The organism is Tritonibacter multivorans, from assembly GCF_001458415.1.
GTDB classification, from domain to species: domain Bacteria; phylum Pseudomonadota; class Alphaproteobacteria; order Rhodobacterales; family Rhodobacteraceae; genus Epibacterium; species Epibacterium multivorans.
In genome coordinates, this window is record NZ_CYSD01000014.1 from 1 (window position 1) to 112,268 (window position 112,268).

At 60.7% G+C, this 112,268-nt stretch carries 105 protein-coding genes, 1 tRNA gene and 1 riboswitch; of the genes, 51 read left to right on the plus strand and 55 right to left on the minus strand.

All coding sequences use genetic code 11. The features are described from left to right. Window positions 1-84: 84 nt before the first annotated feature. Both TRM7557_RS04050 and TRM7557_RS04055 read right to left on the minus strand, forming a co-directional pair. Complete coding sequence (locus tag TRM7557_RS04050; protein WP_058289135.1) at window positions 85-1,056, minus strand: TAXI family TRAP transporter solute-binding subunit; 972 nt, start codon at window positions 1,054-1,056, stop codon at window positions 85-87. A gap of 95 nt (window positions 1,057-1,151) precedes the next feature. Then, entirely contained in the window at window positions 1,152-1,994 is an 843-nt protein-coding gene (locus TRM7557_RS04055; RefSeq protein WP_235811388.1) for a MurR/RpiR family transcriptional regulator, read from the minus strand. A 186-nt stretch (window positions 1,995-2,180) separates the two neighbouring features. Between TRM7557_RS04055 and TRM7557_RS04060 the strand changes: the two genes are divergently transcribed. The 3 genes from TRM7557_RS04060 to TRM7557_RS04070 are packed head-to-tail and all read left to right on the plus strand — an operon-like array spanning window position 2,181 to window position 6,664. Beyond that, window positions 2,181-4,571 (plus strand): GcvT family protein, encoded by a 2,391-nt coding sequence (locus TRM7557_RS04060; RefSeq protein WP_058289136.1) that lies wholly within the window; start codon window positions 2,181-2,183, stop codon window positions 4,569-4,571. 33 nt (window positions 4,572-4,604) lie between these two features. Continuing rightward, the gene (locus tag TRM7557_RS04065) at window positions 4,605-5,336 is read left to right on the plus strand and encodes a beta-keto acid cleavage family enzyme (RefSeq protein WP_235811389.1); all 732 of its coding nucleotides are present in this window, start codon (window positions 4,605-4,607) and stop codon (window positions 5,334-5,336) included. Next, window positions 5,333-6,664: an aspartate aminotransferase family protein gene (locus TRM7557_RS04070; protein ID WP_058288950.1), complete on the plus strand. Its 1,332-nt coding sequence runs from the start codon at window positions 5,333-5,335 to the stop codon at window positions 6,662-6,664. The genes TRM7557_RS04065 and TRM7557_RS04070 overlap by 4 nt, the downstream gene beginning before the upstream one ends. Here TRM7557_RS04070 and TRM7557_RS04075 read toward each other — a convergent pair. From TRM7557_RS04075 to TRM7557_RS04085, 3 genes are read right to left on the minus strand one after another with little or no spacing between them, the layout of a single operon-like run. Beyond that, window positions 6,661-7,320 (minus strand): class I SAM-dependent methyltransferase, encoded by a 660-nt coding sequence (locus tag TRM7557_RS04075; protein WP_058288951.1) that lies wholly within the window; start codon window positions 7,318-7,320, stop codon window positions 6,661-6,663. The genes TRM7557_RS04070 and TRM7557_RS04075 overlap by 4 nt on opposite strands. After that, window positions 7,313-8,542: a BtaA family protein gene (locus TRM7557_RS04080; RefSeq protein WP_058288952.1), complete on the minus strand. Its 1,230-nt coding sequence runs from the start codon at window positions 8,540-8,542 to the stop codon at window positions 7,313-7,315. Before TRM7557_RS04080 ends, TRM7557_RS04075 begins: the two co-directional genes overlap by 8 nt. A 16-nt stretch (window positions 8,543-8,558) precedes the next feature. Beyond that, entirely contained in the window at window positions 8,559-9,437 is an 879-nt protein-coding gene (locus TRM7557_RS04085) for a UDP-2,3-diacylglucosamine diphosphatase (protein ID WP_082626513.1), read from the minus strand. Between the two features lie 447 nt (window positions 9,438-9,884). Here TRM7557_RS04085 and TRM7557_RS04090 point away from each other — a divergent pair, with 447 nt between their 5' ends. Further along, the gene (locus TRM7557_RS04090; RefSeq protein WP_058288953.1) at window positions 9,885-10,733 is read left to right on the plus strand and encodes a flagellin N-terminal helical domain-containing protein; all 849 of its coding nucleotides are present in this window, start codon (window positions 9,885-9,887) and stop codon (window positions 10,731-10,733) included. Between the two features lie 105 nt (window positions 10,734-10,838). On the opposite strand, the gene nadC is transcribed toward TRM7557_RS04090, so the two are convergent. The 7 genes from nadC to TRM7557_RS04125 form a co-directional block, all read right to left on the minus strand. Beyond that, window positions 10,839-11,687 (minus strand): carboxylating nicotinate-nucleotide diphosphorylase, encoded by an 849-nt coding sequence (gene nadC / locus TRM7557_RS04095; protein ID WP_058288954.1) that lies wholly within the window; start codon window positions 11,685-11,687, stop codon window positions 10,839-10,841. Between the two features lies 1 nt (window position 11,688). Continuing rightward, entirely contained in the window at window positions 11,689-13,251 is a 1,563-nt protein-coding gene (locus TRM7557_RS04100; RefSeq protein WP_058288955.1) for an L-aspartate oxidase, read from the minus strand. 7 nt (window positions 13,252-13,258) lie between these two features. Next, window positions 13,259-14,314, minus strand: coding sequence for a quinolinate synthase NadA (nadA, locus tag TRM7557_RS04105; RefSeq protein ID WP_058288956.1), 1,056 nt, complete (start codon window positions 14,312-14,314; stop codon window positions 13,259-13,261). Between the two features lie 265 nt (window positions 14,315-14,579). After that, window positions 14,580-17,153, minus strand: a complete 2,574-nt coding sequence (locus TRM7557_RS04110) for a putative bifunctional diguanylate cyclase/phosphodiesterase (RefSeq protein ID WP_058288957.1) — start codon at window positions 17,151-17,153, stop codon at window positions 14,580-14,582. Window positions 17,154-17,157: 4 nt separating this feature from the next. Next, on the minus strand, window positions 17,158-18,390 hold the full coding sequence (locus tag TRM7557_RS04115) for an ABC transporter substrate-binding protein (RefSeq protein ID WP_082626504.1): 1,233 nt from the start codon (window positions 18,388-18,390) through the stop codon (window positions 17,158-17,160). A gap of 221 nt (window positions 18,391-18,611) precedes the next feature. Next, complete coding sequence (locus TRM7557_RS04120; RefSeq protein ID WP_058288959.1) at window positions 18,612-19,673, minus strand: FAD-binding oxidoreductase; 1,062 nt, start codon at window positions 19,671-19,673, stop codon at window positions 18,612-18,614. A 79-nt stretch (window positions 19,674-19,752) separates the two neighbouring features. Next, the gene (locus TRM7557_RS04125) at window positions 19,753-20,625 is read right to left on the minus strand and encodes a LysR family transcriptional regulator (protein WP_058288960.1); all 873 of its coding nucleotides are present in this window, start codon (window positions 20,623-20,625) and stop codon (window positions 19,753-19,755) included. A 162-nt stretch (window positions 20,626-20,787) separates the two neighbouring features. Between TRM7557_RS04125 and TRM7557_RS04130 the strand changes: the two genes are divergently transcribed. Both TRM7557_RS04130 and TRM7557_RS04135 read left to right on the plus strand, forming a co-directional pair. Further along, complete coding sequence (locus TRM7557_RS04130) at window positions 20,788-21,873, plus strand: amidohydrolase family protein (protein WP_058288961.1); 1,086 nt, start codon at window positions 20,788-20,790, stop codon at window positions 21,871-21,873. Between the two features lie 12 nt (window positions 21,874-21,885). Further along, window positions 21,886-22,239, plus strand: coding sequence for a Rieske (2Fe-2S) protein (locus TRM7557_RS04135; RefSeq protein ID WP_058288962.1), 354 nt, complete (start codon window positions 21,886-21,888; stop codon window positions 22,237-22,239). 179 nt (window positions 22,240-22,418) lie between these two features. On the opposite strand, the gene TRM7557_RS04140 is transcribed toward TRM7557_RS04135, so the two are convergent. The 20 genes from TRM7557_RS04140 to leuC form a co-directional block, all read right to left on the minus strand. Then, on the minus strand, window positions 22,419-25,040 hold the full coding sequence (locus tag TRM7557_RS04140) for a DUF6923 family protein (RefSeq protein ID WP_082626505.1): 2,622 nt from the start codon (window positions 25,038-25,040) through the stop codon (window positions 22,419-22,421). Between the two features lie 39 nt (window positions 25,041-25,079). After that, window positions 25,080-26,471 carry a nucleotide sugar dehydrogenase gene (locus tag TRM7557_RS04145; RefSeq protein ID WP_058288963.1) on the minus strand — a complete coding sequence of 464 codons (1,392 nt, stop codon included), beginning with the start codon at window positions 26,469-26,471 and terminating at the stop codon, window positions 25,080-25,082. Between the two features lie 186 nt (window positions 26,472-26,657). Further along, entirely contained in the window at window positions 26,658-28,085 is a 1,428-nt protein-coding gene (locus TRM7557_RS04150) for a mannose-1-phosphate guanylyltransferase/mannose-6-phosphate isomerase (protein ID WP_058288964.1), read from the minus strand. A 135-nt stretch (window positions 28,086-28,220) separates the two neighbouring features. Continuing rightward, window positions 28,221-29,807: a glycosyltransferase gene (locus tag TRM7557_RS04155; RefSeq protein WP_058288965.1), complete on the minus strand. Its 1,587-nt coding sequence runs from the start codon at window positions 29,805-29,807 to the stop codon at window positions 28,221-28,223. Further along, window positions 29,794-31,212: an HlyD family secretion protein gene (locus TRM7557_RS04160; protein ID WP_058288966.1), complete on the minus strand. Its 1,419-nt coding sequence runs from the start codon at window positions 31,210-31,212 to the stop codon at window positions 29,794-29,796. Before TRM7557_RS04160 ends, TRM7557_RS04155 begins: the two co-directional genes overlap by 14 nt. A gap of 149 nt (window positions 31,213-31,361) precedes the next feature. Further along, window positions 31,362-32,660, minus strand: coding sequence for an alginate O-acetyltransferase AlgX-related protein (locus TRM7557_RS04165; RefSeq protein WP_058288967.1), 1,299 nt, complete (start codon window positions 32,658-32,660; stop codon window positions 31,362-31,364). After that, on the minus strand, window positions 32,657-33,706 hold the full coding sequence (locus TRM7557_RS04170) for an alginate O-acetyltransferase AlgX-related protein (protein ID WP_058288968.1): 1,050 nt from the start codon (window positions 33,704-33,706) through the stop codon (window positions 32,657-32,659). The genes TRM7557_RS04165 and TRM7557_RS04170 overlap by 4 nt, the downstream gene beginning before the upstream one ends. A 15-nt stretch (window positions 33,707-33,721) precedes the next feature. Further along, window positions 33,722-35,119, minus strand: a complete 1,398-nt coding sequence (locus TRM7557_RS04175; RefSeq protein WP_058288969.1) for an MBOAT family O-acyltransferase — start codon at window positions 35,117-35,119, stop codon at window positions 33,722-33,724. A 38-nt stretch (window positions 35,120-35,157) separates the two neighbouring features. Next, on the minus strand, window positions 35,158-35,748 hold the full coding sequence (locus tag TRM7557_RS04180) for an alginate O-acetyltransferase AlgF (protein WP_058288970.1): 591 nt from the start codon (window positions 35,746-35,748) through the stop codon (window positions 35,158-35,160). Between the two features lie 18 nt (window positions 35,749-35,766). After that, window positions 35,767-36,987: an alginate export family protein gene (locus tag TRM7557_RS04185; protein ID WP_165592408.1), complete on the minus strand. Its 1,221-nt coding sequence runs from the start codon at window positions 36,985-36,987 to the stop codon at window positions 35,767-35,769. 324 nt (window positions 36,988-37,311) lie between these two features. Then, entirely contained in the window at window positions 37,312-39,534 is a 2,223-nt protein-coding gene (locus TRM7557_RS04190) for a TRAP transporter permease (RefSeq protein WP_058288972.1), read from the minus strand. 67 nt (window positions 39,535-39,601) lie between these two features. Then, window positions 39,602-40,612 carry a TAXI family TRAP transporter solute-binding subunit gene (locus TRM7557_RS04195; RefSeq protein ID WP_058288973.1) on the minus strand — a complete coding sequence of 337 codons (1,011 nt, stop codon included), beginning with the start codon at window positions 40,610-40,612 and terminating at the stop codon, window positions 39,602-39,604. A gap of 787 nt (window positions 40,613-41,399) precedes the next feature. Then, a tRNA-Pro gene (locus tag TRM7557_RS04200) sits at window positions 41,400-41,476 on the minus strand. Window positions 41,477-41,520: 44 nt separating this feature from the next. Continuing rightward, window positions 41,521-42,477: a DMT family transporter gene (locus tag TRM7557_RS04205; RefSeq protein ID WP_058288974.1), complete on the minus strand. Its 957-nt coding sequence runs from the start codon at window positions 42,475-42,477 to the stop codon at window positions 41,521-41,523. Window positions 42,478-42,667: 190 nt separating this feature from the next. Continuing rightward, window positions 42,668-43,771 carry a 3-isopropylmalate dehydrogenase gene (gene leuB / locus TRM7557_RS04210; protein WP_058288975.1) on the minus strand — a complete coding sequence of 368 codons (1,104 nt, stop codon included), beginning with the start codon at window positions 43,769-43,771 and terminating at the stop codon, window positions 42,668-42,670. A gap of 142 nt (window positions 43,772-43,913) precedes the next feature. Then, window positions 43,914-44,939 (minus strand): endonuclease/exonuclease/phosphatase family protein, encoded by a 1,026-nt coding sequence (locus tag TRM7557_RS04215; RefSeq protein WP_058288976.1) that lies wholly within the window; start codon window positions 44,937-44,939, stop codon window positions 43,914-43,916. Then, window positions 44,936-45,754 (minus strand): hypothetical protein, encoded by an 819-nt coding sequence (locus TRM7557_RS04220; protein WP_235811390.1) that lies wholly within the window; start codon window positions 45,752-45,754, stop codon window positions 44,936-44,938. Before TRM7557_RS04220 ends, TRM7557_RS04215 begins: the two co-directional genes overlap by 4 nt. Before the next feature lie 428 nt (window positions 45,755-46,182). Then, the gene (gene leuD / locus TRM7557_RS04225; RefSeq protein ID WP_058288978.1) at window positions 46,183-46,788 is read right to left on the minus strand and encodes a 3-isopropylmalate dehydratase small subunit; all 606 of its coding nucleotides are present in this window, start codon (window positions 46,786-46,788) and stop codon (window positions 46,183-46,185) included. 149 nt (window positions 46,789-46,937) lie between these two features. Then, window positions 46,938-47,588, minus strand: coding sequence for a class I SAM-dependent methyltransferase (locus TRM7557_RS04230; protein WP_058288979.1), 651 nt, complete (start codon window positions 47,586-47,588; stop codon window positions 46,938-46,940). Window positions 47,589-47,736: 148 nt separating this feature from the next. Beyond that, window positions 47,737-49,146 carry a 3-isopropylmalate dehydratase large subunit gene (gene leuC / locus TRM7557_RS04235; RefSeq protein WP_058288980.1) on the minus strand — a complete coding sequence of 470 codons (1,410 nt, stop codon included), beginning with the start codon at window positions 49,144-49,146 and terminating at the stop codon, window positions 47,737-47,739. Window positions 49,147-49,603: 457 nt separating this feature from the next. Between leuC and rsfS the strand changes: the two genes are divergently transcribed. The 3 genes from rsfS to TRM7557_RS04250 all read left to right on the plus strand — a co-directional run bounded on the left by rsfS (window position 49,604) and on the right by TRM7557_RS04250 (window position 50,895). Then, window positions 49,604-49,966, plus strand: coding sequence for a ribosome silencing factor (rsfS, locus tag TRM7557_RS04240; RefSeq protein WP_058288981.1), 363 nt, complete (start codon window positions 49,604-49,606; stop codon window positions 49,964-49,966). Window positions 49,967-50,058: 92 nt separating this feature from the next. Then, window positions 50,059-50,529: a 23S rRNA (pseudouridine(1915)-N(3))-methyltransferase RlmH gene (gene rlmH / locus TRM7557_RS04245; RefSeq protein WP_058288982.1), complete on the plus strand. Its 471-nt coding sequence runs from the start codon at window positions 50,059-50,061 to the stop codon at window positions 50,527-50,529. 174 nt (window positions 50,530-50,703) lie between these two features. Next, complete coding sequence (locus TRM7557_RS04250) at window positions 50,704-50,895, plus strand: hypothetical protein (protein ID WP_058288983.1); 192 nt, start codon at window positions 50,704-50,706, stop codon at window positions 50,893-50,895. Between the two features lie 23 nt (window positions 50,896-50,918). Here TRM7557_RS04250 and TRM7557_RS04255 read toward each other — a convergent pair whose 3' ends face one another. Next, window positions 50,919-51,287, minus strand: coding sequence for a hypothetical protein (locus tag TRM7557_RS04255; RefSeq protein WP_058288984.1), 369 nt, complete (start codon window positions 51,285-51,287; stop codon window positions 50,919-50,921). Between the two features lie 35 nt (window positions 51,288-51,322). Further along, window positions 51,323-52,141, minus strand: a complete 819-nt coding sequence (locus TRM7557_RS04260; RefSeq protein ID WP_235811391.1) for a DUF599 domain-containing protein — start codon at window positions 52,139-52,141, stop codon at window positions 51,323-51,325. A 122-nt stretch (window positions 52,142-52,263) separates the two neighbouring features. Here TRM7557_RS04260 and TRM7557_RS04265 point away from each other — a divergent pair, with 122 nt between their 5' ends. The 7 genes from TRM7557_RS04265 (at window position 52,264) to TRM7557_RS04295 (ending at window position 59,401) form a co-directional block, all read left to right on the plus strand. Next, the gene (locus TRM7557_RS04265; RefSeq protein ID WP_058288985.1) at window positions 52,264-53,700 is read left to right on the plus strand and encodes an FAD-linked oxidase C-terminal domain-containing protein; all 1,437 of its coding nucleotides are present in this window, start codon (window positions 52,264-52,266) and stop codon (window positions 53,698-53,700) included. Window positions 53,701-53,767: 67 nt separating this feature from the next. Next, window positions 53,768-54,853 carry an FAD-binding protein gene (locus tag TRM7557_RS04270; protein ID WP_058288986.1) on the plus strand — a complete coding sequence of 362 codons (1,086 nt, stop codon included), beginning with the start codon at window positions 53,768-53,770 and terminating at the stop codon, window positions 54,851-54,853. A 3-nt stretch (window positions 54,854-54,856) separates the two neighbouring features. Next, window positions 54,857-56,188, plus strand: a complete 1,332-nt coding sequence (glcF, locus tag TRM7557_RS04275) for a glycolate oxidase subunit GlcF (RefSeq protein WP_058288987.1) — start codon at window positions 54,857-54,859, stop codon at window positions 56,186-56,188. Window positions 56,189-56,308: 120 nt separating this feature from the next. Further along, on the plus strand, window positions 56,309-57,148 hold the full coding sequence (locus tag TRM7557_RS04280; protein ID WP_082626514.1) for a trypsin-like serine peptidase: 840 nt from the start codon (window positions 56,309-56,311) through the stop codon (window positions 57,146-57,148). A 28-nt stretch (window positions 57,149-57,176) separates the two neighbouring features. Beyond that, window positions 57,177-58,007, plus strand: a complete 831-nt coding sequence (locus TRM7557_RS04285) for a trypsin-like serine peptidase (RefSeq protein WP_074942080.1) — start codon at window positions 57,177-57,179, stop codon at window positions 58,005-58,007. A 149-nt stretch (window positions 58,008-58,156) separates the two neighbouring features. Then, window positions 58,157-58,621, plus strand: a complete 465-nt coding sequence (locus TRM7557_RS04290; RefSeq protein ID WP_058288990.1) for an Hsp20 family protein — start codon at window positions 58,157-58,159, stop codon at window positions 58,619-58,621. Between the two features lie 117 nt (window positions 58,622-58,738). Further along, window positions 58,739-59,401 carry a TetR/AcrR family transcriptional regulator gene (locus TRM7557_RS04295; protein ID WP_165592409.1) on the plus strand — a complete coding sequence of 221 codons (663 nt, stop codon included), beginning with the start codon at window positions 58,739-58,741 and terminating at the stop codon, window positions 59,399-59,401. Here the strand turns inward: TRM7557_RS04295 and TRM7557_RS04300 are convergent. The 3 genes from TRM7557_RS04300 to TRM7557_RS04310 all read right to left on the minus strand — a co-directional run bounded on the left by TRM7557_RS04300 (window position 59,398) and on the right by TRM7557_RS04310 (window position 64,397). After that, a complete protein-coding gene (locus TRM7557_RS04300; protein ID WP_235811392.1) occupies window positions 59,398-60,306 on the minus strand; it encodes a DMT family transporter in 909 nt (302 codons plus the stop codon). The two genes, TRM7557_RS04295 and TRM7557_RS04300, sit on opposite strands and share 4 nt — an antisense overlap. A 71-nt stretch (window positions 60,307-60,377) precedes the next feature. Continuing rightward, window positions 60,378-60,507, minus strand: a riboswitch (FMN riboswitch). A 117-nt stretch (window positions 60,508-60,624) separates the two neighbouring features. After that, window positions 60,625-62,796, minus strand: coding sequence for an esterase-like activity of phytase family protein (locus tag TRM7557_RS04305; RefSeq protein ID WP_058288992.1), 2,172 nt, complete (start codon window positions 62,794-62,796; stop codon window positions 60,625-60,627). A 128-nt stretch (window positions 62,797-62,924) separates the two neighbouring features. Continuing rightward, window positions 62,925-64,397, minus strand: coding sequence for an NAD-dependent succinate-semialdehyde dehydrogenase (locus TRM7557_RS04310; protein WP_058288993.1), 1,473 nt, complete (start codon window positions 64,395-64,397; stop codon window positions 62,925-62,927). A 111-nt stretch (window positions 64,398-64,508) separates the two neighbouring features. Here TRM7557_RS04310 and TRM7557_RS04315 point away from each other — a divergent pair, with 111 nt between their 5' ends. The 4 genes from TRM7557_RS04315 (at window position 64,509) to TRM7557_RS04330 (ending at window position 67,788) form a co-directional block, all read left to right on the plus strand. Then, window positions 64,509-65,318, plus strand: a complete 810-nt coding sequence (locus TRM7557_RS04315) for an alpha/beta hydrolase (protein ID WP_058288994.1) — start codon at window positions 64,509-64,511, stop codon at window positions 65,316-65,318. Between the two features lie 136 nt (window positions 65,319-65,454). Then, window positions 65,455-66,663 carry an aminopeptidase P family protein gene (locus TRM7557_RS04320; protein ID WP_058288995.1) on the plus strand — a complete coding sequence of 403 codons (1,209 nt, stop codon included), beginning with the start codon at window positions 65,455-65,457 and terminating at the stop codon, window positions 66,661-66,663. 130 nt (window positions 66,664-66,793) lie between these two features. Beyond that, window positions 66,794-66,982 (plus strand): hypothetical protein, encoded by a 189-nt coding sequence (locus tag TRM7557_RS04325; RefSeq protein WP_058288996.1) that lies wholly within the window; start codon window positions 66,794-66,796, stop codon window positions 66,980-66,982. A gap of 167 nt (window positions 66,983-67,149) precedes the next feature. Beyond that, the gene (locus TRM7557_RS04330) at window positions 67,150-67,788 is read left to right on the plus strand and encodes a DUF1523 family protein (protein ID WP_058288997.1); all 639 of its coding nucleotides are present in this window, start codon (window positions 67,150-67,152) and stop codon (window positions 67,786-67,788) included. Between the two features lie 22 nt (window positions 67,789-67,810). Here TRM7557_RS04330 and TRM7557_RS04335 read toward each other — a convergent pair whose 3' ends face one another. Continuing rightward, entirely contained in the window at window positions 67,811-69,388 is a 1,578-nt protein-coding gene (locus TRM7557_RS04335) for a DUF5928 domain-containing protein (protein ID WP_058288998.1), read from the minus strand. A 28-nt stretch (window positions 69,389-69,416) separates the two neighbouring features. Here TRM7557_RS04335 and TRM7557_RS20345 point away from each other — a divergent pair, with 28 nt between their 5' ends. Further along, the gene (locus TRM7557_RS20345; RefSeq protein WP_268873707.1) at window positions 69,417-69,548 is read left to right on the plus strand and encodes a hypothetical protein; all 132 of its coding nucleotides are present in this window, start codon (window positions 69,417-69,419) and stop codon (window positions 69,546-69,548) included. A 36-nt stretch (window positions 69,549-69,584) separates the two neighbouring features. Beyond that, window positions 69,585-70,403 carry a sulfotransferase family protein gene (locus TRM7557_RS04340; RefSeq protein ID WP_058288999.1) on the plus strand — a complete coding sequence of 273 codons (819 nt, stop codon included), beginning with the start codon at window positions 69,585-69,587 and terminating at the stop codon, window positions 70,401-70,403. 229 nt (window positions 70,404-70,632) lie between these two features. On the opposite strand, the gene ilvD is transcribed toward TRM7557_RS04340, so the two are convergent. Together ilvD and TRM7557_RS04350 are read right to left on the minus strand one after the other, a co-directional pair. Then, the gene (gene ilvD, locus TRM7557_RS04345) at window positions 70,633-72,477 is read right to left on the minus strand and encodes a dihydroxy-acid dehydratase (RefSeq protein WP_058289000.1); all 1,845 of its coding nucleotides are present in this window, start codon (window positions 72,475-72,477) and stop codon (window positions 70,633-70,635) included. 140 nt (window positions 72,478-72,617) lie between these two features. Further along, window positions 72,618-73,784, minus strand: a complete 1,167-nt coding sequence (locus TRM7557_RS04350; protein WP_058289001.1) for a benzoate/H(+) symporter BenE family transporter — start codon at window positions 73,782-73,784, stop codon at window positions 72,618-72,620. A 95-nt stretch (window positions 73,785-73,879) separates the two neighbouring features. On the opposite strand from TRM7557_RS04350, the gene TRM7557_RS04355 reads away from it, so the two are divergent. The 3 genes from TRM7557_RS04355 to smpB are packed head-to-tail and all read left to right on the plus strand — an operon-like array spanning window position 73,880 to window position 75,858. Next, on the plus strand, window positions 73,880-74,488 hold the full coding sequence (locus TRM7557_RS04355; RefSeq protein WP_058289002.1) for a helix-turn-helix domain-containing protein: 609 nt from the start codon (window positions 73,880-73,882) through the stop codon (window positions 74,486-74,488). Further along, on the plus strand, window positions 74,481-75,338 hold the full coding sequence (locus TRM7557_RS04360; RefSeq protein ID WP_058289003.1) for a DMT family transporter: 858 nt from the start codon (window positions 74,481-74,483) through the stop codon (window positions 75,336-75,338). Before TRM7557_RS04355 ends, TRM7557_RS04360 begins: the two co-directional genes overlap by 8 nt. Window positions 75,339-75,381: 43 nt before the next feature. After that, window positions 75,382-75,858 (plus strand): SsrA-binding protein SmpB, encoded by a 477-nt coding sequence (smpB, locus tag TRM7557_RS04365; protein WP_058289004.1) that lies wholly within the window; start codon window positions 75,382-75,384, stop codon window positions 75,856-75,858. Window positions 75,859-75,940: 82 nt separating this feature from the next. Here the strand turns inward: smpB and TRM7557_RS04370 are convergent, their stop codons facing one another. Further along, window positions 75,941-76,534, minus strand: a complete 594-nt coding sequence (locus TRM7557_RS04370; protein ID WP_058289139.1) for an MlaC/ttg2D family ABC transporter substrate-binding protein — start codon at window positions 76,532-76,534, stop codon at window positions 75,941-75,943. A 2-nt stretch (window positions 76,535-76,536) separates the two neighbouring features. Next, window positions 76,537-77,334: an MlaA family lipoprotein gene (locus TRM7557_RS04375; protein ID WP_058289005.1), complete on the minus strand. Its 798-nt coding sequence runs from the start codon at window positions 77,332-77,334 to the stop codon at window positions 76,537-76,539. A gap of 201 nt (window positions 77,335-77,535) precedes the next feature. On the opposite strand from TRM7557_RS04375, the gene TRM7557_RS04380 reads away from it, so the two are divergent. From TRM7557_RS04380 to TRM7557_RS04405, 6 genes are all read left to right on the plus strand, one after another. Beyond that, the gene (locus TRM7557_RS04380; protein ID WP_082626509.1) at window positions 77,536-79,515 is read left to right on the plus strand and encodes a type I secretion system permease/ATPase; all 1,980 of its coding nucleotides are present in this window, start codon (window positions 77,536-77,538) and stop codon (window positions 79,513-79,515) included. Then, the gene (locus tag TRM7557_RS04385; protein WP_058289006.1) at window positions 79,512-80,816 is read left to right on the plus strand and encodes an HlyD family type I secretion periplasmic adaptor subunit; all 1,305 of its coding nucleotides are present in this window, start codon (window positions 79,512-79,514) and stop codon (window positions 80,814-80,816) included. Before TRM7557_RS04380 ends, TRM7557_RS04385 begins: the two co-directional genes overlap by 4 nt. A 158-nt stretch (window positions 80,817-80,974) precedes the next feature. Then, entirely contained in the window at window positions 80,975-81,436 is a 462-nt protein-coding gene (locus tag TRM7557_RS04390; RefSeq protein ID WP_058289007.1) for a RidA family protein, read from the plus strand. A gap of 5 nt (window positions 81,437-81,441) precedes the next feature. After that, window positions 81,442-82,203 (plus strand): glycerophosphodiester phosphodiesterase family protein, encoded by a 762-nt coding sequence (locus tag TRM7557_RS04395; protein WP_058289008.1) that lies wholly within the window; start codon window positions 81,442-81,444, stop codon window positions 82,201-82,203. 59 nt (window positions 82,204-82,262) lie between these two features. Beyond that, complete coding sequence (locus TRM7557_RS04400; protein ID WP_058289009.1) at window positions 82,263-83,459, plus strand: GNAT family N-acetyltransferase; 1,197 nt, start codon at window positions 82,263-82,265, stop codon at window positions 83,457-83,459. Next, the gene (locus TRM7557_RS04405; protein WP_058289010.1) at window positions 83,456-83,749 is read left to right on the plus strand and encodes a 4a-hydroxytetrahydrobiopterin dehydratase; all 294 of its coding nucleotides are present in this window, start codon (window positions 83,456-83,458) and stop codon (window positions 83,747-83,749) included. The genes TRM7557_RS04400 and TRM7557_RS04405 overlap by 4 nt, the downstream gene beginning before the upstream one ends. A gap of 4 nt (window positions 83,750-83,753) precedes the next feature. On the opposite strand, the gene TRM7557_RS04410 is transcribed toward TRM7557_RS04405, so the two are convergent. From TRM7557_RS04410 to TRM7557_RS04420, 3 genes are all read right to left on the minus strand, one after another. After that, window positions 83,754-84,329, minus strand: a complete 576-nt coding sequence (locus tag TRM7557_RS04410) for a hypothetical protein (protein WP_058289011.1) — start codon at window positions 84,327-84,329, stop codon at window positions 83,754-83,756. Window positions 84,330-84,389: 60 nt separating this feature from the next. Further along, window positions 84,390-85,262 carry a CHAD domain-containing protein gene (locus TRM7557_RS04415; RefSeq protein WP_058289012.1) on the minus strand — a complete coding sequence of 291 codons (873 nt, stop codon included), beginning with the start codon at window positions 85,260-85,262 and terminating at the stop codon, window positions 84,390-84,392. A gap of 68 nt (window positions 85,263-85,330) precedes the next feature. Continuing rightward, entirely contained in the window at window positions 85,331-85,816 is a 486-nt protein-coding gene (locus tag TRM7557_RS04420) for a peroxiredoxin (protein ID WP_058289013.1), read from the minus strand. Window positions 85,817-85,915: 99 nt separating this feature from the next. Between TRM7557_RS04420 and TRM7557_RS04425 the strand changes: the two genes are divergently transcribed. The 3 genes from TRM7557_RS04425 (at window position 85,916) to TRM7557_RS04435 (ending at window position 88,146) form a co-directional block, all read left to right on the plus strand. Beyond that, on the plus strand, window positions 85,916-87,127 hold the full coding sequence (locus TRM7557_RS04425) for an NAD(P)/FAD-dependent oxidoreductase (RefSeq protein WP_058289014.1): 1,212 nt from the start codon (window positions 85,916-85,918) through the stop codon (window positions 87,125-87,127). After that, the gene (gene rsmD, locus TRM7557_RS04430; protein ID WP_058289015.1) at window positions 87,124-87,681 is read left to right on the plus strand and encodes a 16S rRNA (guanine(966)-N(2))-methyltransferase RsmD; all 558 of its coding nucleotides are present in this window, start codon (window positions 87,124-87,126) and stop codon (window positions 87,679-87,681) included. Before TRM7557_RS04425 ends, rsmD begins: the two co-directional genes overlap by 4 nt. Before the next feature lie 144 nt (window positions 87,682-87,825). Beyond that, window positions 87,826-88,146, plus strand: a complete 321-nt coding sequence (locus TRM7557_RS04435; protein ID WP_058289016.1) for a hypothetical protein — start codon at window positions 87,826-87,828, stop codon at window positions 88,144-88,146. 130 nt (window positions 88,147-88,276) lie between these two features. Here TRM7557_RS04435 and map read toward each other — a convergent pair whose 3' ends face one another. Together map and sfsA are read right to left on the minus strand one after the other, a co-directional pair. Beyond that, entirely contained in the window at window positions 88,277-89,086 is an 810-nt protein-coding gene (gene map, locus TRM7557_RS04440; RefSeq protein WP_058289017.1) for a type I methionyl aminopeptidase, read from the minus strand. A gap of 97 nt (window positions 89,087-89,183) precedes the next feature. Beyond that, window positions 89,184-89,885 carry a DNA/RNA nuclease SfsA gene (sfsA, locus tag TRM7557_RS04445; RefSeq protein ID WP_058289018.1) on the minus strand — a complete coding sequence of 234 codons (702 nt, stop codon included), beginning with the start codon at window positions 89,883-89,885 and terminating at the stop codon, window positions 89,184-89,186. A 177-nt stretch (window positions 89,886-90,062) separates the two neighbouring features. Here sfsA and TRM7557_RS04450 point away from each other — a divergent pair, with 177 nt between their 5' ends. The 4 genes from TRM7557_RS04450 to TRM7557_RS04465 are packed head-to-tail and all read left to right on the plus strand — an operon-like array spanning window position 90,063 to window position 93,173. After that, window positions 90,063-90,788: a competence/damage-inducible protein A gene (locus tag TRM7557_RS04450; protein ID WP_058289019.1), complete on the plus strand. Its 726-nt coding sequence runs from the start codon at window positions 90,063-90,065 to the stop codon at window positions 90,786-90,788. After that, a complete protein-coding gene (locus tag TRM7557_RS04455) occupies window positions 90,785-91,507 on the plus strand; it encodes a GNAT family N-acetyltransferase (protein ID WP_058289020.1) in 723 nt (240 codons plus the stop codon). Before TRM7557_RS04450 ends, TRM7557_RS04455 begins: the two co-directional genes overlap by 4 nt. 41 nt (window positions 91,508-91,548) lie before the next feature. Then, window positions 91,549-92,154 carry a peroxidase-related enzyme gene (locus TRM7557_RS04460; protein ID WP_058289021.1) on the plus strand — a complete coding sequence of 202 codons (606 nt, stop codon included), beginning with the start codon at window positions 91,549-91,551 and terminating at the stop codon, window positions 92,152-92,154. Beyond that, a complete protein-coding gene (locus TRM7557_RS04465; RefSeq protein ID WP_058289022.1) occupies window positions 92,151-93,173 on the plus strand; it encodes an OmpA family protein in 1,023 nt (340 codons plus the stop codon). Before TRM7557_RS04460 ends, TRM7557_RS04465 begins: the two co-directional genes overlap by 4 nt. A gap of 101 nt (window positions 93,174-93,274) precedes the next feature. Here the strand turns inward: TRM7557_RS04465 and TRM7557_RS04470 are convergent, their stop codons facing one another. Beyond that, entirely contained in the window at window positions 93,275-94,180 is a 906-nt protein-coding gene (locus TRM7557_RS04470; RefSeq protein ID WP_058289140.1) for a LysR family transcriptional regulator, read from the minus strand. A 260-nt stretch (window positions 94,181-94,440) separates the two neighbouring features. Between TRM7557_RS04470 and TRM7557_RS04475 the strand changes: the two genes are divergently transcribed. Together TRM7557_RS04475 and TRM7557_RS04480 are read left to right on the plus strand one after the other, a co-directional pair. Next, window positions 94,441-94,767 (plus strand): NIPSNAP family protein, encoded by a 327-nt coding sequence (locus tag TRM7557_RS04475; RefSeq protein WP_058289023.1) that lies wholly within the window; start codon window positions 94,441-94,443, stop codon window positions 94,765-94,767. Then, complete coding sequence (locus TRM7557_RS04480; protein WP_058289024.1) at window positions 94,764-95,108, plus strand: antibiotic biosynthesis monooxygenase family protein; 345 nt, start codon at window positions 94,764-94,766, stop codon at window positions 95,106-95,108. Before TRM7557_RS04475 ends, TRM7557_RS04480 begins: the two co-directional genes overlap by 4 nt. 363 nt (window positions 95,109-95,471) lie before the next feature. Here the strand turns inward: TRM7557_RS04480 and TRM7557_RS04485 are convergent, their stop codons facing one another. Further along, window positions 95,472-97,499: an NADPH-dependent 2,4-dienoyl-CoA reductase gene (locus tag TRM7557_RS04485; RefSeq protein ID WP_058289025.1), complete on the minus strand. Its 2,028-nt coding sequence runs from the start codon at window positions 97,497-97,499 to the stop codon at window positions 95,472-95,474. A 137-nt stretch (window positions 97,500-97,636) separates the two neighbouring features. On the opposite strand from TRM7557_RS04485, the gene TRM7557_RS04490 reads away from it, so the two are divergent. From TRM7557_RS04490 to TRM7557_RS04500, 3 genes are read left to right on the plus strand one after another with little or no spacing between them, the layout of a single operon-like run. Then, complete coding sequence (locus TRM7557_RS04490; RefSeq protein ID WP_058289026.1) at window positions 97,637-98,119, plus strand: RNA pyrophosphohydrolase; 483 nt, start codon at window positions 97,637-97,639, stop codon at window positions 98,117-98,119. Beyond that, entirely contained in the window at window positions 98,097-98,609 is a 513-nt protein-coding gene (locus TRM7557_RS04495) for a hypothetical protein (protein ID WP_235811393.1), read from the plus strand. Before TRM7557_RS04490 ends, TRM7557_RS04495 begins: the two co-directional genes overlap by 23 nt. A 10-nt stretch (window positions 98,610-98,619) precedes the next feature. Then, window positions 98,620-99,096, plus strand: coding sequence for a P-loop nucleotide/nucleoside kinase family protein (locus tag TRM7557_RS04500; RefSeq protein WP_058289027.1), 477 nt, complete (start codon window positions 98,620-98,622; stop codon window positions 99,094-99,096). Here the strand turns inward: TRM7557_RS04500 and TRM7557_RS04505 are convergent. Beyond that, window positions 99,083-99,970, minus strand: coding sequence for an EamA family transporter (locus TRM7557_RS04505; RefSeq protein ID WP_082626510.1), 888 nt, complete (start codon window positions 99,968-99,970; stop codon window positions 99,083-99,085). The genes TRM7557_RS04500 and TRM7557_RS04505 overlap by 14 nt on opposite strands. A gap of 96 nt (window positions 99,971-100,066) precedes the next feature. Here TRM7557_RS04505 and TRM7557_RS04510 point away from each other — a divergent pair, with 96 nt between their 5' ends. Further along, window positions 100,067-100,555: a MarR family winged helix-turn-helix transcriptional regulator gene (locus tag TRM7557_RS04510; RefSeq protein ID WP_058289142.1), complete on the plus strand. Its 489-nt coding sequence runs from the start codon at window positions 100,067-100,069 to the stop codon at window positions 100,553-100,555. A gap of 91 nt (window positions 100,556-100,646) precedes the next feature. Here TRM7557_RS04510 and TRM7557_RS04515 read toward each other — a convergent pair whose 3' ends face one another. Then, complete coding sequence (locus TRM7557_RS04515; RefSeq protein WP_058289029.1) at window positions 100,647-101,636, minus strand: adenosine kinase; 990 nt, start codon at window positions 101,634-101,636, stop codon at window positions 100,647-100,649. Continuing rightward, complete coding sequence (nth, locus tag TRM7557_RS04520; protein WP_058289030.1) at window positions 101,633-102,277, minus strand: endonuclease III; 645 nt, start codon at window positions 102,275-102,277, stop codon at window positions 101,633-101,635. Before nth ends, TRM7557_RS04515 begins: the two co-directional genes overlap by 4 nt. 364 nt (window positions 102,278-102,641) lie before the next feature. Between nth and TRM7557_RS04525 the strand changes: the two genes are divergently transcribed. The 3 genes from TRM7557_RS04525 (at window position 102,642) to TRM7557_RS04535 (ending at window position 105,161) form a co-directional block, all read left to right on the plus strand. Next, on the plus strand, window positions 102,642-103,580 hold the full coding sequence (locus tag TRM7557_RS04525) for a methylated-DNA--[protein]-cysteine S-methyltransferase (protein ID WP_058289031.1): 939 nt from the start codon (window positions 102,642-102,644) through the stop codon (window positions 103,578-103,580). Between the two features lie 159 nt (window positions 103,581-103,739). Then, window positions 103,740-104,402: an OmpA family protein gene (locus TRM7557_RS04530; protein ID WP_058289032.1), complete on the plus strand. Its 663-nt coding sequence runs from the start codon at window positions 103,740-103,742 to the stop codon at window positions 104,400-104,402. Window positions 104,403-104,618: 216 nt separating this feature from the next. Then, window positions 104,619-105,161 carry an NADPH-dependent FMN reductase gene (locus tag TRM7557_RS04535; RefSeq protein WP_058289033.1) on the plus strand — a complete coding sequence of 181 codons (543 nt, stop codon included), beginning with the start codon at window positions 104,619-104,621 and terminating at the stop codon, window positions 105,159-105,161. A 340-nt stretch (window positions 105,162-105,501) separates the two neighbouring features. On the opposite strand, the gene TRM7557_RS04540 is transcribed toward TRM7557_RS04535, so the two are convergent. Continuing rightward, window positions 105,502-105,882: a VOC family protein gene (locus tag TRM7557_RS04540; protein ID WP_058289034.1), complete on the minus strand. Its 381-nt coding sequence runs from the start codon at window positions 105,880-105,882 to the stop codon at window positions 105,502-105,504. 39 nt (window positions 105,883-105,921) lie between these two features. Here TRM7557_RS04540 and TRM7557_RS04545 point away from each other — a divergent pair, with 39 nt between their 5' ends. Beyond that, the gene (locus TRM7557_RS04545; protein WP_058289035.1) at window positions 105,922-106,464 is read left to right on the plus strand and encodes a winged helix-turn-helix transcriptional regulator; all 543 of its coding nucleotides are present in this window, start codon (window positions 105,922-105,924) and stop codon (window positions 106,462-106,464) included. Window positions 106,465-106,508: 44 nt separating this feature from the next. On the opposite strand, the gene TRM7557_RS04550 is transcribed toward TRM7557_RS04545, so the two are convergent. Beyond that, window positions 106,509-107,561, minus strand: coding sequence for an NAD(P)/FAD-dependent oxidoreductase (locus TRM7557_RS04550; protein WP_058289036.1), 1,053 nt, complete (start codon window positions 107,559-107,561; stop codon window positions 106,509-106,511). A gap of 91 nt (window positions 107,562-107,652) precedes the next feature. Between TRM7557_RS04550 and mnmC2 the strand changes: the two genes are divergently transcribed. Beyond that, window positions 107,653-108,330 (plus strand): tRNA (5-methylaminomethyl-2-thiouridine)(34)-methyltransferase MnmC2, encoded by a 678-nt coding sequence (mnmC2, locus tag TRM7557_RS04555; RefSeq protein ID WP_058289037.1) that lies wholly within the window; start codon window positions 107,653-107,655, stop codon window positions 108,328-108,330. After that, complete coding sequence (locus tag TRM7557_RS04560; RefSeq protein ID WP_058289038.1) at window positions 108,327-109,220, plus strand: DMT family transporter; 894 nt, start codon at window positions 108,327-108,329, stop codon at window positions 109,218-109,220. The genes mnmC2 and TRM7557_RS04560 overlap by 4 nt, the downstream gene beginning before the upstream one ends. On the opposite strand, the gene TRM7557_RS04565 is transcribed toward TRM7557_RS04560, so the two are convergent. Then, window positions 109,179-111,173 (minus strand): lytic transglycosylase domain-containing protein, encoded by a 1,995-nt coding sequence (locus TRM7557_RS04565; RefSeq protein WP_074942072.1) that lies wholly within the window; start codon window positions 111,171-111,173, stop codon window positions 109,179-109,181. The genes TRM7557_RS04560 and TRM7557_RS04565 overlap by 42 nt on opposite strands. A 148-nt stretch (window positions 111,174-111,321) precedes the next feature. Between TRM7557_RS04565 and dapA the strand changes: the two genes are divergently transcribed. Then, window positions 111,322-112,194, plus strand: a complete 873-nt coding sequence (dapA, locus tag TRM7557_RS04570; RefSeq protein WP_058289039.1) for a 4-hydroxy-tetrahydrodipicolinate synthase — start codon at window positions 111,322-111,324, stop codon at window positions 112,192-112,194. The last annotated feature ends 74 nt before the right edge of the window (window positions 112,195-112,268 follow it).

The window sequence follows — 112,268 nt, forward strand, 5'->3', positions numbered from 1 at the left end:
GTCATAGCACCCTTCACCCTGAAATATGGTCGCGATCCCGGCGCGAACATTCCCGTCGGGCCCACAGCCTTTCGGTGGGTAGGATTACATCCAGCCTTGCTCTTTGTAGTATTTGACCGCACCGGGGTGCAGAGGCGCGGAGAGACCGTCTTTGACCATCTCTTCCTGGGTCAGACGACCAAAGGCCGGGTGCAGCTTTTTGAAGTCGTCGAAGTTTTCAAAGATGGATTTCACCAGCACATAGACCACTTCATCAGAGGCACCCGCATCGGTCACGAAGGTCGCTTTCGGACCCCAGGAGGCAATGTCGCCCTCGTTGCCCGGGTACAGGCCGCCGGGGATGGTGGCCGCGGCGTAGGCGGTGTTTTCCGCCAGAACCTTGTCGGTGCCCGAGGTGGTCAGGTCCAGAACTTTGACGTCGCAGGTGGAGGTCGCTTCCATGGTGGAGCCATTGGGCAGGCCCGCCGCCCAGATCGCCGCGTCGATTTTGCCGTCACACAGCGCTGCGGCCTGCTCAGAGGACTTCAGCTCAGCGGCCAGACCAAAATCATCCGGGGTCACGCCAGCGGCATCCATCAGAACATTGGCCAGAACGCGGGTGCCGGAACCGGGGTTGCCGATGTTGACGCGTTTGCCCTTCATGTCCGCGACAGAGTTGATGCCCGCATCCGCGCGCACCATCACGTGCAGCGGCTCGGGGTGGACGGAGAAGACAGAGCGCAGGCCGTCATAAGGCGCGTCGTCTTTGAAGGACCGCTGAGAATTCATCGCCTGAACCTGCACGTCGGACTGCACAACACCAAAGTCCAGCTCGCCTTCGCGGATGGTGCGGGTGTTGTAGACGGAGCCGCCGGTGGATTCCACAGAGCAGCGCACGCCATGTTCTTTGCGGCCCTTGTTCACCAGACGGCAGATCGCGCCGCCGGTCGGGTAATAAACGCCGGTCACACCGCCGGTGCCGATGGTGATAAAGGTCTGGTCCGCGGCCTGCGCCGCACCACCGAAGGCCAGGGCGCTTACTGTCGCAAAACCCAGCACTGTTTGTTTGATAGACATAGTCATAAACTCCCCTAACTCGACGCTGCAGAGCAAACATCTTGCGCGTCTGTTCCCACATCAGGGCCCAAACGGGAAAATCTGTCACGTAAAAACTAATGTTTTTTAGGGGCAGAGGAGTAGGCGTCGGTGTTACTTCGTAACGTTTCGTAGGATTTGATTCGAGCCATGGCCTCCGGCCCGCCCTGTTGGACCAAATGAGACACCAGCGCTTCGATCACTGCGGTTGCCCCCGAATAACAGGCGAAATGATGTGGCGACAAAACCGTCACCAGCATGACTTCGTCGGGCTGAAACGCCGAGGAAATGACTTCGCTGTCTGACAGCAGGATCAGCTTTGCGCCCCTTGCGCGCGCAAAGGCGCAGGCCTCGACCGTTTCGCGTGAGTAAGGGTCAAAGGTGATCGCGATCAGCACGTCTTCGCTGGTGGCATTGTGCAATTCATCTATGGCGCTGTTCATATGGCGCGGGATCAACTGCATGGAGGGCAGGGCCATGCGGCCCACATAATGTAGATAGTAAGCAAGGCCGTAGCTGGCCCGAACGGCGGTGATATAGACCGTGCGCGCGCTCAACAGCATCTCGACAATGCGGGCCATTTGTCCGGGGTTCTGATGCTCCAGCGAGCGCGTGACAATCGCGAGTGAGTTCTGCACCGCCTCTGACTGTGTTTTGCCGATCTCGCCTTTTTCGCCCAGGCTTTCGAGCCAGCCCGGCTGAGGCGTCGGGGCGGCGGTGTCGACCAGCGCCAGGCGAAAGGGTTCACGCAGACTGTCGTAGCTTGAAAACCCAAGGTGCTCGGCGAGTCGAACAAGGGTGTAGGTGCTGACGCCGGACTTCCGAGCTGTTTTTCGGATCGGGTCCAAGCCGAAGTCCGAGGGGTGGTCGAGGATGTATTTCGCAACCACCTGCAAGCGCGGGCTGAGGGCGGGAAGCATCTCCTTCAGCTCTGATATTGTTCTATTTTTCTTGGATGGATCCACGACGATTCGGACCTTTCTGATGCCACCTATCTGAATAACATACGTTATTTAAGGGCAAAGTTGACGTTTTTTCCCCGTGGGCTCAGTTCTAAGAGACAAATCGCCAAACTGGAAAAGGTGCATATGGCCATGGGACAGAACATGGATCAAAATTTGCCCGAACATGCTTCGGTCGTTGTGATCGGTGGCGGGATCATGGGGTGTTCCACCCTGTACCACCTGGCACAGATGGGCGTGAGCGATGCGGTGCTGCTGGAGCGCAATGCGCTGACCTCGGGCACGACCTGGCATTCGGCCGCGCAGGTGCGGGCGCTGCGTCATTCGCGGAACCTGACGCGCATGATCCAATATTCGGTGGATCTGTATTCCCGTCTGGAACAGGAAACGGGCCAGAATGTCGGCTGGATCCAGAAAGGCAGCCTGTCTATTGCCACCACGCAGGACCGTCTGACCCATGTGAAACGGCAGGAAGCCCTGGCCCATGCTTATGGGATCGAGGCGACGTCGATCAGCGCCGGTGAAGCCAAGGAACGCTGGCCTCTGATGAATGCCGATGATGTTCTGGGGGCGGTCTGGTCCCCCGATGACGGACGTGTCAGCCCTTCGGATGTCTGCGCGGCGCTTGTCAAGGCGGCCAAGGGGCTTGGCGCCAAGATCTTTGAACGCACGGGCGTAACCGGCATTCTGACTGAAAATGGCTGCATCAAAGGCGTCGAGACCACACAGGGCACCATTATGTGTGATGCAATCGCACTGTGCACCGGTCTTTGGTCACGGGACGCGGGCGCACTGGCAGGAGCTGAGGTTCCGGCACTGGCCTGCGAGCATTTCTATCTGCTGACCAAGCCGATCGAGGGGATTGTCGGCAATACCCCCACCCTGTCGGACCACGACAGCCACCTTTATATCCGCGATGACTCTGGCGGGTTGCTGGTGGGCTGTTTCGAACCCATGGGCAAACCCATCAAACCCGGCGTTCTGGACGAGACCTTTGAATTTGGCCTACTGCCCGAGGATTGGGATCATTTCGAGCCTATGATGGAGCTGGCGCTGAACCGTCTGCCCGCATTGGAAACGGCCGAAGTCAAAATGCTTCTGAACGGGCCAGAGAGCTTTACCCCCGATGGCACCTTCATGCTCGGGGAAACCGCAGAGACCAAGGGTCTGTTCCTTGGCTGCGGCATGAACTCCGTTGGGCTGGCGTCGGGCGGGGGCGCAGGCATGAACCTGGCCCATGCGATTGTGCACGGCCACACCGCATACGATCTGACCGAGGCGGATGCCAAGCGCTTTGCTCCGGTTTTCAACACCATCGACCACCTCATGGCCCGCGCGCCCGAAATTCTGGGCACGCACTATGAAATTGCATTCCCGGGCAAACAGCTCTCAACCGCCCGGGGCTTGCGCGCCCTGCCGCTGGATGCGGACTACAAGGCGGCAGGGGCGCATATGGGGCAGTTCTATGGCTGGGAACGCCCGCTTTATTTCGGCAAGACAGAAGAACCCACCCTGCGGTTCGACAAACCCGACTGGTTTGAAAATGTCGCCGCCGAAGTCAAAGCCGCCCACGAGGAGGCCGCGATCTTTGATGCATCCCCCTTTGGCAAGATCGACGTCCAGGGACCGGATGCCGAGGCCTTCCTGCTGCAGACCTGTGCGGGCTTCATGGCGCGTGCGCCGGGGGCTGTGATATATTCTGCAGTGCTGAATGACCGCGGGACCTTTGAAAGTGACATCACCGCCCAGCGCATCGCCAAGGATCACTATCGGCTGTTTGTCGGCACCAATGCCATCAAGCGCGATCTGTCTTGGTTCACCCGTGCCGCGGACGGCTATGATGTGACCCTGTCAGATGTGACCGAAGACTACGCCGTTCTGGGGCTGATGGGGCCAGAGGCAGCGCGAATTGCCCGCGAGCTTGGCGGTGATCTGGACGAAATCGGCTATTTCAAACATTCCGAAGCCACGCTTGCAGGGGTGGCGGTGCGCGCGGCACGGCTGTCCTATGTCGGTGAAGCGGGCTGGGAAGTCACTTGCAAGGCCGCTGACGCGCCTGCGCTTTATGCGGCGATGACCAAAGCCGGGGCCAAACCAGCAGGCCTGTTTGCCCAATCCTCCATGCGGATTGAAAAGGGCTTCTGTGCCATGGGTCACGAGCTGGACAGCGACGTGACGCCGGTGCAGACCGGGCTCGATTTCGCCACCCGCAAGAAAGGCGGGTTTACCGGTGCCGATGCGCTGGCCGAACAGCGTGCGGCAGGTGTTTCCAGCCACGTGATTTCGCTGGTCCTGGATGACGTAGACGCCGTGCCGCTGGGCCATGAGCCGATCTATCTGGAGGGTGAAATCATCGGTCAGACGTCCTCCTGTGCCTTTGGATACCGGATTGGAAAGCCGGTTGCCCTGGCGCATGTGTCCGAAGCGGTGAAAAATGGCGCGCGCGTGCAGATTGATATTGCGCGGCAGATGTTTGATGCAACTGTGACACTGGGGCCGCTTTTTGACCCCGATGGCACCCGCATGAAGGCCTGAGCGATGATAGCAGGAACCTCCATCCCGTTTGTTATGGTAGCACCCAACGGGGCCAGACGGACCAAAGCCGACCACCCGGCGCTGCCAATGACCCTGTCCGAGATCGTGGAGACAGCGCGCAGCTGCCACGCCGCAGGGGCGCAGGCGCTGCATCTGCATGTGCGCAATGACGATGGCTCTCACTCTTTGGACGCGGGCCGATACCGCGAAGCGCTGGCTGAACTGGCTGAGGCTGTGCCGCAGATGAAAGTGCAGATCACGACCGAGGCCGCGGGGATTTTTGATGTCTCGGCACAGGTTCAATGCCTGACCGAGGTCGCGCCGCGCTGGGCGTCTGTATCGGTGCGCGAGGTGGCGCGTGACGTGGAACTGGCGCCATCGCTTTATGCTGCCTGCGCCGAGATGGCCTGCGAGGTGCAGCACATCCTGTATGACGTGGATGACATCAAATTGCTGCAGCAGTGGCAGCAGCGCGGAATTGTGCGCCCCGGTCAGGACAGCGTGCTGTTTGTGTTGGGCCGATACAGCGCGGGGCAAGTGTCGTCCCCGGCGGACCTGCGTCCCTTCCGAGCGTCCCTTCCGGGTGTTGCGAACTGGATGGTCTGTGCCTTTGGCCCGGACGAACACGCCTGCCTTGCCGCCGCCGCACAAGAAGGTGGCGCCCTGCGCGTTGGTTTTGAAAACAGCCTGACCGCCGAAGATGGCAATCCCCACGCAGACAATGCCGCCTCGGTTGCGGCGCTTTTGAAAAGGATCGCGTTATGACCACCCGTTCCCATGTCTTTCCCCGTCATTGCCATGCAGAGCTGCCCACGGCCGTAGGCGGCGATGGCTGCTATCTGATTGACCAGAGTGGCAAGCGTTATTTTGATGGCTCGGGCGGGGCGGCGGTATCCTGTCTGGGGCACTCCAACGCGCGGGTGCGCGAGGCGATCAAGGAGCAGGTGGATCAGCTTGCCTTTGCGCACACAGGGTTCTTCACCTCGGATCCGGCGGAAGAGCTGGCAACGATGTTGATCGACAAAGCGCCGGGGGATCTGGACCGGGTTTACTTTGTCTCGGGCGGGTCCGAGGCGGTGGAGGCCGCGATCAAGCTGGCGCGGCAGTACCATCTGGAGCGCGGCGATGTGAACCGCCGCCATCTGATCGCCCGGCGGCAAAGCTATCACGGCAATACGCTCGGGGCGTTGTCCGCTGGTGGCAATGAATGGCGTCGCCGACAGTTTGCGCCGTTGCTGGTCGAAATGAGCCATATTGCGCCCTGCTATGAATATGCGGAACGAGACGCAGGCGAGAGCCTCGCGGACTATGGCCAGCGGGTTGCGCAGGAGCTGGAGGCGGAAATCCTGCGCCTTGGACCAGACAGCGTCATGGCGTTCATTGCCGAACCGGTGGTTGGCGCGACGCTGGGTGCGGTGCCTGCTGTGCCGGGGTACTTCAAACGCGTTCGGGAGATCTGCGACCAATATGGTGTGCTGCTGATTTTGGATGAGGTCATGTGCGGCATGGGGCGCACAGGACATCTGTTTGCCTGTGACGCAGATGGGGTCGCGCCGGATATCCTGTGCATCGCCAAGGGTTTGGGCGCGGGCTATCAGCCGATTGGCGCAATGCTGTGCTCCAACACGATCTATGACACAATCGCTGGCGGCAGCGGGTTCTTCCAGCATGGTCACACCTATATTGGCCATCCGGTGGCGGCGGCAGCTGGCCGCGCGGTTGTGCGCGAACTGCTGGAGCAGGACCTAATCAGCCGCGTGCAAACCCAAGGTGCAAAAGTCGAAGCAGCGCTGCGCGACCGTTTTGGTCAGCACGCCCATGTGGGGGATATTCGTGGCCGCGGCCTGTTCTGGGGGCTGGAGCTGGTTGAGGACCGCAGTGAGAAACGCCCATTTGCCCCAGAACAGGGCCTTGCGGGCAAGTTGAAGAAAGCCGCCTTTCATGCGGGTCTGATCTGCTATCCGATGCCGGGCACGCGCGACGGGCGTCGGGGCGATCATATCCTGCTGGCGCCGCCCTTCATTCTGGAGGACAGCGACATCGCATTCATGATCGATTGCCTGTCGCAGGCGCTGGGCGAGGTTCTTGATTAAGCCTCAGGACGTCGCAAAACGCCGTATTGTGCGTATCCGCGATACAGCAGCTGATGCTGGGCCTCTGCCCCGGTGTCGGCTGCGATCTGGTGCAGCTCGGCTGCCAGCTCCATGCGCGGAGTGACGTGGAATTTCTGCAGCCAGCGGCGCAGCAGCCGCGCAAACCACGCAGGCCAGCCGGATTGGTCGGCAAAGTCCACCACATGCAGTTCGCCGCCGGGTGCAAGTTGGCTGTAGGCCATGCGCAGCGCGCCTTGCCAGTCCGGGATCATGGAGATCCCGTAAGAGATAAAGATCCGGTCGAACTGGGGCTGGTCAAACAGCAGGGCAGGGTCAAAGTCACAGGCGTCAGCTTCGCACAGCTTGGCGCTTTCGCCCAGTTTTGCGCGGGCCGAGATCAGCATCTGCGCAGAAATATCGAGCCCATAGACCTGGCACTGCGGATAGCGGCGCGCGACCAGTTGCAGGTTGCGACCGGTGCCACAGGCCACCTCAAGCACATGCGCGCCCGCAGGCGGGGCCATGGCCGCGATCAGGTGGTCGCGCCCAAACAGATAGTATTTCCGCGTCACATCATAAAACAGCCGCTGATAGCGGTAGGTGTCATCCATGAGGGCGGCGTGAGGTTCGGTGCCTTCGGGGGACTGGTCAAACATCTGGCTGGCCCTCGAACCGGTAAAGATGCACGGCGCCATAGATCGCAGACCGGTCCGCCGCCGTGGCTGTGGCCGAGGCGGGTTCGTCATAGCGCCACTGCGCAAGCGTCGTGTCGTGGACACGACCGGGCAGGATATCGTCTATGCCGCCGGTGCGGAACAGGACCCGCGCGCCGGGCTTGGCTGTGCGGGTGATTTCGTCCCAGAGCGCATTGAGCTGTTCATCATTCATCCAGTCCTGCGCATCCAGCAGCACGTAGCAGTCTTTGGACGCAGTTGGGGCTTCGGCCAGAAGATCAGTGAGCGAGCGGTTCACAATGCGCCCGCGTCGAGCCGCCGTGCGCAACCTGTCAAAGTTTGCGGCCTCAAGATAGGGCGGCACCGATCCATCAGGCGCCGGGTCATACTGGCGGGCAAAGGCCTGCCAGGCGAAGTAGTTGTCGCGGATCGGCGCATCACACATGAGCTTGCGCACCCGTTCACGCAGCACCGGCAGCACGTCGCCATCGCCATCTGCCGCCAGTTTGTCATATTGAGCAGGTGGAATGCCCAGACCAAACAGCGATGCCCGAAACCCCGCGAGCTTGCGCACGATCCACATGTCAAACAGCGGTGCGATTTCGGCATCGAAATAGGCTTTTTGCTCTTCCAGCGTGCGCGCAGCCAGCAGCGGAGCAAAGTTCACACCGCCCAGACGCGCGACAAAATGGGTCGCACCAAGAAAGCGGCCCAGCAGCCCATGGTGGTAAAAGCCGCGTTCAAACAGGGAAATACGCGGACGGAAGGGGGTGTGCTCTTCCCAGAAGGCGCGCGCCTGCCAGTCCAAGGCCTTGCGGATATATTGCGTATAAAGCGCACGGTTGCTTTTGAGGTTGGCCTGCCCAAAGAACTGATAAAACGCGGCGTGATCCGGCAGGGTTTCCGCTGCGGCCAGCTTCAGCCTCCCAAGGGCCACATGGGCCGGGGACAGATCCACTGCGGTGACAGAGGCCGGGTTCGCTGTCAGGTAGGACATCATATTGCAGCCCCCCGACGCAATACAGACCAGATTGTCCGTCGGCTGGATATGCAAAGCGGCCATATCCGCGACCGGATCTTCCCAGATCTGCGGGTAGACCAGACCAAGAAACAAACGGGAAAACAGGCGCTCTAGGCGGCTGGTTGCGGTGTCGGATTCTTGAAGAACAGCAGAATCCAGTTGTGCCTTGGCTGTGGTGCTCATCGGGGGAGGGCCTCGTTCAGGAATTTTCCAGTTGGTCTTCGCCGTGGTTTTCGTCGTGGTTCTCGTCGCGATCCTCGTCGTGACCTTCGGCGTCTTGGGTGAAGCGATCGCGGCGTAGGCGGCGCAGTTTGCTGCGACGGTTTCGGGACTGGGCTTCGCGGGTCAGTTGCGCCCAGTCGATCAGGGCCAGCCGTCCGTCGGCTTCTTCGACCACTGCGGTGCAGCTTTCCACCCAGTCGCCGGTATTGACGTACAAGAGCCCATCCATTGGGCGGATCGCGGCACTGTGGATGTGCCCGCAGATCACCCCGTCATAGCCGCCGCGCCGCGCCTCGGCGGTCAAAACGTTTTCATATTCGCTGATGAAGTTGACGGCCTGTTTGACCTGATGTTTGGCCCATTTGGACAGGGACCAATATTGCCCGCCCCAAAGATGGCGCAGCTTATTGATGCGGGTGTTGAGCCACAGCATGAAGTTGTAGGCGCTGTCGCCCAGATGGGCGAGCCATTTGGCGTGGACCACAACCGAGTCATATTGATCCCCATGGGTGACAAGATAGCGTTTGCCATCCAGCGCAGTGAAATCCGCGCTCATTACGACCTCAATCCCGCCGAAATGCGTGCCCAGATACGACCGCAGGAATTCATCGTGGTTGCCGGGGATAAGATAGACGGATGCGCCATCATGGGCTTTGGACAGAAAGGCCTGCACCACATCATTGTGGGATTGCGGCCAGTCTGAACCTTTGCGGCGAATGCGCCAAGCATCCACAATATCGCCAACCAAATAGTAGTTGTCGGCCTCGTGATGTTTCAGGAAATCAAGAAGCAGTTCAGCCTGGCACCCTGGGGTGCCGAGGTGAATATCGGACAGGAAAATGTTTCTGTACTTCACATGCAACGCCTCATGACCGGGCCCCGTTCTAGCCCGTCAGGTTAACAGTAGCATGACGGCGGGATTCCCTAGGGTAAACCTTTAATTAATTCGGCGCTTCTTTTTGCCGCGCAAAGGGATTCGGTGGTTTTACGATGCGCTGCGTTCAGTCGATTTAGCTGCGATGCCCGGTTGAGTCTGTATTTTTTATGATTGAAAATCAATGGTTTATGGTCGATTTGGTGGGGGATCCGAACTGTTTGAATTGCATTTTAGATTTATAAAAATCGGTTTTAGCGTTTCGTTAGAACACATCCGACTAATTTCCTTCTTGCACGCCTCAAAGGGTGTGGCGCGGAAGCCGGAAGGTGGACGCAACAGTGTCGCTAAATGACGAACGAGAGCCCCACAACGGGGCAAGGATACGTACCGGAGCCAAAGTGCTCCTTGATCGAAGGAAACTGAGCTGTGTCCAGCATTCTGACCAACAATGGCGCAATGGTTGCGCTGCAGACCCTCAAGTCAGTCAACGATAGCCTAGATGAGACCCAGTCCGCCATCTCGACTGGTAAGGAAGTGGGCAAAGCCAAAGACAACGCGGCTGTTTGGGCAATCTCCAAAACCATGGAATCCGATATCGCTGGTTTTGAAGCCATCGAAGAAGGTCTGGCCATCGGTGAAGCAACCGTCGGCGTGGCCTCTGCTGCGTCTGAACAGATCGTAGAAAAGCTGAAAGAGATCAAGGAACTGGTGGTTTCGGCACAGTCTGAGAACGTGGAACACGCCACGATCCAGAACGACATCGACTCCAAAGTCGCGCAGATTGACTCAATCATCTCTGCGGCTCAGTTCAACGGTGCAAACCTGCTGCGCTCGGATATTGATGGCAATTCCACAACCAGCTTGGGCGTTCTGGCCTCTTTGGACCGTCAGGGTGCTGGTGGCACTGTGACCGCGGTTGAAATCGCTGTCGCAACCGTCGATTTTGAAGGGAACCTCGACCTGTCCGCTTCGCTGACGTCAATCACAGACTCTGCAACTGCGGCCCTCGCACTGGACGACATTGAGGTCCTGCTGAACGTGGCAATCGAAGGCGCGGCCTCTCTGGGTGCGGCTGCGGCCCGTCTGGAAGACCAGTCTGACTTTGTCTCCAAGCTGGTCGACTCCATGACCATGGGTGTGTCCACCATGACTGACACCAACATGGAAGAAGCCTCCGCTCGTCTGCAGGCGCTGCAGACCCAACAGGAACTGGCCGTTCAGTCGCTGACCATCGCGAACGAAGCGCCGGGCACCCTGCTGCAGCTGTTCCAGTAACAGATGGTTTGGACCGGGCGCTGGGGGCGCCGCGGTCCGACACCGCCTTCATTGGCCTTCAAACCGGCGTGGTTCGACCCCGCCGGTTTTACTGTGTTCAGCGGCCTAGAAATCGAGACCGAGGTCAATCGTGCGGGCAGAATGGGTCAAAGCCCCGGAAGAGACATAATCCACGCCGGTTGCCGCAATGGAGGCGATCCGCTCAAGGGTGACATTGCCGCTGGCTTCGGTCTTCATCCGGCCGGCCACCATCGCAACCGCCTCGCGCAGCATGTCATTGTCCATATTGTCCAGCAGCACCACATCGGCACCGCCCACTGCCAGCACCTCTTCCAGCTGATCCAGTCGGTCGACTTCGATTTCAACAGCCATCATATGCGAGGCTTGGGCTTTGCTGGCCTCAAGGACCGCACGCACGCCACCGGCGGCGGCAATGTGGTTGTCCTTGATCAGGATGGCATCCGACAGCGAATAGCGGTGGTTGAAGCCACCACCGTGCAGCACCGCCATTTTTTCAGCAATGCGCAGGCCCGGTGTGGTCTTGCGGGTGCAGGTGACACGGGTGTGTGTGTCTTTGGCCGCAGCCACGAAACCGGCGGTTTTGGTCGCGATCCCGGTCAAGCGCCCGGCAAAGTTCAGCGCAACCCGTTCCCCGGTCAGGATCGACGCGGCAGAGCCGTGGATTTCCATCAGGGTGTCACCGGCTTTGCAGCTCTGACCATCCGCAACACGTGTTTTCACCTTAAGCGTCGGATCAACCAGACGAAAAGCCAGCGCCGCGATCTGCATGCCAGACACAACCGCATCTTCGCGCGCATTCAGACGCGCAGCATAGGTGGTATCGGCAGGCACAACAGTGCGCGTGGTAATATCGCCGTAGCTGCCCAGATCCTCCATCAGCGCAGTGCGTACCATGGGTTCAAGGATCAGGTCGGGAAGGGCGGAATGGGTCATGTCAGGTCTCACAAACCTTGGCCCGCAGGGCGAGCGCTTCTGTCAACAATAGGCGAGAGCGGTGGCCGGGGCCGGGGTGGGCGTCGGGGAAATCCGACCGCGCATGCGCGCCACGGCTTTCTTCGCGCATCAAAGCGGCCGCCGCGATCAGCGTGGCTGTGGCGCTCATGTTCAGGAAATTCGGGTCATCCTGCTGTGCGGCTTCCAGACTTGCAATGCGCTGAAGCGCGGCGGTCAGACCCGCGCCCGTGCGCTGCACCCCCACATATTTTGTCATGCACTGGCGCAATTCGCGCACGGCATCTTCGTCCGTCTGCCGTCCAGGCTGGCCGAGGTGCAGTGTGACCGGATCAGCCGCATTGCCGACGGGGCACTGTGTTTGAATATCCAGCGCGCACAGGCGGGCAAACACCAATGCCTCGAGCAAACCGTTTGACGCCAATCGATTGGCCCCATGCAGCCCGGTTGAGGAGGCTTCGCCACAGACCCAAAGATTGCCCAGACTGGTCCGCCCATCCAAATCACAGGAAATGCCGCCCATGTGGTAGTGCGCGGCGGCGGCGACGGGAATTGGGTCTTTGACTGGGTCTATGCCATTGCGCGCGCAGGCCTCAGCCACGGCGGGAAAATCAGTCAAAACGCGCGCGCCAAGCGCATCCCGCGTGTCCAGCATCGGGCGGCGATCTGCCAGCCATTCCCTAAAGATCGCGCGGGCGACAATGTCGCGTGGTGCAAGCTCGGCGTCGGGATGCACCGTCTGCATAAACCGTTCACCGGTGGCATTGATCAGGGTCGCACCTTCCCCGCGCAAGGCTTCTGTGGCCAGGGGGGCAGGATCTTCGCCGACATCCATTGCGGTGGGGTGAAATTGCACAAATTCCGCATCGGCGATTTCAGCGCCCGCGCGGGCGGCCATGCCGATGACCTGACCCCGGATTCGGGGTGGGTTGGTTGTGGTCTGGTAAAGACCGCCAGAGCCGCCTCCGGCCAGCAAATAGGCCCGGCCCCGCAGCATCACAGGGGCGGATCCTTCAGGGGCAGAGGATTGGATCTCTACACCGCAGACTTTCCCATCCAGAACCTCAAGCCGGGTCGCCATGGTCCCTTCGAGCACCTGGATCCGGTCGGTTTGGCGGACTTCTTCGATCAAGGCGGCCATGATTTCTGCGCCGGCCTGATCACCTTTGACGCGGACCACACGGGCAAAGCTGTGCGCTGCCTCGCGCGATAGCACGTATGCGCCGTCTTCGGTGCGGTCAAACGGTGTGCCCAGCGTTGTCAGGTCAAGGATATGCGCGCGCGCTTCGCGGGTGACCAGCTGTGCGACCCTTGGATCAACGGTGCCGGCCCCTGCGGATTCGGTGTCGCAGGCATGAGATTCCGGGCTGTCGGCCGCATCCATTGCCGCCGCCACGCCCCCCTGCGCCCAGGCAGAGCTGGCGCCGTGGCCCAAAGGTTCTGGCGAGATCATCACAACCGGCAAAGGCGCAAGCTTGAGCGCGGCATAAAGCGCCCCCAGCCCGGCGCCAACAATGACGATCTGCTCGGTTTTAAGGGTGTCCATGTGCGGTTCAGATACCCAATTGGCGCGACAGGTCGATCATGCGCTGAACAGACAGGCGCGCTTTTTCTGCGACAGTTGCGTCGACCTCGACCTGACCTTCCATGCTGTGCAGCGACCACAGCACTTTTTCCAAGGTGATTTTCTTCATGTAGGGGCACATGTTGCAGGGGCCGACAAAGTCGACTTCGGGCAGCTCGTCCGCGATATTGGACGCCATGGAGCATTCCGTGATGAGCATCGCTTTTTCTGGCTTCTCATCGGTGACGTATTTGATGATGCCGCTGGTGGAACCCGAGAAATCGGCCTCGTCCACAACATCCGGCGGGCATTCAGGGTGGGCGATCAACCGGGTGCCGGGGTTCCATTCGCGGAAGTCGCGCAGGTCCTTGGCGGTGTATTGCTCATGCACGATGCACGAACCCTCCCACCAGACCACATTCTTCTGCGGCACATCGCGGGCTACGTTCTGCGCCAAGTATTGGTCCGGGGTCATGATCACCGTGTGGCTGTCCTGCGCGGCCACGATTTGCGCAGCGTTCGACGAGGTACAGCAAATGTCAGAGGCGGCTTTGACCTCGGCGGTGGTGTTCACATAGGACACCACAGGCGCGCCGGGATAGCGGCGGCGCATTTCCTCGACCCCTTCTGCGGTGATCGATTCCGCAAGGCTGCAGCCTGCTTCCATATCGGGCATCAGCACGGTTTTGGACGGGCTGAGGATCTTGGAGGTTTCCGCCATAAAGTGCACGCCGCATTGAACGATCACGTCGGCTTCCACTTCGGTGGCCTTGATCGCCAGCTGCAGGCTGTCTCCGACAAAATCCGAAATCCCGTGGAAGATTTCCGGCGTCATGTAATTGTGGCCAAGGATGACGGCGTTGCGCTCTTTCTTCAGGGCGTTGATGGCTTTGACGTAAGGGGCATAGATGGCCCAATCCGGCGGCGAGACCACCCGGTCCATGCGACCATAAATGTCACCCATGCTGGCAGCCAGTTCCGCCGACGGGGCCAGATCATAATGGTCAGCCAAAGTGGAACGCATATGCGACAGGTCGAGGGGCATCAGGCTAGTCTCCCTTTAGGGACGTGGCACCGAAGGGTTTTCAGGGGGCGAAAACGCGGCGCGTGGCGTCGGAAGGGGGCTATTCCGCTGTCGAAAAACAGCTCGGACCCGGACGCAAGCGCCAGACCGAGAGCCCCCGGTTGGTGTTTGCCGACGGGTTATAGGGGCAGCAAAGCCTGTGGTCCAGCGCGTTGCGCGTCTTTGCCTTCACGGAAATGACGTCTCGCGTGCCGGTTAGCGCCAACTGTTGCGGGTGGGCAGGGCCTCAGGCCCGTTTGTTGCGCGGGCTTATCGAGGGGTCTCGACCTTCGATAAGAGCCTTCAAGCCTTCGATCGGCTGTGGCCGTGCAAAAGCATAGCCCTGAAGCGTATGACAGCCCATTTCCGCCAGCACTTCGGCATGGGCCATTGTCTCAACTCCTTCGGCGGTGACTTTTAGGCCAAGAATGTCAGCCATCCCAATAATTTGCCGCAACAGTGCCCGCGCGTCTTCTGATTCCAGAATAGGCATGACCAACCGCTGGTCGATCTTCATAATGTCGGGGCGCAGATGCATCAGGCCAATGATCGACGCGTGGCCAGAGCCAAAATCGTCGATTTCAATGCAAACCCCGGTGTCGCGAATCCGGTCGAGGCTGAAACTGAACAAATCCGATTGCTCTTCAACCAGCACGGACTCAAGCACCTCAAACCCGATCCGCGGCGCGCCTTCCGGAAGCGATTCCAATAGATCAAAGACCTTTGGATTCTGGATGCGCTGGGCTGTGACATTAAACGACACTTTGGGAATGGTGATCCCGGTCCGTTGCAGGTTTGAAATCTCTGCCACGGCTTTGTCAAAAATAATGGCGTCCATGTCATCCACCACCGAAAGCTGCTCGGCAATGGGTAGAAACTGTCCAGGATGCATGACGCCCAAAGTGGGGGAATGCCAGCGCGCCAGTGTTTCAACACCGACGATGTCATGGGTTTGGGCATCAAACTGTGGCTGAAAATACGGGACAAATTCCCGGTTCGCGATGGCACGCCGGATTTCAAGCGCCAGTGTTCTGCGCCCGATGACCGTATCGTGCAGCGCCGGCGTGTAAAGACGAACGCGATCGCGTCCCATGTCTTTGGCCTCGTAAAGCGCGGCATCTGCCCCGATGGTGAGCGAGTCAATCGGAAGCAGCCCGTCGTGGGTGCTGGCAATGCCAAAGCTGGCGCCGACACGCACGGTTTTACCTTCAAAAGATGTGGGCTGGCGGATGCGCTCCAGCATGCGCTGTGCCACGGTTTCGCCAACGGCTGACGTGTTTCCAACGCCAAGCAGGATCACAAATTCGTCGCCGCCAACGCGCACGGGCAGATCCCCTTCTTTGGTTTCGTCGCGCAAGATATCCGCGACGCTGCACAGGACAAAATCCCCCGCTTCGTGGCCAAGCGTGTCATTGACGTATTTGAAGTGGTCCAGATCGATGCGCACGATGGTGGCATCATCCGGGTCGGTGGCTTTGCGGTCCTGCAACGCAAGGTTCAAGGCCCGTCGATTGGGCAAGCCTGTCAGCGGGTCATGCAGCGCCTGATATTCGATTTCCTGCTTGGCTTGGACGATGGCGTCGCGCTGTGCACGCTCTTGCGTGATGTCATGCGAAATCGACACAAAGCCGTAGCCTTCGCCATGTTCATTGGAGAGCGGCGAAATACCGATCGACACCCAATAGGAGCTTCCGTCTTTTCGGTAGTTCAACAGCTCCAGTTTGACGGGTTCTAGGTTGAGCAGCGCCTTGCGCATCAGCGCAATATGTTCGGGATCGGTCTCTGGTCCCTGCAGGACATCGCCCGGTTTTTGGCCATGAATTTCCTGCATTGTGAAACCGGAAAGCTGTTCAAACGCCGGGTTTGTCCAGGTCACGATGCCGCGAATGTCCGTGACAATAATCGCGTCATTTGCCCGTTCCGCGACAGCTGCCAGTTCTGCAAGATCCTTCTTCTGGCGTGCCAGACGCTGGTGCGGTTCGACAAGCGCGGCCCGCCCGGCGGCGGCAAAAACAGCGAATGCGATGACCAGCACAGTTGCAATCGCAGCCACCGTATTGGTGAACAGACGTCTTTCTGCGGCCCGAACACTGTCCTGATCCGGCTCCATGACAATGGCGAGATCCACCTTCTCCAATGCCGCCGAAACCGCCCCCTCCGCGAGCGGAACATGTCCAGCGTCCAGATCAGATGTATGCACCATGCGAATGGATTGAACGATCTCGCTTTCTGGAAAAACAGTGGCGCGATCGATTTCAAAGGTCGCCACAACCGCGCCTTCTACATATCCAGCGTGAAGGATTGGGGCCGTCAGCAGAACATAGGTATGCGCGCCTTGTTCCTGCAACACCACATGATGCAGTGCGGTCGGCGCCATCCCGGTGATATCTTCGACCAGCGCTTCGATTTCGGTTGTGTCAAACAGCGCGCGAATGTCGGGCTTGGGGGCATGAATTGCGATTTCCGCCCCAAGAATGTCATAGACCGCAACCCAAGACAGATCGTCCGGCTGATGCCCATTTTCCAGATATTGTGATACGATTTCTTTATTGCGGGCATAGCCCATGACGACGTTTGACACGTCCGGCGCTTTGCCGATGACCTCCAGCAGCAGCAGGTGACGCTCCAGAAGGGCTTCGAGGCTGCGCGCATCTGTTGCGACGCGGGTCTGAACGGCCTCGTTCTGCTGGCCCACCAAAATGGGTGTGGAGGTCAGTTTCACCGCAAAGGCAGATGACGTCACAGCCAGAAGGAAAATCAGGCAAATGAGAGACCAGAACCTGCGTTGAACTAGTGTCGAGGTGTCCTGGGGGTTGGCCATTCTGTTAATGCGCATGTTCCAGCCGTCCGTCCTTCCGGAACCGCGCGAGGCACAAATCGTCAATTCCCAGTGCCTCATGCCCATCCGCGTTGCCAGCCACATTGGCAGAGAATGGCGGGGCGTAACGCTTCAGAATGCCGTCGACAGGGGTATCCAAGGATAGAAGGGCCGTGCGCAGCGCCTGGCGCATGGTTTCAATGTTTTGACCGTCCCAGTGGGAATGGGAATGTGCCTGCTTGGCTGCGGCAACGATGACGCGGCCCAGGTCGTACCCATGAACGAAACCCGTTGGCGCAGGAATTTCAGCGAGCGATTGCGTCGTGGGCGCTGCACGGTGCAAAGCCGATTGCAGAACAGGATTTGCGGCCGCTTCCTGACGCAGTCCACAGGTCTGCAAAACCGTGATTTCCATATCACTGCGTGTTGTGTGCGGCACTTCATTGGCAAATTCCCCGCCCATAATGCCCCAGTGGCTGAAGATGCGAAGCTCGGGGAGCTCTTTATGCAGGGCATTCACCACGGTGGCTCCGTCGTTCCAATTGGCAAGAAGCACGGCGCAATCGGGCGAGGCCGCTCCGACGTCTTCGGCAAGCAACGCTGCGGCTGTGTCACTAATGCCAGAGGGAAAGAATGTGGCAATGGCTGGAGTTCGATCCCGCAGCGACAGGGCTTTGGTCAGTGACTTGCGGTTCGCCTGCCCCCAGCCTGTGTCCAGAAGAACCAGCGCGATCCGCGCGCATTGATTGGTTTGTTCCATTTGCCGCACGAAAAATTCGCCGGTCTGGCTGTCATCCACCGACAGGCGGAAGACCCAGTTTTCGTGACCTGGCGTCGCCCGGGTGATCGGCCCGGCCGCGGACCAGGGAAGCAGGGTCAGGATGCTGTTTTCGTTTAAATAATCCTTGTGGGTCAGATAGGGCGGCGAATGCATGCCCCCGATAATCGCCAAGGCGCGTTCGCTTTTGAGGTATTGCCCATAGGTGCGCAGAGACCGTTTTACGTTTGCGCGATGGTCCATCGGCACAACTTCGACCTGCTGACCGCCAAGTTCGAATCCCTCTTCTTCCAGAGCGGTGCGCAGGCCCAGTTCGATCGATTGGGCCGCCCTGGCGCTGATGGTGTAATCGGCATCAATCAGCAATTGCAGTGGCGGTTGCAGCGGCGTGGCATTGGCGGCAGGTATCGCCCACAGCCCCAAAACTAAACCGCATGTGACGAGGAATTTTTGCAGACCCATTTTACTTCACCAAACCGAAACTAGCAGATAAGGCGAGAGTGGAGGTCAAGCACTAATGGCTGGTGAAGGACCTGACATTAGGAAATATTTTGCGATTTATTCACGAACTTCAAAGCTCTGGCTGCGGGTGTTCAAAAATTGCCCCCCTTGCCAAACTTGCGGCATTCAAAAAGGCGGCTGACAATGGGTGTCAGTTGCCTTTTGAAAAGTAAAACAGTCGCTTATGCGTCGATTGCCACCGGGCCTTTGGGCCAGCTACAGCAGGTCAAGACATAGCCTGCTTCGGCTTCGCCGGGCATCAGACCGCCCATGTCCTGCATCTCAACCTCGCCTTGGGTGACCATCACCTTACAGTTGCCACAGACCCCCTGCTGGCAGGCAGAATCGATCCAGATACCGGCGTTTAATGCGGCTTCGAGAAGGGTTTCTCCTTTGGCGCATTGGCCGCTTTTGCCCGAGAGCGAGAAGAACACTTCGCCGCCGGTTTCGGTGGCCTCATCCAGCGTAATCTTCTCGCCAAAACTCTCCTGATGCAGCGCGGCGAAGGGCAGGGCGTCTGCAACAGTGCGCGCCGCTTTCATAAAGCCTTCCGGGCCACACATAAAAATGCTGCGTTCTGCATGATCGGGAACCAGGCGGGCCAGCAGCTCGGCCGAGATCTGCCCGGTTTCACCTGCGAAACCCTCTTCGTCATTGCTGTCGACGACAAGGTGAACGGTCACATTGCTGAACCGTTTTGCCATAAATTCGAGCTGGTCGCGGAAAATAACGTCTTTCGGGGACCGGGCGAAATGCACAAAAACAGCGTCTTTGGGCAGGGTCACATCGGTGATGTATTGCAGCATCGACATCACCGGGGTCACGCCAGATCCACCAGACAGAAACAGCGGCTTGTCGCAGGGGATGTCGATCCAGTTGAACGCCCCCGAAATGTCGGCGATTTCCACCGTCATACCCGGTGCCAGACTGTCGTTCATCCAGTTGGACACCAACCCATCCGGCACCCGTTTGACGGTGACCTGAATGTTGTGCGGACGCGTGGGTGTAGAGGAAATCGAGTAGGCGCGGACATGGCGTTCGCCGTTGATGTCAAAGGCAAAGGTCACGTATTGGCCCGGCTTGAAGTCAAAGCTGCGGCTCTGGGTGTCCTCAAACACAAAAGTTTTGCTGTCGTGGGTCTCACTGATGACCGCTTTGCAGATCAGCGTGGCAGGTCCGCCAGCGTAACAGGGCTGGGTGTTGGCTGAGCTGAGAGAAAACAAGCTATCGGTAGCAATGAGCATGGTTCGGCGGCCTCCGCTTTGAATTTGGCGAAGGGATACGCCGACAGGCTATCGGAAAAAATGCATCAGAAATGCCACATTAATCGACTTTGTCGATTGAATGGGTTTCGACCAAATTCCTGAAATGCGCCAAGGCCTGAACAACAAGCGGGTCATGGCGCTTGCGCAGGTGCACAACCGAATAGAGCGGCTGCGGAATGAGGGGGGCATCCAACACCAGCTTTATGTTTGGGATGGCTTCCTTCATCTTCTCGACCGCCATTGAGGGCACATAGGCGGCACCGCCGTAGGATCGCAGAAACCCCAACGCAAGGTCGTCACTGCTGAGCGTGGTTGGCGCAAAGCTTTGGCCTGCAAATAATTCGCTGTGCTGCCGGTCAAAATGCGATGTGTAGGCCACGCGATAATACCGGCTCCAATCCAGATCTGCCATTTGGTCACAGTCGGTGGACACCATGACATAGTGCTCCAGACCGAATTCCGTCAGATGCATGTCCGGGATCTGGCGCGGGGCAAAGACGATCCCAATGTCCGTTTCACCGGTGAGCACGTCGCGCTGGATCTGTTCCGAGAAGTTGGCCTCAAGGTACAATTCGATCCGTGGCACATCGGCGCGCATTGCCTCGGCCCAGTCGCGCAACAGGGACCGAACCAGGTTGATCTGCGCGGAAACCCGCAGCTGGGGTCGGTTTTTTCCGCTGCCTGACAGCTCGCGTTTGGCCAGGCTCCACGAGGTCAGCAGCGACCGGCAGTGGGATTCGAACCGCCGACCGGCGGCCGTGGGCTCTGCTCCGCCGCGGCCACGTTCAAACAGGCGGGTGTCGAGATCTTCTTCCAATTGCCGGATGCGCGAACTGACTGTGGACTGGGTGATATTGAGCCGCTCAGCGGTGCGATTGAAGTTCCGCGTTTCCAAAACATCCAGATAGGTCAGCAGCAGCAGGCGGTTCATTTAATCGACCTTTTCGATTGAAGAGGGTGTTTGCGCTGCGTTTATCCGTTTGAACTGAAGATTTATCAAGGCCTCATCTTCAAGCCGGGCGACTGATCGTCTGGATCCGACCAGCCCGTGCGACCCGGATTTTCCGACATGCACAAGCAAGAGGAGTGCCGCATGTTTACTGTTGATTGCGACTGCCACAATTATTGGTGCAGTGCCACCGTTCTCGAGCCCTACATGGAGGAGGGGCTTTTCAAGGATATGTTCCTTCGGGGTGAACGCACGGGCCCTCGCGGGGCTTTCCCCCATGGTCACCGTCCTTGGTTCCATCCCGAAGGGTTTGCGCGTCATGACGTTCAGCCCGTAGAGGAAGACGACAACTACGCCATTATGAAGGAAAAACACCTCGATAAATACAATATCGACGTGGCGATCCTGACCGGGGACGAGCCGATTGAGGCCTCTACCTTGGCAAACCCCTATTATGCAAACGCCCTGTGCAAAGCCTACAACGATTACATGATCGACTACTGGCTGCCGAAGGACGACCGGTTCTGGGGCTCTATTGTTGTAGCACCGCAGGATCCGCATTTGGCGGCGGCCGAAATCCGCCGTCTGGGCAGCAATCCGCGGATGGTTCAGGTGCTGGTGTCCCATGGTGCAAACCGCCCCTATGGCGATCCGTTCTACCACCCGATCTACGAGGCCTGCGCGGAAATGGGTCTGCCGTTTGCCATGCACCTTGGCGGTCAGGGCGGTATCAACTCCACCCCGATCGGTGCGGGCCCGACCACCTTCTTCTGGGAAACCCACGCGATCCTGCCGCAGACCGCAATGACCCATATGGCCAGCCTGATCGCCAACGGCGTGTTCGAGAAATGGCCGTCCCTGAAAGTGGTTGTCATTGAATGCGGCGTGGCTTGGGTGCCGTCTGTGCTGTGGCGTCTGGATGCGAACTACAAAGCGCTGCGCAAAGAGACCCCGTGGCTGAAGCGTCTGCCATCCGAATACTTCAAGGACCACTTCCGCTTCTCTACCCAGCCACTGGAGCAGCCGGAAAACATCCAGCACCTCTGGGCAACGCTGGAGGCAATGGATGGCGAAAACACCCTAATGTTCGCCTCGGATTACCCGCATTGGGACTACGACGATGTGAACAAGCTGCATGTGCCCCCGGCATGGCGCGAAAAGATCTTTGGTCTCAACGCCCTGGATGTCTACACCCGCCTGCCGCGCCCGGCCGCGCAGGCCGCAGAATAAGGAGAGTCTGCAATGACCAACAAACATTTTGCCTGCAAAGTCGAAGACGTCCCCACCGATGCGGCCAAGATCGTCACCGTGTCCAACATGCCCATCGGTGTGTTCAAGCTCAACGACGGGTTCCATGCGCTGCTGAACATCTGCCCCCACAAGGGTGCTGCGCTGTGCGAAGGTCCGGTCTGTGGCACCACCAAGGAAACCGACAGCACCGAGTTCGTCTATGACCGCGCCGGAGAGATCGTGCGCTGTGCATGGCATGGTTGGGAATTTGACATCCGCTCGGGCGAGTTTCTGGTCGATCCCAAGGTGAAAACCCGCCGGTTCGATGTCTCTGTCGAAGGCAGCGATATCTACGTCCACATGTGACGCAGTTGGAGCGCCGGCGCGCAGTCCTCTTCCCCTCCTTGTAGGCTGGTCGGTCAATTGCCGTCCGATGCCGGTGCTCCATTTTTTATAAAAAGCGGCCGCGCTACTCCCCAGCGCGGCCGTAGTTTTGTTCAGTAGGTTGTGGTCGTGGTCCTATTCACCCCCTGAACAATTCTGGGTCAGAACAGGAAACAGTCGAACAGGTCCGCAGATGACAGGGCGTCGTCTTCCAGCACCGCAGTCAGCGTGACGGTGCTGCTGCCCAAGGTGACCACGGCATCCCCAGAGGCGAGAATGGTGACGTAGCTTTCGAACCATGTCAGTTCCTCCGCTTCGGTACTGGCCAGGTCCAGTTGCCGCAGGTCAAAACGGTCGCCGTCTTCGGTTGAGAAGTCGGTGATCTCATCGGTGCCGCCGCTGAGGTCATCGTTGCGGAATACGAACCTGTCACCGCCGGCGCCACCCGTGGCAATGTCATCGCCCGCACCCATATAGAGCTGGTCGCGTCCGCCTCCGCCGTCGAGCACATCATTGCCGTAGCCACCGCTGAGGTGATCGCGGTCCGCGCCCCCATCCAGCGTGTCATTGCCGGAATCGCCTTTCAGCCGGTCCCGTCCGGCGCCCCCAGACAGCTGGTCATTGCCGGTGCCGCCAATGACCCGATCCGCGCCATCTTCGCCAACAACAACATCATCCCCTGACCCAGCAGTCAGGCTGTCATCGCCATCGCCGCCATAAAGGTCATCATCGCCGCTGCCGCCGATCAACGTGTCCGCGCCGTCCTCGCCGTTCAGTACATCATTGCCAGAGCTGCCCGTCATATGATCGTCGCCAGCGTCGCCGTACAGAAGATCGTCATGGCTGCCACCATTCATCTGGTCGGCATCGGCCCCGCCATAAAGCGTATCATCGCCGCTGCCCCCGACCATGGTATCGGCCCCAGCCCCGCCCCAAAGCGCGTCGGTGTTAGCGCCGCCGGACAGATCATCGTCGCCGTCCCCGCCCCGGAGCGTGTCAAACCCAGAGCCACCGGACAGGGTGTCATTGCCTATGCCGCCCTCCAGCGTGTCGTGCCCTGCCGATCCTGACAGGTGGTCATCGCCAGTCCCGCCCGACAGGCTGTCGTCGTCCGGGGCAAGCGGATGACCATCTGCATCAAATCGCGCGCCCTCGGCGTCATAATAGGACCGCCCCGCCGGACCGCTGCCGGGGGCGCCGCCGCCATAAAGGGAATCGTCGCCCGTGCCCCCATCCAGCACGTCGCCTAAGCTGCCGCCGATAATGACGTCTTCGCCCAGGCCGCCAACCAGCAGGTCTTCGCCGCCTGCACCTTCCAACGTGTCGTCATAGCTGAGGTCACCTTCGGCCGTTGCGGTCATCTCCAGATTGCGGATCAGAACGCTGGACGACAGGTCCACATCCACAAACGGGCTCAGCGCCCGCGGATCTGCGGCGCCGTCGTTGGAATAGGACTTGGGTGCGGATGTGATCAGCTCTAGCGTGGCAGTGCTGGTGTCGGGATTGACGATGACCTTGTAGATGCCGCCCGCGCTGCGGGTGCTGTTGTCCATGTCATGGTCGCCAGAGTTGCCGCCCACAAACAGATTGCCATCGGTGTCATAGATCGCAGCGCCAAAAGTGATGGCGGGCACGCCGACCTGTGTCTCCCCATCGATCACAGTATGGGTGACAGAGATTTCGCTGAACTCAGGCGTGCCGGAAGAGATATCCACGGTCAGTAATGTAGCAGGCTGGCCCTCGGCGCTGGGGCGGCAGACGCCTCGAAAGATCTGGTTTTCCGCGTCAAATGCCAGATCGTAGAAGCTTTTCTGAACCAGATCGCGGGGCAGTTTATGCACCGTTGTCAGCGGGTTCCCGTCACCGTCCAAAGTGTCCACATCAATGACTGCAATGTGGTTCATACTGGAATTGAACGACCACAGATTGCCCTGATCGTCAAAATCCCCGGTCCAGGCCCGGTATGGGGTTTCCCCGATCCGATAAGTGTGCCCATCCGCATCAATCATCACCAGATCACTGGCGGCAACCGCATTGCCAAGGGCATCGGTACCACTGCCGACGGCGATGGCATAAAGCAGGTCATCTTGTTGATTGAACCCCATAGAGTTCACATTGACCGTGCCGTCCACGCCCGCTTTTTCATAGGTGCTGGTGGCGGTGTCAAAAACATAAAGCGTCCCATTGAGCACCTGCAGCAGGTTCGACTGTCCTTCAGCAAAAGCAGCGACGGTTGTGGTTTCGCCGCCGATCACCACCTCTTTGTCATAGTGGAACACCGGCCCGCTGGTGTCGATCACAGGACCGGTTGCCTCTGTCTCGATCGACCGGACGGTCAGGGTCGTTTCCGCTCCGGTTGCCGTAAAGGACACATCATGCACCCCAAACGCACCGCTGTCCGAGGACACGGTTTTGATGACTGTGTCGCCGACCAGAATTTCGACCCCAACCGAGGTGACCCCAGCCGCAAAGTTCGCTGCGATCTCAAACGACACGGAATAGACGCCGGTTGCTTCGGTTGTGATGGTCTGGGACATGGCCTGATGGCCATCGTCCAGCGATGTGACCGTCCAATGCCCCGAGGCGCCATAATCGGCAAAGCCATAGGCGCCGCTGGTTCCGTCCAGATGATTGTCCGACTGATAGTCGCCATAAAGCGCGTCGTCACCGGCTTGTCCGGCTATTGCGTCATTGCCGGCCAGACCGACCATGACATCAGCAGCGCCTGACCCCGTTAGGTCGTCAGCACCTGCTGAGCCTGAATGTGTTGTTGCATCAACCATGATGTCCTCCCTTTCCCCCCTTGAGCGCAAATGCGCGAATTACCAGCCGATGCCCTGAACGGCGACGTCCGTCGGCGCGGCGTCAAACAGGCGCACCAGATCGACCACTGGCAGGCGACAGCTGCGGACAACCTCGCGGTAGGTCGGTGTGGCATGACAGACGACCAACACATCTGATGCGCTCAGCACGTCATTGAGGTCGTCTCGCAAAAGCGTGGGAAGATCCTCGGCCAGGGTTTGCAAGCCAGCGTTTCCATGGCGGACATAGGCCAGCTGATCGGCAATCCGGGTGTCTTTGTTCACCGCCGGATCATGGGCCAAAGGTTCGATACCCTCTGCACGCAGACGCGCCATCAGATCGAGCGCCGGGCTCTCGCGCAGGTCATCGGTGCCCGGTTTGAACGCGATCCCCAGAATACCAACCCGTTTGGCCCCGGTTTCGCGCACCAGCCGGACGGCCTCGTCGATCTGCGCCTGATTGGACACATCGAGGTTCGAGATCATCGGCACACTGACGCCGGTGTCGCGGGCCATATGCGCCACCGCGCGCACCTCTTTGGGCAGGCAGGACCCGCCATAGGCAAACCCCGGTTTCAGGTAGTAGGGCGACAGGTTCAATTTCGTGTCTTGCGTGAAAATACCCATCACTTCGTGGCTGTCGACGCCAATCGGTTTACACAAGCGGCCAATTTCGTTGGCAAAACACACTTTTGCCGCATGCCAGACGTTGTCCACGTATTTCACCATTTCGGCCGCGTCGATTGTTGTGACAATTGGAGAAGGGTCAATGGGCGTGTAAATCGACTTCACAATTTCTGCAGTTTTTTCATCCATTGCGCCAATGACTGTCTTTGGTGGGTTGAAAAAATCGTCTATCGCGACGCCTTCCCGCAAAAACTCCGGGTTGAAGCAAACGCCAAAGTCGCGACCCATTTTTTTGCCCGATGTTTTGGCAATAATGTCGGCCATAACATTCAGCGTTGTCCCGGGCGGAATAGAACAGCGCATGACAAAGACGTGAAAATCGTCTTTTTGGACAAGACCCTTTGCCATATTGCGCGCGGCCTGCCGGATGTAGCGGTCATCGCAGCCACCGTCCTGTGCGGTTGGGGTGCCCACAGATACAAAGGTAACATCGGTCTCTTGAACCGCTTTAATCAAATCAACAGAGGCAGTTACGCGTTCGTTCAACACGCCTTTCATCAAGTATTTGCCCAGGTTCTTTTCGTGAATCGGGCTGCGGCCTGCGCGAATGTCTTCCACTTTGTCGGGGTCGATGTCGACGCCGACCACCCGATGCCCCAGCGCTGCCAGACAGGCGGTGGACACTGCGCCAACATAGCCTAGCCCAACAATACTGATTGCGACTTTTTCCGTCTTTTGGACCTGAATTTCATCCGCAGCGTATAAGGAGAGTCCCTCAATGTTCATTTCCCAGCCCTTCTGTTTAATTTGATTCAAGTTTTAGGATAGGGTCAGGTGAACTTTTGCGTAGGTGCCAAAACGGGTGAATTGCAACTCCAAAGCGAAATAACCTATACGAAAGATATACTCTCGGGAATGCGTATAAAAAAACCCCCGGATGAAACCGGGGGTACATTCTTTCTGATTGCGACTTCAGGCCACGATTGTCGTCCTATTGTATATGTCTTCGTATCTTGCGATGTCGTCTTCTCCCAAATAACTTCCTGACTGTACTTCAATCAGGTGGAGTGGCAGTTTTCCGGGGTTTTCCAATCGGTGAATTTCACCCAAGGGAATGTAAGTCGACTGGTCTTCTGTCAGGAGGGTCACCTTATCCCCAATCGTCACCCGCGCTGATCCTGCGACAACAACCCAATGTTCGGCGCGATGGACGTGGCTTTGCAGCGACAGCTGTCCGCCGGGTTTCACCATCAGCCGCTTGACCTGGAACCGATGCCCCAGAGACAGCGTCTCGAAATAGCCCCAGGGCCTATAGTTGCGCCGGAAGGATTTGGCCTGAACCGCTTCCTGCTGGCTTAGGACATCAACCGTCAGGGCAGCGTCGTCCACGGCATCACTATGGGCGACGAGGATGCCATCATCTGTGGCAACGGCCACAATGTCCTCCAGCCCCAGCCCAACCAGCGCGATGTCTGGGTTTTCGGATTTGAGCAGGCTGTTTTCGCAGCGAATTGCAGTGGCGTTGCCACTTAGCGCATTGCCGTCACAGTCCTTGGGCGACGCGTTTTGCAATGCGCTCCAATTGCCCATGTCAGACCATCCGCAATCCAAAATCGCCGCGCGCATATTGCGTTGATGTTCCAACACCGCATAGTCCAGTGCGATCGACTCGCATTGGGCGTAGGCCTCGGCGTGGAGTTTCAGGCAACTCAGATCTTCTTCTGCCCAGGCCAGCGCTGATTCACAGGCCGACACAAGCTGTGGCGCATGTTCCATAAAGGCATCAACCAGCGTGCCGACGCGGCACAGAACCATCCCTGCGTTCCAAAAGTATTCGGCGCTGTCGATCATCTTCTCGGCGGTGGCGCGGTCCGGTTTTTCGACAAAGTTGGCGATCTGCTGCAGGCCGTTTTCATCCGTATTGGCTTGCGGAATATGCAGATGGCCAAACCCCGGCTCAACACGTGTGGGGGGCACGCCAAACAAAACGATCCCTTCTTTCTTGGCGACCTTTTCAGCAGAGCGCACCACAGCTTCAAATGCCTTCTTGTCTTCGATGACGTGATCGCTGGGTATCAGCATCATGACCGCGTCCGGGGTGTCTTGCATGCTCAGCGCCGCCACCAACGCGGCAGGGCCCGTATTACGCGCGACGGGTTCGGCGATCACGGTGATGTCGGCTTGGTCCTCTTCCTGGGTCTGATCGTCGACAATGAAACGATAGTCATCGTGCGTCACAACAATCGCAGGGGCAAAACCTGGCCCGGAAAGGCGGTCCAGCGTCTGCTGAAACAGGCTCTTTTCGCCGACCAAAGACGTGAATTGTTTGGGAAAGCTCTGGCGGGAAACCGGCCACAAACGTGTACCACAACCCCCTGCAAGTATAACGGGATAGATCATTCTGACACTCCTCTTCCTGATGCATTAAGGTTAACGCAGCTTCGAGAAGATGCATCCTGTCCAAGGGGGGATGTGGCCTGCGCGGAAGGGAGCGCGTTGCGCGAAAGTATGGCGGATTCGCGCGGGCGAGAGGCGTCAGTTCCAGATGATCGACGCATCCAGAAGGCCAATGTAGATCGCTAGCCCGGTGACAAAGGCTGTGACCGTTGTAACCAATTGAAACTTCGCGCAAGCGTTCTGCAACCGGTCAACCAGCGACGTCCCGTCGCCCGCGCTTTGGTTGCCACGATTTGACCATTTCTGCTTGCTGAGGTGAAACACCATAAAGACCTTCACGCCGGCGTTGATGATCTGATTGAAATACAGAATGAACGGCCAGCTCATGTCCGGTTCACGTGCGTAGCGGAACAGGAACAGGCACAAGAGTGTTCGGCTGGCGACAATCCAGATCAGACAGTTCAGGATATAGGCAGGCTCTATGAACAGGCTCAGCAGGGCCATGATCGGGCTGACCAGCATGGTCCACATGGCAATGCGCTGATCGACCACGCACCACCAGATAAAGGGGCGGCACACGCCGGGACCAAGCGCGATGGCGCGGGCCCCGTTGCGCAGCATATTGCCAGACCAGCGCCGGAAGTTCTGGACCATGCGCCCGGTGCCAGATCCTTCGATCTGTTCAATGGTATAAACACAGGCATCCGGCACATAGGTCATTTTCGAACGGCGGCTAAGCAGGTGATACCAGGTGCTTTTGTCGTCGCCGGACAGAAACCGAAAGCGGCCCCACAACCAATGGTCCAGATGATCGGCTTCGATGGTGCGTATGAAACGTTCGTCGATCATGTGCTTGGCGCGAAACACGCTCATCCGGCCGGTCAATGTCAGCACCCGCTTTGACAAGGCGTGGCTTTGCATGGCCAGCCTGCGCTGGGCAAACCGCATCGACAGCCAGCTTTGAATCCAGTCGGGACCGTAACACAGCACTTCTTCGTTGGTGGTCAGCGCCTGCAGGTTCGGGTCTGCGCCGAACATCGAACAGGTCTTTTCCAGAACGTCCGACCCATAGACCGCATCCCCATCCATAAAGATCACCAGATCGTCGGGCTGGATGCCTGCCCGGTTCATCGCGCGCAGCACCATGCCAATCGCCATCCGTTTGCCCGGCTGGTTCTGACGCAGGAACACCAGCTGCGCGTCTACATCCGCCCCATGGGTGCGGGCAAATTCGGTGATGATCGTTTCATCATAGCTGGAGCCGGTGCCGATCCAGAGCGTGGTCGGGATACCTTCGCGGCGGATCTGGCCAATGATCGAGCCGATCACCCGCCGGGTGATCGCGGGGTCTTCGTAGTAGGTGGTCATTTGAATATGCAGCCGCCGTGGCCGCCAGCCGGATTGCCACACCCGGTCTGCGCGGCGGCGCATTCCGGGCCAGATCAGGCGGCCATAGATGGCGGCGCGGATCGAATGGGTGAACCACCAGCCAAACCGCCAAAGACCCAGAACTCCCAGCACAAGCGAGACATGCAAAAGATCCGGGTCAAAAAACCGATTGGGCAGGAAAACCAAAGCGGTGATCAAACTGGCCAAGAGGCAGGCCAAAAGGATCCGCTGTTTTGTCGGCCATTTGGCCAACCCTTGTTTTGCGGGCGAAGACAGCCCGTCGAGCCAGCCGTCGAGGTGTTTTTCAAAGCCTTGAACGGTGTCAGGTGCCTGCATTGAACCACCTGTCCCAGAACATCGGGCGGCGCAGGGCAATATGAACCGGGGCGTTGCGGCCAAACCATTTGCGGGTGTTCATGACGCCCACGCCCTCGGCCTTGATGGTCAGGATCATGCCATATCGATCAGGGCGCGCCACGTCTGCTCCGGCTTCGATCTTCAGGACCTCGCCGGGAACAGACCGGCGTTCGCCGCGGTAGGAAAAATGGATCATGGCGTCCATACCGGGATGCACATGGGTCGCCATACGGTCATCCAGCCACGCCACGGCAAGGCGGGGGGTGCGGTCTTCGACCTCAACCACGCGAGCGCCTCGGGCGACTGTGCTGTTCTTGATGGCATCAATTTCGGTGACCGTGCCGGGCCCGCGGGCGCGCAGCACCAGATTACCTACCGCGGCTTTGCGATGCCGCAGCTCGCGCTTCCAATGTCGCAGGTCCAGCTGGCGATCCTCCACCGTGGTCTCAAGCAAGGCGCGCATCTCCCAATATCCGCCGGGGCCGTCGTCTATCCCGTTGGTGAAATGAACATAGGCCTCCCAGGCCCTCTGGACGTCCGGAGGGTAGATCAACATCCGCGGATCTTTGGCGCGCAGGGGCAGCCAGAGGCGATAGAACGCGCGCCACAGATCTTCGCGTTTCACCGCATATTGGGCGATATGGCGGTCCAGACGGTCCTGCGCGCTGTGCAGGCGGCGTTCGGCTGTTAGCACTTCGATCCGCACATCTTCGACATCACTGTCGCGATCCGGGTCCGAGAGTTTTACCAAAAGATCGCCGGGTTCCACCGTTTCGCCAATGCGCACATGCAGGCTTTTGACATAGCTGGCATCCGGTGCCACGTATTCGGTGATCGGGGCCTGAAACCGGGCATGATCCAGCTGAATGTGCGAAATGCGGTTCAGAAGTTTAGACCCTAAAAACACCGCCAACACGCCTGCCAGCAGCACAAAGAGCCCGACGTTCAACACAATGCGCAGTGCCCTGGGGGCTTGCCCTGCGCGTCCTGCGGCCTCTTCTTCTTCGGTTTCGGACATTGGGACCAGATCAACCGGGGTGTCGAGGCTGGTGATAATATCTTCGGTCGACACCATGCGCCCTGACAGGACCCCTTGGTAGAAAGTGGACAGTGTTTCGCGCTGGCGCACCGTCAGGTCCTTAAAGTGAAACCCCCCATCCTCGGTGCGTTCCGTCAGCAGTACGGGAAAAGACACGTCAATGCCCTGAAACGGCACGGTGAGCGTGACTTCGCCCTGCAGGTCGACGTCTTCGTCCTCCAGCCAAACCCCGGTCAGGGACCAGCGTTGCGCGACATGGAGCTGCCCATTCTGGCAATGCAGCTTCAAAGGGGCAGTGACCGAATAGGACAGATTCGGCTTTGGACATTCGTGTCGAATGTTCATCGCTATCTCCTGGGGTCAAATCGTATAGGGGTGAACGTCGCCCGGTTAGTTTACCGGACGATCCAACCAGCCGAACGCGGGCACACGGCTACGTTTGGTCGCGTTTTGGTAGGTGGGATATACCTTTGCGCAAAGCGCCGCATGGGGCGTTAGCGATAAAGCGTCACCGTGAAAGGCTGGTCCGCAGTATTGGCCAGGCGTAGCTTGAGGCGGGCCACATCGGTGAATTCCAGCGCCTCAAAACTGAAGGTCCATGTGTCGGTTCGCAGGTCCTGAGGCAGGCGTTTGGATTTATCGAGCTTCACACGGGTCTTCTTCCCGTCCGCGCTGATCAGCTCTACCGCCAGCCTGCCTTCGTCATGTCCGGGGGTCTGGATTTGCATCCCTTTGAAACTGTCGGCCGAGAAGCTTTGCTGCAGGTTCTGCCAGTCGGTGCCAATGGTGCCGCTGTGCAGATGCGTTGTCGGACGTGGTGTCAGGGTGCGCAGGTCGCCCAGGACCTGTCGCAGGCCGCTGATCTGCGTCAGTGGCGTGGTATAGGGGCTTTCCCAGATCACCGTATGCAGCCCCTGCGCGTCCAGTCCGCCACTGTAAAGAAACGCAGACATGGCCCCGGTGCGACCGCCCCCGGTCAGGGACCAATTGTCCACCTCACTGTCGAGCGTATGCGCCAATGCATCCGCCACACGGTAGGCATCGCGCTGATACCTGTCCGAATAGCTGGTGCCGACCAGAACGACCCCCGGCATGTCCTCGGACACTGCCAAAAGCGCCTCTGCCGACCCCTCGCGGGTAAAGTTCAGGGCTGCGACGGTTTCGGGTTCTGGCCGCTGGCCGCAGCTGTCTTCGACCACACGGGCAAGCGATCCTTTTTCTTCGTATTGATCTTTTGCGGGGACTTTGGCCAGCAACCCGGCCTCCGAAGTGCCATCCAGATGCGCCCGCAACAGGGCAGCCGACCGCGCCGCGCCTTCCGGTGTCCAATGGGTGTCCCGCTTAAAATAGATCGGGCCGTCTTCTTGGGTCAGCACGGTCAGGTCCGGTGCCGGAATGCCTGCCGCGTTCAGGGCTGCGATATAGGCGCTAAAGCTGCGTTGCAGCGGTTTCTGAACCTCGTCCGGGGTCAGCCCCATGCGTTTAAGAACTTGCGGAGGCGTGAAAAGCGGGCGTGGCGGCGCGGCCAGCACCACAAGCTGCACTCCGTGCATTTGAAATTCAGCGGCAATGGCCTGCCACAGGCGCATGGTCTCTTCGGTGACGGTGAAGTCGCCCTTTAACTGATCGGCGCCAATGATCCAGCCGCTTTTGCTGTCAGAATAAAAGGGGCCGCGTTTTTGGTATTTCTTCGGCAGGGTTTCAACGCTGGTCAGGTCCGAGCAATAGGGCATGGCCATGACCCCGGCGGACAATCCAAGCGACACAAGGGCAGAAACAAAGAGTGTTTTCATGGCAATAGGTCCTTTGAAACGTAGCGCAGCGGGATCTCCCAGATCACCAGCTGCGGTGGTGAATTCTTTAACGTGTCGGAGGCAAGAAACTGCTCCATTGGCGCGAAGGGGCCGGTGCCTTCGCGGGCATAGTTGATGACATCACTGCGCAGCGCTTGTTTCAGAAAGCCTTCGAAATGAAACTCGGATCGGGCGCTGAAGCTGGTGCCGACCAGAACCACCGGCACGTCGGCGGCGTCGAACAGGCCCAGGCTGCTTTCGACGGTGGTGACATACTGCACAAGGGTTTCCGGCGGCGGTCCAAACACCGGGCGCAAAGCGCCTGTGGGGACGAACCGGATCAAGTCGCCGACAAAAGGCTGAGCGCCCAGTGATGTGGTTTCGACCTCTGTGGTTCCCGGTGCAAACAGCCCGGCGGCAAGCGCATGTTGCGCGGCGGCTTCTGCGACGCTGCGGCTGCCGTGTGGTGACCAATGGGTGTCTGTGCGCATAAAGACAGGGCCGGTTTGCGCCGCCTGCAACAGGGCAGGGCTGGCGTCCAATGCGGACACGCCGCGGGCCTCCAGCGCGCCATAAAAACGGTCACGCCGGTGCAGCAGTTCTTTGGGGCGTTTATGCCTGAGGTGCTGGGGATAGAGGTCGGACTTGTCGGGCACCAGAACCGGCAGAACTGCGATCCCTTGCGCGGCCATGTCCCCCACAACCTGTGTCACATACTCCGCTGAGGTCTCAATCCGGGCAGCAAAGCCCGGAGCAGTTTCGAATTCCTCTGCGGTGAACAGCCAGCCCGCATGCCCGACCAGAACACCATCCGATCCCTGTCGAAACAGCGCATAGCGCAGTGTGCCAAGCGCCGTGATAGCAAAACCTTCCAGTGGGTTTGCGGCCTCGAATGCGTCCTCATACCCGGCCTGCCACGCCCCCGATCGCAGGTCTGCGGCGGCGAAGCTATGGTCCGTGCGCAGGTGGCTCAGGACCCCCACGCCAGACAACGCGAGCACAAAACCAAAGGCGGCGGCCGTTTGGGGAATGTTTCCTGGCAACATCACAATCCCTCCCTGTCAGAACTGAAAATACAAAAATGGTGAATGGCTCTGGGCGACCAAAGCGAGACAGGTAAGCCCCAGTAACGCTGTCTTCCCGGCAAGACGCAAGCTTTGCGGTGCATGGAGAGCCCATGGGCGAAGGTGCGGTGCCCAGAGGCTGAGGGCGCAACCCACTGCCAGTGCAGTGATTTCTGTGGGCTGAATTTGCCAGGCAACGGCGTCTGAAATGGACCAGCCGTTCCAGCCTATCATCCCGGTATAGACGCCAAAGGCCTGGGTCAGCGTTTCGGCCCGAAAGACCACCCAGCCAAGCAGAACAACCGTCATGGTCACCGGCCAGCCAAGGACACGGCCCCAGATCGGCGTCTGCGCCGTGCCCCCCAGCGCGCGTTCCAGCGCCAGCCACCCCCCGTGCCACGCCCCCCAGACAATAAAGGTCCAATTGGCCCCATGCCACAACCCGCCCAGCACCATGGTCAGCAGGAGGTTGATGTAAGTCCGCACACGCCCCTTTCGATTGCCGCCAAGCGGCACATAGAGGTAATCGCGCAGCCAGCAGGACAGGCTGATATGCCACCGTCGCCAGAATTCGGTGATGGACTGGCTGATATAGGGGGCGTCAAAATTCTCGATGAAGCGAAATCCGATCATCAGCCCCAGCCCGATCGCCATGGCCGAGTAACCGGCAAAATCGAAGAACAACTGAATGGCATAGGCAACAGCACCCAGCCATGCCTCGCTGCCGGTGGGGGTGGACAGGGCAAAGATCCGATCCGCCAAGGGGGCCACAGTGTCTGCGATCAACAGCTTCATCGCCAGCCCCTGCGCAAAACGTCCGACGCCGCGCAGAAAGATCTCGGGCGAATGCTGCCGCTCGGTAAACTGATCTGCCAGATCCTTGTAGCGCAGCACGGGGCCCGCAATCAGCTGCGGAAACAGCGCCCCAAAGGCGAGGAAATCAACAAGATTGCGCGCAGGCGGCGCATCGCGCCGGGCCACATCAATGATGTAACTGATCGACTGGAAGGTATGAAAACTGATGCCTATGGGCAGGATTATGGCAGGCACCGTGATGTCTGCGCCTCCCAGCGCTTGGGACAGATCCTGCAACCCGCTGAGCACGAACATCGTGTATTTGAAGTACCCTAGAACGGCGAGGTCAAAGGCAACGCCAAGGCGCACAGCCCACATCCGCACCACAGGCCCATGGGCCGAAACCGCGATCCGTGCGGCCATGAAACTGACCAGTGACATGCCAAAAATCAGCGCGAGGTAATCCAGCCGCCACCAGCCATAAAAGGCATAGCTGCCCAGCAGGATCACCAGCGATCGGGCTTGTTTTGGCACCAGATAGTAGACCCCCAGAAACAGGGGCAGAAACCCAAAGACAAAAATCGCGCTGGAAAAGATCATTCCTTTACCCCCTATCCTTTCCCCCCTATCCCGTGTCGCTACTGAGCCACCGGATCGAACCGATGCTCGATCAGCTGGACGCCTGTGGGGGTCGCCAGAAAACTAAGGTTCTGCCCGCGCTGGAGGTTCACCTGAAACGTCCGCAAGGGCTCACCGCCGTCCTCGGCAACCACGCTAAGGCCAATGCTGACCGGGTTGACCGCGCGGGTGCCCGATTGCATTGCAGAGATGCCCTGAATGACGACGGTCTCGGACCCGGCCACACGGAGGTTCAGGTTCTGCGGCGTGGTATTGATCAGAAACAAATGCACCTTGCCCGGATCCCGGACGGCACCTTCCTGAATGGTCCGAAGCTGCCCGGTGCTGTCTTTGACAACCGTCAGAAAAGCCCCCGGTTGAATGCCCTGCAAAAGTGCCGCGGACACCGGCACATAGGGAGCGCCTTCGGTTTTGGGGATGTCAAAGCTTTTGCCAGCGAACTGAATGGGTTCACCGCGTTCAAACCCAATAAAGCGCAGGAAGCTCGCGTCGGCTGGGGCGGCTTCTGGATACAGGCCGGTATCGGATCTTGCGGGCAGCGACAGGCTTGTCAGTGCGAGGATGAAGCAGAGGGTTTTTGCGGTTTTCATGTGGGGTCCTCCTTGTGGTCAGAAGTAGATCGACAGCTGCGTGTAGACGTGGCTGTAGGTGCTGCGGTCGACGTAGGCCGATCCCGGTTTGAACAGCCCCACGCCAAACTGAAGTTTGGTTTTTTTACTTGGACGCCAGGCCCCGACGAGGCTGATCTCGGTGCCAACAAAGCGCGAGCGCCCGGTGGTCTGCCCGTTGATCCGGGCGCTGGGCGCTGTGGTGGAAGGCCGGAGCTGCGCGTAGGCATGAAGGCCCGCATCTATGCTGAATTTGCGCGATGGCCGAAGGCCAAGCGCCAAAGTGGCCACGGCCAGATTGCTGAGCTCTGGCCGGTAGGCATAGCCATAGCGGTTGAACTGTTTCTGGCCGCCGTCATAGGTCTTGTTGGTCTGAAGCCCGGTTTGCCGAAATCCAGCGGTGCCCACCGCAAAGCCATAGGTCACTTGCGGATTGCGCGCGCCTTTGAGTGTGCGAATGCCGCGCAGGTCGACGCCAAGTCCTGATGATTTCTGATTGGCAGCGTCGCCCAGAACAACCGCGCTGTTGAGTTCAAAACGATGGTGGTCTGAGGGGCGATGCGTCAGATGGCCAAACAGGTAAAAACGCCGGTCCTCCGCGTCTGTTTCGGCCATCCCCAGGATGCTGCGCCGACCGGTGTCTGTCTTCCAGGTCTTGTGCGCCATTGCGAAGGTCGGGCGGCTGTCGTCTGTTCCGCGAAAGGCCGCAACTTCCCAGGACGACATGCCCCCGAGCTTGGCAAAGTGGAGGCCATCAACAGCCCCATCTGCGATCCATTTGGCCGGGTCCGAAAACCGCATCCTCCCGATGGTCAGCTGCGTCTGTGGGCCGGTGGCGACGGAGACAAGGGCCTCTTTCACCCTAAAGTCGGATCGCGTCGGGTAGCTGCTGCTGTGAGTTTCAATCCAGCGCGCGCCATATTGGATGTGCCCAAACGCCACCACCGAAGGTGTGATCTGCGTACGGGCCCAAGTTTCAATGTGGCCCCCGAGGTCACGCTTGTAATCGCGCAGCCCGTCATCGCGGCGCAGATTGTTGTCCCAGACGGCTTTGACGCTGGCGCTGGCGCCATATTGAAACCAGCTCGTGGGCTTGTGTTTGGCGCGTTTGCGGGTCTCAATATGAAACAGAAGCGCCGGTTTTGCGGCTTTGGGTTTTGCGGCCTTGGATCTGGCGTCGGCCGTCGTGGGGCCGCCGGTCGCAAGGACGACCAGTGCCAAAGCCACAGACAGCTTCCTCAGCCATTTTGCCGAATTTCGCAATTCTTGCTCCCCAAAGATACACTTTAGAGAAGCCTATGTTCTTGCGGTGGGGGGACATATCCGTGCAAACGCACAGGTTTTGGCGACAAGGCGCAGGCGACATAACCCTCCGCATAGGCAAGATGTGCGGATCGGTGGGGCTGGGCCGCAGACTGTGTGCAAACGCTCGGGCGCCTTTTATGCGTGTCAGGCCGGTTGGGACTGGGCTGCGCGGATTGCCATGCTCAGCAGTTGGAAAAAGGCGACAGGGGCGCGACAAGATCGCGCCCCTGATCGTGGACATTAGGCAGAAACGGCTGCGGTTTTCCGCGAGGCCAGCACCTGCTGGATCAGCACTGGCGACATAAAGGCCAGTGCCACCAGATCCGAACTGACGCTCGGCGCGACCAGCAGCAGACCGCCAATTGCCATCACCCAGCGCATCCATGCGCTCAGCGGGGTCAGGAAATAGGCCGACACAGCCGTTGCGATTGCAAAGATGCCGAAAGCACAGCTCAGCGTCACCTGCAGGAAAGAGGTGATCGTGAAGTACTCGGGCAGAACAATCAGCATGGTCGGCGCATAGACAAAGACCATCGGCACCATCAGCTTGCCCACGCCCAGCGTGAAGGCACTCAGACCGGTGCGGAAAGGGTTCGCCCCGGCAATACCCGCCGCCGCATAGGCAGAGGCACAGACCGGCGGAGTAATCTCAGAGATCACACCGTAGTAGAGCACGAACATATGCGTCGCCAGCGGCGGAACACCCAGCTGGGTCAGCGCCGGTGTCGCCACCGCAACCAGCATAATGTACAGCGCCGTTGTCGGCAGGCCCGCGCCCATAAAGATACAGGCCATTGCGATCAGCACCAACGAGAAGAACTGCTGCAGGGCGGATTGCGAGAAGGCCTCGATCCCGGTCCAGCTCAGCCAGGGCGCCAGCGCGTTTGCGATATCCTGCGCACCACCGGTGACCATAAAGCCAAGGCGGAAGCCAACGCCGGTGGTGTTGATCACACCCACAACAATGCCCACAGCCGCCGAGGCCGCACCTACAGCCAGCGCGTATTGAACGCCGACGTGCATGCTGTCGAACAGCTCGCGCATGGGCTGACGTTCTTTGCGGTGCAGGACGCTCATGATGGTCAGCGCCGCCAGGATGCCTGCCATGACCGGCGTATAGCCTTCACCGGAATAGGGCGATGCCTTCCAGAAGATAAAGCCAAGAAACGCCAGCGGAATGATCATGGTCGCCGGTTTGTTGAAGGAACAGAAGCCCACGATGATACACAGCACCATGCCCACAAAGGCCGCCATATTTGGCGAATAGCCCGAAAACAGCACCATCAGCAGCGCAATCAGCGGCAGAATGGTGTGCCAACCGTCCCGCCAGACTTTCATGAAGTTCGGCAGCTGGTCTTTGGGATAGGCGTTGAGGCCAAGGCGTTTGGCGGTAAAGTGCACGATCGAGATCACACCCACATAGTGCATGATCGCAGGCACAATCGCGGCAATCACGATGGTGGTGTAGGGCACCTCGAGGTACTCTGCCATCAGGAAGGAGGCCGCGCCCATGATCGGCGGGGTGATCTGACCTCCAGCGGAGGCCGCAGATTCAACACCACCGGCAAAGTGACCAGGGTAGCCCATCTTCTTCATGTTCGGGATGGTCATGGACCCGGTCGACACCGTGTTCGCAATCGACGACCCCGAAATGGTGCCAAAGAACGCCGAGGAGACAACCGATACTTTGGCCGGACCACCGGTGTAGCGACCGGCCAGGATCATCGCGTTGTCGACAAAGAACTGACCTAGCCCCATGCGCTGCGCCACAACGCCGAACAGAACGAAGTGGAACACCACGGTGGAAACCACCCACAGCGTCACGCCATAGATGCCCTCGGAGGGGAAATACATATTGTTGACAAACTGCTGCCAGTTCACGCCCGGGTGCTTCAGGATCTGCGCGGGCATATAGGGGCCAAACAGCGCATAAACGATAAAGACCGAGATGATCAGCGGCAGGATAAAGCCAATGGTCCGACGGGCAATTTCCAGCACGGCCACGATCAGCAGGGTGCCAAAGATCACGTCGGTGGTGGTCGGGTTGCCCTGACGCATGGCTTGTTCGGGAATGGTCAGACCAAAGCCTGTGAAGCCCCGCCAGCTGAACCACAGGTACAGCGCAGCCCCAATGCCTGCGATGGCCAGTGCCCAGTCAAACAGTGGCACATTGCCCGGCGACAGGATCGACGCCCCGCGCCATTCCAGGCTGCGCGCGGTTTTGACCAGCGGGTAGCCCACAAAGATAAACAGGAACAGGCCGGCCAGGTGAATGCCCATGTGCACATGGTCCACCGGCGTGCCAAAGCCCGCTGTCCACAGGTGATAAAGCGCAAATGCGATCATCGACCAGTAGATAAAACGGCTCAGAAGCGGGCCATTGTCCCGTGTCACAAGTGAGGAGTCATATTGCTTCTCAAGCTCTTCTAGAGCCTTGTTGTCGAGATGTGTCTGCGAGGTCATTGAAGAGCTCCAAAAAACGGAAGGCAGCAGGCAAGCCCGCTGCCTTCGCAGATGGTTTAGGTAGGATTTACTTCAGCAGACCGACTTCACGGTAGAAGCGCTCTGCGCCCGGGTGCAGCGGCACGCCGGTGCCTTCGATGCCGTCCAATGCGGTCTCGAGGCGGATTTCTTTACCTTTCGGGTGACCACCGTCCAGCAGTTTGCGGGCGGAGTCGGACCACATGGCTTTGGTGATCTGGTAGATCAGTTCTTCGTCCATGTTGGCGTTGGTGACCATCAAAGAGGACACGCCGAGGGTGTTCACGTCATAGGTCACGCCGGGGTAGGTGCCCGCCGGAATGGTGGAGGGAACGTAGTAGGGAACCGCTTTGTTTGCAGCAGCCACTTCTTCTTCGGACCAGTTGTACAGTTCCAGACCTTTGGTGTTGTCCAGCTGGATCACAGCAGAGATCGGGGTGCCCGCCGCATAGAAATAGGCGTCCAGCTGACCGTCGGCGATCCGCTCGGAGGACTGCGCCATGTTCAGCTCGGCCTCGTCGATGTTGTCGCGGTTCACGCCGAACTCGTTCAGCATCGCTTCAACGGCGATTTGGGTGCCGGAACCGGCTTGCGCGATACCAACGCGCTTGCCTTTCAGCGCTTCGATGTTCTCCAGAACCGCGTCTTTCGGCAGAACCAGGTGCAGGTCTTCGTTGTACAGCTTCGCGATGACGCGCAGATCGGGTTTCGCGTTGCCTTCAAACTTGCCGGTGCCATGGTAAGCGAAGGTCAGGGTCGCAGCGCCGGTCAGGCCCGCTTCCATCTGGCCCGCTTGCACGGCGTTCACATTGTGTGCGGAGGCGTTGGTGGACTGTGCCATGGCAACCAGACCCGGAACGCCACAAGAGCCGCCCTGGTCACAGGGGCGAGAACCCGGAGGGTTGGAGATCGCGTTGGCGAGTGTACCACCGATCGGGAAGAAGGTGCCGCCAGCACCACCAGTGCCGATGCGGAAGAAGGTCATGTCCTGCGCGGTTGCAGCACTTGCCAGCATGGCGCATGCCAAAGCGGCGCCGGAAATCTTGGTGAAGATACCCATGTATCAGGTCTCCTGTTGGTCGTTCACTATCGCGCCGCGATCCAATGGTCTTGGCAATTGACATGGCCAGAGCCACGGCGGCAGTCGGAAAGTGATGCCTGTTCCCCATCAGGGCCTGCGCCGTTTGCGCGTGTCCCGACAGGGAAAGCCGCGCAACCAAATGCGACACAGGTCCTGTAGCTCACTCTGGTTGATCGAGTGCGTCTCACGAGACGGTCGCTACGCGCTGGTACACAACGGCATCCTTTCTCTTGCGAGAGCGTTTGTAACCACGCGTCTTGGCATTCTAATGCGCCGTTTTGGTCACTCGTTGGCGCATTTTGGTCAGGAATTGACGGAGAAATGAATTGAGCCCCGAACTGAGGGGGCCGCACATGCAAAGCTTGTAGGGCTACGATTCGTGACCGGGCAAAAACGGCGCTTGGTTTTATGGCGGATCGGAGGTGGATTTGGCCCGCTTGGCTCTGAACTGAGGTCGCCAATAGACCGCGACAGGGGCGTGCCGATTGCGACATCGCTTGGGAGTTCAGGTGCTGTAGGGGCAGCGAGAAGGGCCAGATTGGGCTGATCCATAGGCTGTTGCTGGGCCCGACAGAGACAGGCCAGAACGTCCTACAGCATGCTGTATTGGCGCCGACTGCGCTTTGGAGGTGACGGCCCCAACAGCACAGAGACCGCCCTTGATGTTTTATCAAGTTCAGGCGCGCAAGTGGCAGAAATTTCGTGGTAATTTTGGTGTTGAGAGGTCACATGGATAAGATCCAGTCACCATTCACATTTGATTTATTGGTCGGAGCGAGAGGATTCGAACCTCCGGCCCCTGCCTCCCGAAGACAGTGCTCTACCAGGCTGAGCTACGCTCCGACCGTGGCGCGTGATCTATACCCAGCCTTGGGGGATTGCAAGCCCTATTCCGCGTCTTTTTCTTCCGATTGCTGTTTTAGAATAACCGAGACATTTGCCCCGCCCGAGGTGACCGCGCGGCTCTTGGTGCGCAGCACCGGTGTGTTGTCCGACCGGCCACCGCTGGCCTCGCGGATAACAATGAAGATGCCGCTGGCAATAATGATGCCCGCGCCCAAAAGAGTAAGCCAATCAACAGCTTCGCCAAAAAGGAAAGCGCCAAACAGGGTCGCCCAGATGATCTGGGAATACTGCATCGGCGCGACAATTGCGGCCTCGCCGATGGTGTAGGCATTGACCACCAACAGCGTCGCACAGAAGCCAAACAGCGCCACAATGGCAATCCCGCCAAGCTCAACTCCGGTCATCGGGACGTAGACGTAGGGCAGCGTCAGCCCCATCACCAGAACGGTGGCAAGCATCGGAAACAGCATCAGCACAGAGCGGCGCTCTTCATTGCTGATCTTGCGCAGGATCACGGATTGCACCGCATTGCCGAAGGCTGCAAACAGGGCCGCCGCATGGCCAAGTTCCAGCTCAAGCGTGCCGGGGCGCAGGACCACCAGAACCCCGATAAAGCCAACGATCACAGCGGACAGACGCGGCAGGCCGACCTTTTCACCCAGCAGCGGGATCGACAGCAGGGTGATCAGCAGCGGCGTTGCAAACAACAGGGCATAGACCTCGGCCAGCGGCAGCACAGAGAAGGCATAAAACGCACTGGACGGGATGAAGGCGATGGTCATCGATCGGATCAGGGTCCAGCCGGGGTAACGGGGCCGCAGGGTGCCTGGCTCGGTGTCGCGCACCATCAGCAGGGTCAGCAGCGGGAAAGACAAAAGCGAGCTGAAGAACACGATCTGAAACGCGGTGACGTTTTCGCCGACGAATTTCACCACCACGTCATGGGTGGAGAAAATGGCGAATGCGATCAGGGCCAGAATGGCGGCTTTTGCGTTCATGTCAAAGGACCTTCAAATATGCGGCCGGGCTTTGCCCGTCTTTCTTATAGCGCTAACGTCGATGCCGGGGGGCTGACAAGCCCCCAGATGGGAAAACCTGCGCCTGTGGCCAAGCAAAGGGCATTGGTCAAAAGAAAATCCCCGACCGCAGGGGCCGGGGGCTGAATTTCTAGCGTCTTCAAGTGACGGATCAGAGGCTTGCGTCCAGCGCGCCGATCACCGCATCACCCATTTCAGAGGTAGAGACCGGGGTCACGCCTTCTTCGCCCAGCAGGTCCGCGGTGCGCACGCCATCGGCCAGAACCTTTTCGACCGCTTTTTCCAGACGGTCGGCTTCAGCGCCTTGGTCAAAGCTGTAGCGCAGCGCCATGGCAAACGACAGGATGCAGGCGATCGGGTTGGCTTTGCCCTGACCTGCGATGTCCGGCGCGGAGCCGTGGACCGGCTCGTACAGCGCTTTGGGGCGGCCATTGGCCATCGGTGCACCCAGCGACGCAGACGGCAGCATGCCCAAGCTGCCGGTCAGCATGGCGGCACAGTCAGACAGCAGGTCGCCAAACAGGTTATCGGTCAGGATGACGTCGAACTGTTTGGGCCAGCGGACCAGCTGCATGGCGCCGTTGTCGGCATACATATGGGACAGCTCGACCTCGGGGTATTCTGCGCCCACACGGGTCACAACTTCGCGCCACAGAATGCCGGATTCCATGACGTTTGCTTTCTCCATGGAGCAGAGCTTCTTGTTGCGGCGCATGGCCAGCTCAAACGCGGAACGGGCGGCGCGTTCGATCTCAGACTCAGTGTAACGCTGGGTGTTGATGCCCACGCGCTCGTTGCCTTCTTCAAAGATACCGCGCGGTTCGCCGAAGTAGACGCCCGAGGTCAGCTCGCGCACGATCATAATGTCGAGGCCCGCAACCACATCGGTTTTCAGCGAGGAGAAATCCGCCAGCGCGTCAAAGCACTGGGCCGGGCGCAGGTTGGAATAAAGATCCATTTCCTTGCGCAGGCGCAGGAGGCCACGCTCGGGTTTGACCGAGAAATCCAGATCGTCGTATTTCGGGCCGCCAACCGCGCCCAGCAGGACCGCGTCGACCTCTTGGGCTTTGGCCATGGTGTCGTCATGCAGCGGGGTGCCGTGGGCGTCATAGGCGGACCCGCCAACCAGATCTTCGCTCACGTCGAACTGGATGTCGCGCTTGTCGCCGAACCAGCCGATGATCTTGCGGACCTCGGCCATGACTTCGGGGCCAATACCGTCGCCGGGCAGAATCAGAATGGAAGGGTTGGACATAGAGCTACTCCTTGAACAGTTGCGCAAGGGCGTAGCCTCCCCGCCCCAAAGGGTCAATATTGGCGAGGGTTTTTCATCCGAAACGCGGCGATTGGATCCTATTTCCCCTTGTTTCTAAGGGGTGTGCGGTGGCAAAGGCCCCTTAGGGCAGAATGTCGACCCAGACCAGCCCATGGCGGCTGCCCGCGCTGCGCAGAATGCCACTGTCGATCACGGTCATTTGGGAGGCGGGCAGCACGTAGTCGACTCGCATGTCACCTGCATGTTCCCATGTCACCGTGTGATCGTTCCCGGCGCCATCCCGCGGCTGCGGGTCTTGCAGTTTGGGGTGTGCAAGAAGATCACGGATCGCCGCGTGGCGCCCGTCGCCCCGCACAGGGTCCAGATTGGCGCTGCCCGCAAGGACCAAGGGGCCTGTGACAGCGCTGGTGATGGTCCCGTCCAGAACATGGCGCCACAGGCGGATCTCATCGGCATTGCGGCGGCCATTGCGGTCCTCCGGGCCATCAAAGACCGGCGGTGCGGCGTGAAACCCAAGAAGCCACAGGTCACGCCCGTCAGGTAGTGTGATCGGCACCGCCCAAAGGCCCACAGAGGATAGCCGCCAGACCTCCCAGGCCCTGGCTGAGGGGAAGGGGCTGCCATCCGGGTGGCGCGGCATCTGGTGGTCCGGCAGGTTGCGCCACAGCAGGTCCGAGAAGGTTTCACTGCGGGTTTCATCGATTGGCAGGCGGGACAGCAACAGCATGCCGCCCTGGCCGGAAAACCGACCCCAGCCGTAGCTGTCGCCGGGGCCATTGGTCTGCCCGTCGCCGTCCAGATCCACGCCGCTTGGAAACCCTGCATTGGGCTGTCGGGCAAATCCCCGCATGCCGGGAAGCCCCGCGTCGCTGAGCCGCCTGCTCAGGGCCTCAGCGACGCGGGGGGACATGTCCCAGTCGATGCCCTGCAAGAGGACAATATCGGGCTGGGCTTCGACCAAAGTGGCAATCACAGCCTCAATTTGAGGGTTGGGTTTTTGCTGCTCCAGATCCCGAACCAGAATGCCGGGCCCCTTGCGGGACAGCTCTGTGTGGAAGGTGGCAATGCGCAAGGGCTCTGCCCAGGCGGCCACGGTGCTAAGAAAAATCAGAAACGCGCCAAGCAGAGATGCGGCGCGGCATCTCATGCGGTTTGCAGCTCGTCGTCCAGCGCAAAGCTGCGCCGTTGCACCGCGATCAGCTCTGCCACCCGCAGACGGGCCATGCCGCGCATGATCATCATGGCCGGGAACATGGCCCAGCCGGTGACGGCCCAGACAAACAGCTGCGCATTGGCAAACAACGCCGGGTCCATGCTGCCGCTGCCCAATTTGACCATGGCAGGCAGCAGGAACGGCGCAAGCACCCCGCCGGCGATATGCAGACGTGCATCCCGTTGCAGACGGGTCACCACATCCCCGCCGGTGGTGGGGTCAAACAGGGGCAGGTTGATCCAGACGTTGAAGGGACCATTGCGCTGCGGCCAGCGGCCTGTGCGAATGATCAAACCAAAGACCAGCACCGAGCTGAGCGAGGCTGTGTAAGCCATGGCAGTTGCCCGCCGGGCGAGCTCTACCGCGGGGTCAGACAGATCAGGCGGCAGGACCAGCTGAACCAGCCGAACCGGCGAGAACGCAATGTCGAGCCCCTGCGCCAGAAGATGACCAAGGCTGCTGGTCAATGCGGTCAACCCGGTGGGGGCGGCTTCGTGGCGGGTCAGAAGCGAAACAAGGAAGACACAAACCGCCAGCGCCGCAAACCGGCACCGGTTCATCGGACGTGCGTCGCGAAACTCCAGAAAGCTGGGTGAGGTGGAAAAATACTCAGCAAAAACAAAGCACCCCAGCAGAATTGCGGTCAGGGTCACCAGCTCGGGAGAATGCCCCTGAGTTGGCGGCAAGATCAAAGAGGGCAGTGCAATAAGCAAAGCCATCAATAGTCCGCGCATAGCTGCAGCTGTCATGCCAGAAAGCACTCTTGGTCCCTTTGCCGTATCAGCCCCGGTTCTGTGCCGGGATTTACTTCTGAATTGGCGTCCCGCTCCGATCTTTTTGATCGTTGTTTTACGCGGCGCGCCCTGCCTCATTTTTGCCCCAATGTTGCAAGCTTTGATGCTGGGCTCAAGCCGGACGGGACGGAATTCTGCGGATTGGTTCGAATTGATCGACAAACTGGTGCAGGCTTGCATCAGGAAAACAAATGGTTTTCCGGGATTTGCCTGATTTGAGGCACGAAGGCTGAACGCGGCCTGCGGCATTAACCATTATGGCCGGGATGCGGCGGCGCGCGGTTTTCGGTCCTGAAAACGCATAGCCCCAAAAGAAAAGGAGGCACCCAGATGGGTGCCTCCGTGCAGAGGGTTTGGGCGCGTGCCCAAAAAGGCCTCTGGGATCAGACCCAGGGGCGTGCCTGTGCGGCTTGGTCTTCAAAGGTCTTGATGCTGTCGGCTTTCTCCAGCGTCAGGCCAATGTCATCCAGGCCGTTGATCAGGCAGTGCTTTTTGAACGCATCAACGTTGAACTTGATGACTTCGCCTTCAGAGGTGGTGATCTCCTGCGCTTCGAGGTTCACGGTCATGCGGGCATTTTCGCCCTTTTCCGCGTCCTTCATCAGCACATCGACCTGCTCTTGCGGCAGAACCACCGGCAGCATGCCGTTCTTGAAGCAGTTGTTGAAGAAGATGTCGGCAAAAGAGGTCGAGACAATGACCTTGATGCCGAAATCATCCAGCGCCCAGGGGGCGTGCTCGCGCGAAGAACCACAGCCAAAGTTGTCGCCGGCGATCAGGATCTGTGCTTCGCGGTACTGCGGTTTGTTCAGCACGAAGTCAGGGATCTCGGTGCCGTCGCGGTTGTAGCGCATCTCGTCAAAGAGGTTCTTGCCAAAGCCGGTGCGGGCAATGGATTTCAGGAACACTTTGGGGATGATCATGTCGGTGTCGATGTTCACCAGCGGCATGGGTGCCGCGATACCTGTGAAAGTCTCGAACTTGTTCATTGTTCTATCCTTCTCTGGATATTCATGTGTTTTCCCACCTTCGCTTGGGGGGGGCATGTCATTTTTAGTCGGCAAGCTTTGGCATCAGCTGCGCGCACTCACAGTGGTTAGCAGGCGAACAGCGGTGTGGCGTTTAGGAGGCCGAGATGTCACGCACGTTGACTCAGTTTTGCCAGTGCGCGTTTCATACTGTTCCATCCTGTTTTCTTCCGCACAGCAGGGGTAGGGCTGCCAACTTTTTCAACCAAGAACACCTCGCGGTGGTCGCCTCGAATGCCAATGTCATGACGATGCGGGGTGACCATGGTGACCGCACAACTTGGTGCCCAAGCGAGGATAAGATCACTCAGATCCGCCCCGTAATGGAAAGTCACCAAGGCACCCTGATCCGAGATCGGGTTACCATGGTATTCCGGTTCAAAAAGATGCTGAACGCCGCTTTCTGTGTAGAGTGCGCGCCGCTCCGTTTTCGCTTTGTCGATGGCAACCGGGGTGGTAAAGATGATCTTCCCACCCGGCCGCAGCGTCCGTTCCATTTCTTCAAAGCAGGCCTTCGGGCTGTTGACGTGTTCCAGAACATCCAAATGAACATGAAGGTCGATGGTCTCATCTTCGAATGTCAGTTGCTCTAGGTTTTCACACCTATAGCCGTCATAGAACTGCCCTGCTTTGCGGTCTGGCCAGTATTGTGTGCCAACATAGTTCGCCGCCTCGCGCCTCATCACGGATGAGATGGAGCGATCGGCAGGCGAACATTCGTGCAACACCTTTGAGCGCCAGTCCGGAACGAAGGTGTTCAAGCACCAAGCAAAGGCACGTTCTCGCGGGATGCTGTGACATTGTTCGCACAGAAAATCATCGCGAAGCCAGTGTGTGTAGCTAGTGAACGCAGTACGCTCACCACACACTGGGCATGTGCCATAGGATTGGTGCAACACCGGACGCATTTTACATCAGCTCGCGAACGTCGGTCAGCTTGCCGGTGACGGCAGCGGCGGCGGCCATGGCGGGGGACACGAGGTGCGTGCGACCCTTGTAGCCCTGACGACCTTCAAAGTTCCGGTTGGAGGTTGCCGCGCAACGCTCGCCTTCGGACAGCTGGTCAGGGTTCATCGCCAGACACATGGAACAACCCGCCATGCGCCATTCAAAACCGGCCTCCTGGAAGATCTCGGCCAGGCCTTCTTCTTCGGCCTGTGCGCGCACCAGGCCAGAGCCCGGAACAACCATGGCACGCATGCCATCTTTGATCTTCTTGCCTTTCAGGATCTCGGCGGCGGCGCGCAGGTCTTCGATGCGACCATTGGTGCAAGAGCCGATAAAGACGGTGTCGATCTCGATGTCGGTCAGCTTCTGACCGGCTTCCAGACCCATGTATTCGATCGAACGGCGGGCCGCTTCGATTTTGCCGCCTTCGAAATCTTCGGGGTTCGGCACTACGCCGGTGATCGGCAGAACGTCCTCGGGCGAGGTGCCCCAGGTCACGACGGGCTGGATGTCTTCACCCTTCAGGGTGACAACCTTGTCGAAATGCGCGCCTTCGTCGGTGTAGAGGGTTTTCCACCAGTTCATCGCGGCTTCCCACTGCGCGCCTTTGGGGGCGTGCGGGCGGCCATTGACGTATTTGAAGGTGGTCTCATCGGGGGCGATCAGGCCAGCACGTGCGCCGCCTTCGATGGCCATGTTGCAGACGGTCATACGACCTTCCATGGACAGATCACGGATCGCCTCACCACAGTATTCGATCACATAGCCAGTGCCACCGCCGGTGCCGGTTTCGCCGATCACAGCAAGGGTGATGTCCTTGGCAGTCACGCCCGGCTTCAGCTTGCCGGTGATCTCCACCTTCATGTTCTTGGACTTCTTCTGGATCAGGGTCTGGGTCGCCAGAACATGTTCCACTTCAGAGGTACCAATGCCATGCGCCAGCGCGCCGAACGCCCCGTGGGTCGCGGTGTGGCTGTCGCCACAAACAACGGTCATGCCGGGCAGCGTCCAGCCCTGCTCGGGGCCGACGATGTGCACAATGCCCTGACGCACGTCAGAGACGGGGTAGTAGTGCACGCCAAATTCCTTGGCGTTTTTGTCCAGCGCTTCGACCTGAATGCGGCTTTCGGCGGTCATGGTCGCCGGGTCCGCGCGGTCCAGCGTGGTGGGGACGTTGTGGTCCGGAACCGCAATGGTTTTTTCCGGGGCGTGCACCTTGCGGCCGGCCATGCGCAGGCCTTCGAACGCCTGTGCGCTGGTCACTTCGTGGACCAGGTGGCGGTCGATGTACAGCAGGCAGGTGCCGTCCTCGGCCTCATGCGCCACATGCGCATCCCAGATTTTATCATAGAGTGTCTTCGGGGCGGTCATTTCGCTCTCCCGTGGATGATCAGAAAAATAGGAATATCGGGCGTGCATCTGGGCACGCCAAAGGTTGCAGCGACCTTACAGTCGCGCAAGCACCGAGCACGTGGCCCCGTGGAACCGTGCGGGCAACCAAGCCCGGTCAGCGATCTCAAAGATACGTTCCATGTCGGCCCCTTTATCGCAGTGCGCCGAGTCTCGCAAGGGATCAGGCGGGATATGCCCCTTGTTTAAAGGCGCAAGCGGCGTTAAAGGGCGTCGGTCCCGCTGCTGCTGTTCCTTTGGAGGCAGCCCATGTGTCAAAGCCTTGTGCCAAAGGGTGTCTTCATTGAAATGAGACATTGGCGTTGTTATCATTGAGGGGACCCCAGCGCCGGGGGACGGTCGGCGCCTAACAAAGGAGGACAATGTCCTGTCAGCTCAACCTCATGCGGCTTCTGCCGCGCAAGCCGGGGCAGCCGTGATGGCCGCAACCGCGCACTCCCAGGTCACCAGCGAAGCGCTGCTGGCCCGCATTCTTTCCTCTCTCGATGAAGACAAAGCTGAAGATGTCACGCAGATCGACCTGCGTGGGAAGACATCTATTGGCGACTATATGGTTGTGGCCTCTGGCCGTTCGACCCGCCAAGTTGCAGCTATGGCTGAGAAACTGATGGAAAAGCTGAAGACCGAATTCGGTGTGTACAGCAAAGTCGAAGGCAAAGAGTCCGGCGACTGGGTTCTGATCGATACCGGTGACGTCATCGTGCATCTGTTCCGCCCGGAAGTGCGCGAATTCTATCAGATCGAAAAGATGTGGCAGCCCGCAGGCACCAGCACCAGCTGATCGCTGCTGTGTGACCCTGCCCAATCCGGGCAGGGCGGGATGACAAAAAGTTCCATGGGACACCGGGCCCGCGTCCGGTGATGACAAGACATATGCGCCTGCATATCTGCGCGGTCGGCCGTCTTCGGTCTGGACCCGAAAAGACCCTCATCGACGATTATCTGCAACGATTCGACCGCACCGGTCGGGCGCTTGGCCTTGGGCCTGCGCGTATCGTCGAAGTAGAGGACAAGAAAAACGCAGGCATGGGGGCCGAAGCGCAGCTGCTGCGCAAGGCGCTGCCCAAGGGCGCGGTGATCTGCACTCTGGATGAACGTGGCCGGGTTCTGTCCTCGCCTGATTTTGCCAATAAGATCGCAGGTTGGCGCGATGGTGGCCGATCGGATCTGGCGTTTATTATCGGGGGCGCGGATGGCATTGATCCGTCTCTGCGCGCCGAGGCTGATTTCTCCATTTCCTTTGGGCAAATGGTCTGGCCGCATATGATGGTGCGCCTGATGCTGTCTGAACAGATCTACCGGGCCGCGACGATCCTGTCCGGGTCGCCTTACCATCGGGTCTGATTTTCCAAATTTCCTTTTTGTAAATATTTGAGGCGAAAGTGGTCGGAAATCCGCCCAATTCGCGCCGAACTCCTGTGCTTTATTTGGCAGTGTGAAATTGTCTGCTATTCAAAATCACAAATAAGTGCCGCCAGAAAGGCGTGCCGTGACTTGAGGCGAAGAAGGAGCAAACGGGTGGAATTGACCAAGCAAGAGCTGTCCGACGGGCGTAAGCGTCTGTTTCAAATGATCATGAGCCGGGCACGAGATGCCCATGCCGCGCGTCGCGAGGCGGGGTATCTGGCGCGGGTCTCTGCCAAGCACCCCCCCGCGGCAGGGATTTCATTTCTGGATCTCGGTCAGGACAGTTTCAAGTTCGCAAATTGATCTGACCTTAAGGTCTGCGGCATTTAAGGCAGGGCGACCGTTTTGGTGCGGCCTGCCCAGCCGTCTTTATTGTCGCGGGCCTCAATTTGAATTTCCCGAAGCCCTTCGGGAATCGTCACCCCGCTCAAAGAGCGCGTGAAAGGCTGCTCTTCCACATGCGGATGATGCAGCACCCGCAGGCCCAGCTCTTCTCCGCTCGGGCTCAGCACGCGCCAGCCGTCGGCATAGTGATCCCAGCCCGTATCCGGGTGGGACAGCGTGACAGAAACCGTCCAGCTGCCGCCAACCTGCCGCAGTTGCACGTCCTCGATCACCGGCGGGTCGGCCAAGGCCGGGCTTGCAAAAGCGCAGAGGATAAGGGCAGCGGTCAGCAGGGGGCGAAATTGTGTCATGGGCGCACCCTAGGCCAAGTTGTCGGTCAGTGGGGTCACGATTTCGTGTCGGCCTGCGAGGCCGCGCGGGCGTCAGGCTGTGATGCAGGCTGTGACACGGGCTGTGATACGGGCCGCGATACGGGCGCAAACCGGGCGGTGCTTTCCAGTAGAATCGCGCGGGATTGGGATACAAACTCGCGCCGGAACAGGACCGCCGTGGTCACCAGCGTGGCCGCAATCAGGGCAAGAGGCCCGGCCAGCCACGCCAGCGCAGCCAGTGCAAAATAGGTCGACCGCAGCCCGCGATTAAAGCTTCGCGCAGCGGTGATATTGATTTCTGCTGCCTGCCGCGCGCGGGGATAGGCATCTGGGTCGGAGGCCTCGTTCGGGACAGCCGCCATCAAGACCGAGCAATAGCCAAACAGCCGATGGGACCAGACAAAAACCAAAAACGCATTGGTCAGAAACGCCAAAGAGGCGAGGATTTTGATCTCGAACACAAACACGGGCGTGCTGGCGAGTGTGAGGTCTTGGGCCACACCTGCCAGCTGTTCGGTATTGCCCACCAGCGCAAGACCACCGCCCAGGGCGATCATGGCCGCCGATGCAAAGAAGGCTGCCGCCTGTCGCAGCGATGCAATCACCTGAGAATCAAAGATCCGTGGACTGCGTGCCACCATCTGCGCCATCCACTCGCGGCGGAAATCGGCCATCAGGTTCGACACCGACGGCTGGTCCGGGCGCGGGTTTTCGATCCGCCAGCCAATCCAGAACCAGGCCAGGGCCAACAGGCCCAAGGCAATGAAATCCAAGGTGGAAAACAGCGTCAGCCGTTCGGTCCAGGTGAGCATCCAGGGCGTCGTCCAAGTCATGAGCGCACCCTACCGGAGGGAAGGGGGCTTGTCAGGGATCTAAAATTGGTAATATTATTTTACCAAATGCGGAGCCCTTGGTGAAAAAGGGTGCCGTCAGCCCGGAACGAAGGAACACTTACATGGAAATGCCTTCCCCCAGCGAAATGGTCTTGGCCGATAAGCCAAAGCTGATCGAGGCGCTCTTGCAGGTGCTGCCCGAAGATGCAGTGATTTCGGATCTGGCCGAGACGCGCGCCTATGAATGTGATGCGCTGACCGCCTACCGCTGCCCGCCGATGCTGGCGGTGCTGCCGCGCACAACCCAAGAGGTGTCGGATGTTCTGCGGATCTGTCACGAGGCTGGCGTGCCGGTGGTGCCGCGCGGGGCGGGGACCTCGCTGGCCGGTGGGGCGCTGCCGACCGCCGACTGCGTGTTATTGGGCGTTGCCCGCATGACCGAGGTGCTGGAAACCGACTATGACAATCGCGTGATCCGGGTGCAGACCGGGCGCACCAACCTGTCGGTGTCCGGCGCGGTGGAGGACGAGGATTTCTTCTATGCGCCAGATCCTTCCTCGCAGCTCGCCTGCGCCATTGCGGGCAATATCGCGATGAATTCGGGCGGGGCGCATTGCCTGAAATATGGCGTCACCACCAATAACCTGATGGGCGTCACCATGGTGATGATGGATGGCACCGTGGTCGAAATTGGCGGGGCGCATCTGGATGCGGGTGGTCTGGACCTGCTGGGGGTGATCTGCGGCAGCGAAGGTCAGCTAGGGGTGGTGACCGAAGCCACTCTGCGGATCCTGCGCAAACCCGAAGGCGCGCGCCCGGTGCTGATCGCCTTTGACAGCAATGAGGTCGCAGGCGCCTGTGTCAGCGACATTATCAAAGCGGGCGTTTTGCCGGTGGCAATCGAATTCATGGATCGCCCCTGCATTGAGGCCTGCGAGGCCTTTGCTAAGGCCGGATACCCGATGTGCGAGGCCCTGTTGATTGTGGAGGTCGAAGGATCGGATGCGGAAATCGACCATCAGCTTGCGTTGATTGGCGACATCGCCCGTCGCCACAATCCGCTGGAACTGCGCGAAGCTCGCGACGCGGATCAGGCCGCGCGGATCTGGCTGGGCCGGAAATCGGCCTTTGGCGCTATGGGGCAGATCAACGATTACATGTGTCTTGATGGCACGATCCCGGTGTCGACCCTGCCCGAGGTGCTGCGCGGGATCGAAGATCTGAGCGAGAAATTTGGCCTGAAAGTCGCCAATGTGTTTCACGCAGGCGACGGCAATATGCATCCGCTGATCCTGTTTGATGCCAATAAACCGGGTGATCTGGAGCTGTGTGAGGAGATGGGCGCGGAGATCCTGAAGCTTTGTGTTGAGGTCGGCGGATGCCTGACGGGCGAACATGGGGTTGGTGTCGAAAAACGCGATCTGATGATCCATCAATATGGGCCCGACGACCTTGAGGCGCAGTTGAAGGTCAAGGATGTCTTTGACCCGAAATGGCTGTTGAACGCGGCAAAGGTCTTTCCGCTGCCGGTCACTGAAAATCGCCGCACAGCTGGATGAAAGCGGGACGGGGGCTTTGCCCCCACGGCCTTTGGCCGTTCCCCCAGGATATTTGGGAAAAGATGAAATGCTAACACCTAAGACCGAGGCCGAACTGGCGGAGATGATCGCGGCTGCGGCCGGTGCGATTGCCATTGCTGGGGGCGGGACACGGGGCGTGGCCTGCGAGGGCGCGCCGTTGACGACCCGGGGATTGACTGGCGTGAGCCTGTATGAGCCCGGCGCGCTGACGCTGGTGGCGGGGGCAGGCACCCCTTTGGCCGAGGTCGAGGCGCTGCTTGCAGGTGAAAACCAACGCCTTGCGTTCGAGCCCGCCGATCTGCGGGCCTTGTTGGGGACTGAGTGTATGCCGACGCTGGGTGGGGTTTTTGCCACCAATGGGTCTGGCCCCCGGCGGATCCAATGTGGCGCGGCGCGGGATTTCCTGTTGGGGGTGCGCTTTGTCGATGGCACTGGCACGGTGGTTTCAAACGGTGGGCGGGTGATGAAGAACGTCACCGGCTATGATCTGGTGAAGCTGATGGCCGGCGCCCATGGCACGCTTGGGGTTTTGAGCGAGGTGAGCCTCAAGGTGTTGCCCCGTGCGGAGACCACGACAACTGTGGCGCTGTCCTGCGGTGATCTTGCGGTGGCGGTGCGGGCCATGTCTGCCGCGCTGGGGGCGCCTTATGATGTGACGGGCGCGGCCTATGACCCGCAGGCGGGCGCGGCTTATGTTCGGCTTGAAGGGTTTGAGGGCTCTGTGGCGTATCGCGCGGACAAGCTTGCGGCGCTGTTGGCGGTGCACGGCGATGTGGACATCCGCCCGGACAGTGCAGAGCTTTGGCAGGGTCTTCGCGATGTTGCCCCTTTGGTGGGGGCGGAGGGCGACCTGTGGCGGATCTCGGTCAAACCCGGGGATGCGGTGCAGCTGGTTCCGGCGCTGGGCGCGGCGCAATGCCTGTTTGACTGGGGTGGCGGCCTGGTCTGGGCGGTGGTTCCGAAGGGCACAGATCTGCGCGCTCGCATGGCGGTTCCCGGTCACGCCACGCTGATGCGCGGGAGTGGTTTTGCGCGGTTCCATCCCGAGCCTGCGCCTTTGGCGGCCATTTCGGCCGGGCTGCGGGCCAAGTTTGACCCGCGCCAGATCCTCAATCCCGGACTGATGGGGTAAGACATGCAGACCAACTTTACCGACGCCCAGCTGCGCGATGCGGGCACGAGCCGCGCCAATGAAATTCTGCGATCCTGTGTGCACTGTGGGTTTTGCACGGCGACCTGCCCGACCTATCAGGTGCTGGGGGATGAGCTCGACAGCCCCCGTGGTCGTATCTATCTGATCAAGGACATGCTGGAAAACGAACGTGTTCCGGATGCAAAGACCGTTAAACACATTGACCGCTGCCTGTCGTGTCTGTCCTGCATGTCGACCTGCCCCTCGGGGGTGCATTACATGCATCTGGTCGACCACGCGCGCGCCTATATTGAAAAACACTACACGCGCCCCTGGCACGACCGCGCCCTGCGCTGGATCCTGTCGCAGATCCTGCCCTATCCCACGCGGTTCCGGCTGGCGCTGTTGGGGGCCAAGATCGCGCGCCCGTTCCGGGGGCTGATCCCCGATGCGCGCCTGCGGGCGATGCTGGATATGGCACCGCGCCATATCCCGCCTGTCAGCCGCAATGACGACCCGCAAAGCTTTGCGCCCGAGATCCCGCGCAAGAAACGCGTGGCGCTGATGACGGGCTGTGCGCAAAAGGCGCTGAACACCGACATCAATGATGCCACCATCCGCCTGCTGCGGCGTCTGGGCTGCGAAGTTGTGGTGGCCGAAGGCGCAGGCTGCTGCGGCGCGCTGACCCATCATATGGGCCGCGAGGACGACAGCCACACAGCCGCCGCTGCCAATATCCACGCTTGGATGGCCGAAGTGCGCGGCGCGGGGCTGGATGCGATTGTCATCAACACCTCGGGCTGTGGCACCACGGTCAAGGACTACGGACATATGTTCCGCAATGACCCGCTGGCCGCAGACGCGGCGAAGGTGTCGGACCTTGCCATGGATATCTCGGAACTCTTGATGCAGCTGGACCTGCCGGAAGGCGGGGCTGCGGATCTGACCGTGGCCTATCACGCCGCCTGTTCCCTGCAGCACGGCCAGCAGGTGAAAACCCACCCCAAGACGTTGCTGAAACGGGCCGGTTTCAAAATCGTGGAACCTGCTGACAGCCATCTGTGCTGTGGCTCTGCCGGGACGTACAACCTGCTCCAGCCCGAGATTTCGGGGCAGTTGAAGGCGCGCAAGGTCAAAACCCTTGAGGCAAAATCCCCCGATCTTATCGCCGCCGGGAATATCGGCTGCATGATGCAGATCGGATCAGGTACGACGACGCCCGTCGTGCATACCGTCGAGCTGCTGGACTGGGCGACCGGTGGCCCCAAACCGCCTGCGCTGGCCAACCCGACTAAGCGTAGCCCCGCCACCCCGGCGGTTCCGATCTTGCGCTAGGCCGTGCGGCGCGGCATTGAGGAAAGGTCGGGCTGCGGTCTTTGGCTTTTCCTTTGCCGCATTTTCGCCCGATCCCGCAGGTATTCATGCGGGTGGGATCGGGTTATCGGGGGCCGTATGATGCGACGGGTATTTGAAGCTGCACTGGCAGCAATGGCGCTGTGCGCGCCACTGATCCTGCCTGCGGTCACATGGGCAGAGCCGCGCGACAGCAGCGGCCTGCGGCGTCTTGATACGATCGAGGCCGGGCGCGGCTGGGAGGCCGTCGGGCGTCTGGATCGCTGGGGCGAAGGGTTTTGCACCGGGGCGCTGATTGCGCCGGATCTGGTCCTGACCGCTGCGCATTGCCTGTTTGACCGCAATACCCACGCCAAGATTGATCCCACTTCGGTCGAATTTCTGGCCGGTTGGCGCAATGGTCGGGCCTCGGCCTATCGGACGGTGAAACGCGCCATTGTGCATCCCGACTATGTCTTTGATGGCGAACTGTCCGCCGCCCGCGTGCGCAATGATCTGGCGCTGTTGCAACTGGACCGCCCCATCCGCAATACAACAGTTCTGCCGTTTGAAACCGACCGCCGCCCCAACAAAGGGGCCGAGGTCGGCGTGGTGTCCTATGCCCATGACCGTGACAATGCCCCGTCCCTGCAAGAGGTCTGCGGGGTCATGTCGCGCCAAAGCGGGGTTTTGGTGCTGTCCTGCGATGTGGACTATGGATCGTCCGGCGCGCCGGTGTTCTCCTTCGAACATGATATGCCGCGGATTGTCTCGGTGGTGTCGGCCAAGGCCCGTGTGAACGGCGAGGAGGTCTCGCTTGGTGTGTCTCTGGACAAAGAGCTGGCGCTGCTGCGCGCGCAAGTCGAAGACGCGGCTGGCGTACGCTCCATGCCCACAGGTGTAGGTCGCGTACAGGTCGGTGGTCCGCGCAACAACACAGGGGCCAAGTTCATTCGCAATTGACCCTGCCAACTTTATTAAGGGATTGGTTTTGATTAATTTATTTCGATTTCTTGTACTGTTCGCCGTCCTGTGTGCAGGGTCGGTCTGGGCGCAATCTTCTGGTCTGCGGGCCCTGACGGATCGCGAGGATCTTTTGGGTTGGGAGGCCGTTGGTCGGTTGGAACTCAACAATCAGGGGTTTTGCACGGCAGTTCTGATATCCAATGATCTGGTGCTGACCGCAGCCCATTGCGTGGTTGAAAAATCAGGATCGCTACGCCCCGCAGACCAGATCCGGTTCCGTGCTGGGTTGACGGAACATGGCACATTGATCGACCGGGGCGTGTCACAGATCGTGGCGCACGAAGGGTATGATCGAAACGACAGCGATAGACTGCGGCGCGTGCGCAATGATGTGGCGCTGCTGCGCCTCGACCAAATAGTGACCAGCACCGAAGCGGACGCTTTTGCGGCCCATGATGGCCGACGCTATGACAGCGACATCTTTGTCGCCTCTTTCGCGCGCGGCCGGGAAGAACGCCTGTCTGTTCAACGCCATTGTCGCCTTGTTGCAGAACAAGAGGGCGTGTTGGCGGTGGACTGCGATCTGACCTTTGGCGCATCTGGCGCGCCTGTCTTTTCGTGGACGGGAAACCGGGGGCAGGTGCTTGGCGTGGTCTCTGCCGGTTCCACGCTCAACGGCAAAAAGATCGGTCTGGTGTCAAAGCTGGCAGATCGCTTGCCCGAACTGAAGGCGCAGCTGCGCCGTGCACCTGTTGTGCGCCCAAAGGGCGAGGTCAAGCGCATTCGGGTTGGCAATGGCGGCGGTGCTTTTGGCACGAATTCGGGCGGTGCAAAATTTCTGCGTGTCGGGGATTGAAGCAGGGGTTGAACCCGCGAAAAGCGTTCATATCTCAGTGTCATCGGGTCGCCGCCAAGCGGGGCCCGGGTTTCACTGCCCGTCCCGTCAGAGGTCACAAGGACCGAGGGAGGGCCACAATTTGAATCGCTCCTGAGAGAGGATGACCCATGCGTAATTTTGATTTCGCACCGCTGCACCGTGCCACCATTGGTTTTGATCAGATCGCTGACCTGATGGACCGCGCCCTGAGCGCCGACGTGCAGACCCAAAGCTACCCGCCCTACAATATCGAAAAGACCGACGCCGATAGCTACCGGATCTCCATTGCCGTTGCAGGCTTTGCCGAAGAAGATCTGAGCGTCGAGGTCAAGGAAAACGCGCTGGTTGTGGCCGCGCGCAAGGGCGACGCCCATACCGACAAAACCTATCTCCACCGCGGCATTGCCACCCGCGCCTTCGAGCGTCGCTTTACGCTCGCCGATCACGTGCGAGTCGTTGGCGCCAGCCATGAAAACGGCATGCTGCATATCGATCTCGCCCGCGAGGTGCCCGAAGCCCTGAAGCCGCGGCGAATCGAAATTTCCTCGGCGCGGCCGAAAGCGGCTGAAATCGAAGGGTCGACCGTCAACTGACCTGAGTTAAACGGAAATTTTACGGCACCCTCTGCCTTTGGCAGGGGGTGTATTGCATCTTTGCGTTGTATTCACCGTTCGGTAGGGAGTTTCAGCGATAGTCTCAAAGTCATGCAGATGACGCGTCTTAATAAGTACCCCGCGACCGGGGCCTTCCCAATCGGGAGGGATGAGGCAGGAGACAGCGCCGAAATGGATCCGAAGTTCGACACCCGAGAGCGGCTGATCGCCGCCGCCACCCGTCTGTTTGCCGCGCAAGGCTATGGCGGGGCGAGTATCTCGAAAATCGCCAGTGAATTGCACCTGACGAAACAGGCCCTGTTGCACCATTTTGGCAGCAAAGAGCGGGTCTATTCCGCCGCTGTCACCAAACAGGTGGCTGAAATCAAAACCCTTCTCGCTGTGGCCAGCCAAGAGGCCCAGACGCCCGAAGACCAGCTGGACGCCTTTTTCCTGGCGCTCTGTGGATTCGGATTGGAAGATCCCGATCGCTTGATGCTGGTCGTGCGCGAGGTGTTTGATCAGGTGCTGCCGGTTCAGGTCAGCGGCCTCAAGGATCTGCTGGAACAGCTCAATGCGCTGGTGCTGGCCACCGACCGTTGGCAAGGCGGCAGCCCCTCTGACGCGATGGTGGTTGTGTGCCAATTGCTGGGCGCGGTGCAGTGTTTTCTCTCCACCGAGGTGGCGCAGGGCGCTGTGTTCGGAGCCGAAGCCTACGAGACCGCACGCGATGTGCACTACGGTCTCGTGCCTGCCACAGTCAGCGCCCTGATCCGTTAAGCAGCGGCCTTGCCGGCCCGCGCCAACCGGGTTTCCTGCCGCAGCAGGAAGGCGCTTGCGGCGAGGATTATACCGGTGCCCAGCCACAGGTTGCCATCCGGGTAGAACCCGAACACCAGCGCGCCAAGGCCGATGTTGAACACCAGTTTCAGGTGGTCAAACGGCTGCAGGAACGCCGCATCCGCCAGCGCATAGCCGCGCACCAGAATGTGCTGGGCAAAGGCGGTGGCAAGGCCTGCAAAGACCACCAGCCAGATCGCGGATGTGGGCAGCGCAAAGCCCGTGCCAAGCGCAATCGCCGCGTTCGCCGGGCTCAGTAGCACCAGCAGATACAGGGTGATGGTTTCCGGGCTGTCCTTATGGGTCAGGCTCTTGGTCACCACCGAACTTGCCGCCCACAGCGCCGCCGCACCCACAGGCAACAGCGCCGCCAGTTGGAACCGGTCTGACCAGGGCGCCAGAATGATGCAGCCGCCAATGATGCCAAAGATTACCGCAATCCAGCGCGCAGGCGACACCGTTTCGCGCAGGAACAGCCCCGCACCCAGCGTCACAAAGAAGGGCGACAGCAGGATCAGCGCAATCGCCTGCCAGATCGGAACCGCGGCCAGCCCCAGCGTCCACAGCTGCACGCCGCCCACGGCAAAGCCCACGCGCACCAGATGCGCCACCATTTGCCCCGTGTGCCAGGCGCCCGTGCCTTGGCGAAAGATCCACGGCAGATAAAACGCCAGTGCGATCAGGTATTGCCAGAACGTCACCGAAGGGCCTGCCGCCCCATGGAGCATCGTTGCCCCCTGAAGTGCGGTGTTCACCAGCGCAAAACACGCCCCCGCCAGCACCATGCACCCCGCAGCCTGCACCGCCGGAGAAAAAAGAGAGTTTGAAATTTGAAGTCGAGCCATCTGCGTTTGTCCTTTCTTTCGCACGCATGTGACTCAAGGCAGACGACCAGCACGCGCCAAGGCACGGGCTGACCCATTCTCTTCCATCCGGACTTTAACCGTCGGCCCCGGAATTGCGCCGGGTCTGCTGTCACCTGCACCGCAGGCCGCTCGTGGGCTGTGACCACCGGTAGGGAATTGCACCCTGCCCTGAGAATACACGCCCCGAAGGGCGCGCAGTCACGCTATGCGGGGGCGCAGGAAAAGAGAAGGGGCCCCGAAAGGCCCCCTCCAAAATGTGTATCAATTGTGCATCAATTTGGTGCATCAATTGGTGGATTACTCCAGCTCAAAGGACCAGAACATGGTCTCGCCCGAGCTGTCGTCCACACCATCATTGTCGGTGGAGACCCAAACGGTGCCGTCTTCCATGATCGCCAGACCTTCAACCTTGTCCAGCACATAGCCGCCGGTGGATTTCAGATCGGGGATCAGGTCGCGCACCAGCTCTTTGGAGACAACCGGCAGCTCGCCACCCAGCGGTGCAGGCTGCATGTCCGCCAGCGGGATGCGGTAGATCTTCTTGGTGACGGCACGGTGGTCGTGCTGGTTGTCGCGCTCGATCACATAGACATAGTCGCCATGAGCTGCGATTTCCGACATGCCAACCCAGCCGGTGTCCGGCTCGGCCTTGGGATAGTGAACCGCGCCCCACTCTTTGGTTTCCAGGTTGTAGGAGACCAGTTTGATGTGGTGCTTGGGGTCGTCTTTCCACTCGCGCTGAATGACGATCCACAGGGTGTCACCGATGCGGGTGATCCCTTCAGAGGCGTGGCGCTTTTCAACGGCCAGCAGCTCGTCCGGGAAAGCGATCTCGTCTTTCTTGAAGCGGATCAGACCGTCGGGCTGCACATGGTAGATCGCATGCGGCAGCACACGGCCGGTGCGACCCTCAGACACGACATAGAAGCCACCTTCGCCGTCCAGCGTGATGCCTTCGAGGTCCAGTTTCTGCGCCGCGTCGCCATTGTCACGGTGCAGGCGGATCACATCAACAATGCGCGCCGGTGTCTGGCTGGGATCGATTTTGAAGATAGAGGGCTGGAAGCCGTAGAAGCTGTCGTTGACCGCATAGATCATGCCGTCGCTGTCGGCGACCATGCCAGAGATTGCACCCCAGCCGATCAGCTCATCCGCGCCAGCGGAGGTCAGATGCGGGTAAACCGGCGCGCCGTCCTGCAGTTCGTACAGGTTGACGTGGGCGCGTGCGCCGCCATCTTCGATCAGGTCTTTTTCGTTCGCAGAGACCAAGAGGCCACGCTCAGGAATGGTGACATAGCCTTCCGGGCCAACACCCGACGGCAGCAGCTGCTTTAGCACCGGCGCGGCAGGGTTGGTGACGTCATAAACACCCACAACAGAGGCGCGCTCTGCGCCCACGAACACATAAGGTGTGCCGTCAAATTCGGCAAAGGTCACGCTCTCGGGCTCAACGCCTTTGGAGTCGGACCGCTTGTCCGGGTAGTGGCCGATCTGGATGATCGCGTGTTCAAACTCAACACCGCTTTCGTACACAACAGAGCCATCTTTGTTGAAGATGGTCCAGCCGCGCGAACCGCCCTCGTAGTCGCCTTCGTTGGCGGTGGCAAAGTGGCTGTCGTCGATCCAGGTGACCGCATCGGGCTCGCGCTTGCGGCCCAGCTGGCTTTCGGTGAAGACCAGCTGCGCGCGCTCGTCGGTGGCGTCGATATTGTGCAGATCAACCGCGCCGGCCGAGAAGTGGTTCACGATGGAACCATCCTTGGCGACCACAACCATGTGGTTGTTTTCCTGAAGGGTGATCACAGTTTCGCCCAGACCGTTGATCGAAACATACTCGGGCTCTGGGTCGGTGGGGGCGATCTCGGCCAGACCGGTCAGATCCACCATTTTCAACGAGGCACAGTCAAGGCCCGCGTCGGTGGTGTTGATCATCACCAGATTGCCCGCAGGCAGCTGGGGGATCACGCCGTCGTTCAGATCTTCGTCACGTTCGTTTTCGATCGCGACCGAAATAAACGCGCCGTCCTTGGATTTGGCGATGCTGTCCGGCTGACCGCCAAGGTCACAGGACGCCAGTTCCTTGCCGGTGGCCACGTCGATGGCCTTCAGCATACCGGAAGGTGCGGTGTAGCTTTCCGAGGTGTTCACACCCACATAAGCGGTGGCGCCGATCACAGCGACCGAGGTCGGCTCGCCCGGCAGGGCAATATTACCCAGCGGCTTGGGGCTGGCAGGGTCCGTAATGTCCACACGACCCAGCGCCTCGAGCGGGCTGTCGGTGTAAACCAGCGTCATGCCATCGGCGGTGACGTCGATGATCTCGGGAGAGCTTTCGCGTTTGCGATCTTCGCCCTCGGCCATGTTCATAACGACTGGGAAGGAAGCAATTCGACTAAAGGATTTTTCTGCCAGCGCTGCACCAGAGGTCAGCGCAAGGGCAGATGTCAGGCACACAAGGCGCAGGGACATCGGGAACTCCTGTTGGTTAATTCCAATTGTCCCTGCGGCTTGCCGTTTCGATGTAACGTTTGCGTGACGTCTCTGTGGCGCTTTCGCTAAACCAGCGAAAAACAGTTAATAAGCGATAGCGCCATTCCTCAGACCGATAGGCAGACGTATTTCAGTTCAAGGAAGTCCTCCATGCCGTGGTGGCTGCCTTCGCGGCCCAGACCGGACTGCTTGACCCCACCAAAAGGCGCCAGCTCGGTCGAGATAATGCCGGTGTTTACCCCAACAATCCCGTATTCCAGCGCCTCGGCGACCTTATAGACGCGGCTCAGATCCTTGGCATAGAAGTAAGACGCCAGACCAAAGATCGTGTCATTGGCCATGGCGATGACTTCGTCTTCGTCTTCAAATTTGAACAGGGGCGCAAAGGGGCCAAAGGTCTCTTCCTGCGAGAACACCATGTCAGGCGTCGCGCCGGTGACGATGGTGGGCTCAAAGAAAGTGCCGCCCAGTTCCGACGGGTTGCCGCCCAGAATGATTTCCGCGCCTTTGGCGGTGGCGTCAGCAATATGCGCCTCGACCTTGGTGACAGCGCTTGCGTTGATCATCGGGCCAAAGATGGTGCCCTCTTCCAGACCGTCGCCGACCTTCATGCCCTCAATGCGCGCTTTCAGTTTGGCGGCAAAGGCGTCATAGACCCCGGCTTGCACATAGATCCGATTGGCGCAGACGCAGGTCTGACCATTGTTGCGGAACTTGCACATAATCGCGCCTTCCACGGCCTCGTCCAGATCGGCGTCGTCAAAGACGATGAAGGGCGCATTGCCCCCCAGTTCGAGCGAGACCTTTTTGACCTGCGCGGCCGACTGGCTCAGCAGGATGCGCCCCACGGCGGTGGACCCGGTAAAGGTCACTTTGCGCACATCGGGGTTTTCGCACATTTCTTTGCCGATCTCTGAGGCATCGGTTGACGGCACAACATTGAACACCCCCGCCGGGATGCCCGCGCGGTCGGCCAGCACCGCAAGTGCGGTGGCCGACAGCGGCGTCAGGTCTGCCGGGCGCGCCACAAACGAACAGCCCGCCGCCAGCGCCGGGGCGGCCTTGCGGGTGATCATCGCATTGGGGAAGTTCCAGGGCGTGATCGACCCCACCACGCCGATGGGCTGTTTCATCACCATGATCCGCTTGTCGCGGGCATGGCCGGGGATGGTTTCGCCATAGATGCGCTTGGCCTCTTCGGCAAAGAATTCCACGAACGACGCGCCATAGGCGATCTCGCCGCGTGCCTCGGCCAGCGGTTTGCCCATCTCGGCGGTCAGGATCACGGCGAGGTCTTCCTGATGGGCCATCATCAGATCAAACCACTTGCGCAGCACGGCGGCACGTTCCTTGCCGGTCCACTGGGCCCAATCCTTTTGGGCGGTCTTGGCGGCTGCAATGGCCTCGGCTACTTGGGCCCGGTTCAGGTCGGTCACTTCGGCAATCACATCGCCGCGGGCCGGGTTGGTCACGGCAAATGTCGCGTCCCCGGCGATAAACTGGCCGTTCACATAAGCGCGGGTCTCCAGCAGGGCCGGATCGCTCAGACGTGATTTCAAATCAGTGGGTTGGTCAAGCATGTCGTCCTCCGCGGGGCGTTGTCAAAAAGGTTAGGCATATGGAAATCACTTGCCTTGACGCTTGTCCAGTGACAGCAATGAGTCCAGATGCCACCTGCAAAGGGAGCAGACATGGAACTCGACGAGGCTTATGCCATTGTTCCACATATTCACGCGGCGGCGGAGTTTCCACCGCGCTGGGCGGCTTCGGCCGCAGACTTTCGAAACAGTCTTAAAAAACGGGCACATCTTGATGTGGCCTACGGTGATAGCGCCCGATCACGCTATGACCTGTTCCTGCCCGAAGGCGCGCCGCAGGGTCTGTTTGTGTTCATCCATGGTGGCTACTGGGGGGGCGCGTGGGAAGATTACGACAACAAACGCTGGTCGCATCTGGCCGTGGGGGCCCTGTCGCGGGGGCTGGCGGTGGCCATGCCGACCTATGATCTCTGCCCTGCTGTGTCAGTGGCTGAAATCACCAAACAAGTTGCCCGCGCTGTCACCCATGCCGCAGGGCAGGTGGCAGGCCCCATTGCGCTGTCCGGCCATTCAGCCGGGGGTCATCTGGCGGCGCGGATGTTGGATCCTCGGGTCTTGTCCGATCAGATCGGTCAGCGGATCGACACAGTCATCCCGATTTCGCCCATTGCCGATCTGCGCCCCTTGCTGCGCACCACCATGAACCAGAAACTGGGGCTTGATGCCGCCAGCGCCGCCGCCGAAAGCCCGGTGGATATGGAGCTCCGCCACCCGGCCAAGGTCACGGTCTGGGTCGGCGGCGCCGAACGGCCCGCGTTTCTGGATCAGGCGATCTGGCTGGTTGAGGCCTGGGACGCAGACCACGTGATCGCCCATGGCAAACACCACTTCAACGTCATTGATGCGCTGGCTGACCGCGAAAGCAGCATGGTGGCGCTGTTGCCGGGGGAACCTGTCACTTGAGGCTTGCCTCGGGCGAAAACCTGAGGAACCATAAAGCCCAAGAAGCGGGGCGATGGCGTCGCCCTCCTGCGCGCACGCAGGGTGCTTCGGTCCGTCCTGTACGCCGGGATCTTCTTTGATTGAAAGGAGGGTTTCGATGTCAGATCGCCCCCATATGTATCGTTTCCACAATGGCGAAAAGGCACCGCTGCAGTTCTCGGTCACCGAATACGAGAGCCGCATTGCCGGGCTGCGCCAGATCATGGCAGAGGCAGGCGTGCAGGCGGCTGTGCTGACCTCCATGCACAATATCTCTTATTATTCGGGCTTTACCTACTGCGCCTTTGGCCGCCCCTATGGGCTGGTGGTGACCGCATCCGAGGCCGTGACCATCTCCGCAGGCATTGACGCAGGCCAGCCGTGGCGGCGGTCATTTTGCGACAATATCACCTATACAGACTGGCAGGGCGACAACTTCTGGCGCGCGGTGGCGTCTGTTGCGGGGACGGGCGCGGTAATCGGATATGAAAGCGACCACCTCAGCCTGTTGCAGAAGGACAAGCTTGATCACTTCCTTGCCCCTGCGGATATGCAGGATCTCTACGAGCCCACGATGCGCCAGCGGATGCACAAGTCCGCCGCCGAAATCCAGCTTATCCGCGCGGGCGCTGCTGTGGCGGATGTGGGCGGCTATGCCATCCGCGACACCATCAAGGCAGGCCTGCGCGAGATCGACGTGGCCATGGCCGGGCGCGACGCGATGGAGGCCGAGATTGCGGCCCTTTTCCCCGATGCGGAATACCGCGACACCTGGGTCTGGTTTCAGTCGGGCATCAACACCGACGGCGCCCACAACCCGGTCACAGGTCGGGTGCTGGAACGCGGCGATATCCTGTCGCTCAATACCTTCCCAATGATCTCGGGCTATTACACCGCGCTGGAACGCACCTTGTTTGTCGAAGAGGTCGATGCAGACAGCCTTGCCATCTGGCAGGCCAATGTCGCCGCCCATGAACATGGGATGCGCCTCTTGAAACCTGGTGTGTCCTGCGCCGAGGTCACCGAAGGCATCAATGCCTTTCTCGCAGACCGCGACCTGCTGCAATATCGCACCTTTGGCTACGGTCATTCCTTTGGCGTCTTGTCCCATTATTACGGCCGCGAGGCGGGGCTGGAGCTGCGCGAAGACATCGACACGGTGCTCGAACCCGGCATGGTGATCTCGATGGAGCCGATGCTGACGATCCCCCACGGCCAGCCCGGCGCGGGCGGCTATAGGGAGCATGATATTCTGGTCATTGGTGCCGACGGCGCGGAAAATATCACCGGCTACCCCTATGGGCCGGACTTCAATGTCGTGGGTTAGCGCTATTGCCGCACCATAAGCGCCGATACCCCCTTGGCAAATGCCTCCGAACAAGAGAAATATCCTATGTTCAAGATGAAGAGGTCTGCACCCATTTTGCGGGCCCAACGGTAAAGCAGGAGACTTTGGGGTGACCTACGAAAAACGCGAAGCGGTTCTACTGGATGTGGCGCGGCTGGTCTGGAAACACGACATCACCATTGCTGATTTCTACGGCATGATGGGCGCGGATCTGGAAGAGGGCAAGCTGGAGAGCGATCAAGAAGTCTCCATGCTGGCAGGCATCCTGACCGGGTGGAAAAACCGTCCCGAAGCCTGATCCCATTTTGGGACAATTCTGCAAACCCGGCGGTTTTCGCCGGGTTTTGCGTGGGTTTGGACCCTTTTGAACGGGGACAGGGTTGACCGGTCGACCGGCAATCCCCATCCCTTCCCACAAGGATCACAATGGCCGCCAGTGCTGGCCGCAAAAGGAAGGCAATTGCCATGGGCTACATCAAATGGGTGTTCATCCTGTGTTTCTGGGCCATCATCGGCGCCACCTTGCATTACACGCTGCCGCAGTACGACGTGGTGCGCATCGTCAACACCTATGAGGAACGTCAGGAGCTGGGCGACTGGACCCGGATCTTCTGGTCGCGGCCCGATACCCAATCCGCAGGTCTGGAAAACCGCGACGTGCAGTTCATTCAGGCTGTGCGCCCCAATGGAAAGCCCATTGTCTATCGCAATGAAGACACCGGCTGGAGCTGGCCGCCCTATTTCAAGTTCGACACTGCCAATCTGTATACCGAAGCCAATGATGCGGTCTCAGACAAGGACGACCCGGAGTGGGTGCGGGTCAAACACTACGGCTGGCGCAATCAGACCCTGTCGATTTTCCCCAATGCTGTGGCAATCAGCCCGGCTGCAAGTGTGGATGACAAGCCGACCAATTGGACCAGCATTGTGATCCTCGTGGGCCTCGGCTTCCTGATCCTTGCGCTCTATATCCGCTGGCTGCGGTTCAAGGCGCGCCGGATCGACCCGATGGTCGAAGACATGGAAGACGGGCTTTATGCGATGGGGGATGCGGTCAGCGAACGCACCCAAGGGCTGCGCCGCCTGTTCCGCCGTTCGAAATAAGATCTAACCGGGATTGCCCGCGTCAGTCCGCAAACAGATGCGGCGTGCGGGCGATCTCCAGCGCTTTGTCGCGATCCACCTGCAGGAAGGCGCCGATTGCCTCGGCCCAGTCTTCTTCGGTTTGATCGGGAGAAATAGCCCAGTGGTTGTCCAGCCCCGCATCCAGCAGATCCACCGTTTCCCGTTCCAGATCATTGCGGATCGTCGGCATCAGCCGTTCGATCACCCCGGCCGAGGTGCGCTCTCCGATCAGCCCCACCCGCAGCGCGTGGCCCACCAGATAGTCATCGCTGAATTCGCAATCGATCCGCAAAAGCCGTGTCCGGCTGCGGTCGGCAATAAAGTCGCGCACCAGATCAATGGCCGACGGGTCCAGACAGATCACCATCCGGTTGCGGCCCCAGTGGTCAAACAGCATCCGCAACAGCGCCCGGCGATGGCGGGTGCGTTTCAGCAGCGTGCGTTCTGCCCCGCCCAGATCCGGCAGGGGGCAGTCTTCTTCGTGGAACAGGTAATCCACTGCGGGCAGGTCCATGCTGTTGCGGATCTGTTCCACCAGCCGCTTGGCCACATGCCATTTCTTGCAGGTGATCACCAACAGCTCGCGTTCGCGCCCCAGCGAGGCCTCGGTCTCCCAGAACCGCGGCGCAAACCGCTGCCCGATGCGCCCGCCTTGGGTCAGGAATTTATACAGCGTCCGGCCTTCGTTGGAGATTTCAAACGCCACCCCCTCGGACGCATAAAGCGCGCCCAGGCGTTCGCGTAGCTCCAGCGCATCAGGGCTGATCTTGCGGGCAAACAGAAAATCCTGATTGAGCAGCATCTCGTAGTGGTCATTGTACAGAACCACCGGCATCCCATAGTCGGAAAACATCAGAAACGTCAGCGTCCGGCAGTTGATCTCGGTCTCGGGGATCAGATGGCGCACCAGCGTTTGAAAGAAGGTCTCGTCCGGGATCCAGGTGGTGGCAAAGAACCGCACCACATCGCGGCGCTTGCGGATGAAGCGCAAGATGGCTTCAATCGTACGGCGGCGCAAGCACCACCATTGCGACCCGATCTGGACCTGAATATCGGCAGGAACCTCGCGGGTGAGGCCTAGTTTTTCCTGCCATTCCATGGATTTATAGAACAGCCACGACTGCGTGCGTTCATTGAAGACATGGCGGTAGATCAACCGCTCTTCCTTCATGCCGGTCTTGATCCAGTCGCTCTCGAAGTAATCAAAGCTTTCGACAAAATCCATGTCGTGCTCATCAAGATAGCGGTGGATGTATTCGGCGGTTTTGATCGCCATGCAGTCGCCGGACAGCATGTAGAAATGGCTGGCGCGCGGAAAGGCGTCAACGGCGGTTTCAATGGCATTGAGCGTGGCGCGCACAAGGGACCATTCGCCCCAGCCGCATTTGATGCGCTTCTTGGCAAAGGCGACATTGGGGTTGTCGGCCAGCGCGGTGCGAATGGCTTTGTAGTCGGCCGCTTTGGCGCGCGCGTCAAAGTGGATGGCGATGAAATCACCCGTGGCGGTCAGCTGATTGGCCTGTGCGATAATGGCGTCTGGGTCTTTGTGACACAGCAGGATGTAAGCGATTTTTGCCATTTAACAGTCCGAAGCCTACAAGTTCAAAGTGCGTATCCCGATCGCAACGCTGTTGGAAAGGGGCGCGTTTTTTGCGAATTATCGCCTTGATAAAGCCGTTTATGGGCTGAATAAACCAGATTGTTTTGCATTTGGCGGTCAGATCGGCAAAGTGGCATAAACGGATCAGATCCGAAGTAAAGAAGAGGCAATTGAGATGGGCTTTCCCGGGACTTGGATGACGGAGAGCGAAAGCGTGGTGTATCGGGTTGTGCCCAAATGCGCCTGTTCGACGATCGGTCAGATCATGTTCTATTCCGACCATGGTCGCTTCTTTGACGGTGACATCCACGACAGCACCGATGGGCTGCACAAATGGTCGCAGGAACATTCCAAGCCGCTGATTCAGAACAATGTCTCAGCCCATAAATCCTATGCGTTCACCTGTGTGCGCAACCCGTACACGCGGATCCTCAGTTCCTTCTTTGACAAGATCTGCGGCATTCAGCGCAATGGCCGCCGCTATCGCGGCAATCTGGTGCCCAAGCTGACCTATGAATACGGGATCGAGGTCGGCGGCGATGATGGCCAGCAGGAATTTGACCAGATCAAAAGCTTCCGCCGTTTCCTGCTCTTTGCGCGCGACACCATCCGCTATCGCCGCCCGATGGACCCGGACATTCACTGGTCGGCGTCGTCCGGCCATGTGTCGACCTTTATCTGCAACGGCGGGACCTACAACAAGATCGTCTGGACCGAGAAATTCAACGACGGCATGCAGGATGTGATCGATGCAATCGAGACCCCGCATAAGGTCGACCTGAGCGCGATCCCGCGCTTCAACGAAAGCGAAGGTCACGGACCCAAACGTGCCCATCCGGTCGAGGATTACTTCGACGATCTGTCGATGCATCTGGTTTACGAGATCTACAAACGCGATTTCGAGGTCTTCAAGTACGACTTTGAAAACCCGGGCAACAAGATGCCCATCTCAGAGATCGACCTCGACGAGGTGCACGCCAAGCTTGGCGAGTAACATCTGAAGCGCCCTCCCGGCAAAGGGGGGGGGCTCCCGCCCGCCGTTCGTGCATTGAAAATGCCCTCCGCCCGTTGGGCCAAGCGCCGCGCATCAGCGCGGCGCGGTTGCGTTTGGGGCACAGGTTTTTTTGTCTGCCGCACCGGGCGCAAAGAAAAGCCGCCTCGCAGCAAAAGGCAGGAGGCGGCTTTTTGTTCGCTTCTGTGGTTGGGCTTATGCGCCGCAGGCCTTATTCGTCGTCCGGCAGCTGACGCACAGCGCCTTTCGCAGCCGAAGTTGCCAGCATCGCGTAGGCCTTCAGCGCGGTCGACACCTTGCGCTTGCGCTTCTCAACCGGTTTCCAGCCAGCCGCTTCCTGTGCCTCGCGGCGAGCGGCCAGTTCCTCGTCCGACACGGCAAGGTGGATGCTGCGGTTGGGGATGTCGATCTCGATCCGGTCGCCGTGCTCCACCAGACCAATCGCGCCGCCTTCGGCTGCCTCGGGGGAGACGTGGCCAATCGACAGACCCGAAGTGCCGCCAGAGAACCGGCCATCGGTCAGCAGGGCGCATTTTTTGCCCAGACCTTTGGATTTCAGATAGGAGGTCGGATACAGCATTTCCTGCATGCCCGGACCGCCGCGCGGGCCCTCATAGCGGATCACAACCACATCGCCTTCTTTGACCTTACCGGTCAGAATGTCGTTCACCGCCTTGTCCTGGCTTTCGCACACGTAAGCCGAACCGGTGAAGGTCAGGTTAGACGCATCCACGCCCGCGGTCTTCACGATGCAGCCATCCAGCGCAATATTCCCGAACAGAACCGCCAGACCACCGTCCTGGCTGAAGGCGTTTTCCTTGTTGCGGATCACACCGCCAGCGCGGTCCACATCCACCTCTTTGTAGCGGTTGGATTGCGAAAATGCCTGCGTGGTGCGCACGCCGCCGGGGGCCGCCTTGAACAGCTCTTCTGCGGCCGGGTTATTGGCAACCGCAATGTCCCAATTGGCAATCGCCGCCCCCATGGTGGCGGTGTGCACGGTGGACACATCGGTGTGCAAGAGGCCCGCACGGGACAGTTCGCCCAGGATCGAGAAGATGCCGCCCGCGCGGTGCACGTCTTCCATGTGGACGTTGTGAATGTTCGGCGCGACCTTGCACAGGCAGGGCACCTTACGTGACATGCGGTCAATGTCGGCCATGGTGAAATCCACCTTGCCTTCGTGCGCAATCGCCAACAGGTGCAAAACGGTATTGGTCGACCCGCCCATGGCGATGTCCAGCGCAATGGCGTTTTCAAAGGCTTCAAAAGTCGCGATCTCGCGCGGGAGAAGACCTGGCTCGTTCTGCTCGTAGTGACGCTTGGTGATCTCAACGATCTTGCGGCCGGCCTCAAGGAACAGCTGCTTACGATCCGAGTGCGTCGCCAGCGTGGAGCCATTGCCCGGCAGCGCCAGACCCAGTGCCTCGGCCAGACAGTTCATGGAGTTCGCGGTGAACATGCCCGAGCACGACCCGCAGGTCGGGCAGGCGTTCTCTTCGATGTGCTGGACTTGTTCGTCGGTGAATTTCTCATCCGCTGCGGCAACCATCGCATCCACGAGGTCGATCTTGTTCATGTCCAGATCTTCGATGTCGATCTTGCCCGCTTCCATCGGGCCACCGGATACAAAGATCACGGGGATGTTCAGGCGCATGGCGGCCATCATCATACCCGGCGTGATCTTGTCACAGTTCGAAATACAGACCATCGCATCGGCGCAATGGGCGTTGACCATGTATTCGACGCTGTCGGCGATCACCTCGCGCGAGGGCAGGGAATAGAGCATCCCGTCATGGCCCATGGCAATACCGTCATCGACCGCAATGGTGTTGAATTCCTTGGCGACACCGCCAGCGGCTTCGACCTCGCGGGCGACCATCTGGCCCAGATCCTTCAGGTGCACGTGGCCGGGCACGAACTGGGTAAAGGAGTTGACGATGGCAATGATCGGCTTGCCAAAGTCGCCGTCTTTCATGCCGGTGGCGCGCCAAAGACCGCGCGCGCCCGCCATATTGCGGCCATGGGTGGAGGTTCTGGATCGGTACATCGGCATCTTAGCGGTTCCCTAGGTTTTCCCCGGCGGCCAGTTGTGCGCAACATTGGCAACCCTACGGGGTGTCTTTCGGTTCGATTAAGACCATATGGGCCTTTGTGGGGCGGGATGCGAGTGAAAAATCACTCGCAAATTACGATTCACGCCGCAGTGGGGCGCTTTAGCAGGTGGTGGACGGGCAGGCCAATGACCAAGGCCCAGAAGGGCGCGCCAATGCCAAAGAAGCCAACGCCCGATAGCGCCACAAAAAACGTAACAAGCGCCGCGTCGCGTTCGGTGGCCTTGGACAGGGCCGCACCCAAGCTGCCGCTGATGGTGCTCAGCAGCGCCAGCCCTGCGATCCCCGCAACCAAGGCGGCGGGCGCAAGAGCAAACAGCGCAATGACCCCGGCGCCACATAGGCCGACAAGGCAGTAAAGCGTGCCTGCAACAAGGCTGGCGAGGTAGCGCGTGCCGGGGTTTTCATCCGCCTCGGGGCCGGCGCAGATCGCGGCCGTGATGGCCGCAAGGTTGAAGGCATAGCCCCCGAACGGCGCGAGCAGCACGCTCGCCAGCCCCGTCACTGTCAGCGCCGAGGACACCGGCGGCACGTAACCTGCACCGCGCAGCGTCACCACGCCCGGCATGTTCTGCGAACACATGGTCACGATGTATAACGGCAGGCCAATGCCGATCAGCACGGTGATGTCAAATTCCGGCATCACAAAGATGGGCATGGACAGGGCGAAGGCGGCGGTTTCCGTCCCCGCAAATTCACCCAGCCCAAAGGCAGCAAGGATCCCCACCAGAAAGGCCACTGGCACTGCGTAGCGGGGGAAGGCCAACTTACCGGCGACGAAGGCCACCCCCATGGCGGCAACCAGCGCGGTGTCCGTCGCCAGCGCCTCAAAGGCGCTCAGGCCAAACTGGAACAACACCCCCGCCAGCAGCGCATTGGCAAGGCTGTCGGGGATGGTGCGGGTCAGGCGTTCGAACAGGCCGGTGACCCCGGTGAGGGTTAGCAGCACCCCGCAGAACACAAAAGCCCCCACTGCCTGTCCCAAAGGCACGCCATTCAGCCCCACCGCCAGCAGGGCGGCACCCGGTGTCGACCAGGCGGTCAGCACCGGCATGCGGTGGCGCAGCGACAGGATCAGCGTGGTCAGCCCCATGCCCAGCCCCAGCGCCATCATCCAGCTGCCCGCCTGTTCGCGCGTCGCGCCCGAGGCCTCGATCGCCTGAAAGATGATGGCGACAGAACTGGTGTAGCCGACCAGAACGGCAATCAGCCCGGCAGACAGATGAGAGAGTTGCAAGTGACGCAGCATGGGGCACCTTTGAGTTTCGACCGTTATAACGCACGCCTTGCCTTTGTGCGTTATAACGGTCACAGATGTCCAGAGCGGAATTCCAAGAGGCAGAGATGGCAGCGGAAGTGGACGATGTGCAGATCGGCGCGGACCTGCGCGCGCGGCGTCAGGCGGCGGGGCTCAGCCTTGCCCGCGCGGCTGAGTTGACCGGCGTGAGTAAGGCCATGCTGGGTCAGATCGAACGCGGCGAGTCGAGCCCAACGCTGGCAACCCTGTGGAAAATCGCGCGCGGCTTTCGCCTGCCGCTGACCTGCCTGATCGCAGGCGGAGCGGCCCCTGCGGCGGAAAATGCGCCGGTGTTCTCAAAAGAGATTGCGGTGGCAACGGTTTTTGCCTTTGATCCCTGGCTGGCGCAGGAGACGTTTGAAGTGACCCTGCAGCCCGGCCAGACCCATCTGAGCGACGCGCATATGAGCGGCACCTGGGAGGATGTGGTTCTGCTGGATGGTGCGCTCGAGATGCAACTCGACGGGCAATGGCAGGCGGTCGCCCAGCACCGGGGCCTGCGCTTCCGCGGCGATCGGCCTCATGGCTATCGCTCCGGTCCTGAGGGAAGCACGTTCCTGAGCACAATGCATTACCCATCAAGCGAACAGGCCGAACTCAAACAGGCCGAACCGAAACAGGCCGAACCCAAACAGGCCGGAGACAAAGATGACTGACACCCAGCGCGGCAGCCTGTGGATGGTGCTGGCCATGGCGGGCTTTGCGCTTGAGGACATGGTGATCAAATACATCGCGGCCGAACTGCCGACAGGGCAGATCCTGATCCTCTTCGGGCTGGGTGGGATGGTGGTGTTTGCAATGCAAGCGCGTGCGCAAGGTCAGCCCCTCTGGCACCCGGGTTTTGGCACGCGGCCGCTGTTGTGGCGCTGCGTGGCCGAGGTCGCAGGGCGCCTGTGTTTCACCTTGGCGATTGTGTTGACGCCTTTGTCCTCGGCCTCGGCGATTTTGCAGGCAACGCCGCTGGTGGTGACCGCCGGTGCGGTGGTGTTCTTTGGGGAAACCGTCGGCTGGCGGCGTTGGCTGGCCATCGCGGTGGGGTTCTGCGGGGTGCTATTGATCCTGCGGCCGGGCCTTGAGGGGTTTGAATGGGCCTCCCTTTGGGCGGTGTTTGGGATGCTGGGCTTTGCCGGGCGCGATCTGGCCACGCGCGCAGCCCCCCGGGATATGACCAATGCGCAGCTGGGGATTTTCGGCTTTGCCATGCTGGTGGTAGCGGGCGCCATCCTGCTGTGTGTCACCGGTGGTGCGGTCTGGCCCTCGTCTTTTGGCTGGCTCAGCCTGTTGGCAACCATCGCGGCAGGCGTCTTTGCCTATAGCGCGCTGACGGCGGCGATGCGGTCGGGGGATATCGGCGTGGTGGCCCCCTTCCGCTATACGCGGCTGGTCTTTGCCATGGTGCTGGCGGTGCTGGTCTTTGGGGAACAGCCTGACCTTTGGACGCTTGTGGGGTCGGTGATTGTTGTTGGAAGTGGGGTCTTTACCTTGATCAGAAGCCAAAAAGCCTGATCCATCTTGCGCCCCGGCTCCTGCGCGCTTACATCTGCCGCCCATGGCCAATCAGAAGACAGATCCCAATTACAAGATCGTCGCCGAAAACCGGCGGGCGCGGTTTGATTACGCAATCGAGGAAGACATCGAATGCGGCCTTGTGCTCGAGGGCTCCGAGGTGAAGGCGCTGCGCGCAGGCGGTGTGAACATTGCCGACAGCTATGCGGCTGTTGAGGATGGCGAACTGATCCTGGTGAATTCCTACATTCCCCCCTACGAGCAGGCAAAAGTCTTCAAACATGAAGAGCGCCGCCGCCGCAAACTGCTGGTGTCGCGGAAGGAATTGTCTGACCTGTGGAATGCAACCCAGCGCAAGGGGATGACCCTTGTGCCGCTGGTTCTGTACTTCAACCACCGCGGCCGCGCCAAGATCAAGATCGGCATCGCCAAGGGTAAGAAGAACCACGACAAGCGCGAAACCGCGGCCAAGCGCGACTGGAACCGGCAGAAGCAGCGCCTGATGAAAGATAATCGCTGAGACACTGTTCAGCCCCCAGACGTGAAAAAGGCCCCTTTCGGGGCCTTTGCTGTATCCAGCGGGCGGGTGTCAGCCCAGTTTTTCAGCCCAGATTTTTCAGCTCAGCGATCATCTTGTCGATGTCGCCGCCATTGCGGTCGATGATCGCGCCGATCTCGGTGCGTTCGGTCAGCAGCAGGTTCACGCCTTCGATGTACATGTTGAAGAACAAAGGCTTGCCAGAACGATCAGAAACCAAAAAAGTCACTTCAAAAGGCGACTCACCACGCAGGTAGGCGACGCAGGACACCTCGTACCAGCGCTTCACCTTCTTGACGCCGGTAACCTCCAGACGGCCACCGATGAATTCGCGGAAACGGCTGCCGTATTTGCGCGAGATATAGGACTGGAACGCTTTGGAGTACGCTTTTCTCTGCGCAGGCGTTGCGCGGCGCGCGTCCACACCCATGGTATAGGCCGCGATTGATTTTGTATCGCTGTAGCGGGCGAAGATCTTCTCGAAATCGCGGAACATGGCAGATTTGCCCTTGCCGCTGTCGATCGCCTTGTTGATGTCCCCCACCAGCTTGTTGATTAGCGCCGAGGCAGAGGCCTCGTTCAGCGCCGCCCACAGCGGTGTGGCAATGGCAGTTGCGCCCGCAGCGGCGAGCGTGGTCAGAAAAGTGCGGCGCTGCATCATTAGAAGCCTCCGGTATCAAGCTCGAACGGATCCACTTCGGAGGTTGCATCCTCCTGGCCCAGTTCAAAGCGGCGGTTTTGCAAATAGATCAAACGCCCCTGCGCATAGCTGTCGGCGCTGTCATAAAGGATCGAGTCCACGGTGTCCGAATAGGTGCCACGCTGGCCCAGACGGTCGACAACCTCGGCATAGATATCGATGTTTTCAACGGGGTTGTTTTCCAGCGCACCAATCGGGTTGGTGAAGAAATCAACAAGGGTGCCCACCGCATCGCGGCTGGTGGAGGGGCCAAGCAGCGGCAGCTCCACATAGGCCCCTTCGCCCGCGCCCCATGCGTGCAGGGTCTCGCCGAAATCGGTGCGGGTTTCCGCCACGCCAAAATCACTGGCCGCATCCCCAAAGCCACCCACACCCAGAACGGTGTTGATCATAAAGCGCGCGGTCGCGGTGCCCGCCATTTTCAGGTCGCCCTGCAGCAGATAGTTCACCGCATTGCCGGGCATCGACAGGTTTTCGGCAAAGTTGGAAAAGGCCGTGACCATATCCGGCGGCACGATGGCGACATAGCCTTTGGATGCCGGGCGGAACGCATAGCGGTCCACGGCGACGTTGAATTTGTGAATGCCCCGGTTGGTGTTCTCGTAGGGGTCAAAGATCTCGCCTGCGGCGCGTGCCTCGGGGTTCTGCGTGGCGCAGGCCGACGTCAGGCAGAGCAGCGCAACCGCGCCAGCCCGCACAGCGGTCTTTGTCGAAAAAACCACATCTGTGGTTGAAATTTGTTCGGGGGCAGCGGTCATTCTAAACTGGTCCACAACTATCTGTTCTTCTCGGTTTTAGCCCGATCCCGACCTTCACATAGTGATGTCACACGGGATGCCCAGCCTTTTCGGCAGGAAGGCGCCCATATGTGACAGTTTGGGTACAGAATCCAGACACCCTTTGTTAAACGCATTCCGCTCTTTATAAGGAGTTCACATAAACGGTTTACTAGGCCCCCGATGAAAAAAAATCTTGTTCAGCACGGTCACGAAGAACTTCTCGAGGCACGGCGCCGCGGGCGGTCATTGTATTGGTTTGTTGGTATATTCAGTGTTTTTGTGAACATGCTGATGCTCACCGGTCCGCTCTATATGATGCAGGTCTATGACCGCGTTCTGGGCAGCCGCTCCGAGGCCACATTGCTCGCGCTCTCGCTTCTGGTGGTTTTCCTTTATGCAATGATGGGCCTGTTGGATCTGGTCCGTGGTCGCATCCTGCGCCGGGTCGCGGCGAACTTCCAGGCCGATCTCGACAAACGTGTGTTTGACGCAATGATTCGCCGATCGGCTGTGTCCAATGACAAAATTGCGCAGACCGGCCTGTCGGATCTGGAGTCGATCCAGCGCCTGATCGGCTCTCCGGTTCTGACGGCGGCGTTTGACCTGCCGTTCACGCCGATCTTCCTTGCAGGTATTGCCCTGTTCCACCCCTATCTGGGGTTGCTGGCGCTTGGCGGCGGCCTTGTCCTTGTGGGCATTGCGCTGTTGAACCAGCTGTTCAGCACATCGCCGCTGCAAAAGGCCAATGCGGGATCTCAGCAGGCCAACCTGATGAGCGAAAGCATCCGCAACGAGGCCGAGATGATCCAGGCCATGGGCATGCGCAAAGCTGCCTTTGCCCGCTGGAAAGTGCTGCGCGATCAGTCGCTTGCTGACAGTGTTGTGGCCTCTGACACCGGTGGTGGCTTTACCACGGTGACAAAATCCCTGCGCCTGTTCCTGCAATCGGCGATGCTGGGCATGGGGGCCTATCTGGTGCTGCAGAACGAGGTGTCTTCAGGTGCGATTATCGCCGGGTCGATCCTGCTGGGCCGGGCATTGGCGCCGATCGAGCTGGGCCTTGGCCAATGGGCCAGCGTGCAGCGCGCCCGCAAAGGCTGGCAGAACCTGGCAGAGCTTCTGGGCACCACGCCCCCCGAAGAAGACCGCACCCCGCTGCCCAAACCCAAGGCAAAACTGGACGTGCAGGCGCTGGCTGTGATGGCGCCGGGTGAAACCCGCCCGCAGCTGCGCAATGTGACCTTCAAGGTCGAACCGGGGCAGGCAATTGGTGTGATCGGCCCGTCCGGGTCCGGTAAATCCACACTGGCCAAAGCCCTGACCGGGGCCTGGCGGGCGGCGGCTGGCACCGTGCGTCTGGATGGGGCCTCGCTCAATCAATACGACGCCGAGGTGCTGGGCGAACATATTGGCTACCTGCCGCAGCGCGTGCAGCTGTTTGACGGCACCATTGCCGACAATATCGCCCGCCTGTCCTCCGCGCCGGACGCAACTCAGGTTGTGAATGCCGCCAAAAAGGCCGCCGCCCATGACATGATTGTGAAGCTGCCGGATGGCTATGACACCCGCGTCAGTGCCAATGGCGGCCGTCTATCGGGCGGTCAGATGCAGCGCATTGGTCTGGCCCGCGCGCTCTATGGCGACCCGATGATCGTGATCCTGGACGAGCCGAACTCCAACCTCGACAACGAAGGCTCCGTGGCGCTGAACTCTGCGATCAAACAGATGAAAGCGGATGGCCGCTCGGTTCTGATCATGGCGCATCGCCCGGCAGCCATTCAGGAATGTGATATGCTGTTGGTGATCGACAAAGGCACCATGACCGCCTTTGGCCCCAAAGACGACGTTCTGCGCGAAATGGTGGCCAATCATCAGGACATCCAGAAATCCGCGCCGCGCAAATCACAGGGCAGCTGGTCCTCTCAGGCGCGCCAGCAGGCCGTCGCCAAAGGTCAGCAAGTCCAGCAGCCCGCGACGCCGGGCGCACCCTCCAAGGTCGCGCCCGCCCAGAAGACCGGGGGGCAAGACAGCGCAAAGGGCAATGATACCCTTGTGAAAGGCTCTGCCAGCGCCTCCATGGGCACCGCGGGCATGAACCCGGCCCTCAGCGCCAGCAGCAAAAAAGTAAGCGCCAGCAACAAGAAGGACGGCGAGGGATGAACGAGAATAACAAGTGGTCCGTTCGCAACTCCATCTTCCTTGGGATGTTTGGCCTTGCGGTTCTTCTGGGGGGCTTTGGCTCTTGGGCGACGCTGTCGACCATCGCGGGCGCCGTGGTGGCCACCGGCCGGATCGAAGTTGACCGCAACCGTCAGGTTGTCCAGCATCTGGACGGCGGCATTGTGTCGGAAATCCTGGTGGACGAAGGGGACACGGTCGAAGCAGGCGATGTTCTGCTGAAACTCGATTCCAATGATCTGACCTCGCAGCTGGTGATCGTCGAAGGTCAGCTGTTTGAAATGATGGCCCGCCGCGCCCGCCTTGAAGCGGAACGCGACAGCCTTGATACCATCACCTATGACGCGGAACTGATCGAAGCCGCCAAAGGCAGCGCCGATGTGGCCGATCTGATGGAAGGTCAGAAACGCCTGTTTCAGGCCCGTCGCGACTCCATCGCCAAGGAAATCGAACAGTTGCAGAAACGCGGCGCGCAGATCGACGAACAGATCATTGGCGTGCAGGCGCAGCAGGAATCGACCCGCAAACAACTGGATCTGATCGACGAAGAACTGGCCAATCAGCAGTCGCTTTTGGACCGCGGGCTGGCGCAGGCCTCTGTGGTGCTGAACCTCAGCCGCACCAAAGCCGACCTCGAAGGCGCGTTGGGCGAATTGATCGCAACCGAGGCGCAGGCCGAAGGGCGGATCACCGAACTCGATATTGAGGCGCTGAAACTCGACACGGGCCGCCGCGAAGAAGCAATCACCCGTCTGCGTGACCTGCGCTATCAAGAGGTCGAGCTGGCTGAAAACCGCCGCAGTCTGCGCGACCGTCTGACCCGTCTGGATATCACCGCACCGGTGTCGGGCGTGGTCTATGGCATGACCGTGCAGACGCCGCGTTCGGTTATTCGCCCGGCTGATCCGGTGCTGTACCTCGTGCCGCAGGACCGTCCGCTGGTGATTGCCGCGCAGGTGGCGCCGACGGACATCGACCAGATCTTTGTCGGACAGGCCGTGTCCCTGCGTCTGCCCGCGCTGGACCAGCGCCAGACGCCGGAGCTTTTTGGCACCGTGACCCTTGTGTCTGCGGATGCGTTCGAGGACCGCAACACCGGCCTGTCGCATTACCGCGCCGAGGTCGAGATCAACCCCGGTGAACTGGACCGCCTGCCTGCGGGCACCACCCTCATTCCCGGCATGCCGGTGGAGAGTTTTATCCGCACCGCAGATCGCACACCGCTGGCCTATCTGGTGCAGCCGCTGACCGATTATTTTGTCAAAGCCTTCCGCGAAAGCTGAGCGTTTTGGCCGGAACAACAGCAGGCGCATCCGGTTTAAGGCCGGGCGCGCGTGCGGGTTGAAAATCGGTCTCTCAGGTGTCGCATTTCTTCTTTCAGACGTTAGATTTCCCGGCTAGGGTCCGGGCGAAATCTCATGCCTATCAAGGAGAAGACATCATGAGCGTTGAAGCCAAACTGAAGGACCTCGGTCTGACCCTGCCCGACGCCCCGGCACCGGCGGCGAACTATGTGCCTTTTGTGGTCGCGGGCGACCTTGTGCATGTCTCTGGCCAGATCTCGGCCGATGAAAACGGCCTGATCACCGGCACTCTGGGCGCCGATCTGGACGTTGAGGCAGGCCAGGCTGCGGCCAAACGCTGCGCGCTGTCCCTGCTGGCACAGGTCAAAGCCGCCTGCGGTGGCGATCTGGACAAGCTGGTGCGCGTTGTGAAGCTGGGCGCTTTTGTGAACTCCACCGCCGACTTCACCCAGCAGCCGCAGGTCGTCAACGGCGCCTCTGACCTTTTGGTCGAAGTGCTGGGCGACAAGGGCCGCCACGCGCGCTCTGCTGTGGCGTCGCCGTCCCTGCCGTTGGGTGTTGCGGTCGAAATCGACGGCATCTTCCAAATCGAGGTCTAATACCAATGCTGCCCCGCATCTTTTGCGACCTGCCGATCACGCATCGCGCCTTCCACGATCTGGACGCTGGCCGTCCCGAAAACAGCCGTGCTGCAATTCGCGCTGCGATGGATGCGGGCTATGGTATTGAAATCGATCTGCAATTGTCGGCGGACGGGCAGGCGATGGTCTTTCATGACTATGCGCTCGACCGCCTGACAGATGAAACGGGCGCGGTGCGTCAGCGCAGCGCGGCTGAGCTGTCGGCCATCGCGCTCAAGGGCGGTGACGGCGAGGGCATTCCGACCCTGACCGAAGTTCTGGCGCTGGTCGCAGGCCGCGTGCCTTTGCTGATTGAACTGAAGGATCAGGACGGTGCAATGGGCACCGATATTGGCGCGCTCGAGGCTGCGACTGTGGCCGCGCTTCAGGGCTATGGGGGCGATGTCGCGCTGATGTCCTTCAACCCGCATTCCGTGGCTAAACTGGCCGAACTCGCGCCGGAAATCCCGCGCGGCCTCACCACCAGTTCCTACGATCCGGCGCAGTGGCCGCTGTCTGAAACGCTGTGCAACACGCTGCGCGAGATCCCGGATTTTGACCGCACGCGGGCGCAGTTCATCAGCCATGAACGCGCCGATGCCGCCCGTCCCCGTGTGCAAGAGCTGCGCGCCGCGGGCGTTCCGATCCTGTCCTGGACGATCCGCTCTCAGGCAGAAGAGGCCGAAGTGCGCAAACATGTGGACAATATCACCTTTGAGGGCTACCCGGCGCCGCTTCCCGCTTGATCCCAGACGCTTTGCCCCCAGATAGTTGCCAAAGGCACGACACGAACCGGGAGCAACCGATGGACGGCAGGGAACAGGCACAGATCGAGGTTCAGGTTCTGGGGTCTCTGCGGCAGATCGCGGCCGCGGACTGGGACGCCTGCGCCTGTCCCGAGGCCGAAGATGGCACCCGCCCCAATGACCCGTTCACCACGCATCGCTTCCTGCTGGCGCTGGAGGACTCGGGCTCTGTCGGCACCGGCACCGGCTGGCAGCCGCAGTATCTGACGGCCTATGCAGACGGGCAGCTGATTGCCTGCGCGCCGCTTTATGCCAAGGGGCACAGCCAGGGCGAATATATTTTCGATTTCAACTGGGCCCATGCCTACGAACAGGCGGGTGGGCGCTATTATCCAAAACTACAGATCGCTGTGCCTTTTACCCCCGCCACGGGGCGGCGGTTTCTGGTGCGTCCGGGCTATGAGGGCATGGGCCATTCCGCCCTGGTGCAGGGCGCGGTGCAATTTGCCGAAAACAACAGCCTGTCGTCGCTGCACATCACCTTCTGTTCCGAGGTCGAGGCCGAGGTGGGCCGCGACATGGGCCTGATGCACCGGGCCAGTCAGCAGTTTCATTGGCTGAACGACGCCTACGGCAGCTTTGACGATTTCCTTGCGGCGCTGTCGTCGCGCAAACGCAAGAACATCCGCAAAGAACGCGCGCAGGCGCAGGGGTTTGGCGGTGACATTCGCACCTACTCGGGCGCGGACCTGCGCCCCGAACATTGGGATGCGTTTTGGGACTTCTACCAAGACACCGGCAGCCGCAAATGGGGCACGCCTTATCTGACCCGCAGATTTTTCGATATCGCGCAGGACGTTCTGGCCGACGACATGGCGCTGGTCTTGGCCGAACGCGATGGCGTGCCGGTGGCAGGCGCGCTGAACTTCATTGGGCGTGACACCCTATATGGCCGCTACTGGGGCTGCACCGAACATCACCCCTGCCTGCATTTCGAGCTGTGCTATTATCAGGCCATTGACCTGGCCATTCAGATGGGGCTCGGGCGGGTCGAGGCCGGGGCGCAGGGCGAACACAAGCTGGCCCGCGGATACCTGCCGACCCAGACCCACAGCCTGCATTGGGTGGCGGATCCGGGCTTTGCCCGTGCTATTGAAGACTACCTGCAGGCCGAACGCGCCGCCGTGGACGAGGAGATCGAAATCCTCACTGACTATGGTCCTTTCCGCAACGCGCAACAGGAGGAGCAAGATTGACCGAGAAACTCTCTGAAGAAACCCGCGGCCCCCTGCTTGCGCCGCTGTTTGACACCGGCTGGGCCATGGTCGAGGGCCGCGATTCCATCCGTAAGGAATTCAAATTCAAGAGCTTTGTGGAGGCCTTTGGCTTTATGACCCAAGCCGCCATCTGGGCCGAGAAATGGAACCACCACCCGGAATGGAGCAATGTCTACAACCGCGTGGTGGTGGAACTGACCACCCATGATGTGGACGGGCTCAGCGCGCTGGATGCGAAACTGGCCCGCAAGATGGACAGCCTGATCTAAGCGTTCAGCCGATGGCCACACGGCGGCTCAACCGTCCGGCGGCGGCGCACAGCAGGCTCAGCAACAGACAGCCCATGGCGGCGGTGATGAAGGCGAACTTCAGGCTGGCAAACCCCGAATAGGGCAGGGCCAGCCAATCGGCGAATCCGTCCGGGTCAGCCAGCATCACAAACGACCAGCCGTTCTCGATCGCGTCACAGATCGCGCCCATCACGGCACAAAGCCCCGCCGTCAGCCCCAGCCAGCGCCCCCAGCTGCCGTCGCGCGATGCGCGCGCAACCAGCGTGCAGAAAAACAGCCCCATGCAGGCAATCGCCAGAATGAAGCCAAAGTCGATCAGCTGCGTGGTGCGATAGACATCCAGCGTGCCCAGATCGCTCATATGGGCGTAGAACCCTTTGATCGCCGCGCCATCAAAAGTCGTCTGCCCGGTGGCGTAATCGACCGGGTGGTTTGATGCGGCATAGCTGGCGTCGAGGCGCGCTTTGATCCAGTTGAAACCGACAAACGTCGCAATCGCCGCGCCAATATGAACAAGCAGCGGCAGCGCAGCGATGCTGCGGAAAATTTGATAAGCCATAAATCACTCCGTAAAAATTACTCAGAGTGTAGGAAGGCTCCCGGCGTAAAATCCAGTGAATTAATAGGGCGGTAGCGCAATTGTTGCACGCCACAGCTTTTGCAGCCGTTTGCTGTCCAATCCGACGCCGGCTTCTTTGGCTTTGATCAGCTCTCCGGCGATGTGACGTTCGGCTGCCGCCGTGTCATCCATCTCTGCGACCAGCGCCTCTAATGTGGCCCGCACCGCTGATGCATCGCGCGCCGCCATCATCGAATCCATCAGCTTTTTCAACTGCTTCAAAAACGCCTTGGTCTTTTTGTTGGCAAACAAGGTCTGGCTGAATTCCGCTGTCGCCCGCAGTTTGCGCAGGCTTTTGCGGAAGCTGTCGCGGCTTTGTGGATCCAGCCGTTTCAGGGTCTCCCCATGCCGAATGGCCTGATCCAGACGCAACTCCATGACCTCGTGACACAGGGTCTCCAGTCGGGCTGTATCGCCGGTCACCGGTTTCCAGAACGCCTCATCCGTCATCTCTGTCGCAGCGGCCAGCAGGGCCGCGACCCGGTCACCTTGCAACAGCGCCAGCAGCGATGTGCGCGCGCGCTCTGTTGCGGCAAGCACCCGTTCTTCCAGCGCCGCAAGCGCGGCGTTGTTGGGCAGCGCCACCCGCGCGGGCGTCAGCGTATCCTGCGACAGCAGAAACAGATCGCGCAGCCGGGTGACCTCGGCCGCCAGCCAGCGGGCCTCTTCCAGCAGGGCTTTATTGTGCTCCACCGGCAACAGCGGGCGGAACAGGGTCAGTCCGGACCGCAACCGCCGCAGCGCCACCCGCAGTGCCTGCGCGCTGTCAAACCCGTCTTCGCGCGCCACAAAGGCGCAGGCAGAATTGATCTCTTCCATCACATCGGCCATTACTTTGGCCGGATGGGTCGCAGGGCTGTGCGTGTCGGTCATCGTCTTGGGGTCTTTAATAAGGACTGAAACTGCTTAGGGTCGAAAGGCCCGAAGGCCTTTCGCGCGGATTACATCGCATCCAGCAAGGCTTCGCCAGCGGACAGTTCGCAGGTGCCCGGACTTTCTTCGAGGTGCAGGATTTTTACCTCACCTTGGTCCACCAGCATGGCGTAACGACGCGAGCGCGCCAGAAGACCCGCAGGCGGTGCGCTAAATTCCAGCCCCAGCGCGGCGGTCAGCTGGCTTTCAGAATCACCCAGCATGGTGATGCCTGCCGCCGTGGCGCCGGTGGCCTCGCCCCAGGCGGCCATCACAAAGGGGTCGTTCACGGACACGCAGATGATTTCATCCACGCCTTTGGCATCAAACTGCGCCTTGGTGCGCACAAAGCTCGGCACATGGGCCGAGGAACAGGTCGGCGTAAACGCACCCGGCACCGCAAAGATCACCACTTTGCGGCCTTTCACGCGTTCGGCCAGCGGCACCGCAGCGGGGCCCTCAGCGGTCATTTCAATCAGGGTGGCGTCAGGCAGGGTGTCACCAACGGAAATCATGGGCGCGGTCCTTTTCAGGTGATTGGTTTTACAGGGGCCAAGGTGCTATAGGCTCCGAACCAGAGGTTAGAAGAACTGCATCAGGAGGCAAGGGGCGAGATGAGCCATTTCGTAGTGATCGGCGCAGGCCAGGCCGGGGCGTCGCTTGTGGCAAAGCTGCGCAAGGACGGGTTCGAGGGCGACATCACCCTGATCGGCGGCGAAACGGTGCCGCCCTATCAGCGTCCGCCCCTGTCCAAGGCCTATCTGCTGGGCGAAATGGAGAAGGAGCGCCTGTTCCTGCGTCCCGAAAGCTTCTACGCGGATCAGGACATCACCCTACGCATGGGCACTTGGGTCAACGGCATTGATGCCGAGGCCAAGACGATCCAGATCGGAGAGGAAGACATTGCCTACGACCAGCTCGCGCTGACCACCGGGTCGGTGCCGCGTCGTCTGCCCGCGGCGATTGGCGGCGATCTGGAGGGGGTCTTTGTGGTGCGCGATCTGGCGGATGTGGACGCCATGGCCCCTGCCGTGCAGCCCGGCGCCCGCGTGCTGATTGTTGGTGGTGGTTATATCGGGCTGGAGGCCGCAGCCGTCTGCGCCAAGCTTGGTCTGGATGTGACGCTGGTGGAAATGGCCGATCGGATCCTGCAGCGCGTCGCCGCGCCCGAGACCTCGGATTACTTCCGCGCCCTGCACACGGGCCATGGTGTGAACATTCTCGAAGGCACCGGGCTGGATCACCTGACCGGTGCGGATGGCAAAGTCACCAGTGCCACCCTGACCGATGGGGCAGAGCTGGCGGTGGATTTTGTCGTTGTTGGCGTCGGCATTGAACCCGCCACTGACTTGGCCGAATTGGCCGGGCTGGATCTGGACAATGGCATCAAGGTCGACGCGCAGGGGCGCACCTCGGATGCCAGCATCTGGGCCGCAGGCGACTGCGCCTCTTTTCCGCATCAGGGCCGCCGCATCCGTCTGGAATCTGTGCCCAACGCCATCGATCAGGCCGAAGTGGTCGCCCAGAACATGATGGGCGCGGCACAGGACTACTCCGCGCAGCCGTGGTTCTGGTCCGATCAGTATGACGTGAAACTGCAGATCGCGGGGCTCAACACTGGCTACGATACCGTTGTCACCCGCGCAGGCGAGGGCGCGACGACATCCTTCTGGTATTACGCAGGCGACCAGCTTCTGGCGGTGGATGCGATGAACGATCCGCGCGCCTATATGGTGGCCAAACGGCTGATTGATGCCGGCAAAACCGCCGATAAGTCCGTGGTCGCCGACGCCAGCGCCGACCTCAAACCGCTGCTGCGCGCATGAGGATCATCGCAGGTGATTTCCGCGGCCGCGCGCTGACCGCGGTGGGCAAAGGCGATGCAGGCGCGCATCTGCGCCCGACCACCGACCGGGTGCGCGAAAGCCTTTTTAATGTGCTCATGCACACCGGCGCCATTCCGGGTGCACGGGTTCTGGATCTGTTTGCAGGCACCGGCGCGCTCGGACTCGAGGCCCTGTCGCGCGGGGCAGAACACGTCACCTTCGTGGATGACGGGCGCATCGCGCAGGGCCTTATCTCCAAGAACATCGACCTGCTGCGCACCCGCGATCAGACCCGCCTGATCCGCCGCAACGCGCTGAAACTGGGCCAGAACCCGGACGCACCCTTTGACGTGATTTTCCTCGACCCGCCCTATGGCAAAGGTCTGGGGGAAAAAGCCCTCGCAGTCGCAGGCGACGGCGGCTGGATCGCCCCCGGCGCGCTGCTGATCTGGGAAGAAAGCGCGCCACAAAACTGCCCCGCAGGATACACTCCGGAAAGCAGCCGCAAATACGGCGACACCCATATCACCCTGATGTGGGCGGAGGAGGGCTAGGTCCGCATCTGTTGCATCTTTGCCAACAAAAGAATGCGAACGTCGCCTGCGATTGTAACCTATTGAGCCTTCGGTGATTTTGGCTAGCTTGGCGCGGCGGTTTTCCGCTTATGACCACAGACATTTCATCGAAGGCAATTTCAAATGAAAAAGACCATCGCGCTCACCTTGGCATCCGTTCTTGGCCTGTCGGCCTGTGTCTCCCCCGAAGTGGTGACACGGACCAATGCAGGTGACCGTAACCTCAGCTGCGCCGAGATCGAACATCAGCTGCACCAGTTGGACGAAATCCGCGCCGAGGCCCAAAAAGGCCGCTCTGTTTCCGGCACCAATGTCGCAGCAGCCATCCTGTTCTGGCCTGCGGTGATCGGCAACCACGCCAATGCCACGCAGGCGCTGGAAGCGGCCAATGAACGCAACGAAGTGCTGGTCAAACTGGCATCTGAAAAGCGCTGCAAAATCTAAGCTGTTCAAAGAACGCCACAACACAGCCAGAACAAAGAAAGCCAGGGCGTCGCGCTCTGGCTTTCATCTTTTTGCAAATATCCCGGGGTGAATGGCCGCAGGCCAGAGGGGCAGAGCCCCTCTAAAACCCTTACCCGTAGGTCGGGTGGAACTTACCGCTCGGGGAAAGGGTGAAAATATCCACGCCATCCGCGGTTACACCCACCGAATGCTCAAACTGCGCCGACAGCGATTTGTCGCGGGTCACCGCGGTCCACTCATCGGCCAGCACTTTGGTTTCGGGACGGCCCAGGTTCAGCATTGGTTCAATGGTGAAGAACATGCCTTCTTCCAGAACGGGGCCGGTGCCGGGGCGGCCATAGTGCAGCACGTTCGGCGGCGCGTGGAACACCAGACCCAGACCATGACCGCAGAAATCGCGCACAACGCTGGTGCGCTGGCTTTCGGCATAGGACTGAATGGCGTGGCCGATGTCACCAAAGGTATTACCGGGGCGCACGACCTCGATACCTTTCATCAGCGCATCATGGGTCACCTGGACCAGACGTTCGGCCTTGCGGGACAGTTTGCCTGCCACATACATGCGGCTGGTGTCGCCGAACCAACCATCGACAATCACCGTGACGTCAATGTTCAAAATATCGCCATCCTTCAGCACCTTTGCGCCGGGGATGCCGTGGCAGACCACATGGTTTACACTGATACAGCTGGCGTGTTGATAGCCTTTATACCCAATGGTGGCCGAGGTCGCGCCGGCGTCGTTGACCATCTTGGTGATCAGCTCGTCGATCTTGCCAGTGGTCTGGCCGGGAAAGACGTGTTCGGCAATGTCATCAAGGATCTGTGCCGCCAATGCGCCCGCCTTGTGCATGCCGGCAAAATCGCCCGGCTCATAAATGCGGATGCCGTCTTTGGTGGTGCGGCCGTCTTTGGATCTCATTGCGAAAAAGCTCCGGGCTGTAAAAGATGTCTGTCGCGTTTCGCTCTATCTAAGCGCAAACAGAAAAAAGAACCAGAGGGGCCATAACAAACCGGCATCAAACGGGCGGCAAAGCCCGCCCCAAGCGCACAGACTGCGGGCTGATAACGGTGTCATAAATCAGCCGCTCCACCCCCGCCGCCTGCGCGTCCTCAAAAGCGGCGGCATAGGTCGGGTCAATGTCACCCGCCAAGGCAAAGCGGTCACAATCGGTGCGCTGCACCAGATAGAACATCACCGCCCGGTGCCCGGCAGCCACCATTTTGGTCAGCTCGCCCAGATGTTTGGTGCCGCGTGCGGTCACGCTGTCGGGAAATTCGGCCAGCCCCGCAGCGCGCGACAGGGTCACGGATTTCACTTCGACATAACACTCGGGCAAGCCCTCTTGGCTCAGCAGGAAATCTATTCGGCTTTTCTCACCGTATTTCACCTCCGCGCGCAGGGTTTTATACGCGGCCAGCTCCGCGATCTCGCCCGCCTCCAGCGCCGCACGCAGGGCGCGGTTGGGCACGGATGTATCAACGCCGGTGAAATGCCCACCCGCATGTTCCACCAGCCGCCAGCCAAACTTCAGCTTTTTCTTCGGGTCGTCATTGGGCTCCAGCCAGATCGTCATGCCCGGCTCCGCCAGCCCCATCATCGATCCGGGATTGGCGCAATGGGCCGTCACTTCGCGCCCATCCTCTAGGCGGCAGTCGGCCAGAAACCGTTTGTAACGTTTGATCAGCGTGGCGGGGATCAGGGGCGTGGGAAATTCCATGCGCCCTTCCTGCCTCAAACCTCTGCGAAATCAAACCGCTTCTTTTGGCCCATGAAACTCTGGGGTGAATGGCCGCAGGCCAGAGGGGCAAAGCCCTTTCCTGCGTCCTTATCGGTTGCGCCCACCGCACAGCGCCCTATCCTCTCGCCAACCACGACTTTTCCGGGAGATCCCCCAATGACCAACCCCACAGCCGCCATGCTGGTGATCGGTGACGAAATCCTCTCGGGACGCACCCGCGATGCCAATATGTTCCACCTCGCAGGCGAGCTCAGCAAGCGCGGCATTGACCTCAATGAGGTGCGCATTGTCTCGGACGACCGCGATGCAATCATTGCCGCCGTCACGGCGCTGTCGCAGGCATACGACAATGTCTTCACCTCGGGCGGGATCGGGCCGACCCATGACGATATCACCGCCGACTGCATTGCCGCAGCCTTTGGCGCCTCGATTGATGTGCGCGACGATGCCCGCGCCATTCTCGCAGAACACTACGCCCAGACCGGGGCCGAGCTGAACGAGGCCCGCCTGCGCATGGCCCGCATCCCGGATGGCGCGACGCTGATCGACAATCCGGTCTCCAAAGCGCCCGGTTTCACGTTGAACAATGTGCATGTGATGGCGGGTGTGCCTTCTGTGTTTCAGGCCATGGTCGCCACGGTCCTGCCGCTGATCACCGGCGGCCAGCCGCTGCTGAGCCAGACCCTGCGTGTGGATCGCGGCGAGGGCGAGATCGCCGCGCCGCTCTCGGCCCTGGCCGAGGACTACGCAGACCTGTCCATCGGCTGCTACCCGTTCCAGAAAAACGGTGCCTTTGGGGCAAATATCGTGGTGCGCGGCACCGATGGCGCGCGGGTCGAGTCCGCCGTGGCCGCGCTGGCCCATAAACTGGGTCTGGCGTGAGCGCGCCTTTCGTCTTTGACCTGCTCGACGCCACATGGCCGGCCGCCGCGCGGATCAAATCCGGGCCCTTCACCCTGCGCGAGGGCTTGGGCGGCGGCAGTCGGGTGTCGGCGGCGACGCTGGATGCGGGCCGCGACGCCGCAACCGACGATGCGTTGATGCAGGCCGAGGCCGGCATGGATGCGCTGGGACAAAAGCGCATTTTCCAGATCCGCCCGGCTCAGGAAGGGTTTGACGTCGTTCTTCAAGCCCGCGGCTATGAGGCCCGGGACGAAACCCGGCTCTGGTCCTGTCCCGTGGATCTGCTGTGCGATCAGCAGATCCCGCGCGTCACCACCTTCTGCGTCTGGCAACCGCTGGCCATCCAGCGCGAAATCTGGGCCGAAGGCGGCATTGGCCCGGAACGGCTTGCGGTGATGGAGCGGGTCCGTGGTCCCAAAACCGCGATCCTTGGCCGCCGCGACGACAAACCCGCTGCCACCGCCTTTGTCGCCATCCACGCAGGCCGCGCCATGCTGCACGCGCTCGAGGTCCGCGCGGACCACCGCCGCCATGGTATGGGCGAATGGATGATGCGGCAGGCGGCGATCTGGGCGCGGGATCACGGCGCGGTCGAGCTCTGCGTTTTGGCAACGGCCGCGAACGCGGGGGCAAATGCGCTCTATGCGCGGCTTGGCATGCAGCAGGGGGACGGCTACCACTATCGGGTCAGCGACTGAAGTGACCCCACGGAGAGCCCGTCGCCCAAGGAGGAGCCCGCATGACTGCCAAAACCCCAAACTACCCCGTAGACAGCCCGACCGCGCTGGATCTGCCAATGGTCGACCCGCTGCCGGAACCGACGCAGACTTACTTTGATATCTGTCAGGACAAGCTGGGTATGATCCCCAATGTTCTGAAGGCCTATGCCTTTGATATTGAAAAGCTGAATGCCTTCACCGCGATGTACAATGACCTGATGCTTGCCGACAGCGGCATCAGTAAACTGGAGCGCGAGATGATCGCGGTGGTCGTGTCTTCGCTGAACCGCTGTTACTACTGTCTGGTGGCGCATGGCGCGGCGGTGCGGCAGCTTTCGGGGGATCCCGAACTGGGCGAGCAGCTGGTGATGAACTACCGCTATGCCCCGCTCGACGCCCGCCAGCGCGCGATGCTGGATTTCGCGGCCAAACTCACCACCGCGAGTGCCGAGATCGAGGAGCCCGACCGCCAGACCCTGCGCGAACACGGGTTCTCGGATCGCGATATCTGGGACATTGCCTCTGTGGCAGCGTTTTTCAATATGACCAACCGGGTGGCCAGCGCCTCTGCCATGCAGCCCAACCCCGACTATCACAGCCAGTTCCGAACATCCGAGACCGAATGAAACACCTCTTCGCGCCCGCCTTCCTTGCCATGTTCTTTGGGGCTGCCGCCGCAGCCGCGCCGCTCGAGATGGCCTTGCCCCCCGCTGCGGAATTGCTGCGCGAACAGGATCGGGGGCTGGCGACCCTGCACTTGCCCGTTGGGCCGGCCAAGGCGGATCTGGTGCCAACCCGCGCGGTCGAAGGCCACATCTGGCGGCGCAGCTGGCGGGTCACCGGGGCGCAGACCACGCTCGAGGTGTTTGCTCCGCTGCGCGACGCGTTGCAGGCCGCAGGGTTTCACGTGGAATACAGCTGCGCCGCCCAGGCCTGCGGCGGGTTTGCCTTCCGCTTTGGCATCGACACCATTCCCGCCCCGGACATGCGGGTGCGGATTTCCGATTTTCAGTTCCTCTCGGCCAGCCGGGACGCCGATGGGATGGCCCTGTCCTTGCTGGTGTCGCGGTCTGGCGGCGCGGTCTATGTGCAGGTGATCGAACGTCACAGCGCGCAGGCCCCGGCCTTGTCCGCCACAGACGCGCAGGCCGCTGACCCCGACACCGTGCCCGCCAGCGCGCAAGCGCCCACCGACACAGGCTCTGCTGACACAGGCCCTGCTGATGCAACGTCCGGCACCGCCGCCAACAGCACGGCTGATACCGGGGCCGACGGCCTGCGCCAGATGCTGCTGACCTATGGCCATGTGGTGCTGACAGAGGTGGAGTTTCAGTCCGGATCTGCGGTGCTGACCAGCGGTAAAATCCAAAGCCTTCAGGACCTTGCAACCCTCTTGCGGGCGGAACCGGACTGGAAGGTGCTGATCGTCGGCCACACCGACACGGTTGGCAGTCTGGACGCCAATACCGCCCTCTCCCGTCGCCGCGCCGCCGCCGTGCGCCAGCATTTGCAAGAGGTGGAAGGCATGCGCGGCGACCGACTCCAGGTCGCAGGGGCCGGCTTTATGGCGCCGCTCACTCAGAACGCAACGCCGGAGGGGCGCGAAGAAAACCGCCGGGTCGAAGTGGTCCTGATCGCACCCTAGGGCGCGGTTTGTCCAACAGCGCAAAAGAAAACCCCGCCATCAGCACGGGGTCACTGAGGCGGGGCAAGTCGGCCTTGGGTCGGCCGGGGAGGGAGTTCGGGTTACCAGGTCTCCAGACCTTTGTCGGCAAAGGCATGGGCGAGGAAATCAATGAAAGCGCGCACTTTGGGCTGGGTGAACCGGCCCGGCGGGTAAACCGCATAGATGCCCTGGGTCTCAACCGGGAGGGAGGGCATGACATCTTCGATCAGCCCCTCAGCCATGGCTTCGGAATAAAGGTAGCTCGGCAGGTAAGCGATGCCGAGGCCGGACACAGCGGCGTTCAGCAGGGATTGCCCGTCGTTCACCGACAGCCAGCCCGCAGACCGCACCTGACGCTTCTCACCGGAGGGCGCAGTGATCTTCCACAGGTTGCCGCTCGACTGGTTCGAATAATGCAGCAGCTTGTGGTTGTTGAGATCGTCAATGCGCGTCGGCCGGCCATATTTTTCGAGGTAAGCCGGGGAGGCGATCATGCGTTTGGTGGTGTCACACAGCTTGCGGGCCCGCAGGGAGCTGTCTTCCAGCTCACCAATGCGCACGGCCATGTCAAACCCTTCAGAGATCAGCTCAACATAGCGGTTGTTCAGCACCATATTGACGGTGATGTCGGGGAAATCATTGAGGAATTCGGACAGCACCGGGGACAGGTGATTGACGCCAAAATCGGTGGCCACCGAAATCCGCAGCAGGCCCGAGGGCGCCGATTGCATCGAGGTCACCAGCGCATCCGCTTCGCCCGCATCGTTCAGCACCCGGCGGGCACGGTCATAATAGGCCAAGCCAATCTCGGTCGGAGAGACACGGCGGGTGGTCCGGTTCAGCAGACGGGCCCCCAGACGCGCCTCAAGGCTGGAGACATGTTTGGACACAGCCGATTTGGAGATGCCCATCTTCTTGGCGGCATCGGTAAACCCACCTTGGTCCACCACATTGGCAAAGGCTTCCATTTCCGTCAGTCGGTCCATCCCGCGCATCCCTTTCGTATCCTGTTGGGAAACAGTTGTGGGGGTGAAATCGGGCAAGAACGGGGCCAAGTTGAGAAAATGCAGCGACAAACGCAGGATCGTTCAAAAAATGGAAACAAGCGCAGGGATCGCTGGCTGAGGGAAAGTGTCAGGGTTTTCAATTGTTTCGATGCGTATCGAAGCTTTGCGTCGCCGCAATTGTTTAGGGTCTGGGCAGGTCCAATAACAGCGCCATATCCCCGGCCCAAAGGAGAGAAACAATGCTAACCTGCGTGATCCGCTATGACATCGACCCCCGAAAACACGAGGATTTCCGCCAATATGCCCGCGCCTGGAACACAGCGATTCCCCGCGCAGGCGCAGAGTTGTTGGGGTATTTTGCCCCACACGAGGGCTCGGCCAATCTGGCCTATGGGATCTACAACATAGAAAGCCTCGCGGCCTATGAGGCCTATCGCGCCCGGCTGGCGGCGGATGCGTTGGGCAAACAGAACTATGACTTTGCCCAGTCGCGGGGCTTTATTCTGCGCGAGGATCGGTGTTGGCTGAAACGGGTTGAAGGCACCGCTGAGGAGGGCGAGCGATGATAGCCGTGATATTTGAGCTGGAACCGGCGGAGGGGCAGGAGACAGCCTATCTGGATGAGGCCGCCGCCCTGAAGGCACTGGTCGAGGCGGCGGAGGGGTTTATCTCGGTTGAACGGTTCCAGAGCCTGACGACACCGGGCAAGCTGTTGTCCCTGTCGTTCTGGGAGGATGAGGCCGCGGTCGCGAAATGGCGGCAAAAGACAGCGCATCGCGCGGCGCAGAGCAAGGGGCGTGGGGGGATCTTTGCGGGCTACCGGCTGCGTGTGGCGCAGGTCCTGCGCGACTATGGGATGGACGATCGCGAGAACGCGCCACAGGACAGCAGGGCCACGCACGGCTGATCCTTGCAGCTGGGGTCGGCCGTTGCCATTGGCTGCCCCCACAGGGGCGGGGGGCTCCCGCCCGTCCCGGCGGCTTTAAAAAGCCTCCGGTCCCGTTGGGGGTGGCGCCGGGCCTTCGGCCCGGCGCGCGGCCCAAGGCCGCATAAAGGGGGGCTGACCAAAGGGCAGCGCCCCTGCGGGCGCGGGAGAGCCCCGCCCGCCGCAGGCGAAAGCAAGCACGCCGCAGGCGAAAGCATGCCCGCATCAGGCGCCCACGCGCCCGCCGCAGGCTGGGGCTGGGTCTGACGGGGCTTGGATAAAAAAACGGCGCGTCCGAAAGGCGCGCCGTTTTGCCGTTTTGTCGCGTGTGAGGTCTCGGGACGCTTAAAGAGCCGCCGCCAGACGGGTGCCCTGGTTGATTGCGCGTTTCGCGTCCAGTTCCGCCGCCACATCCGCGCCGCCGATGACATGCGCGGTGATGCCGTCCTCGGCCAGCTGATCGGCCAGCGTGCGCTGCGAGATCTGGCCCGCGCACATAATTACGGTGTCTGCCGCAACCACGGTCGGGTTCTCGCGCGCCTCGCCAAAGGTCACATGCAGCCCTTCGTCGTCGATGCGTTCATAGTTCACACCGCCCAGAAACTCGACGTTCTTCATCTTCAGCTGCGCGCGGTGGATCCAGCCGGTGGTCTTGCCCAGACCTTTGCCGTGGGCTTTCAGCTTGCGCTGCAACAGGGTCACGTGACGCGCGGGCGCATGGGGCTGCGGGCCTTCGGGCGCCAGACCGGCGCGGTGCTCTGCCGGGTCGGCAACACCCCATTCCTTCATCCACATCGGCAGGTTCTCGGTCGGGCTTTCGCCTTCGTGCAGAACATATTCCGACACGTCAAAGCCAATGCCGCCCGCACCGATCACCGCGACCTTGTCGCCAACCGGTTTCTTGTGCTTCAGCACGTCAATGTAAGACAGCACCTTCGGGTGATCCTGACCGGGAATGCCCGGGTCGCGCGGCGTCACGCCGGTGGCGATGATCACCTCGTCAAAGCCCTTCAGGTCGTCTGCCGCAACCTCTGTGCCCAGTTTCAGCGTGATCGTGCTGTCGGCGACCATGGTCTTGTACCAATCGACCAGCCCCCAGAACTCTTCCTTGCCCGGCATCTGTTTGGCCATGTTCAGCTGGCCGCCCAGTTCCGTGTCGCGATCAAACAGCGTGACCTTATGGCCGCGTTCTGCCGCGGTCAGCGCGGTGGACAGACCGGCGGGGCCTGCGCCGACGATGGCCACGGTTTTCACCGCCTCCGCCGGGGTAATCACCAGCTCGGTCTCTGCACAGGCGCGCGGGTTCACCAGACAGGACGTCAGCTTGCCGGAGAACGTGTGGTCCAGACAGGCCTGGTTGCAGGCAATACAGGGCGCGATCTTAGCGCCTTCACCGGCCTCGGCCTTGGCGACAAAATGCGCATCCGCCAGCATCGGCCGCGCCATCGACACCATGTCAGCACAACCCGTCGACAGCACCTCTTCGGCGACCTCGGGCGTGTTGATGCGGTTCGAGGTGATCAGCGGAATGTTCACCTCGCCCATCAGCTTCTTGGTGACCCAAGCAAAGGCCGCACGCGGAACCGAGGTCGCAATCGTCGGAATGCGCGCCTCGTGCCAGCCGATGCCGGTGTTGATAATGGTCGCGCCCGCTTTTTCGACCGCTTTGGCCAGGGTCTTCACCTCCTCAAAGGTCGATCCATTGGGCACAAGGTCGATCATCGACAGGCGGTAGATCAGGATGAAATCGGTGCCGACAGCCTCGCGCACCCGGCGGACCACCTCCAGCGGCAGGCGCATGCGGTTCTCGTAAGACCCGCCCCAGCGGTCGGTGCGCTTGTTGGTGTGCGCCACGAGGAACTGGTTCAGGAAATACCCTTCCGAGCCCATGATCTCCACGCCATCATACCCGGCTTCCTGTGCCAGCACGGCGGCGTTCACAATGTCGGCGATCTGCTTTTCAATGCCGTCCTCATCCAGCTCGTTCGGCGGGAAGGGGGAGATCGGCGATTTGATCGCGCTGGGCGCCACACATTTGGGACCATAGGCATAGCGGCCCGCATGCAGGATCTGCATGGCGATCTTGCCGCCCGCCTCATGGACGCGTTTGGTGATGATCGAATGGTTCGCCACGTCCTTTTCCGTGGTCATCATCGACGCCCCCGGCAGAACCGACCCCTCAAGATTCGGGCCAATGCCGCCGGTGACCATCAGGGCCACACCGCCCCGGGCGCGCTCGGCATAGAATTCGGCGACGCGGTTCCAGTCGCCGGTCTCTTCCAGACCAGTGTGCATAGAGCCCATCAGGACCCGGTTTTTCAGCGTGGTAAAGCCCAGATCCAGCGGGGCCAGCATGTTCGGGTACGCAGTCACGACTCTCTCCCTTAAACTTTGCCTGCCAAAATCGCCTCTCCTGTCCGGATTGTCACCTGACAACGCGGCGTCACCCTCTTGCGCCGCCGGGTCACTCAGGGTCTAAGTTGGGCCAATTCAACCGACCGGAGCCGAAGATGACCCCAGAAGAGATCGCCAAACTGCCCTATCGCCCCAATGTCGGCGTCATGCTGATGAACGCGGATGGCCATGTTTGGGTCGGTCAGCGCAGCGACCGTCACAAAGACGCCTGGCAAATGCCTCAGGGCGGGATCGACAAAGGCGAAGATCCGCAAGCCGCAGCCCTGCGCGAGCTGGAAGAAGAAACCGGCGTCACCGCCGATCTGGTCGATGTGGTTGCGGAAACCGACGGCTGGCTGGCCTATGACCTGCCGGTGGATCTGGTGCCCGAAATCTGGGGCGGCAAATGGCGCGGGCAGGAACAGAAATGGTTCCTCCTCCGGTTCAAAGGCACCGATGATCAGATCAATATTGAAACCGACCACCCAGAATTTACCGCCTGGAAATGGCTGCCCGGCGATCAGCTGGTCGACAATATCGTGCCCTTCAAACAAGAGGTCTATGCCCGTGTGGTCGATGCGTTCCGTGCTCATCTCTAAGGTCGCAGCGGCGCTGATCCTAAGTGCGACGCAAGCGGCGGCGCTGACCTGCGTGCCGATGGGGCCGGGGGATGTCTATCAGATCATTGCCCGCGAAGAGGCGGCGGAATATGTGGTGCTCGAAGGGCGGCTCAGCTTTGATCCGACCTCGCTGCCGCAAAGCGGCAAGTCTGCACCAAAAAAACCGCAGCGCATCTCGGCGCATTTCACGGGGCTGATGCTGGGCGAGCGCTTCTTTGATCAGGACGTCACCGGTGAATTGCTGATCGAATCCCATTGCGAGGCCGGCCAATGCGGCGCGCTGCAGGACGGCGAACGCTACTTGCTGTTTGCCCGTCAGGAAGCGGATGCGCTGGTGCTGCCGCTCGATCCTTGTGTGTCTTTTGCCTTCTCGGCCGCCGATGGCGCGGCGGGGGATGTGATCCTGCAATGTCACAAGGGGCTGGAATGCCCCAGCGAACTGCCGGTCCCGCCGGTCTCGTTTGACTAAGGGCGCGCAGATGGCGGCCACCCTGCATATGATCTGCGGCAAGATCGCCGCCGGGAAATCCACCCTCGCTGCACAGCTCGAGGGGGAGGGCGCGGTGCGTCTGTCCGAAGACAGTCTTCTGGCCGCGCTCTACCCGGAAGAAATCCGCAGCCCCCGTGACTATGTCCAATATGCGGCCCGCCTGCGCACCGCCATTGGCCCGCATGTTGTGTCGCTGCTGCAGGCGGGTGTTTCGGTCGTGCTGGACTTTCCCGCCAACACGATCACCAACCGGGACTGGATGCGCGGGCTGTTCACAGAGGCCGGGGCGGATCACCAGTTGCATCTGCTCAATGTGCCGGACGCGGTCTGCCTCGCCCGGCTCCATGCCCGCAATGCGGCGGGCGATCACCCCTTTACTGCGACCGAAGAACAGTTCCGCCTGTTCTCTGCGCATTTTGTGGCGCCCACGGCTGCGGAAGGTTTCACGCTGGTCACGCACGGCTAGGGGCGCGGCGGCGGCGCGGCGACAGTTTCGCCTGCCCCAGCCACAGGCTGCCCATCGCCAGCGCCGCGCCAATCGCCTGCCAAACGGTCAGCACTTCGCCCGCCAAAGCCGCGCCCAGCACCACCGCCGTCAGCGGCGACAGCACCCCCAGCAAGGACACCTGCGCAGGCGCAATCCGGCCCAGCCCCCGGAACCACAGAACATAGGTCAGCGCGCCGCCGATCAGGCTCATATAGGCCAGTCCAAACAGGTTCCCGGCATCCAGCACAGGCCAGCTCTCAAGCCGCCAGGCCACCACCGGCAGCAATAACAGCCCACCTGCGGTCATTTGCCAGGCAGTCAGGGTCAGCGGCGGAATATCCCCCTGCCACTTGCGGCTCAGCACAATGCCCGCCGCCATAGACGCCGCACCGCCCAGCCCGGCCAGCACACCGATCATGTCCAGTTGCGCCTCGGGCGACAGCACCAAAAGCGCAACACCCGCCGCGCCGACCAAGGCCGCGCCAATGGCCTGCATGCGTGGCGGGATCTGTAGCCAAAGCGCCGACAGGGCAATCACGAACAACGGCTGCGCCGCGCCCAAGGTGGCCGCCACCCCGCCGGGCAGGCGGTAGGCGGCCAGAAACAGGCAGGCCCAGAAGATGGCAAAGTTCAACGCGCCCAGAAGGGTGATTTTCCAAAGCATCGCCACCGGCGGCAGCCGCCGCACCAGCACCAGCAGCAACAGCCCCGCAGGCAACGCCCGCAGCAGCGCCACCAGCAAGGGGTCCTGTCCGGGCAGAAACGTTGTGGTCACAATATAGCTGCTGCCCCAGATCATCGGGGCCAGCGCCGTGAGGGCAAGGTCGGACATTTGCGGACGAGGGGCAGACATAAGCGGGCTCCTGATTTATCTTGATGTCAAACTTCTTGACGTCAAGATATGTGCGGATCTCTTGACGTCAAGATAAATACCGGCAAAAACGACGGCATGGATCATGTCGACAAAGTGCTAGAGCAATGGCGCCGCGCGCGCCCGGATTTGGATGTTGGGCCTATGGGGCTGATCGGACGGGTGGGGCGGCTCTATCTGGCTTACCTCAAACCGATGGAACAGACCTTCGCCCGTTTTGGCCTTAACGCTGCAAAGTTTGATGTGCTGGCGACACTGCGCCGTGCGGGTACTCCGCACGAGCTGTCGGTGGGGGATCTGCTGAAATCGACGATGGTGTCCTCGGGCACCATGACCAACCGGCTGGATCGGCTGGCGGCGGATGGGTTGATCGCCCGCAGGCCCCATCCCGACGACAGCCGCAGTTTTCTGATCGCCCTGACGCCTGACGGGCTGGCGCTGATCGACCGCGCGGTCGAGGCCCATGTGCAGACGCAAGCCGAACTGGTTGCAGGGCTGTCGGCCGAAGACCAGGCCCAGCTCACCACCCTGCTCAGCCGCGCCTTAAAGGCAGCCGGGTCAAACTAGGCGCCACCGCGCCGCGCCAGCGGCGCCACCAAAAAAACGGGCGGGGTTTCCCCCGCCCGCGCGCGATTTTGCCGTGTGGGCTGTGGGTCGCTTAGATCAACCCGGCAGAGCTCAGCAGCGACTTCATATCCACCTGCGGGCGCGGACCAATGTGGCTGATGACCTCTGCGGCACAGGCGCAGCCGATTTTGGCGCAGGTTTCCAGATCACGGCCCTGCGACAGGCCAAACAGGAAGCCGGCGGCAAACTGATCGCCGGCCCCGGTGGCATCCACGGGCACAACCTTCTGCACCGGCACATCCACGCGCCCCTCAGCCGAGACAACGCTGACCCCATCGCCCGACCGGGTGCAGACCACCAGCGGGCAGATCGCCGCGAGTTTGTCCAGCGCCACGTCCAGATCGTCGGTCTCGAACAGGGATTTCACCTCGTCCTCATTGCCGATCACAAACTCCAGCTCGTTTTCAATCAGGCGCAGGAAGTCGGCGCGGTGACGTTCGACGCAGAAGGGGTCCGACAGGGAAATGCCCGGCTTGCCACCGCCTTTGCGGCAGTCCTGCGCGGCTTCCATAAAGGCGGTTTTGCCTTTGTCTTTGTCGAACAGATAGCCCTCGAGGAACATGATCTGCGCCGCGCCCGCAACCGCGGGGGATACATCCGCGCTGCTCAGTTCCGAGGAAATACCCAGATAGGTGTTCATGGAACGCTCCCCGTCAGGGGAGACAAAGATCATCGACCGCGAGGTCGGCAGCTCGCCGCCTTCAACCGGGGCGTTCACAAAATCAACGCCATCGTCCTGCATCGCTTGAGCGTAAAACCGTCCCAGCGCGTCGTCATGCACCCGGCCGATGAAAGCCGAGGACAGACCCAGCGCACCGGCACCTGCAATGGTGTTTGCAACCGATCCGCCGGGGGTCTGAACACGGCCTTCCATCGCCGCATAAAGCACCTCGCCGCGATCGCGTTCGATCAGCTGCATAATGCCTTTCTCGATCCCCATGTGATCAAGGAAAGTGTCTTCGCACTGCGAGATGACATCAACAACGGCATTGCCAATGCCAACAAGCTGGTAGGTTTTCATAGGGTCTTTTCCTCGAACTGACAGAGGTCTCGAATGATACAGGTGGGACACTGCGGCCTGCGGGCCTTGCAGTGATAACGGCCGTGCAGGATCAGCCAGTGATGGGCGTGGAGTTGGAAATCCACAGGGATATTGTCTTCGATTGCGCGTTCAACCGCGTCGACATTTTTACCGGGACATATTCCCGAACGGTTACCAACGCGGAAAATATGCGTGTCCACGGCCTGCGCCGGGTGACGCCACCACATGTTCAGCACCACATTGGCGGTTTTGCGACCGACACCGGGGAGGCTTTCGAGGGCCGCGCGCGAACAGGGCACCTCGCCGCCGTATTGCTCGACCAGGATCTTAGAGAGCTTAATGACGTTCTTGGCCTTGTTTCGGTAAAGGCCAATGGTTTTGATGTGGTCGATCACGCCTTCTTCGCCGAGGTCCAGCATTTTCTGCGGGGTGTCGGCGATTTTGAACAGCTCGGCCGTGGCGCGGTTCACGCCCACGTCGGTGGCCTGCGCGGATAGGGCAACGGCGACGACCAGCGTGTAGACATTCACGTGATCGAGCTCTCCCACAGGGGCGGGGTCAGCCTCCTGAAACCGGGTAAAGATCTCGCGGAGGGTGTGGTAGTCAAGTTGCTTGGCCATCGGCGTGCCTTTTGCCTGTTTGAATGCGGGGGCGCAAACCAAATCTGGGTTGGATTGGAAGAAGGTCTAACGGTGTTGCGCAAGGTTTCCTAGGTCGGGCCAGAGGATTTGTGCGCTGCTGCGTGCCATAGGGGCAAGGGGTTGCGTGTCGCTTCGCGACACAGGGGTGAGGGTTTGCGCGTCGCTTCGCGACACGCCGGGGCGAGGGTTTGCGCGTCGCTTCGCGACACGCCGGGGGCGGGGGCCGGACCTGCGGTCCGTCCCCCGCTGGCCTGCTGATGCGTGCAAAGCGCAGGAAACGGGTCGCGGGATTGCGGCGCGGCGGCTAGGGTGGAGCCTTGTAGAGATGTTTCTTGGGTGTGCCATGACTGCTGATCTTGCCATTGACCTTTCAACGACGTCCCCGGCTGAGGAGGGCGGCTATCACTATGGCGTCATGCGCCGTGCGATCGAAGTGATTGATGCGGCCAGCGCGGCGCATGGCGGTGATCTTCCGCTGGACGCTCTGGCGGCGCAGATGGGCATGAGCCCGGCGCATTTCCAGCGCTTGTTTTCGGCCTGGGTCGGCGTGTCGCCGAAACGCTATCAGCAATATCTGCGACTGGGCCATGCCAAGGCGCTTCTTGCGGACAAAGAACCGGTTCTGGCCACGGCCCATGCGGTGGGCCTGTCGGGGTCGGGGCGGCTGCATGATCTGTTTCTGCGCTGGGAAGCGATGAGCCCCGGCGAATACGCCCGCAAAGGTGACGGGCTGACCATCCGGCAGGGGTGGTTTGACAGCCCCTTTGGCCCGCTGTTGGCCATGGGCACCGAACGCGGGTTATGCGGGCTGGCCTTTGGCGCGGAAACCGGGCGCGCGGCCACGCTGGCGGATATGCAGTCCCGCTGGCCCAAGGCTGTTTTTGTCGACGACACCGCTGCCCTGACCCCATGGGTGCAGGCTGCCCTGACCCGGACAGGCGAGGCCGCTCTGCATCTGATGGGCACCCCTTTGCAGATCAAAGTCTGGGAGGCCCTGTTGCAGATCCCCGAAGGCGCGGTGTCCACCTATGGCGAGATTGCGGGTCTTGCCGGGGTCCCCACAGCCGTGCGCGCGGTCGGCACCGCCGTTGGTAAAAATCCGATCAGCTGGCTGATCCCCTGCCACCGGGTGCTGCGCAAAGGCGGGGCGGCGGCGTCGGTTCTGGGCGGCTATCACTGGGGCGTGCCGGTCAAACGCGCCATGCTGGCCTATGAAGCCGCCCGCATCGAAGGCCCCGAGACGCCCGAGGCGGGCCTGTCCCTGTGGGAAAATGCGCAATAACCCGCCGATCTTCCCCCTTCACAGCTCTGTGTCACTTGTTGCATTGGTCAAGCGCTACGATATGTCGGGCAAAGAACCGCAGCGCGCCCACCACAGGGCAGGCCCAAAACCGGGCAAGCGTTGCGGCAGAACAAGACAAGAGCAGAAAGGGCCGTACCGATGGCAATTGCAAAAACACCGCTTCTTGGAGGCGCAGCCGCGCTGGCACTGCTGGGCGCCTGCACCGAGCCGGGCAGCTATCAGCCGCTGCAAAGTGAACGTGTCCAAAATGGCGCCGTGATTGGCGGCCTGATCGGCGCAGGCGTTGGCGCGCTGACCGCCGATGATGACGTGCTGCCAACCGTTGTTGCGACCGGTGCCATTGGCGCGCTGGTCGGCGGTGTGATCGGCAATGAGCTGGACAAACAGGCCGCCGAGCTGCGTCAGGACATCGACAATGACGCGGTGACCATCGTCAACGCAGGCGACCGCCTGATCGTGACCTTCCCCAATGACATCACCTTTGCCACCGACAGCGCCGCGATCGCGCCCGCCCTGCGCGGCGATCTGGCCGCCGTCTCTGGCAGCCTGCAGCGCTATCCGGGCAGCATTGTCCGCGTGATCGGCCACACCGACAGCGACGGCTCTGCCGATTACAATCAGGCTCTGTCCGAGCGCCGCGCCAATGCGGTGGCTGATGCAATCCAGGCCGGCGGCGTGCCCTACAACCGTCTGGCCATTGTTGGCCGCGGTGAAAACGACCCCGTCGCTTCTAACCTGACGCCCGAAGGCAAGGCGCAGAACCGCCGCGTCGAGATCGAGATCATCCCCCAGCGCGGCTGATCTGCAATCCGCAAGGACACTATCATTGCGAAAAGGGGCCCCAGTGGCCCCTTTTTGCTGCCGCCTTTGGTGGCGGACGGACAGCTTTTGCACAGTCCCTGTGCGGCGGCAGGGGATGGCCTGCGGGCGCAGGCCTGCTAGCTGTTGGCTACAGTGTTTTCGCCCGCCGCCTGATAGGCCCTATTGGCTCTGCGCGGCCCCAAGAGGAATGATCTCATGTCCGACCCAAAACTCCTGCTGATCTCCGGTTCCCTGCGCCGCGAGGCGACCAATCGCAAACTCCTGACAGAGGCCGCGCGCCTGTTTGGCACGGCAGAGGTGGTCTGGGCGGATCTGAACCTGCCTCTTTACGATGGAGACGTCGAGGCAGCGGATGGCATTCCCGCAGCCGTGCAGACCCTTGCCGATCAGATCGCAGCTGCGGATGCGGTGGTGATCTCCACGCCGGAATACAACAAAGGGATCTCGGGCGTGCTGAAAAACGCGCTGGATTGGGTCAGCCGCACCGAGGGCGCGCCCTGGGCGGACACACCTGTGGCGGTGATGTCGGCAGCCGCTGGTCGTGCGGGCGGCGAGCAGGCGCAGACCATGCTGCGCAGCCTGATGGTGCCCTTTGGTCCGCATCTGCTGACCGCGCCTGCGGTGCATCTGGCGGGATCGGGCACGGCGTTTGAGGAGGACGGCCGGTTGAGCAGCGAACGCTACGCGGCCTCGGTAGGCAAATTGATGACCGCCCTGCGTGCGGCTGCCACGACCTGAGCACAGAGCCTTTTTGGGGGCCTTTTTGTGGGCCAGCTTGCGGGCCAGTCCTTGGGGCAGTTTGCAGCTGAGTTCGGGGTCCAAGTCGCGCATGAATGCGCGGGCAGTTGTGCGGGCAGTTGCGCGGGCAAGTGCGCCGAAAGGGGCGCGGCACGGGCCAGAAGTGGCCCGCGAGAAAACGGTGGGCTCCCGCCCCTTTCGGGATGAGGCAGAGCCTCCCCCAAAAGCGTTGGGCTTGGCGGGGGCCGCGCCGCAGGCGCGGCCCCCGCGCTCGGGCGTGTCGCGAAGCGACGCGCAAACCCTCTGCCCGACGCAAAAGGACTGCCGTTTGGTCGGGGCTTTACGCCGCCCCGCCCGTCAGGTCCTCGGCCAGCATCAGCGCATTGCCATCCGGATCAAAGAAGGTCGCGGTCTTTACCATTCCCTCAACCACATCTGTTGCGCCATCAAATGCCACGCCCGCCTGCTCCAACGTGGCACGCGCGCCGTCCAGATCTGCGATGCCAAAAACGGGCACGCAGTTTCCCGGCGCAGGCTTCGTGTGTTCGCCCAGTCCCATCACCACGCCGGGGGTCTTGGTCTGCAGCTCGGACCAGCCTGCCGCGTCGGCGTGATACAGCACCTCAAACCCCAGCATATCTTCATACCAGCGCGCACTTGCGTGGCGGTCTGACACGGACAGCGCCAGCGTGATTGTCTGATCCAGTGAAACAAGCGGCATGAACTTTCCTTACGTTTAAAAATATACTAACTATACTTTATGGACATTGATCTTTTTGTCAACATTACCGCCAGGGCCTGGGCCATGCCCATTCTGACCAGCCTGCACAACGGTGTCGCAGGACGGCAAGCGCCGCTTTTGGCGGCGACCGGGGCAAGCCGCTCTGCATTTGCACAAAGCATGGAGCATCTGATTGAAATCGGTCTGCTGGAACGTAACCCCGGCTATGGCCACCCGCTGCGCCCGGAATTTCGGCTGACAGAGCAGGGCAAGCCCGCCGCCGCGCTGGCCTGCAAGATCTACCTTCTGCCCAAAGCAGAAGAACGCGATCTGCTGCGCCGCGCCTGGACCCTGCCGGTCCTGACATCGCTGCGTGCGCCGGGCCATTTTAATGACATCAGGCGCAGCCTGCCAAAGATAACAGACCGGGCGCTGTCGCAGTCTTTGAAGGCGATGGAGGCCAGACACTGGGTGCACCGCAGCATTGATGATGGCTCTCGCCCGCCGCGGTCGCTTTATCGCGCGGTGCACACGGGCGCTTTGATCAGTCAGGCCACTGTGGCAGAGGTGTCACTGCGTTAGCCACACGGGGGCAACAGGTTCCGCATCAGGCGCGCAAGCCCGCGTCAGAGGTTGTCCTCGACCCGGAAGCCTTCGGGGATCTGATCGCGGCCCTCCAGCAGCAGATCTGCCATGACGCCCGCCACTTTGGGCGCCATGCCAAAGCCGATCTTGAAGCCGCCATTGGCAATGAAATGCCCGCTTCGACCCGGCCAGGCGCCCAGCATTGGGGCGCGGGTCCGCGCGCGCGGGCGCACACCGGCCCAGCGTTCGATGACCTCAGCGCCCTCCAGCTGTGGCACCGCGCGCAGGGCACGGGCGATCACGTCGTCGATCTGACCATCCGGCTGGTCGGGGCTGTCAAAGTCGCGCTCGGTGGTGGACCCGATTGCCAGCGTCCCATCGGCATGTGGGATCAGATGCAGCGCATCGGCATAGAGCTGCGGCAAATCCCGTGCATCAAACCGCAAGAGCGCCGCCTGACCTTTGACGCCATTGCCGACCATGCGGCCGGTCTCGCTTGGGAAGGCGGCGTTTAATTCCAGCATGCCGGCATAGCCTTTGGCGTGCAGAACCTGCCCCTGATCCGGGGCCTCGGCCACGACCTGCACCCCCTTTGACGCCAGCGCCGCCACCAGTGCGGCACAGGCGCGGCGGGGGTGCATGCGGCCCGACAGCGTGTCATGCACGACAAAGCCGGTGGCGCTGGGCGGGCACCAGTCGCCAAAGTCCGACGCCGGGCGCACCTGCCAGATGGCGTGATCCTGCCACAGCGCTTTGGCGCTGTCCTCGCGGGTTTTCGCCAGCGCAAGCGCCTTGTCATCGTTCAGGGGCTGCAGACGACCTGTGCGACCATAGCCGGGAGAGACCCCGCCTGCCGCCTCCACCTCGGCCCAGAAGGCGCGCGACATCAGCAGGCTGTCCAGTTGAAAGGCTTTCTTGGCATTCCAGTTTTCCGGCACATGCGGGGCCAGTGCACCGACCAGACCGCCGCTGGATCCTGCACCTGCGCCGTAAGGGTCCACCACCTGCACCTTTGCGCCGCGCTGGGCGCAGGCCCATGCGATCGACAGGCCAAAAATCCCTGCGCCGCGAACTGTAATATCAGCCATTGCCATTTGCCTGCCCTTTCGTCAGTTTCACCGCATGCTCTGCGTGTATGGGTGTGCTTGCACGGATGCGCTCAGGGCTCACCTAAAGGAAAAGCACATGACAGACCAGAAGGCGCAGCTTTCGTGGCGGGATGGCACATTGCCTGTGTCCGACCAATTCGACGATCCCTATTTCTCGCTCCAGAACGGTCTGGCCGAGACGGAGCATGTGTTTCTGGCCGGCAATGACCTGCCCGCGCGGTTCGCCCCCGGTTTCCACATTGCCGAGCTGGGCTTTGGCACCGGGCTGAACTTGTTGGCTGCGTGGCGTGCGTGGGAACAGGCAGGGCAGGACACCCCGCTGCGCTTCACCAGTTTTGAGGCCTTCCCGATGACCCCGGATGACATGGCCCGCGCGCTTGAGGCCTTTCCGGCGATCACCCCTTGGGCCGACCGGTTCCTTGCCAAATGGTCAGGCGGCGGCACCTGTGATTTGGGCACCTTGCAGGTCAATGTGATCCTTGGTGATGCGCGCGAAACGCTTACCGCGTGGCAAGACAAAGCGGACTGCTGGTTTCTGGATGGGTTTTCGCCGGCCAAAAACCCCGAGCTTTGGGGCGAAGACCTGATGCGGGCCGTGGGCGATCACACCGCAGAGGGCGGCACGGCCGCGACCTATACGGCGGCGGGGTTTGTGCGTCGGGGGCTGGCAGAGGCCGGGTTTGACGTGACCCGCGTGAAGGGCTTTGGCCACAAACGCCATATGACCGTGGCCCGCAAAGGCGCAGGCGCATGACCCAGGCTGTGACCTCTGCCGCGCAGAACAATGCCCGTCTTGGCATTCTGTTGATGATTGCCACCACCTTTGTCTTTGCCATGCAGGACGGGATCTCGCGCCATCTGGCGGGGGAATACAACGTCTTTATGGTGATTTCGATCCGCTACTGGTTCTTTGCGCTGTTTGTCTGCGCCATTGCGCTGCGCCAGCCCGGCGGCCTTCGCAAGGCGGCAGCGAGCAACCAGAAACTGCTGCAGATCGGGCGCGGCGTGCTGCTGGTGGCTGAAATTTGCGTGATGGTTGTGGGCTTTACCATCCTTGGGCTGGTGGAAAGCCACGCGGTGTTTGTCTGTTACCCGCTGCTGGTGGCGGCGCTGTCGGGGCCGGTTCTGGGCGAAACTGTTGGCTGGCGGCGCTGGGCCGCGATTGGCGTTGGGTTTCTGGGGGTGCTGATCATCCTGCAGCCGGGATCCGGCGTGTTCCGGGTCGAGGCGCTGATCCCGCTCTTGGCGGCCTTGATGTTTGCGCTCTACGGGTTGCTGACCCGCTATGCCGCGCGCAAGGACACGGCGGCGACCAGTTTCTTCTACACGGGCGTTGCGGGCATGGTGGCGGTGACGCCGCTGGGCCTGTGGCATTGGGAGGTGATGAGCGCGCCCGACTGGGGCTGGATGGCGCTGTTGTGCCTGACCGGGGCCTTGGGCCACTGGCTGCTGATCCGCTGCTACGAGGTGGCCGAGGCCTCCACCGTGCAGCCCTTTGCCTATTTCCAGCTGCCCTTTGGTGCGGTGCTGGGGGTGATCGCCTTTGGTGAAATGGTGCGGTTCAATGTGATCCTGGGCGCGGGCCTTGTGGTGGCGGCGGGCCTATTCACCTTTTGGCGCGAACACCTGAAGCGTGCGTCCTGACAGTTCCTTGCTAAACGGCTGCGGCAGGGGATCCTTGCCCAGCCGGGCGCGATAGATGGGCAGGCTTTCGGTGACCCGCATCACATAGTTGCGGGTCTCGTTGAAGGGGATATGTTCGATCCAGTCGATCACATTCACCGACCGCGACCGCGGGTCGCCATAGCGTTCCATCCAGGTATCTGACCGATGCGGTCCCGCGTTATAGCCCGCCGCCATCAGCACCACATTGCCGTCAAATTCGCCTGCCAGCTGCGCCAGATAGGCGGCGCCAAGGCGGGCATTATAGGGCCAGTCCTGCGTCAGTCGCGCGGTCTGGTGGCCAGAGATCCCCAGCCCATCGGCGACCTTCTGGGCGGTGGCAGGCATCACCTGCATCAGCCCGCGCGCACCTGCGTGGCTGATCACCACGGGGTCAAATTCGCTCTCGCGTCGGGCGATTGCCAGCACCATTTCGGGCGCCATCGGCAGGTCACGTTCGGCCACGGGATGCAGCGGGTAATAGGCACCTGCCAGTTCCTGCCCGTCGCGCGCCGCGCGTTTGGAAATCATCACTGCCAGATGGGGTTCACCCAGATCGGCGGCCATCTGGCCCAGCTCCAGCGCCTGATCGGCCTCCAGTCCTTCGACCAGATGGGTCAGGAACCGTTCGGCCAGCACCCGGTCGCCTGCCTTCAGCGCCGCAAGCCCGGCGGCTGCGACCGACGATTGCAGGAACGGCGCGTTCTGCCATTGGGTCTTGGGCGGAGTGCTCAGCCGCGCGGGGAAAGGACGCCCCAGCGCCTCCGCCGACAACAGCCCATAGAAAGAGGTCTGGAAATTCGCGCCCAGCTGATAGGCGGCGTGGGCTTTGTCCACCTCGCCCTGCGCGCCATAGGACCGGCCCAGCCAGTATCCGGCACGGCCCAATGAGATCGGCGAATTCACCGCGCCAAGGAAGCGGGTGAAGTGATAGGTCGCCAAAGGCGCATCATCCAAATACCGCAGCGCCACATAGCCCGCGATCCATTCGCAATCGGCATAGCCATAGCCGTCCTCGGGCACCGCATGGTGGTTGGCCGCCAGTTGGTAGGCGGCACGGTATTTCCCGTCGCGCATCAGCTGGCGGGCATGGTCGCGGCGGCGGGTCAGCCATTTCGCGGGCTCCCCCAAGGCCGCCGCCGAGGTAGAGCGTTCCTGCATCAGGGCAATGGCATCATCGGCGCGGCGTTTGCGGTCGCGCCAGGCAAAACGGTCATAGGCCAGACCGGCCTCCGCAGCCTGCTTGCGCGGGATGGCCTTGATCAGTTTATCGACCCCATTGGAGTCCTTCTGCAAGGCAATGCGCGCCTCTGCCAGCGCGCGCGGACCACGCCCCACCAGATCGAGCATCCGGCCCCCGCTGACCGTGTGACCATCCCACAGAAGCGCCGACAGGCGGGCCACGTGATGGGGGCGCAGCAGGCGGGCGTGATCGCGCAGGTAGGCGGTCTGCACCTCTTCGGACATGGGCATGGTGCGCCAGGCCATGACCAGCGTGCCTTCGCCTTCGCCCTTGCGGTCTGCGGCGATCAGCGCGCGCGCGTGGGACAGCGCGCCAAGGGCGGTCTGCGGGGCCGATGTGGCATAGAATTTCAGGATCGCATCGCGGCTGGCATCGGCCATGACCTCTTCGGAGCGGCGACGCAAGAGCGCCAGCCCCGGCCAGTCACCGCGCCGGTCGAGAAAGGCCTGAACCTCGGCTGCGGTGCCTTCGCCCGCGCGCAGGCGCTGCCATTCGACAATGTCGCCGATCACCGATCCGGGCGCTCCGGCCGCGCGCCGGGCGGCGGCCCAGTCTTTTTCAGCCGTGGCCTTCAGCGCTGATTCGAGGGCTGCGGTTTGTGCCAAAGCGCCGCCCCACGACCCTTCGGGCCCCCCGAAAGGTGCCAAAATCAGCGCGCAACCCAGCGCGAGGGCGGTAACGATGCGTCTCATCTCTTGCAATTTCCCTGCCTCCGGGGCTAGAGCCTGAGACGATAATGTTTGCGCAGCCGGTATCAACTCAAATCCCCGGCATTTTGTGCAAAACAGGCGGCGGATTGCCGCCATCGACGTGAATGAAACTTAACTCGGGAGAGCACCCATGTTCAAAGGCTCCATGCCTGCCCTCGTCACCCCTTTCCGTAACGGTGAAGTGGATGTGGAGACGCTCAAACACCTGGTTGAGTGGCACATCGCCGAAGGCTCTTCTGCGCTGGTTCCCGTGGGCACCACCGGTGAAAGCCCGACCCTGACCCATGACGAACATGAGATGGTCATCGATGTGGTGGTCAAAGCCGCCGCTGGGCGCGTGCCGGTGATTGCGGGCGCGGGGTCGAACAACACGCTGGAAGGCATCCGCTTTGTCGAATTTGCCAAGAAAGTCGGCGCCGATGCGGCGCTGGTGGTGACGCCTTACTACAACAAGCCGACCCAGCGCGGCATGGTGGCCCATTTCACCGCCCTGCATGACTGCGCTGATATTCCGATCTTCATCTACAACATCCCCGGCCGGTCCGTGGTTGATATGACCCCGGAAACCATGGGCGAGCTGGCAAAGCTTGACCGGATCATCGGTGTCAAAGACGCCACCGGCGATCTGGCCCGTGTGTCGCAGCAGCGCGGCACCTGTGGGGCAGACTTCATCCAGCTGTCCGGTGAGGACGCAACCGCGCTGGGCTTCAATGCCCATGGCGGTCAGGGCGCGATCTCGGTCACGGCCAATGTGGCGCCGAAGCTTTGTGCGGAATTCCAGGCCGCAACGCTGGCGGGGGACTACAAAACCGCGCTCGAATATCAGGACCGCCTGATGCCGCTGCATGAAGCGATCTTTATTGAGCCCGGTCTGGTTGGCGCGAAATACGCCATGTCCAAGCTGGACCTGTGTTCCGACGAGGTGCGCCTGCCGCTGACCGGTCTGACCGATGAGACCAAAGCCGTGATCGACGCTGCCATGGCGCATGCGGGTCTGCTGTAAACTGACGTGATTTAGACACGCCGAAAGGGCCGGGACGCTGCCAGCGTTCCGGTCTTTTTCGTTTCGGGTCTCTG

Excerpts from the sequence above, each read along its gene's own strand:
- TRM7557_RS04385 (WP_058289006.1), top strand. The coding sequence starts at position 79,512 with ATGAACGAGAATAACAAGTGGTCCGTTCGCAACTCCATCTTCCTTGGG.
- TRM7557_RS04220 (WP_235811390.1), bottom strand. The coding sequence starts at position 45,754 with ATGACAGCTGCAGCTATGCGCGGACTATTGATGGCTTTGCTTATTGCA.
- leuD (WP_058288978.1), bottom strand. The coding sequence starts at position 46,788 with ATGAACAAGTTCGAGACTTTCACAGGTATCGCGGCACCCATGCCGCTG.
- TRM7557_RS04135 (WP_058288962.1), top strand. The coding sequence starts at position 21,886 with ATGACCAACAAACATTTTGCCTGCAAAGTCGAAGACGTCCCCACCGAT.
- TRM7557_RS04540 (WP_058289034.1), bottom strand. The coding sequence starts at position 105,882 with ATGCCGCTTGTTTCACTGGATCAGACAATCACGCTGGCGCTGTCCGTG.
- sfsA (WP_058289018.1), bottom strand. The coding sequence starts at position 89,885 with ATGGAATTTCCCACGCCCCTGATCCCCGCCACGCTGATCAAACGTTAC.
- TRM7557_RS04360 (WP_058289003.1), top strand. The coding sequence starts at position 74,481 with ATGACTGACACCCAGCGCGGCAGCCTGTGGATGGTGCTGGCCATGGCG.
- TRM7557_RS04160 (WP_058288966.1), bottom strand. The coding sequence starts at position 31,212 with ATGAACATTCGACACGAATGTCCAAAGCCGAATCTGTCCTATTCGGTC.
- TRM7557_RS04470 (WP_058289140.1), bottom strand. The coding sequence starts at position 94,180 with ATGGACCGACTGACGGAAATGGAAGCCTTTGCCAATGTGGTGGACCAA.
- TRM7557_RS04535 (WP_058289033.1), top strand. The coding sequence starts at position 104,619 with ATGTCCGACCCAAAACTCCTGCTGATCTCCGGTTCCCTGCGCCGCGAG.
- rsmD (WP_058289015.1), top strand. The coding sequence starts at position 87,124 with ATGAGGATCATCGCAGGTGATTTCCGCGGCCGCGCGCTGACCGCGGTG.
- TRM7557_RS04110 (WP_058288957.1), bottom strand. The coding sequence starts at position 17,153 with ATGGCCAACCCCCAGGACACCTCGACACTAGTTCAACGCAGGTTCTGG.
- TRM7557_RS04140 (WP_082626505.1), bottom strand. The coding sequence starts at position 25,040 with ATGGTTGATGCAACAACACATTCAGGCTCAGCAGGTGCTGACGACCTA.
- TRM7557_RS04155 (WP_058288965.1), bottom strand. The coding sequence starts at position 29,807 with ATGCAGGCACCTGACACCGTTCAAGGCTTTGAAAAACACCTCGACGGC.
- TRM7557_RS04310 (WP_058288993.1), bottom strand. The coding sequence starts at position 64,397 with ATGCTTGACCAACCCACTGATTTGAAATCACGTCTGAGCGATCCGGCC.
- TRM7557_RS04215 (WP_058288976.1), bottom strand. The coding sequence starts at position 44,939 with ATGAGATGCCGCGCCGCATCTCTGCTTGGCGCGTTTCTGATTTTTCTT.
- ilvD (WP_058289000.1), bottom strand. The coding sequence starts at position 72,477 with ATGCCGATGTACCGATCCAGAACCTCCACCCATGGCCGCAATATGGCG.
- TRM7557_RS04060 (WP_058289136.1), top strand. The coding sequence starts at position 2,181 with ATGGATCAAAATTTGCCCGAACATGCTTCGGTCGTTGTGATCGGTGGC.
- TRM7557_RS04460 (WP_058289021.1), top strand. The coding sequence starts at position 91,549 with ATGACTGCCAAAACCCCAAACTACCCCGTAGACAGCCCGACCGCGCTG.
- TRM7557_RS04315 (WP_058288994.1), top strand. The coding sequence starts at position 64,509 with ATGGAACTCGACGAGGCTTATGCCATTGTTCCACATATTCACGCGGCG.
- leuB (WP_058288975.1), bottom strand. The coding sequence starts at position 43,771 with ATGTCCAACCCTTCCATTCTGATTCTGCCCGGCGACGGTATTGGCCCC.
- TRM7557_RS04425 (WP_058289014.1), top strand. The coding sequence starts at position 85,916 with ATGAGCCATTTCGTAGTGATCGGCGCAGGCCAGGCCGGGGCGTCGCTT.
- TRM7557_RS04055 (WP_235811388.1), bottom strand. The coding sequence starts at position 1,994 with ATGCTTCCCGCCCTCAGCCCGCGCTTGCAGGTGGTTGCGAAATACATC.
- TRM7557_RS04495 (WP_235811393.1), top strand. The coding sequence starts at position 98,097 with ATGCGTTCCGTGCTCATCTCTAAGGTCGCAGCGGCGCTGATCCTAAGT.
- TRM7557_RS04550 (WP_058289036.1), bottom strand. The coding sequence starts at position 107,561 with ATGGCAATGGCTGATATTACAGTTCGCGGCGCAGGGATTTTTGGCCTG.
- TRM7557_RS04300 (WP_235811392.1), bottom strand. The coding sequence starts at position 60,306 with ATGGCTCGACTTCAAATTTCAAACTCTCTTTTTTCTCCGGCGGTGCAG.
- TRM7557_RS04205 (WP_058288974.1), bottom strand. The coding sequence starts at position 42,477 with ATGAACGCAAAAGCCGCCATTCTGGCCCTGATCGCATTCGCCATTTTC.
- TRM7557_RS04560 (WP_058289038.1), top strand. The coding sequence starts at position 108,327 with ATGACCCAGGCTGTGACCTCTGCCGCGCAGAACAATGCCCGTCTTGGC.
- TRM7557_RS04355 (WP_058289002.1), top strand. The coding sequence starts at position 73,880 with ATGGCAGCGGAAGTGGACGATGTGCAGATCGGCGCGGACCTGCGCGCG.
- TRM7557_RS04525 (WP_058289031.1), top strand. The coding sequence starts at position 102,642 with ATGACTGCTGATCTTGCCATTGACCTTTCAACGACGTCCCCGGCTGAG.
- TRM7557_RS04390 (WP_058289007.1), top strand. The coding sequence starts at position 80,975 with ATGAGCGTTGAAGCCAAACTGAAGGACCTCGGTCTGACCCTGCCCGAC.
- TRM7557_RS04500 (WP_058289027.1), top strand. The coding sequence starts at position 98,620 with ATGGCGGCCACCCTGCATATGATCTGCGGCAAGATCGCCGCCGGGAAA.
- rlmH (WP_058288982.1), top strand. The coding sequence starts at position 50,059 with ATGCGCCTGCATATCTGCGCGGTCGGCCGTCTTCGGTCTGGACCCGAA.
- TRM7557_RS04130 (WP_058288961.1), top strand. The coding sequence starts at position 20,788 with ATGTTTACTGTTGATTGCGACTGCCACAATTATTGGTGCAGTGCCACC.
- TRM7557_RS04375 (WP_058289005.1), bottom strand. The coding sequence starts at position 77,334 with ATGACCGCTGCCCCCGAACAAATTTCAACCACAGATGTGGTTTTTTCG.
- TRM7557_RS04255 (WP_058288984.1), bottom strand. The coding sequence starts at position 51,287 with ATGACACAATTTCGCCCCCTGCTGACCGCTGCCCTTATCCTCTGCGCT.
- nadC (WP_058288954.1), bottom strand. The coding sequence starts at position 11,687 with ATGACCCATTCCGCCCTTCCCGACCTGATCCTTGAACCCATGGTACGC.
- TRM7557_RS04400 (WP_058289009.1), top strand. The coding sequence starts at position 82,263 with ATGGACGGCAGGGAACAGGCACAGATCGAGGTTCAGGTTCTGGGGTCT.
- TRM7557_RS04165 (WP_058288967.1), bottom strand. The coding sequence starts at position 32,660 with ATGAAAACACTCTTTGTTTCTGCCCTTGTGTCGCTTGGATTGTCCGCC.
- TRM7557_RS04380 (WP_082626509.1), top strand. The coding sequence starts at position 77,536 with ATGAAAAAAAATCTTGTTCAGCACGGTCACGAAGAACTTCTCGAGGCA.
- leuC (WP_058288980.1), bottom strand. The coding sequence starts at position 49,146 with ATGACCGCCCCGAAGACACTCTATGATAAAATCTGGGATGCGCATGTG.
- TRM7557_RS04490 (WP_058289026.1), top strand. The coding sequence starts at position 97,637 with ATGACCCCAGAAGAGATCGCCAAACTGCCCTATCGCCCCAATGTCGGC.
- TRM7557_RS04305 (WP_058288992.1), bottom strand. The coding sequence starts at position 62,796 with ATGTCCCTGCGCCTTGTGTGCCTGACATCTGCCCTTGCGCTGACCTCT.
- TRM7557_RS04075 (WP_058288951.1), bottom strand. The coding sequence starts at position 7,320 with ATGTTTGACCAGTCCCCCGAAGGCACCGAACCTCACGCCGCCCTCATG.
- TRM7557_RS04065 (WP_235811389.1), top strand. The coding sequence starts at position 4,605 with ATGGTAGCACCCAACGGGGCCAGACGGACCAAAGCCGACCACCCGGCG.
- TRM7557_RS04410 (WP_058289011.1), bottom strand. The coding sequence starts at position 84,329 with ATGGCTTATCAAATTTTCCGCAGCATCGCTGCGCTGCCGCTGCTTGTT.
- TRM7557_RS04435 (WP_058289016.1), top strand. The coding sequence starts at position 87,826 with ATGAAAAAGACCATCGCGCTCACCTTGGCATCCGTTCTTGGCCTGTCG.
- TRM7557_RS04395 (WP_058289008.1), top strand. The coding sequence starts at position 81,442 with ATGCTGCCCCGCATCTTTTGCGACCTGCCGATCACGCATCGCGCCTTC.
- TRM7557_RS04295 (WP_165592409.1), top strand. The coding sequence starts at position 58,739 with ATGACGCGTCTTAATAAGTACCCCGCGACCGGGGCCTTCCCAATCGGG.
- smpB (WP_058289004.1), top strand. The coding sequence starts at position 75,382 with ATGGCCAATCAGAAGACAGATCCCAATTACAAGATCGTCGCCGAAAAC.
- TRM7557_RS04480 (WP_058289024.1), top strand. The coding sequence starts at position 94,764 with ATGATAGCCGTGATATTTGAGCTGGAACCGGCGGAGGGGCAGGAGACA.
- TRM7557_RS04340 (WP_058288999.1), top strand. The coding sequence starts at position 69,585 with ATGGGCTTTCCCGGGACTTGGATGACGGAGAGCGAAAGCGTGGTGTAT.
- TRM7557_RS04415 (WP_058289012.1), bottom strand. The coding sequence starts at position 85,262 with ATGACCGACACGCACAGCCCTGCGACCCATCCGGCCAAAGTAATGGCC.
- TRM7557_RS04370 (WP_058289139.1), bottom strand. The coding sequence starts at position 76,534 with ATGCAGCGCCGCACTTTTCTGACCACGCTCGCCGCTGCGGGCGCAACT.
- map (WP_058289017.1), bottom strand. The coding sequence starts at position 89,086 with ATGAGATCCAAAGACGGCCGCACCACCAAAGACGGCATCCGCATTTAT.
- TRM7557_RS04320 (WP_058288995.1), top strand. The coding sequence starts at position 65,455 with ATGTCAGATCGCCCCCATATGTATCGTTTCCACAATGGCGAAAAGGCA.
- TRM7557_RS04115 (WP_082626504.1), bottom strand. The coding sequence starts at position 18,390 with ATGGGTCTGCAAAAATTCCTCGTCACATGCGGTTTAGTTTTGGGGCTG.
- rsfS (WP_058288981.1), top strand. The coding sequence starts at position 49,604 with ATGGCCGCAACCGCGCACTCCCAGGTCACCAGCGAAGCGCTGCTGGCC.
- nadA (WP_058288956.1), bottom strand. The coding sequence starts at position 14,314 with ATGCCCCTCGACCTGTCGCATATGCGTTCCACTTTGGCTGACCATTAT.
- TRM7557_RS04280 (WP_082626514.1), top strand. The coding sequence starts at position 56,309 with ATGCGACGGGTATTTGAAGCTGCACTGGCAGCAATGGCGCTGTGCGCG.
- TRM7557_RS04195 (WP_058288973.1), bottom strand. The coding sequence starts at position 40,612 with ATGGGTATCTTCACCAAGATTTCCGGCGCCGCTTTGGCATGCGCCATG.
- TRM7557_RS04515 (WP_058289029.1), bottom strand. The coding sequence starts at position 101,636 with ATGAAAACCTACCAGCTTGTTGGCATTGGCAATGCCGTTGTTGATGTC.
- TRM7557_RS04505 (WP_082626510.1), bottom strand. The coding sequence starts at position 99,970 with ATGTCTGCCCCTCGTCCGCAAATGTCCGACCTTGCCCTCACGGCGCTG.
- TRM7557_RS04290 (WP_058288990.1), top strand. The coding sequence starts at position 58,157 with ATGCGTAATTTTGATTTCGCACCGCTGCACCGTGCCACCATTGGTTTT.
- mnmC2 (WP_058289037.1), top strand. The coding sequence starts at position 107,653 with ATGACAGACCAGAAGGCGCAGCTTTCGTGGCGGGATGGCACATTGCCT.
- nth (WP_058289030.1), bottom strand. The coding sequence starts at position 102,277 with ATGGCCAAGCAACTTGACTACCACACCCTCCGCGAGATCTTTACCCGG.
- TRM7557_RS04100 (WP_058288955.1), bottom strand. The coding sequence starts at position 13,251 with ATGGACACCCTTAAAACCGAGCAGATCGTCATTGTTGGCGCCGGGCTG.
- TRM7557_RS04545 (WP_058289035.1), top strand. The coding sequence starts at position 105,922 with ATGGACATTGATCTTTTTGTCAACATTACCGCCAGGGCCTGGGCCATG.
- TRM7557_RS04180 (WP_058288970.1), bottom strand. The coding sequence starts at position 35,748 with ATGAAAACCGCAAAAACCCTCTGCTTCATCCTCGCACTGACAAGCCTG.
- TRM7557_RS04150 (WP_058288964.1), bottom strand. The coding sequence starts at position 28,085 with ATGATCTATCCCGTTATACTTGCAGGGGGTTGTGGTACACGTTTGTGG.
- TRM7557_RS04465 (WP_058289022.1), top strand. The coding sequence starts at position 92,151 with ATGAAACACCTCTTCGCGCCCGCCTTCCTTGCCATGTTCTTTGGGGCT.
- TRM7557_RS04125 (WP_058288960.1), bottom strand. The coding sequence starts at position 20,625 with ATGAACCGCCTGCTGCTGCTGACCTATCTGGATGTTTTGGAAACGCGG.
- TRM7557_RS04260 (WP_235811391.1), bottom strand. The coding sequence starts at position 52,141 with ATGACTTGGACGACGCCCTGGATGCTCACCTGGACCGAACGGCTGACG.
- TRM7557_RS04080 (WP_058288952.1), bottom strand. The coding sequence starts at position 8,542 with ATGAGCACCACAGCCAAGGCACAACTGGATTCTGCTGTTCTTCAAGAA.
- TRM7557_RS04265 (WP_058288985.1), top strand. The coding sequence starts at position 52,264 with ATGGAAATGCCTTCCCCCAGCGAAATGGTCTTGGCCGATAAGCCAAAG.
- TRM7557_RS04175 (WP_058288969.1), bottom strand. The coding sequence starts at position 35,119 with ATGATCTTTTCCAGCGCGATTTTTGTCTTTGGGTTTCTGCCCCTGTTT.
- TRM7557_RS04335 (WP_058288998.1), bottom strand. The coding sequence starts at position 69,388 with ATGGCAAAAATCGCTTACATCCTGCTGTGTCACAAAGACCCAGACGCC.
- TRM7557_RS04475 (WP_058289023.1), top strand. The coding sequence starts at position 94,441 with ATGCTAACCTGCGTGATCCGCTATGACATCGACCCCCGAAAACACGAG.
- TRM7557_RS04530 (WP_058289032.1), top strand. The coding sequence starts at position 103,740 with ATGGCAATTGCAAAAACACCGCTTCTTGGAGGCGCAGCCGCGCTGGCA.
- TRM7557_RS04350 (WP_058289001.1), bottom strand. The coding sequence starts at position 73,784 with ATGCTGCGTCACTTGCAACTCTCTCATCTGTCTGCCGGGCTGATTGCC.
- dapA (WP_058289039.1), top strand. The coding sequence starts at position 111,322 with ATGTTCAAAGGCTCCATGCCTGCCCTCGTCACCCCTTTCCGTAACGGT.
- TRM7557_RS04145 (WP_058288963.1), bottom strand. The coding sequence starts at position 26,471 with ATGAACATTGAGGGACTCTCCTTATACGCTGCGGATGAAATTCAGGTC.
- TRM7557_RS04190 (WP_058288972.1), bottom strand. The coding sequence starts at position 39,534 with ATGACCTCGCAGACACATCTCGACAACAAGGCTCTAGAAGAGCTTGAG.
- TRM7557_RS04450 (WP_058289019.1), top strand. The coding sequence starts at position 90,063 with ATGACCAACCCCACAGCCGCCATGCTGGTGATCGGTGACGAAATCCTC.
- TRM7557_RS04170 (WP_058288968.1), bottom strand. The coding sequence starts at position 33,706 with ATGTTGCCAGGAAACATTCCCCAAACGGCCGCCGCCTTTGGTTTTGTG.
- TRM7557_RS04565 (WP_074942072.1), bottom strand. The coding sequence starts at position 111,173 with ATGAGACGCATCGTTACCGCCCTCGCGCTGGGTTGCGCGCTGATTTTG.
- TRM7557_RS04420 (WP_058289013.1), bottom strand. The coding sequence starts at position 85,816 with ATGATTTCCGTTGGTGACACCCTGCCTGACGCCACCCTGATTGAAATG.
- TRM7557_RS04330 (WP_058288997.1), top strand. The coding sequence starts at position 67,150 with ATGGGCTACATCAAATGGGTGTTCATCCTGTGTTTCTGGGCCATCATC.
- glcF (WP_058288987.1), top strand. The coding sequence starts at position 54,857 with ATGCAGACCAACTTTACCGACGCCCAGCTGCGCGATGCGGGCACGAGC.
- TRM7557_RS04070 (WP_058288950.1), top strand. The coding sequence starts at position 5,333 with ATGACCACCCGTTCCCATGTCTTTCCCCGTCATTGCCATGCAGAGCTG.
- TRM7557_RS04270 (WP_058288986.1), top strand. The coding sequence starts at position 53,768 with ATGCTAACACCTAAGACCGAGGCCGAACTGGCGGAGATGATCGCGGCT.
- TRM7557_RS04050 (WP_058289135.1), bottom strand. The coding sequence starts at position 1,056 with ATGTCTATCAAACAAACAGTGCTGGGTTTTGCGACAGTAAGCGCCCTG.
- TRM7557_RS04120 (WP_058288959.1), bottom strand. The coding sequence starts at position 19,673 with ATGCTCATTGCTACCGATAGCTTGTTTTCTCTCAGCTCAGCCAACACC.
- TRM7557_RS04510 (WP_058289142.1), top strand. The coding sequence starts at position 100,067 with ATGGATCATGTCGACAAAGTGCTAGAGCAATGGCGCCGCGCGCGCCCG.